Origin of the sequence: Streptomyces sp. NPDC046465, from assembly GCF_040646035.1 — a bacterium.
Taxonomy (GTDB): Bacteria; Actinomycetota; Actinomycetes; order Streptomycetales; family Streptomycetaceae; genus Streptomyces.
This window is the reverse complement of sequence record NZ_JBEYZK010000013.1, coordinates 171444-269759: the sequence shown is the minus strand read 5'-3', so window position 1 is coordinate 269759 and position 98316 is coordinate 171444. Positions and strand designations below refer to the sequence as shown.

Annotated in this window: 86 protein-coding genes, 1 tRNA gene, 1 pseudogene and 1 riboswitch (1 of these 89 cut by a window edge); of the genes and pseudogenes, 40 read left to right on the top strand and 48 right to left on the bottom strand. The window is 70.9% G+C overall.

The annotated features are described in order from the left end of the window. Positions 1–236: 236 nt before the first annotated feature. From ABZ953_RS22165 to ABZ953_RS22155, 3 genes are all read left to right on the top strand, one after another. Positions 237–1574: an LCP family protein gene (locus tag ABZ953_RS22165; RefSeq protein ID WP_361726493.1), complete on the top strand. Its 1338-nt coding sequence runs from the start codon at positions 237–239 to the stop codon at positions 1572–1574. Between the two features lie 227 nt (positions 1575–1801). Further along, positions 1802–3559: an LCP family protein gene (locus tag ABZ953_RS22160; protein ID WP_361726491.1), complete on the top strand. Its 1758-nt coding sequence runs from the start codon at positions 1802–1804 to the stop codon at positions 3557–3559. Between the two features lie 86 nt (positions 3560–3645). Further along, the gene (locus ABZ953_RS22155; protein ID WP_361726489.1) at positions 3646–5322 is read left to right on the top strand and encodes an LCP family protein; all 1677 of its coding nucleotides are present in this window, start codon (positions 3646–3648) and stop codon (positions 5320–5322) included. Between the two features lie 96 nt (positions 5323–5418). Here the strand turns inward: ABZ953_RS22155 and ABZ953_RS22150 are convergent, their stop codons facing one another. Further along, positions 5419–6495: a glycosyltransferase family 2 protein gene (locus ABZ953_RS22150; RefSeq protein ID WP_361726487.1), complete on the bottom strand. Its 1077-nt coding sequence runs from the start codon at positions 6493–6495 to the stop codon at positions 5419–5421. A 256-nt stretch (positions 6496–6751) separates the two neighbouring features. On the opposite strand from ABZ953_RS22150, the gene ABZ953_RS22145 reads away from it, so the two are divergent. Continuing rightward, complete coding sequence (locus tag ABZ953_RS22145; protein WP_361726485.1) at positions 6752–8122, top strand: LCP family protein; 1371 nt, start codon at positions 6752–6754, stop codon at positions 8120–8122. Positions 8123–8518: 396 nt separating this feature from the next. On the opposite strand, the gene ABZ953_RS22140 is transcribed toward ABZ953_RS22145, so the two are convergent. Further along, entirely contained in the window at positions 8519–9067 is a 549-nt protein-coding gene (locus ABZ953_RS22140; RefSeq protein ID WP_361726483.1) for an acyl-CoA thioesterase, read from the bottom strand. Positions 9068–9196: 129 nt separating this feature from the next. On the opposite strand from ABZ953_RS22140, the gene ABZ953_RS22135 reads away from it, so the two are divergent. Together ABZ953_RS22135 and ABZ953_RS22130 are read left to right on the top strand one after the other, a co-directional pair. After that, positions 9197–10558 carry an LCP family protein gene (locus tag ABZ953_RS22135; protein WP_361726481.1) on the top strand — a complete coding sequence of 454 codons (1362 nt, stop codon included), beginning with the start codon at positions 9197–9199 and terminating at the stop codon, positions 10556–10558. Positions 10559–10752: 194 nt separating this feature from the next. Next, positions 10753–11985 (top strand): dipeptidase, encoded by a 1233-nt coding sequence (locus ABZ953_RS22130; RefSeq protein ID WP_361726479.1) that lies wholly within the window; start codon positions 10753–10755, stop codon positions 11983–11985. A 133-nt stretch (positions 11986–12118) separates the two neighbouring features. Here the strand turns inward: ABZ953_RS22130 and ABZ953_RS22125 are convergent, their stop codons facing one another. The 3 genes from ABZ953_RS22125 to ABZ953_RS22115 form a co-directional block, all read right to left on the bottom strand. After that, positions 12119–12532 carry a VOC family protein gene (locus tag ABZ953_RS22125; RefSeq protein WP_361726477.1) on the bottom strand — a complete coding sequence of 138 codons (414 nt, stop codon included), beginning with the start codon at positions 12530–12532 and terminating at the stop codon, positions 12119–12121. A 61-nt stretch (positions 12533–12593) separates the two neighbouring features. Further along, entirely contained in the window at positions 12594–12953 is a 360-nt protein-coding gene (locus ABZ953_RS22120) for a VOC family protein (RefSeq protein WP_361726475.1), read from the bottom strand. A 129-nt stretch (positions 12954–13082) separates the two neighbouring features. Next, positions 13083–14426 (bottom strand): UDP-glucose/GDP-mannose dehydrogenase family protein, encoded by a 1344-nt coding sequence (locus ABZ953_RS22115; protein WP_361726473.1) that lies wholly within the window; start codon positions 14424–14426, stop codon positions 13083–13085. 219 nt (positions 14427–14645) lie between these two features. Here ABZ953_RS22115 and ABZ953_RS22110 point away from each other — a divergent pair, with 219 nt between their 5' ends. Continuing rightward, the gene (locus ABZ953_RS22110) at positions 14646–15803 is read left to right on the top strand and encodes an acyl-CoA dehydrogenase family protein (RefSeq protein WP_361726471.1); all 1158 of its coding nucleotides are present in this window, start codon (positions 14646–14648) and stop codon (positions 15801–15803) included. Positions 15804–16006: 203 nt separating this feature from the next. Here the strand turns inward: ABZ953_RS22110 and ABZ953_RS22105 are convergent, their stop codons facing one another. From ABZ953_RS22105 to ABZ953_RS22095, 3 genes are read right to left on the bottom strand one after another with little or no spacing between them, the layout of a single operon-like run. Beyond that, a complete protein-coding gene (locus ABZ953_RS22105) occupies positions 16007–17242 on the bottom strand; it encodes a dipeptidase (RefSeq protein ID WP_361726469.1) in 1236 nt (411 codons plus the stop codon). 22 nt (positions 17243–17264) lie between these two features. Next, positions 17265–17798 carry a 5-(carboxyamino)imidazole ribonucleotide mutase gene (purE, locus tag ABZ953_RS22100; RefSeq protein WP_359326329.1) on the bottom strand — a complete coding sequence of 178 codons (534 nt, stop codon included), beginning with the start codon at positions 17796–17798 and terminating at the stop codon, positions 17265–17267. Then, complete coding sequence (locus ABZ953_RS22095) at positions 17795–18979, bottom strand: 5-(carboxyamino)imidazole ribonucleotide synthase (protein ID WP_361726467.1); 1185 nt, start codon at positions 18977–18979, stop codon at positions 17795–17797. The genes purE and ABZ953_RS22095 overlap by 4 nt, the downstream gene beginning before the upstream one ends. Before the next feature lie 240 nt (positions 18980–19219). Between ABZ953_RS22095 and ABZ953_RS22090 the strand changes: the two genes are divergently transcribed. Continuing rightward, on the top strand, positions 19220–19729 hold the full coding sequence (locus ABZ953_RS22090) for a GtrA family protein (RefSeq protein WP_361726465.1): 510 nt from the start codon (positions 19220–19222) through the stop codon (positions 19727–19729). 12 nt (positions 19730–19741) lie between these two features. On the opposite strand, the gene ABZ953_RS22085 is transcribed toward ABZ953_RS22090, so the two are convergent. Beyond that, positions 19742–21025, bottom strand: coding sequence for an ATP-binding protein (locus ABZ953_RS22085; protein ID WP_361726463.1), 1284 nt, complete (start codon positions 21023–21025; stop codon positions 19742–19744). 428 nt (positions 21026–21453) lie between these two features. Next, positions 21454–22131, bottom strand: coding sequence for a response regulator transcription factor (locus ABZ953_RS22080; RefSeq protein WP_361726461.1), 678 nt, complete (start codon positions 22129–22131; stop codon positions 21454–21456). A 471-nt stretch (positions 22132–22602) separates the two neighbouring features. On the opposite strand from ABZ953_RS22080, the gene ABZ953_RS22075 reads away from it, so the two are divergent. Beyond that, positions 22603–24099 (top strand): oligopeptide:H+ symporter, encoded by a 1497-nt coding sequence (locus ABZ953_RS22075; RefSeq protein WP_361726459.1) that lies wholly within the window; start codon positions 22603–22605, stop codon positions 24097–24099. A 176-nt stretch (positions 24100–24275) separates the two neighbouring features. Next, positions 24276–25121, top strand: a complete 846-nt coding sequence (locus ABZ953_RS22070; RefSeq protein WP_361726457.1) for an alpha/beta hydrolase — start codon at positions 24276–24278, stop codon at positions 25119–25121. Positions 25122–25184: 63 nt separating this feature from the next. Here ABZ953_RS22070 and ABZ953_RS22065 read toward each other — a convergent pair whose 3' ends face one another. The 6 genes from ABZ953_RS22065 to ABZ953_RS22040 form a co-directional block, all read right to left on the bottom strand. Beyond that, entirely contained in the window at positions 25185–26552 is a 1368-nt protein-coding gene (locus tag ABZ953_RS22065; RefSeq protein WP_361726524.1) for a hypothetical protein, read from the bottom strand. Beyond that, entirely contained in the window at positions 26552–27748 is a 1197-nt protein-coding gene (locus tag ABZ953_RS22060; RefSeq protein WP_361726522.1) for a hypothetical protein, read from the bottom strand. Before ABZ953_RS22060 ends, ABZ953_RS22065 begins: the two co-directional genes overlap by 1 nt. A gap of 95 nt (positions 27749–27843) precedes the next feature. Continuing rightward, on the bottom strand, positions 27844–28860 hold the full coding sequence (locus tag ABZ953_RS22055) for a hypothetical protein (RefSeq protein WP_361726455.1): 1017 nt from the start codon (positions 28858–28860) through the stop codon (positions 27844–27846). A gap of 49 nt (positions 28861–28909) precedes the next feature. After that, on the bottom strand, positions 28910–29650 hold the full coding sequence (locus ABZ953_RS22050; protein ID WP_361726453.1) for an LPXTG cell wall anchor domain-containing protein: 741 nt from the start codon (positions 29648–29650) through the stop codon (positions 28910–28912). 290 nt (positions 29651–29940) lie between these two features. Next, positions 29941–30477, bottom strand: a complete 537-nt coding sequence (locus ABZ953_RS22045) for an ATP-binding protein (protein ID WP_361726451.1) — start codon at positions 30475–30477, stop codon at positions 29941–29943. A gap of 268 nt (positions 30478–30745) precedes the next feature. After that, positions 30746–31114 (bottom strand): STAS domain-containing protein, encoded by a 369-nt coding sequence (locus tag ABZ953_RS22040; protein WP_361726449.1) that lies wholly within the window; start codon positions 31112–31114, stop codon positions 30746–30748. Between the two features lie 248 nt (positions 31115–31362). Here ABZ953_RS22040 and ABZ953_RS22035 point away from each other — a divergent pair, with 248 nt between their 5' ends. Beyond that, a complete protein-coding gene (locus ABZ953_RS22035; RefSeq protein WP_361726520.1) occupies positions 31363–32301 on the top strand; it encodes an RNA polymerase sigma factor SigF in 939 nt (312 codons plus the stop codon). A gap of 133 nt (positions 32302–32434) precedes the next feature. On the opposite strand, the gene ABZ953_RS22030 is transcribed toward ABZ953_RS22035, so the two are convergent. Next, a complete protein-coding gene (locus ABZ953_RS22030) occupies positions 32435–32836 on the bottom strand; it encodes an ATP-binding protein (RefSeq protein WP_361726447.1) in 402 nt (133 codons plus the stop codon). Between the two features lie 114 nt (positions 32837–32950). Between ABZ953_RS22030 and ABZ953_RS22025 the strand changes: the two genes are divergently transcribed. The 8 genes from ABZ953_RS22025 (at position 32951) to ABZ953_RS21990 (ending at position 37622) form a co-directional block, all read left to right on the top strand. Next, the gene (locus tag ABZ953_RS22025) at positions 32951–33802 is read left to right on the top strand and encodes a helix-turn-helix transcriptional regulator (RefSeq protein ID WP_361726445.1); all 852 of its coding nucleotides are present in this window, start codon (positions 32951–32953) and stop codon (positions 33800–33802) included. Continuing rightward, positions 33783–34076: a DUF397 domain-containing protein gene (locus ABZ953_RS22020; RefSeq protein WP_361726443.1), complete on the top strand. Its 294-nt coding sequence runs from the start codon at positions 33783–33785 to the stop codon at positions 34074–34076. The genes ABZ953_RS22025 and ABZ953_RS22020 overlap by 20 nt, the downstream gene beginning before the upstream one ends. A 41-nt stretch (positions 34077–34117) precedes the next feature. Continuing rightward, positions 34118–34774 (top strand): DUF5753 domain-containing protein, encoded by a 657-nt coding sequence (locus ABZ953_RS22015; protein ID WP_361726441.1) that lies wholly within the window; start codon positions 34118–34120, stop codon positions 34772–34774. A 70-nt stretch (positions 34775–34844) separates the two neighbouring features. Next, positions 34845–35054 carry a hypothetical protein gene (locus ABZ953_RS22010; protein WP_361726439.1) on the top strand — a complete coding sequence of 70 codons (210 nt, stop codon included), beginning with the start codon at positions 34845–34847 and terminating at the stop codon, positions 35052–35054. Further along, positions 35038–35562, top strand: coding sequence for a DUF6879 family protein (locus ABZ953_RS22005; RefSeq protein WP_361726437.1), 525 nt, complete (start codon positions 35038–35040; stop codon positions 35560–35562). Before ABZ953_RS22010 ends, ABZ953_RS22005 begins: the two co-directional genes overlap by 17 nt. After that, positions 35552–36385: a helix-turn-helix transcriptional regulator gene (locus ABZ953_RS22000; protein ID WP_361726435.1), complete on the top strand. Its 834-nt coding sequence runs from the start codon at positions 35552–35554 to the stop codon at positions 36383–36385. Before ABZ953_RS22005 ends, ABZ953_RS22000 begins: the two co-directional genes overlap by 11 nt. Before the next feature lie 416 nt (positions 36386–36801). After that, positions 36802–37035, top strand: coding sequence for a DUF397 domain-containing protein (locus tag ABZ953_RS21995; protein ID WP_361726433.1), 234 nt, complete (start codon positions 36802–36804; stop codon positions 37033–37035). Positions 37036–37133: 98 nt separating this feature from the next. After that, positions 37134–37622, top strand: coding sequence for a hypothetical protein (locus ABZ953_RS21990; protein ID WP_361726431.1), 489 nt, complete (start codon positions 37134–37136; stop codon positions 37620–37622). Here the strand turns inward: ABZ953_RS21990 and ABZ953_RS21985 are convergent. The 5 genes from ABZ953_RS21985 to hutU all read right to left on the bottom strand — a co-directional run bounded on the left by ABZ953_RS21985 (position 37606) and on the right by hutU (position 44501). Beyond that, positions 37606–38616, bottom strand: a complete 1011-nt coding sequence (locus ABZ953_RS21985; RefSeq protein WP_361726429.1) for a MarR family transcriptional regulator — start codon at positions 38614–38616, stop codon at positions 37606–37608. The two genes, ABZ953_RS21990 and ABZ953_RS21985, sit on opposite strands and share 17 nt — an antisense overlap. 252 nt (positions 38617–38868) lie before the next feature. Beyond that, the gene (hutI, locus tag ABZ953_RS21980) at positions 38869–40041 is read right to left on the bottom strand and encodes an imidazolonepropionase (protein WP_361726427.1); all 1173 of its coding nucleotides are present in this window, start codon (positions 40039–40041) and stop codon (positions 38869–38871) included. 145 nt (positions 40042–40186) lie between these two features. Next, complete coding sequence (locus tag ABZ953_RS21975) at positions 40187–41539, bottom strand: formimidoylglutamate deiminase (protein ID WP_361726426.1); 1353 nt, start codon at positions 41537–41539, stop codon at positions 40187–40189. Next, positions 41530–42732 carry an allantoate amidohydrolase gene (locus tag ABZ953_RS21970; protein ID WP_361726424.1) on the bottom strand — a complete coding sequence of 401 codons (1203 nt, stop codon included), beginning with the start codon at positions 42730–42732 and terminating at the stop codon, positions 41530–41532. Before ABZ953_RS21970 ends, ABZ953_RS21975 begins: the two co-directional genes overlap by 10 nt. A gap of 89 nt (positions 42733–42821) precedes the next feature. Beyond that, positions 42822–44501 (bottom strand): urocanate hydratase, encoded by a 1680-nt coding sequence (gene hutU / locus ABZ953_RS21965; protein ID WP_361726422.1) that lies wholly within the window; start codon positions 44499–44501, stop codon positions 42822–42824. 140 nt (positions 44502–44641) lie between these two features. Between hutU and ABZ953_RS21960 the strand changes: the two genes are divergently transcribed. Both ABZ953_RS21960 and ABZ953_RS21955 read left to right on the top strand, forming a co-directional pair. Continuing rightward, positions 44642–46054, top strand: a complete 1413-nt coding sequence (locus ABZ953_RS21960) for a diaminopimelate decarboxylase (protein WP_361726420.1) — start codon at positions 44642–44644, stop codon at positions 46052–46054. A 257-nt stretch (positions 46055–46311) separates the two neighbouring features. Further along, positions 46312–47685, top strand: a complete 1374-nt coding sequence (locus ABZ953_RS21955; RefSeq protein WP_361726418.1) for an APC family permease — start codon at positions 46312–46314, stop codon at positions 47683–47685. Here the strand turns inward: ABZ953_RS21955 and ABZ953_RS21950 are convergent. The 4 genes from ABZ953_RS21950 to ABZ953_RS21935 all read right to left on the bottom strand — a co-directional run bounded on the left by ABZ953_RS21950 (position 47669) and on the right by ABZ953_RS21935 (position 50810). After that, positions 47669–48085 (bottom strand): PIN domain-containing protein, encoded by a 417-nt coding sequence (locus ABZ953_RS21950; RefSeq protein WP_361726416.1) that lies wholly within the window; start codon positions 48083–48085, stop codon positions 47669–47671. The genes ABZ953_RS21955 and ABZ953_RS21950 overlap by 17 nt on opposite strands. Then, positions 48082–48336: a hypothetical protein gene (locus ABZ953_RS21945; protein ID WP_361726414.1), complete on the bottom strand. Its 255-nt coding sequence runs from the start codon at positions 48334–48336 to the stop codon at positions 48082–48084. Before ABZ953_RS21945 ends, ABZ953_RS21950 begins: the two co-directional genes overlap by 4 nt. Before the next feature lie 84 nt (positions 48337–48420). Then, entirely contained in the window at positions 48421–49254 is an 834-nt protein-coding gene (locus ABZ953_RS21940; RefSeq protein ID WP_361726412.1) for a MurR/RpiR family transcriptional regulator, read from the bottom strand. After that, positions 49251–50810 carry an aromatic amino acid ammonia-lyase gene (locus tag ABZ953_RS21935; protein ID WP_361726410.1) on the bottom strand — a complete coding sequence of 520 codons (1560 nt, stop codon included), beginning with the start codon at positions 50808–50810 and terminating at the stop codon, positions 49251–49253. Before ABZ953_RS21935 ends, ABZ953_RS21940 begins: the two co-directional genes overlap by 4 nt. Before the next feature lie 131 nt (positions 50811–50941). On the opposite strand from ABZ953_RS21935, the gene ABZ953_RS21930 reads away from it, so the two are divergent. Genes ABZ953_RS21930 through ABZ953_RS21905 form a run of 6 tightly spaced genes read left to right on the top strand, consistent with a single transcriptional unit; the run spans position 50942 to position 56399 of the window. Beyond that, positions 50942–52207: an ABC transporter ATP-binding protein gene (locus ABZ953_RS21930; RefSeq protein ID WP_361726408.1), complete on the top strand. Its 1266-nt coding sequence runs from the start codon at positions 50942–50944 to the stop codon at positions 52205–52207. After that, positions 52204–52851, top strand: a complete 648-nt coding sequence (locus tag ABZ953_RS21925) for an ABC transporter permease (protein WP_361726406.1) — start codon at positions 52204–52206, stop codon at positions 52849–52851. Before ABZ953_RS21930 ends, ABZ953_RS21925 begins: the two co-directional genes overlap by 4 nt. A gap of 1 nt (position 52852) precedes the next feature. After that, entirely contained in the window at positions 52853–53524 is a 672-nt protein-coding gene (locus tag ABZ953_RS21920) for an ABC transporter permease (RefSeq protein ID WP_361726404.1), read from the top strand. 32 nt (positions 53525–53556) lie between these two features. After that, entirely contained in the window at positions 53557–54489 is a 933-nt protein-coding gene (locus ABZ953_RS21915; protein WP_361726518.1) for an ABC transporter substrate-binding protein, read from the top strand. Positions 54490–54540: 51 nt separating this feature from the next. After that, positions 54541–55968 (top strand): cytosine permease, encoded by a 1428-nt coding sequence (locus tag ABZ953_RS21910; protein WP_361726402.1) that lies wholly within the window; start codon positions 54541–54543, stop codon positions 55966–55968. 11 nt (positions 55969–55979) lie between these two features. Further along, positions 55980–56399: a hypothetical protein gene (locus ABZ953_RS21905; RefSeq protein ID WP_361726401.1), complete on the top strand. Its 420-nt coding sequence runs from the start codon at positions 55980–55982 to the stop codon at positions 56397–56399. Positions 56400–56420: 21 nt separating this feature from the next. Here the strand turns inward: ABZ953_RS21905 and ABZ953_RS21900 are convergent, their stop codons facing one another. Continuing rightward, the gene (locus tag ABZ953_RS21900; protein WP_361726399.1) at positions 56421–57182 is read right to left on the bottom strand and encodes an SDR family oxidoreductase; all 762 of its coding nucleotides are present in this window, start codon (positions 57180–57182) and stop codon (positions 56421–56423) included. Between the two features lie 156 nt (positions 57183–57338). On the opposite strand from ABZ953_RS21900, the gene ABZ953_RS21895 reads away from it, so the two are divergent. Further along, entirely contained in the window at positions 57339–58184 is an 846-nt protein-coding gene (locus ABZ953_RS21895) for a helix-turn-helix transcriptional regulator (protein WP_361726397.1), read from the top strand. A gap of 546 nt (positions 58185–58730) precedes the next feature. Here ABZ953_RS21895 and ABZ953_RS21890 read toward each other — a convergent pair. After that, positions 58731–60122 carry a cystathionine beta-synthase gene (locus tag ABZ953_RS21890; RefSeq protein ID WP_361726395.1) on the bottom strand — a complete coding sequence of 464 codons (1392 nt, stop codon included), beginning with the start codon at positions 60120–60122 and terminating at the stop codon, positions 58731–58733. 164 nt (positions 60123–60286) lie between these two features. Here ABZ953_RS21890 and ABZ953_RS21885 point away from each other — a divergent pair, with 164 nt between their 5' ends. The 3 genes from ABZ953_RS21885 (at position 60287) to ABZ953_RS21875 (ending at position 64199) form a co-directional block, all read left to right on the top strand. After that, positions 60287–61297 (top strand): SGNH/GDSL hydrolase family protein, encoded by a 1011-nt coding sequence (locus tag ABZ953_RS21885; RefSeq protein WP_361726393.1) that lies wholly within the window; start codon positions 60287–60289, stop codon positions 61295–61297. Between the two features lie 544 nt (positions 61298–61841). Next, positions 61842–63062: an acetyl-CoA C-acetyltransferase gene (locus ABZ953_RS21880; protein WP_361726391.1), complete on the top strand. Its 1221-nt coding sequence runs from the start codon at positions 61842–61844 to the stop codon at positions 63060–63062. Positions 63063–63320: 258 nt separating this feature from the next. After that, the gene (locus ABZ953_RS21875; protein WP_361726516.1) at positions 63321–64199 is read left to right on the top strand and encodes a hypothetical protein; all 879 of its coding nucleotides are present in this window, start codon (positions 63321–63323) and stop codon (positions 64197–64199) included. 44 nt (positions 64200–64243) lie between these two features. On the opposite strand, the gene ABZ953_RS21870 is transcribed toward ABZ953_RS21875, so the two are convergent. Next, positions 64244–64555 (bottom strand): hypothetical protein, encoded by a 312-nt coding sequence (locus tag ABZ953_RS21870; RefSeq protein WP_361726389.1) that lies wholly within the window; start codon positions 64553–64555, stop codon positions 64244–64246. A 102-nt stretch (positions 64556–64657) separates the two neighbouring features. Here ABZ953_RS21870 and ABZ953_RS21865 point away from each other — a divergent pair, with 102 nt between their 5' ends. Then, entirely contained in the window at positions 64658–64888 is a 231-nt protein-coding gene (locus ABZ953_RS21865) for a DUF4287 domain-containing protein (protein ID WP_361726387.1), read from the top strand. A gap of 107 nt (positions 64889–64995) precedes the next feature. Here ABZ953_RS21865 and ABZ953_RS21860 read toward each other — a convergent pair whose 3' ends face one another. The 3 genes from ABZ953_RS21860 to ABZ953_RS21850 form a co-directional block, all read right to left on the bottom strand. Further along, positions 64996–65925 (bottom strand): Bax inhibitor-1/YccA family protein, encoded by a 930-nt coding sequence (locus ABZ953_RS21860; RefSeq protein WP_361726385.1) that lies wholly within the window; start codon positions 65923–65925, stop codon positions 64996–64998. A 66-nt stretch (positions 65926–65991) separates the two neighbouring features. Next, positions 65992–67347 carry an MFS transporter gene (locus ABZ953_RS21855; protein ID WP_361726383.1) on the bottom strand — a complete coding sequence of 452 codons (1356 nt, stop codon included), beginning with the start codon at positions 67345–67347 and terminating at the stop codon, positions 65992–65994. A 38-nt stretch (positions 67348–67385) separates the two neighbouring features. Further along, complete coding sequence (locus ABZ953_RS21850) at positions 67386–68603, bottom strand: 4-hydroxybenzoate 3-monooxygenase (protein WP_361726381.1); 1218 nt, start codon at positions 68601–68603, stop codon at positions 67386–67388. A gap of 158 nt (positions 68604–68761) precedes the next feature. Here ABZ953_RS21850 and ABZ953_RS21845 point away from each other — a divergent pair, with 158 nt between their 5' ends. Then, a complete protein-coding gene (locus tag ABZ953_RS21845) occupies positions 68762–70744 on the top strand; it encodes an IclR family transcriptional regulator C-terminal domain-containing protein (protein WP_361726380.1) in 1983 nt (660 codons plus the stop codon). Positions 70745–70858: 114 nt separating this feature from the next. Here the strand turns inward: ABZ953_RS21845 and ABZ953_RS21840 are convergent. After that, a tRNA-Leu gene (locus tag ABZ953_RS21840) sits at positions 70859–70941 on the bottom strand. Between the two features lie 394 nt (positions 70942–71335). On the opposite strand from ABZ953_RS21840, the gene ABZ953_RS21835 reads away from it, so the two are divergent. Together ABZ953_RS21835 and ABZ953_RS21830 are read left to right on the top strand one after the other, a co-directional pair. Further along, a complete protein-coding gene (locus tag ABZ953_RS21835) occupies positions 71336–72106 on the top strand; it encodes an ABC transporter ATP-binding protein (RefSeq protein ID WP_361726378.1) in 771 nt (256 codons plus the stop codon). A 155-nt stretch (positions 72107–72261) separates the two neighbouring features. Further along, positions 72262–74775: an FtsX-like permease family protein gene (locus ABZ953_RS21830; protein WP_361726376.1), complete on the top strand. Its 2514-nt coding sequence runs from the start codon at positions 72262–72264 to the stop codon at positions 74773–74775. A gap of 201 nt (positions 74776–74976) precedes the next feature. Here the strand turns inward: ABZ953_RS21830 and ABZ953_RS21825 are convergent, their stop codons facing one another. Together ABZ953_RS21825 and ABZ953_RS21820 are read right to left on the bottom strand one after the other, a co-directional pair. Then, positions 74977–76272 carry a cyclopropane-fatty-acyl-phospholipid synthase family protein gene (locus ABZ953_RS21825; protein WP_361726374.1) on the bottom strand — a complete coding sequence of 432 codons (1296 nt, stop codon included), beginning with the start codon at positions 76270–76272 and terminating at the stop codon, positions 74977–74979. Positions 76273–76513: 241 nt separating this feature from the next. Then, on the bottom strand, positions 76514–77917 hold the full coding sequence (locus ABZ953_RS21820; RefSeq protein WP_361726372.1) for an NAD(P)/FAD-dependent oxidoreductase: 1404 nt from the start codon (positions 77915–77917) through the stop codon (positions 76514–76516). A 457-nt stretch (positions 77918–78374) separates the two neighbouring features. Here ABZ953_RS21820 and ABZ953_RS21815 point away from each other — a divergent pair, with 457 nt between their 5' ends. Beyond that, the gene (locus tag ABZ953_RS21815; protein ID WP_361726370.1) at positions 78375–79112 is read left to right on the top strand and encodes a hypothetical protein; all 738 of its coding nucleotides are present in this window, start codon (positions 78375–78377) and stop codon (positions 79110–79112) included. Between the two features lie 37 nt (positions 79113–79149). Here ABZ953_RS21815 and ABZ953_RS21810 read toward each other — a convergent pair whose 3' ends face one another. The 12 genes from ABZ953_RS21810 to ABZ953_RS21755 all read right to left on the bottom strand — a co-directional run bounded on the left by ABZ953_RS21810 (position 79150) and on the right by ABZ953_RS21755 (position 92308). Next, positions 79150–80136 (bottom strand): Ppx/GppA phosphatase family protein, encoded by a 987-nt coding sequence (locus tag ABZ953_RS21810; RefSeq protein WP_361726368.1) that lies wholly within the window; start codon positions 80134–80136, stop codon positions 79150–79152. Beyond that, entirely contained in the window at positions 80133–80711 is a 579-nt protein-coding gene (locus tag ABZ953_RS21805) for a DUF501 domain-containing protein (protein ID WP_361726366.1), read from the bottom strand. The genes ABZ953_RS21810 and ABZ953_RS21805 overlap by 4 nt, the downstream gene beginning before the upstream one ends. Positions 80712–80733: 22 nt before the next feature. Beyond that, the gene (locus tag ABZ953_RS21800; protein WP_361726364.1) at positions 80734–81213 is read right to left on the bottom strand and encodes a septum formation initiator family protein; all 480 of its coding nucleotides are present in this window, start codon (positions 81211–81213) and stop codon (positions 80734–80736) included. A gap of 132 nt (positions 81214–81345) precedes the next feature. Continuing rightward, positions 81346–82632, bottom strand: a complete 1287-nt coding sequence (gene eno, locus ABZ953_RS21795; protein WP_361726362.1) for a phosphopyruvate hydratase — start codon at positions 82630–82632, stop codon at positions 81346–81348. Positions 82633–82974: 342 nt separating this feature from the next. Continuing rightward, positions 82975–83694: a transglycosylase family protein gene (locus ABZ953_RS21790; RefSeq protein WP_361726360.1), complete on the bottom strand. Its 720-nt coding sequence runs from the start codon at positions 83692–83694 to the stop codon at positions 82975–82977. A 3-nt stretch (positions 83695–83697) separates the two neighbouring features. Then, positions 83698–83899, bottom strand: a riboswitch (cyclic di-AMP (ydaO/yuaA leader). A gap of 194 nt (positions 83900–84093) precedes the next feature. Next, a complete protein-coding gene (locus ABZ953_RS21785; RefSeq protein ID WP_361726358.1) occupies positions 84094–85137 on the bottom strand; it encodes a transglycosylase family protein in 1044 nt (347 codons plus the stop codon). Between the two features lie 140 nt (positions 85138–85277). Beyond that, positions 85278–86681 (bottom strand): cytochrome P450, encoded by a 1404-nt coding sequence (locus tag ABZ953_RS21780; protein ID WP_361726356.1) that lies wholly within the window; start codon positions 86679–86681, stop codon positions 85278–85280. Between the two features lie 50 nt (positions 86682–86731). After that, a complete protein-coding gene (locus ABZ953_RS21775; RefSeq protein ID WP_361726354.1) occupies positions 86732–88747 on the bottom strand; it encodes a hypothetical protein in 2016 nt (671 codons plus the stop codon). 43 nt (positions 88748–88790) lie between these two features. Next, the gene (locus tag ABZ953_RS21770) at positions 88791–89798 is read right to left on the bottom strand and encodes a nucleoside triphosphate pyrophosphohydrolase (protein WP_361726352.1); all 1008 of its coding nucleotides are present in this window, start codon (positions 89796–89798) and stop codon (positions 88791–88793) included. Positions 89799–89870: 72 nt separating this feature from the next. Further along, a complete protein-coding gene (locus ABZ953_RS21765) occupies positions 89871–90536 on the bottom strand; it encodes a SurA N-terminal domain-containing protein (protein ID WP_361726349.1) in 666 nt (221 codons plus the stop codon). Between the two features lie 285 nt (positions 90537–90821). Next, positions 90822–91499, bottom strand: a complete 678-nt coding sequence (locus ABZ953_RS21760; RefSeq protein ID WP_361726514.1) for an HNH endonuclease family protein — start codon at positions 91497–91499, stop codon at positions 90822–90824. Positions 91500–91600: 101 nt separating this feature from the next. Next, a complete protein-coding gene (locus tag ABZ953_RS21755; protein ID WP_361726346.1) occupies positions 91601–92308 on the bottom strand; it encodes an MOSC N-terminal beta barrel domain-containing protein in 708 nt (235 codons plus the stop codon). Between the two features lie 136 nt (positions 92309–92444). Between ABZ953_RS21755 and ABZ953_RS21750 the strand changes: the two are divergent. Further along, positions 92445–92672, top strand: a pseudogene (locus ABZ953_RS21750) (ketosteroid isomerase); the annotation flags it as partial. A gap of 79 nt (positions 92673–92751) precedes the next feature. Here ABZ953_RS21750 and mfd read toward each other — a convergent pair. Continuing rightward, entirely contained in the window at positions 92752–96282 is a 3531-nt protein-coding gene (gene mfd / locus ABZ953_RS21745) for a transcription-repair coupling factor (RefSeq protein ID WP_361726343.1), read from the bottom strand. A 246-nt stretch (positions 96283–96528) separates the two neighbouring features. On the opposite strand from mfd, the gene ABZ953_RS21740 reads away from it, so the two are divergent. The 3 genes in view from ABZ953_RS21740 to ABZ953_RS21730 are tightly spaced (at most 57 nt apart) and all read left to right on the top strand, a layout consistent with a single transcriptional unit that may run on beyond the window. Continuing rightward, complete coding sequence (locus tag ABZ953_RS21740; protein ID WP_361726340.1) at positions 96529–97032, top strand: SigE family RNA polymerase sigma factor; 504 nt, start codon at positions 96529–96531, stop codon at positions 97030–97032. Next, entirely contained in the window at positions 97025–97450 is a 426-nt protein-coding gene (locus ABZ953_RS21735) for a hypothetical protein (protein ID WP_361726337.1), read from the top strand. The genes ABZ953_RS21740 and ABZ953_RS21735 overlap by 8 nt, the downstream gene beginning before the upstream one ends. Positions 97451–97507: 57 nt before the next feature. Continuing rightward, positions 97508–98316, top strand: the 5' portion of a protein-coding gene (locus ABZ953_RS21730) for a DUF2079 domain-containing protein (protein WP_361726334.1). 685 nt of this gene lie beyond the right edge of the window; only the first 809 of its 1494 coding nucleotides appear in the window; the start codon lies at positions 97508–97510; its stop codon lies beyond the right edge, outside the window.

Below are 98316 nucleotides of genomic sequence, written 5' to 3'. Positions count from 1 at the left end.
GGCGTTCGCGTGTGACGTTCTTCGGGGTTACCGCCCCGGCGCTTGTTTCCGACGGGGGTGGGGGCACAGGCTCTCAGAGCCTGTGCCACATCCCCACCCGCCCCGGCGCCACACCGGGTCGTTTCCCTCGTTCGGCGCACTGCGCCCCCTGGCCCGGAGGCCCCCGGCGCCGCGCCGGTCCATGGTCGTAGGTACGGACAAACGCACCGACGCAGCCATGAGGGGTGGACGCACACGTGACCGAGACCGCAGGCACGCCTTCCGGACCGGACGGGTCACCGCCCCCGGAAGGCACCCCGCCTGAGCCGAAGGCCACGTACGGACCCGGCACGGGCGCGAGCCCCACCGGCGCGGGCGAAGCCCGCCGCAAGCACCGCTGGCTGCGCTGGACCGCGCTCGGTGCCGCGGTCGTGGTGCTCGGCGTGGGCGGCGTGGGGTGGGCGGCGTACCAGAAGCTCAACGGGAACATCACGACGGACACCGACGCGGCCGACGAGCTCGCGCGCTTCGAGAAGGAGCGCCCGACGGCGCTGGTGAGCGGCGCTCAGAACATCCTGCTCCTCGGCTCCGACACGCGTGCGGGGCCGGGCAACCGCAAGTACGGCAAGGACCCCGGCACCCAGCGCTCGGACACCACGATCCTGCTCCACCTGGCGGCCGACCGGCAGAGCGCGACGGCCGTGTCGATCCCGCGCGACCTGATGGTGCAGATCCCCGGCTGCCGCAGGCCGGACGGCTCGCGCGCCGAACCCCGGTTCGCGCAGTTCAACTGGGCGTTCGAGTTCGGCGGTACGGCGTGCACGATCCGTACGGTGGAGAAGCTCACGCGCATCCGCGTCGACCACCACATGGTCGTGGACTTCGCCGGGTTCAAGGACATGGTCGACGCGGTCGACGGCGTGCAGGTCTGCATCAAGACCCCGATCGACGACAGCGACGCCCAGGTGAAACTCGCGCCGGGCGTGCGGAGCCTCAACGGGGAACAGGCGCTGGGTTTTGTGCGCGCCCGCAAGAGCCTCGGCGACGGCAGCGACACCGACCGGATGGACCGCCAGCAGGAGTTCCTCGGCGCGCTCGTCAACAAGGCGCAGAGCAATGACGTCCTGCTGAATCCGGCGAAGCTCTATCCCGTTCTCGACGCGGCGACTTCCTCGCTCACGACCGACCCCGGACTCGCAAGTCTGCGGGGTCTGTACGAACTGGTGCGCGGCATGCGCAATATCCCTACCGAAGGGGTGCAGTTCCTGACCGTTCCCCGTCAGTCGTACACCTACGACGCCAACCGCGACGAGCTCGTCGAGCCCGCGGCGGACCGCCTCTTCGACCGGCTGCGGACGGACAGCCCGGTCGCGGTGGACCCGCGCCGCTCCGAACAGTCCGGGCCCGGCGAGGAACAGGCGATCGAGCCGGACGAACAGAGCTCCCCCACCGGCAGCGAACAGGACTCCTCCGGCGAGGAGGAGTACGACGACTCCGGCGAGTGGAGCGACGAGAAGCCGGAGGAGCCCTCTCCGACGCCGTCCCCCGCGCCGACATTTAGGGGCAACACGGCCGCGGGATCCACCTGCGAGTAAAACGATCCCCAAGGGAACGGTGTGCCCCACAAAGAAATAGGGCGGATTGCCCAGTTGTAGGGGAGTGGAATTTGTCACCGGCGTCGTTCGACGCTGAACTGGGCGGATAGTGTGAGCGATCCGGTGCGCCGGGCCATGTCGGCCGCGCACCGCTGGAACGAGTGACCGAGCGCCTTCTTAGAGGGGGGAAAGGCGCCGCGTGGCCCCGACGGAGGACGTAAACAACCGTGGACGCGCAAGGCCGTGGGCGGGCGGAGAACATCGACCCCGCAGACCAGTGGGTACTCAACCCGGACACCGGTGATTACGAACTGCGACTGAGTCCCTCCGCAGAGCAGTCGACGGTGCCCGGACCTCGTAGCTCCTCACCCCGCAGGGGCGGCCGCGGCCGCTCCGCGCCGGGCCGCGAGGGCTCTCCCCGCGAGGGTTCTCCCGGTGAGGGGGAACGCGACGAGCGACGCGCGGTGCCGGGACAGCGCCGGCGGCGCGTCAAGGAGCCGGAACCCGGCTCCGGCGGCCGCCGAAAGCAGAAGCCGCGCAAGTCCAAGGGCAAGAAGGTGATGGTCTGGACGGGTGGCACGCTCGCCTTCCTGCTCGTCGCCGGATGCGCCGGCGGCTATCTCTACTACCAGCACCTCAACGACAACATCACGTCGATAGACGATGACGGCGCGGGCACCGGTGGCTTCAGCAAGGACCGGGCCATCAACATCCTGGTGATGGGCACCGACAAGCGCAGCGGCAGCGGCAACAAGGGGTACGGGGACGAGGGCAGCGTCGGTCACGCCGACACGACGATCCTGCTGCACGTCTCCAAGGACCGTACGAACGCGACCGCGTTGAGCATTCCGCGCGACATGATCGTCGACATTCCGACCTGCCCGACGAAGCAGAAGGACGGCAGCACGAAGGACATCCAGCCGTCGCAGAAGGCCCGCTTCAACGAGAGCCTCGGTCAGTACGACCGCACGCCGAGCTGCACGATGCGTACGGTCAAGGCGATCACGGGCATCACGCCCGACCACTTCATGGTGGCCGACTTCAACGCGGTCAAGACGCTCTCCAGCGCGGTCGGCGGCGTGGAGGTCTGCCTCGCCAAGGACATCGACGACCCCAAGTCGCATCTGAAGCTGTCCGAGGGCAAGCACACGATCGCGGGCGAGGACGCCCTCGCGTTCGTCCGCACCCGCCACTCCGTGGGCACCGGCGGCGACTTGAGCCGGATCGAACTGCAGCAGCAGTTCCTCAGCGCACTCATGCGCAAGCTCAAGTCGAACGACACCCTCACCAGCCCGAAGAAGATGATCGAGCTCGCGGAGGCGGGCACCGAAGCCCTCACCGTCGACTCCAAGATCGCCGACATAATGAAGCTCAAGAGCCTCGGCATGGAGCTCGGCAAGCTCGACATGAAGAACCTGAGCTTCACCACGGTGCCGGTGGTCGACAACCCCGCCGAGAAGGTCCACACGACAGTGGTGCCCGCGCCGGACAAGGCCGAGCAGCTCTTCGCGATGATGCGCGCCGACCAGTCGCTGACCGAGGTGAAGAAGCAGCAGAAGAAGGAGAAGGCCGCGGTGGCCGCCCGCCTCAAGGGCCCCAAGGCCGACCCCTCCGAGGTCCGCGTCGACATCTACAACGGCAGCGGCAAGACCGGCGCCGCTCAGACGACTCTCACCTGGCTGCAGAACACTGAGGGCGTGCTCAAGTCCAGCCAACTGGGGAACGCGCCCTCGGTCATCAAGAAGACGACCCTGGAGTACGCGCCGGACCAGGCCGACCAGGCCCGTCGGCTCGCCGACATCATGGGTCTGCCCGGTGCCGCCCTGAAGGCGGGCAAGAGCGAGAAGAACGCGCAGGGCCTGCCGGCCATGAAACTGACGCTCGGCGGCGACTTCAAGGGCGCGGGGGTGCCCGTTGATGCCTCTTCGAAGGCACCGAAGGACATCAAGAAGGTCGAAGCGGACAAGACTGTGTGTGCGAAGTGACCTGAAGCGGTTGTTCTGCATCTAACAGTGCGCCATGGCGCCGCAGGGCAGCCGCAGTTCAGGTATGGGGCGGGGAGGGGCTGGGGATGAGGCAGAACAGCGTGCGTAAGGAGGGGGTGCGGCGGCGCGCTCCGCACGCCAGTGATCGCGGCTGGGACGACGGTGCGCCCCAGGGCGAAGCACGCTCCGAGGACGCCTCACGCACCGGCGGCGAGTCCGCGAAGGGCGACGCCGCCCGGCACCGGCGCGGTACGAAAGGCGCGGGCGGCGGCAAGCGGCCGCCTCGGCGCAGACGCCGCGTCCTGCGCTGGTCGGCCACGATCCTCTCGGTACTGATACTCGGGACGGCCGGCGCCGGATACCTCTACTACCAGCACCTCAACGGCAACATCGAGACGGACGACCTGAACCTCGGCGAGCACCGGGCCCCCGAGCCCACGCCCAACGCCGCGGGACAGACCCCGATGAACATTCTCCTCATCGGCTCGGACGCGCGCGACTCCAAGGCCAACCAGAAGCTCGGCGGCGCCAAGAACACCTTCGGCTCGCCGCCCCTTGCCGACGTGCAGATGCTGCTGCACCTCTCGGCCGACCGCTCCAACATGTCGGTCGTGAGCATGCCGCGCGACACCCTCCTGCAGATCCCCAAGTGCACGGACGACAACGGCAAGGTCTATGCGCAGACCGGCCCGAAGAACATGACGAACGAGTCGCTCGGCCGCGGCGGCCCCGGCTGCACGGTCGCCACCTGGGAGAAGCTCACCAACATCCATATCGACCACTTCATGATGGTCGACTTCTCGGGTGTGGTCTCCATGGCCGACGCCATCGGCGGCGTACCGGTCTGCGTGGACAAGAACATCCACTCGCGCGACAGCCAGGGCCACGGCTCGGGCCTCAAGCTGAAGAAGGGCACCACGGAGGTCAAGGGCAAGCAGGCCCTGCAGTGGCTGCGCACCCGCTACGGCTTCGAGGGCGGCACCGACATCAGCCGCGCCAAGGCCCAGCACATGTACATGAACGCGCTGGTCCGCAAGCTCCGTGAGAACACCGGCCTCACCAGCCCCAACCAGCTGCGCAAGCTGGCCGAGGAGGCGACGAAGGCGCTGAAGGTCGACGACGGCCTCGGCACCATCAAGAAGCTGTACGACCTCGGCAACGAGCTCAAGAAGGTCCCGCCGAACCGTACGACGATGACGACCATGCCGTTCGAGTACGCGGGCGAGCGCGTCGTCCCCAAGCCCGACGACGCGGAGCAGCTCTTCCGCCTCGTACGCGACGACATCCCGCTGGACGGCAAGGGCCACAAGAAACCGGCCAAGGAGAAGAAGTCCGACGATCCGGCCGCCGCGGACGACGAGATCGCGGTGCAGGTCCAGAACGGCACGCGGACCGACGCGGAGCCCCCGGTCAGCGGCCGGGCGAGCACGGTGACGCAGCTCCTCACGGGCAAGGGCTTCGCGAAGGCGACACCGGACACGGCGGCCGCGCTCACCGAGGCCAGGACCGTGATCCGCTACCCCAGCAAGGATCTGGAGGGCGACGCCCAGCGGGTCGCCACGTCCCTGGGGCTGCCGCTCAGCTCGGCGAAGAAGTCGACGGACGTCTCCGGGGTGACGCTGGTCGTCGGCTCCGACTGGCGCGAGGGCGACGCACCGCCCAAGCCGAAGAAGAAGGACGACACGACGCCGGATTCCGCGGACGCGCTCAGCGGCTCCGACAAGAAGGCGTGCATGAAGGTGGACCCGGGCTTCAGCTGGTAGGCGCGAGGTACGGCGACGGCCCGGTCCCCACCGGTGAGGCGGGGGCCGGGCCGCTGTCGTTCGTACGGGAGGTCAGGCGGGAGGTCAAGGCGGGGGTCAGGCCCCCTGAGCCTCCTGAGCCCCCTGGGTCTCGGTCTCCCCCAGCACGGCCGGGCGGCGCGAGGCGATGACCTTCCTGGCCAGCGAGCGCGGGCTGGTGAGGAAGCCCCAGCCCCACGACATGTGCATGGTCGCGAGCGCCACCGGGATCTGCAGGCGTGCCTTCAGGGGCAGGCCCTTGCCCGCGGGGACGGACCCGGCGGCGATGGCCGCGAGGTAGCCGGCGGGGATCACGAAGCCCCACGGCGTGAGCGCCGCGCCCACGACGATGCCCGCGGCGATCGCGCAGACCGCGGTCGGCGGCGCGAGGTAGCGCAGGTTGATGGAGCCCTCGTGGTAGCGCGCGACGACGTGCCGCCAGCGGCCGTAGTCCTTGTACTGCTTGGCCAGCGCCTTCACGTTCGGGCGCGGGCGGTACGAGACCTTCAGCTCGGGCGAGAACCAGATCATGCCGCCGGCCTCGCGGATGCGGAAGTTCAGCTCCCAGTCCTGAGCGCGGATGAACTCTTCGTTGTAGCCGCCCTGCCGCTCCAGGGCCTCGCGGCGGAAGACGCCGAGGAAGACCGTCTCGGCCTGCTGTGCGTCGCCGCCGGTGTGGAAGGCGGCGTTGCCGACGCCGATCTTCGACGTCATGGCGGCGGCGACCGCGTGCTCCCAGTCGTTCTCGCCCTCGGCGTGCATGATGCCGCCGACGTTCATCGCACCGGTCTCACCGAGGAGGCGGACCGCGGTCGCGATGTAGTTCGGGGAGAGCATGCCGTGGCCGTCCACGCGCACCACGATCGGGTGACGGGACGCCTTGATCGCGGCGTTCAGCGCCGCGGGCGTGCGCCCCGTGGGATTGGGCACCGTGTGGACCCTGGCCCGGGAACTGGACGCCGTCTCCCTGACCAGCTCGGCGGCGATCTCGTCCGTGCGGTCGGTGGAGGGGCCGAGCGCGACGACGACCTCCATCTCACCCGCGTACTCCTGCCGCAGGATCGCGTGCACGGACTCGCGCAGATGCCGCTCCTCGTTGAGGACGGGCATGATCACGGATACGGCTGGAGGCTGCACCTCAGACTTCGCGTTCATCACGCGTCACGTTACCGCGAATGGGGGACACGGGCGCGCGCCGTCCGGGTCGCTACCCCGGGCCGCACATCGTATGGCATTACATTTCTCGGGTTCCCCGGCTCGTCCCCGCCCCCGGCCGCCCGCTCTTCGCGGAGGTGTCCCGCACGTGCCCACACCGCCCCGCTCCCCCGCCCCCACGCCGCGCCGCCCCCGCCCACCGGCCCGCACGAGGCCACGGAGGGCCGCAGGGCGGGGCAAGCGGCCGCGGTGGGCAATGCGGGTGGCCATCACCTTCTCCGTGACGGTGCTGGCCGCGGCGGGCATCGGGCACTCCGTCGTGACCAGCCTCGACACGGGCATCAGGCGGGTGGACGCCTTCAAGGACATGAAGAACAGGCCCGAGTCGGGCAACGGCACGAACGTGCTGCTCGTCGGCACCGACGGCCGCGACAAGATCACGCCGGAGGAGAAGGAGAAGTACCGCCTCGGCGGCGCGCCCTGCCACTGCACGGACACGATCATGATCGTGCACATCTCGGAGGACCGGGACCGCGCCAGCGTCGTCAGCCTGCCGCGGGACAGTTACGCGGATCTGCCCGCGCACACCGACCGGAACACCCTCAAGGAGCACCGCGAGCATCCCAACAAGATCAACGCGGCGTACGCGGAGGGCGGCCCGAACCTCACGGTGCGCACCGTCGAGCACATGACGAAGGTCAAGATCGACCACTATCTGGAGGTCGACTTCCTCAGCTTCATGAAGACCGTCGACGTGCTCGGCGGCGTGGAGATCTGCTCGGCGAGCCCGCTGCGGGACTCCCACACCGGACTCGACCTGGCGGAGGGCACACACCAGCTGAACGGTGGCGCGGCGCTTCAGTACGTCCGCTCCCGGTACATCGACGGAGCCTCCGACCTGGGACGCATGCAGCGCCAGCAGCGTTTCCTCGCGGCGCTCATCGCGAAGGCCACGGGCAGCGGCGTGCTCCTCAACCCGGTCAAGTTCCGCGACGTGACGCGGACGCTGCTCGGCTCGGTCCGGGCGGACAAGGGCTTCGGCACGGGCGACATGCTGGATCTCGGGCGGGCGATGCGGGGCTTCTCGCCCTCGTCGTCGGAGTTCACGACCGTGCCGCTGAGTCCGCAGGGGCAGATCGTGCCGGGCATCGGGGCGACGCTGAAGTGGGACCCGGTGAGGTCCGGCAAGCTCTTCGAGACGCTGCGGGCGGACCGGCCGCTGGCGCAGCACCGCAACCGGCCCAAGGCCACGATGGTCGGCGTCTCGCCGCAGCAGGTCCGGGTGCAGGTGGACAACGGCACGGGGACGCCGGGGCTCGGGAAGCGGGTCGACGCGGCGTTGGCGGGGACCGGGTTCCAGACCACGCGTACGCCGACGGATGTGCCGGGGGCGGCGGCGCGGCCCGCGCTGCGCACGGTCGTCGCGTTCGATCCGCGCTGGGACCGCTCGGCGAAGGCGCTCGCGACGGCGCTGCCCGGCTCTGAGCTGCGGGCCGTGCCGGGGCAGGGGCCGGTGCTCAAGGTGATCGCGGGGACGGATTTCAAGGCGGTGCGGGCGGTGCGGGCGGAGGATGTTCATCAGGGGGAGTTCGGGGCGGTGACGGGGGACGAGGTGGTCTGTTCCTGACCCCGCCCCTGCCCCCGCCCCGCGGGGCCGGTCGGCCTCTCTCCCTGCGGGCACGCCGTGGCCGGTCGCGCAGTTCCCCGCGCCCCTTGGGGTGGTCCCGTCGGTTCTTCACCGCGGGTGAGTCGTGGTTGCTCGCGCAGTTCCCCGCGCCCCTTAAGGGCCCGCCCGGGTCCCTCGACCCTGGGGCGACGGTCGCTGGTCTTGGCTTCAGGGGCGCGGGGAACTGCGCGGCCAGCCACCATGCACCCGCAGCCAGGGAGCCGGCGGGACCACCCCAAGGGGCGCGGGGAACTGCGCGAGCAACCGCGTGCCACCCGCGGCGAAGATTCCCGCAGAGGCGCCCCTAGGAGCGCGGGGAACTGCGCAGACGGCCGCGTCCCGCCCGCGGAGGGGCCCTCAGTCCTCGAAGCCCTCCGCCACCCGCGCCTCCCGCAACTCCTTGATCGCCCGGCGCCGCGCAAGCCGGTGCGTGCGGCGGATCTGTGCCTCCTGGTAGCGGCGGCGGTCGCGGTCCGTCTCGGGGACGACCGGCGGCACCGTACGCGGCTTGCCGTCCGCGTCGACCGCCGCGAAGACGAGGTACGCCGACCCCACCTGCTGCGCCGGCGTCGACTCGTTCCAGCGCTCGGCGAGGACCCGGACCCCGACCTCCATGGAGCTGCGCCCGGTCCAGTTGACCTGGGCTTTCACATGGACCAGGTCGCCCACGCGGACCGGCTCGAGGAAGACCATCTCGTCCATGGACGCGGTGACCGCCGGCCCACCGGAGTGGCGTCCGGCAACGGCCCCCGCCGCGTCGTCCACCAGTTTCATGATCACGCCACCGTGCACCGTACCGAGGAGGTTGGTGTCGTTGTGGGTCATGATGTGGCTGAGTGTGGTGCGGGACGCCGAGGTCGGCTTGCCCGGAATCTCCGATTCCGGACTGGGGGCCTGATCTGTCATGCCCTCCACCCTAAGCCGGACGTATGTCTGCTCTCTCCCCGGCCGCTTTGCATCAGCTCTGCAACAGCCCTGACCCGAATCACCGACCGCCCTGTAAGGCGCGCACCCGCACGCGGCACACTGGGCCACATGAGCGATTGGCCTGACGATCAGGGCGGCGGCCGGGGTTACGGCGGCGGCCGCGGTAACTCCCAGCCCGACGGAGCCCGCGTGATGCGGCACATCCAGCGCGGCCAGCCCTCCCGTCCGGCCGGTCCGCCGCCGGGTGGGGTCCCGCCGCAGCCCGCGTACGACGACGGGCACGGCGTGCAGTACGGGGACGGACAGCCGTACGGCGACGCCCGTGACGACGTCTTCGAGCCGCGCACCCCGCGCCAGGGCTCGTACGGCCAGGGCCCCGACAACGCGTACGACAGCGGCTACAACACCGGCCAGGTCTACGGCCAGCAGAACGGCGGCAACGGCGGCCAGGGCGGCGCCGGACAGCCGCCCCGCACCGCGCGCCCCGCGCCGAACTGGCGCAAGCGGATCAAGTGGACCGCGATCACGCTGGTCAGCGTGTTGCTCGTGACCTCCGTCATCACGTACTTCTGGGCCGACTCCAAGCTCAAGCGCGAGGTCGACCTCTCCAAGGTCATCGAGCGGCCCGAGGGCGGCGCGGGCACGAACTACCTGATCGTCGGCTCCGACAGCCGCGAGGGCATGACCGCCGAGGACAAGAAGAAGCTCCACACCGGCTCGGCCGAGGGCAAGCGCACGGACTCGATGATGATCCTGCACGTCGCCGATGACGGCGGGAACACGATGATCTCGCTGCCCCGCGACTCGAACGTCACGATCCCCTCCTTCAGGGGCGCCGAGTCCGGGAAGCTCTACCCGAACCAGGGCCGCCAGACGAAGCTGAACGCCGCGTACGCGGAGGACGGGCCCGAACTCCTCGTCCGCACCATCGAGTTCAACACCGGCCTGAAGATCGACCACTACGCCGAGATCGGCTTCGGCGGCTTCGCCAAGATCGTGGACGCGGTCGGCGGCGTCGAGATGGACATCCCGAAGGCGTTCAAGGACAAGTACTCCGGCGCCGACTTCCAGAAGGGCAAGCAGACCCTGAGCGGTCAGGAGGCCCTGGCCTTCGTCCGTACGCGGCACGCCTTCTCCAGCGACCTGGACCGTACGAAGAACCAGCAGAAGTTCCTCGCGGCCCTCGCCCACCAGGTGGCGACGCCCGGCACGGTCATGAACCCCTTCAAGCTCTACCCCACGATGGGCGCGGGCCTGGACACGCTGGTCGTCGACAAGGACATGGGCCTCTTCGACGTGGGCTCCATGTTCTGGGCGATGAAGGGCATCAGCGGCGGCGACGGCAAGTCCATGAACATGCCGATCGCGGGCACGGCGGGCGGCAATCTCCTCTGGGACAAGGCCAAGGTCAAGCAGCTGGTCGAGCAGTTGAACAACGACGACAAGGTCACCGTCTCGGGCAGCGACTGAGGCGCCCCCGCCGAACGTGAGAGGCCGAACGTGAGAGGCCGAACGTGAGAGGGCCCCGCCGAGCTGCTCGGCGGGGCCCTCTCGCGTCCCGCCGCCCGGCCCCGTACCCCGAACGCTCCGCCTGCCGCGAAGCCGCGGCCGCTCCGTGCCACGGTGAGGTGAACTGCCGCCCGCCGACATCCGGAGCGCCCGCCATGGCAGACCTGCAGGAGGAACTCTCCACCACCGCCGAGGCGGGGAAGCTGGACCGGTCCCCCGCCCCGCCCGAACCCGTTCCCGCGCCCGAGCCCGAGGCCCGGCGCGATCCCCTCCCGAGCCGGGAACCGCTCCCCGTGCCGGAACCGCTGCCCGCCCCGGCCCGGCTCCCCGCCCACGAGGACGAGGACGAGGGCGAGGGCGAGCACGACACGGTGCGGGCCGTCGACCCGGCGGAGCGGGCCCGCGCGCTGCTCGCCGAGCACCCCGTCACCGACGGCTACAGCGGGCTGCCCTGGGCGCTGCGCGAACTGCCCTGGTACGACTTCGAGACGGGCGACAACGGCCTGGAGTGCGACGTGCCGCGGCTGCGCCGGGGCAGGGTCGGCGCACAGTTCTGGTCCGTGCACGTGCCCGAAGGGCCGCGGGCCGACCGGCCCGTCGGCGCGACGCTCGAACAGATCGACTTCGTGCAGCACGTCGTCGCCGCCCACCCCGAGGCCCTGCGGCTCGCCCGCAACGCCTCGGAGGCCGCCGACGCACGCAACTGCGGCCGTGTCGCCACCCTGATCGGCCCCGCCTGCGGCGCCGCGCTCGGCGACTCCCTCGGCACGCTGCGCGCGCTGCACAGCCTGGGCCTGTGCGCGGTCACCCTCTCCGGCACCTCGTGGGCGGGCCCGGACGGCCTGACGCCGTTCGGCGAGGAGGTCGTCAGGGAGATGAACCGGATCGGGGTCCTCGCGGACCTCTCCGGGGCGTCCGAGGCGACGGCGCGGCGGGTCCTCGCGGTCTCCAAGGCGCCGGTGATCTTCACGCGCTCCGGCGCGCGCGCCCTGCGCGACCATCCGGCGAACCTCGACGACGCGCTGCTCGCCGAGGTGGGCGCCGCCAAGGGGCTCTGCCTGGTGCCGCTCGCCGCCGACCGGACGGGGGCCTCGGTGCGCGAGGTGGCCGACCACCTCGATCACGTACGCCGGGTCGCGGGACCGGAGAGCGTCGGCCTCTCGGGCACGTACGACACCGCCGAGGCGCATCCGGCGGGCCTGGCCGACACGGCGAGCTATCCGCGCCTGGTCACCGAGCTCGTCGAACGCGGCTGGCCCGAGGCCGACTTGGCGCTGCTCACCTGGGGCAACGCCCAACGCGCCCTGCGCGACGCGGACTTCACGGCACGGGCGGCCCGGGAACGGCGGACCGCGTCGACGGCGCGGATAGAGCGCCTGGACGGGTGACCGGCCGCTCCCCGGGCCGAGGAGCGGTCCGGGGAGCGGCCGAGGAGCGGTCCGGGGAGCGGGCGAGGAGCGGTCCGGGGAGCGGGCGGGGAGCGGCCGGGGGCAGCTCAGGGTGCGGTCAACACCAGTCCGGTCAGGGGATCTTGCAGAGGCAGAAGGGGTGGCCCGCGGGATCCGCGTACACGCGGAAGTCGCGCTTGCCGCCGTCGTCGTCCACATCCAGCGGGCGCGCGCCGAGGGCGAGCACCTTCTTCTCGGCCTCGTCGATCTCCTCCGCCGTGCGGCCCGCGTCGAGGTCCAGGTGGACCTGCTGGCCGTGCTCGTCGGAGCGCGGCCATTCCGGCGGGCGCAGGTCGGGCACCCGCTGGAACGACACCTTGACGCGGTCGGGGAAGACGAGGTCCACCCAGTCGCCGCCGTCGTCCTCCTCGACGGTGCCTCCGATGATCTGTGCGTAGAACTCCGCCAGGGCGACGGGGTCGGGGCAGTCGAGGACGACGTTGCGCAGCTTCGCTATGGGGGCGGTGGTGTTGGGGACGGCAGCCATGTCTCGCTCCTTATCGTCAGTCACGTCAGACACATCAGGCATGTCAGATACGTCAAACACTTCAGACACACAGGCAGAACGGGTGCCCGGCAGGGTCCGCGTAAACCCGCCACGGGCGGTCGCGGTCGGCGTTGTCGAGGACCGTGGCGCCGAGCGCGAGGATCTCCTTCTCCGCGACGTCCATGTCTTCCACTGTGACGTCCAGGTGGATCTGCTGCGACCCGTCCGGCTCGGGCCACCGCGGGGGCCGGTGGCCGGGGGCCTCCTGGAAGGCGAGGAGCGTGCCGGTGTCGCCCTTGAGGTCGACCCAGCCCTCGTCGCCCGGGGTGGGAGTGCCTCCGACGACGCGGGCGTAGAACTCCGCGAGGGCGAGCGGATCGGGGCAGTCCAGGACGACGGCGCGGAGCCGGGCGAGCGGCATGCTTCCTCCAAGAGGGACGACGGGCTTCGGGAACTCCGGCCGGTGCCGGTTGGTTCCCGCAGCTCCCCCGGAAGGATGACGACGACGGGTTACGGCGCCGGGTCGCGCCGATGAGTTACGGCGACGGGGTCACGCCGACGGGCGGCCCATCGCCCGGTACGTCCAGCCGGCCGCGCGCCACACGGCCGGGTCCAGGGCGTTGCGGCCGTCCAGGACCACGGGGGACGTCGCCGCGGCGGCCAGCTCCGCCGGGTCGAGGTCACGGAACTCGCGCCACTCGGTGAGGTGCAGCACCACGTCCGCGCCCCGGACCGCGTCGAGCGCCGTGTCCGCGTAGCCGAGGGTGGGGAAGAGCCTGCGGGCGTTCGCCATGCCCTTGGGGTCGTACACCGTGACCTGGCCGCCCTGGAGGTGGATCTGCCCGGCGACGTTGAGCGCCGGGGAGTCGCGCACGTCGTCCGAGTCCGGCTTGAAGGTCGCCCCGAGGACCGCGACCCGCTTGCCGAGGAACGAGCCGCCGCCCAGCGCCTCGCGCGCCATCTCGACCATCTGGCCGCGCCGCCGCATGTTGATCGAGTCGATCTCGCGCAGGAAGGTCAGGGCCTGGTCGGCGCCGAGCTCGCCGGCGCGCGCCATGAACGCGCGGATGTCCTTGGGCAGACAGCCGCCGCCGAAGCCGATGCCCGCCCGCAGGAACTTCTTCCCGATGCGGTCGTCGTGGCCGAGGGCCTCCGCCAGCTTCACGACGTCGCCGCCGGCCGCCTCGCACACCTCGGCCATGGCGTTGATGAAGGAGATCTTCGTGGCGAGGAAGGAGTTGGCGGAGGTCTTCACCAGTTCCGCGGTCGGGAAGTCGGTGACGACGAAGGGCGAGCCTTCGGAGAGCGGCGTCGCGTACACCTCGCGCAGCAGCTTCTCGGCGTGCTCGCTGCGGACGCCGACCACGATCCGGTCGGGGTGCAGCGTGTCCTTGACGGCGAAGCCCTCCCGCAGGAACTCCGGGTTCCAGGCCAGTTCGGCCTCGCCGCCCGCGGGGGCCAGCTCCAGGAGGCGGGCCGCGAGCCGGTCCGCGCTGCCGACCGGGACAGTGGACTTGCCGACGACCAGGCACGCCTTGTTGAGGTGCTTGGCGAGCGACTCCATCGCGGTGTCGACGTACGACATGTCGCACGCGTACTCACCGTGCTTCTGCGGGGTGTTCACGCAGACGAAGTGGACGTCGCCGAACTCCGCGACCTCGGCCCAGTCCATGGTGAAGCGCAGTCGGCCGCTGGAGCCCTCGATGCCCGCGACGTGCTTGCGCAGGAGCTCCTCGAGACCGGGCTCGTACATGGGGACCTCGCCCCGCTGGAGCATCTCGATCTTCTCGGGGACGACGTCGAGACCCATGACCTCGAAGCCGAGTTCGGCCATGGCCGCGGCGTGCGTGGCGCCGAGATAGCCGGTGCCGATCACGGTGATCTTGAGGGCCATGCGGTGCTCCAGAGGTATGCGGGCTTCGGTGCGCGACCGAGCATAGTCGGGTCGTAGTCGGGTCATGAGCGGGCCCGTCGGGCCCGCTACAGGGCACGTTTCCCGCTGTCGGCAAGGTCACGTATGCGCTGTCGGCAAGCTCACGTATCCCTGGGGCGGCGACGCCACTAAAATTTGGGTTACTTAACGGTAATTAGCGTCCTTGGAGCGTGAGAGACCTTGGCCGGATCGGCTGATTTCGACCTGTACCGCCCGTCCGAGGAGCACGACATGCTCCGCGACGCGATCCGCTCGCTGGCCGAGGCGAAGATCGCCCCGTTCGCCGCCGCGGTGGACGAGGAGGCCCGCTTCCCGCAGGAGGCCCACGACGCCCTCGTCGCGGGCGATCTGCACGCGGTCCACGTGCCGGAGGCCTTCGGCGGCGCCGGTGCCGACGCCCTCGCCACGGTCATCGTCATCGAGGAAGTGGCGCGCGTGTGCGCCAGCTCCTCGCTGATCCCCGCCGTCAACAAGCTCGGCTCGCTGCCCGTCATCCTCTCCGGCTCCGAGGAGCTGAAGAAGAAGTACATGACGCCGCTCGCGGGCGGCGAGGGCATGTTCTCGTACTGCCTCTCCGAGCCGGACGCCGGTTCGGACGCGGCGGGCATGAAGACCAAGGCCGTGCGCGACGGCGACTTCTGGGTGCTCAACGGCGTCAAGCGCTGGATCACCAACGCGGGCGTCTCCGAGTACTACACGGTGATGGCCGTGACGGACCCGGAGAAGCGCTCGAAGGGCATCAGCGCCTTCGTCGTCGAGAAGGGCGACGAGGGCGTCTCCTTCGGCGCCCCGGAGCGCAAGCTCGGCATCAAGGGCTCCCCCACCCGCGAGGTCTACCTCGACAACGTCCGCATCCCCGCCGACCGCATGATCGGCGAGGAGGGCACGGGCTTCGCGACCGCCATGCAGACCCTGGACCACACCCGCATCACCATCGCGGCGCAGGCCCTCGGCATCGCGCAGGGCGCCCTCGACTACGCCAAGGGGTACGTCAAGGAGCGCAAGCAGTTCGGCAAGCCGATCGCCGACTTCCAGGGCGTCCAGTTCATGCTCGCCGACATGGCCATGAAGATCGAGGCCGCCCGCCAGCTGACGTACGCCGCCGCGGCCAAGTCCGAGCGCGGCGACAAGGACCTCACCTTCCAGGGCGCGGCCGCCAAGTGCTTCGCCTCGGACGTGGCGATGGAGGTCACCACGGACGCGGTCCAGCTCCTCGGCGGCTACGGCTACACCCGTGACTACCCCGTCGAGCGCATGATGCGCGACGCGAAGATCACGCAGATCTACGAGGGCACGAACCAGGTCCAGCGCATCGTGATGGCGCGGAACCTGCCGTAGCCTGCGGCGCTTCAGCGGTAACGGTGCCCTCTCCCTGGCTTCAGGGGGAGGGCACCGTTCGTGCCCCGTAAGGGGCACGGGGAACTGCGCGCTCAGCCACGACGGGCCCGCAGCCGCGTCTGCCTACGGCGGTCTCCTCGCGGGTGCGGCTTCGTTCTTGGTTGCTCGCGCAGTTCCCCGCGCCCCTAAAGGCGCTAAGCGCCTCAGCCGTCGAGCTGCTCCAGCGTCGCGATCGACGGGCCCCTGCGGGACTGGAGGTCCCGCGCCACGTCTTCCGCCGCGCCGAGCACCCGTACCGCGTTCTGCCACGTCAGCTTGGCGAGGTCGGACGTGGACCAGCCGCGGTCGAGGAGTTCCGCGATCAGGTTCGGGTAGCCCGCCACGTCGTCGAGGCCGTCCGGCGTGAACGCCGTGCCGTCGTAGTCGCCGCCGATGCCGATGTGGTCGATGCCCGCCACCTCGCGCATGTGGTCGAGGTGGTCGGCGACCGTCGCGGCGGTGGCGACCGGGCGCGGGGTCGTCGCCTCGAAGGCCTCGTGGACCTTCATGGCCGCCGGTGTGGTGTCCAGGTGGTGGAAGCCGTTGGCCCGCATGTTGTCGTCGGCGGCCGCCGTCCAGTCGACCGCCGCCTGGAGGACGAACTTCGGGACGAAGGTCGCCATCGCCACGCCGCCGTTGGCCGACAGGCGTTCCAGGACGTCGTCCGGGATGTTGCGCGGGTGGTCGCAGACCGCCCGCGACGAGGAGTGCGAGAAGATCACCGGGGCCACGGAGGTGTCCAGGGCCGCCCGCATCGTCGTCGCCGCCACGTGGGAGAGGTCGACCAGCATGCCGACGCGGTTCATCTCGCGGACGACCTCGTGGCCGAAGGGCGAGAGGCCGCCGACGCCCGGCTCGTCCGTCGCCGAGTCCGCCCACGCGATGTTGTCGTTGTGCGTGAGCGTCATATAGCGGACGCCGAGCGTGTGCAACGCCCGCAGTGTGGCCAGGGAGTTGTTGATGGAGTGGCCGCCCTCGGCGCCCATCAGGGAGGCGATGCGCCCCTCGGAGCGCGCCTTCTCCATCTCCGCGGCGGTCCGCGCGCGGGCCAGGTCGGCCGGGTAGCGGGTCAGCAACTGCTCGACGCAGTCGATCTGTTCCAGCGTCGCGCTGACCGCCGCGTCGCCGGTCAGGTCGGTGCGCACGTACACCGACCAGAACTGCGCGCCGACGCCGCCCGCGCGCAGCCGGGCGATGTCCGTGTGCAGGCTGCCGCGCTGGTCCGCCGCGATGTCGAGCCTGCCGATGTCGTAGCCCGCCTTCTCACGGAGGGCCCACGGCAGGTCGTTGTGGCCGTCGACGACCGGGAAGTCGGCGAGGAGGGCGCGCGCCCGGTCGAGGGACGCCGTCGTGCGGTCACTGGAAGACGACGTCTTTCGAGCACTGGAAGACGACGTCATTCGGTCACTGGAAGTCATGCGATCACTTTCCCGACCCGAAGCCGAATCCGGAACCCGCTCCCTCGACCTTGGTCCGGAGCCGCTTGCCCTTCTCCGTGGCCTGGTCGTTCAGCTCCTGCTGGAACTCCCGCATACGGGCGAGGAGTTCGGCGTCGTGCGCCGCGAGCATGCGGGCCGCGAGCAGCCCCGCGTTGCGCGCGCCGCCGACCGAGACCGTCGCCACCGGAACGCCCGCGGGCATCTGCACGATGGACAGCAGGCTGTCCATGCCGTCCAGGTACTTCAGCGGGACCGGCACGCCGATCACCGGCAGCGGGGTCACCGACGCCAGCATGCCGGGCAGGTGGGCCGCGCCGCCCGCGCCCGCGATGATCGCCTTGAGGCCGCGGTCCGCCGCCTGCTCGCCGTACGCGATCATCTCGTGCGGCATGCGGTGCGCGGAGACGACGTCGACCTCGAAGGGGATCTCGAACTCGGCGAGCGCCTGCGCGGCCGCCTCCATGACGGGCCAGTCCGAGTCGGACCCCATGACGATGCCAATAACGGGGGAGGTCATTCGGTGATCGTTCCTCTGAGGTAGCCGGCTGCGTGACGGGCGCGGTCGAGGACCTCGTCCAGATCGTCGCCGTAGGTGTTCACGTGACCGACCTTGCGGCCGGGCTTCACGTCCTTGCCGTACATGTGGATCTTGAGCTGCGGGTCGCGGGCCATGCAGTGCAGGTACGCGGCGTACATGTCGGGGTAGTCCCCGCCGAGCACATTGGCCATCACGGTCCACTTGGCGCGCGGGCGCGGGTCGCCGAGCGGCAGGTCGAGCACGGCGCGGACGTGGTTGGCGAACTGCGAGGTGATCGCGCCGTCCTGCGTCCAGTGGCCGGAGTTGTGCGGGCGCATCGCCAGTTCGTTGACGAGGATGCGGCCGTCGGGCGTCTCGAAGAGCTCGACCGCCAGGTGGCCGACCACCCCGAGCTCCTTGGCGACACGCAACGCCAACTCCTGCGCCTCGCCCGCCAGTTCCTCCGACAGGCCGGGGGCGGGTGCGATCACCGTGTCGCAGACGCCGTCGACCTGCTGGGACTCGACGACGGGGTAGGCGACGGCCTGGCCGTGCGGCGAGCGGACGACGTTCGCCGCCAGTTCGCGCACGAAGTCGACCTTCTCCTCGGCGAGCACCGGGACACCGGCCCGGAAGGGCTCTTCGGCGTCCTCGACGGAACGTACGAACCACACCCCCTTCCCGTCATAGCCGCCCCGCACCGTCTTGAGGATCACGGGGAAGCCGTCGCCGCCGTCCGCGGCGCCCTCGGCCGCGAAGGCGGCCGCGTCGGCCGGGTCCTTCACGATCCGATGGCGCGGGCAGGGCACGCCGATCTCCGTGAGCTTCTCGCGCATCACGCCCTTGTCCTGGGCGTGCACCAGCGCGTCGGGCCCCGGGCGCACGGGGATGCCGTCCGCCTCCAGGGCCCGTAGATGCTCGGTGGGTACGTGTTCGTGATCGAAAGTGATCACGTCGCAGCCCCGCGCGAAGTCACGCAGCGTGTCCAGGTCGCGATAGTCGCCGATGACGACTTCGCCGACGACCTGGGCCGCGGAATCCTGCGGGGTGTCACTGAGGAGCTTGAATTTCAGGCCGAGGGGGATACCCGCCTCGTGGGTCATGCGGGCGAGCTGACCGCCGCCGACCATGCCGACTACCGGGAACGTCACGCCCCTAGGGTATCGGCCGGTATCGGCCACCCGGGAACGGCCGGATCACGGCGCCTCCGGGCCCCCTCCGGGCCCCCTCCTGTGACCCCTCCTGTGACCCCTCCTGTCACAGCGGGGCCACAGTGTCCGGGCGCCCGCGCGCGCCGGGGATGGCCGCTGGTTAGCATGGCTTGGTCGACATGACCGAAACACCAATCCGTCGGCAGGTAAAACCGGTACGAATCAACAGGAATCCACCGGTACGAATCGACGGGGGCTGGGGCGACCACCATGACGGAACGGGGCGCACTGCGGGTGCGGCTACACAGCCTCAGGCGCGAGATCGCCAAGTTCGGAGCCGTGGGGGCGGTCGGAACCCTGGTGAACTTCGGGGTCTTCAACCTCGTGCGGCACATGACCGACCTGCACGTGGTGCGGGCAAGCGTGATCGCCACCGCCATCGCCATCGCCTTCAACTACGTGGGGTTCCGTTACTTCACGTACAGGGACCGTGACAAGAGCGGCCGCACCAAGGAACTCACGCTGTTCCTGCTGTTCAGCGTGGTCGGCCTGGTGATCGAGAACGGCGTGCTCTACGCGGCGACGTACTGGTTCGGCTGGGACGGCAAGCTGCAGGCGAACTTCTTCAAGTTCCTCGGCATGGGCATCGCGACGCTCTTCCGCTTCTGGTCCTACCGCTCCTGGGTGTTCAAGACGCTGCCCGCCCGCGAGACCGTCGCGCATGCGGAATCGTTCCTGGAGGAGACGGCGACGGAGTCCCCCCGTCCCCCCGTCCGCTAGCGGGCCCGTCCGCTAGCGGACCGTCTTGTCCTCCGCTTCCGGGTCCGTGCCCGTGCCCCGCGAGAGCGGCGTACGCGACAGGAAGAGGCCGAAGACGGGCGGCTTCGTCTGCAGCATTTCGAGGCGGCCGCCGTCCGCCTCGGCCAGATCCCGGGCCACCGCGAGGCCGATGCCCGTCGAGTTGCGGCCGCTGATGGTCCGCTCGAAGATCCGCGCGCCGAGGTCCGCGGGGACGCCGGGCCCCTCGTCCGTGACTTCGATGACCGCTTGGTTTCCGGTGACCCGGGTACGCAGCGCGACCGTGCCGCCACCGTGCATCAAGGAGTTCTCGATCAGCGCGGCAAGCACCTGCGCCACGGCACCCGGCGTGCCCACCGCCTCCAAGTGCCGCTTGCCCGAACTGACGATGGCGCGGCCCGCGCTGCGGTAGGCCGGGCGCCACTCCTCCAGCTGCTGCTTGACGACCTCGTCCAGGTCGAAGGCGACGGCGGAACCGGTGCGCGGGTCACGGGAGTTGGTGAGCAGCCGCTCCACGACGTCGGTGAGCCGCTCGACCTGGGCCAGCGCGATCGTCGCCTCCTCCTTCACCGTGTCCAGCTCCTCGGTCATCGTGATCTCCTCCAGGCGCATGGAGAGCGCGGTCAGCGGCGTGCGCAGCTGATGCGAGGCGTCGGCGGCCAGGCGCCGCTCGGCGGTCAGCATCCGCCCGATGCGCTCGGCGGAGGAGTCGAGGACGTCGGCGACGCGGTCCAGCTCCGGCACGCCGTACCGCTTGTGGCGGGGGCGGGGGTCGCCCGAGCCGAGGCGCTCCGCGGTCTCGGCGAGGTCGGTGAGCGGGGAGGCGAGGCGGTTGGCCTGCCGTACGGCGAGGAGCACCGCCGCGACGATGGCGAGCAGCGCCACGGCGGCGATGATCAGCAGCGTGCGGCCGACCTCGCGGGTGACGGCGGCCTTCGGCTCCTGGACGGTGACCTTCTCGCCCTGTTCGCCGGGGCGGGTCGCGCTGATGACGTCGCCGGAGGGGTGGGTGCCGATCTCGATGGAGTCGCGGCCGGGGATCTCGATACGTGCGTACCGGTCGGTGGCGACCTGGTCGCGCAGGATCTCGCCGCTGATCTTCTCCTCGCTGATCAGCCGGCTGTCGACGATGCTGGCGAGGCGCAGGGCCTCGGAGTCGACGCGCTCCTGGGCGCTGCTGCTGATCGTCCTCGTCTCGACGATGACGAGGCTCACGCCGAAGACGGCGATGACGACGAGGACCACGGCGAGCGTGGAATTGATCAGACGACGGCGCATGCCCCCAGTGTCGCGGATCGAAGCCCCTGCGGGCTGCCTGCGGCGGCTTGGCGGAGGGGGGTGCGGTGCGGGGGCGCGGGGCGGTGCGGTGCGGGTGGTGGCGGGTTGCTCGCGCAGTTCCTCGCGCCCCTTAGGGGGACGCTGCCGTGGCGCCCTTCAGGGGCGCGGGGAACTGCGCGACCAACCCCCACGCACCCGCAGAAGCCCGCCACACCAGCACACGCAGACACGACTGCCTCCGACGGCCGGACAGCGGGCGCGGACCGCCCTGGGTTGCTCGCGCAGTTCCCCGCGCCCCTTAAAGGGACGCTGCCGTGGCGCCGCTCAGGGGCGCGAGGAACTGCGCGACCAGCCCCCACCGGCCCGCAGAGCCCCCCGCCCCCCGCCCCCCGCGTACGCAAACACCCCGCCCCCACCCCGGGAGGGACTCAGCTCTTTTCGAAGCGGAAACCCACGCCCCGTACCGTCGCGATGTACCGAGGATTCGCCGCATCATCGCCCAGCTTCTTGCGCAGCCAGGAAATGTGCATGTCGAGCGTCTTGGTCGACGACCACCACGTCGTGTCCCAGACCTCCCGCATCAGCTGATCACGGGTGACCACCCGCCCCGCGTCCCGCACCAGGACCCGCAGCAGGTCGAACTCCTTGGCCGTGAGCTGGAGCTCCTCCTCGCCCATCCACGCCCGGTGCGACTCCACGTCGATCCGCACGCCGTGCGTGGCGGGCGCCTCCTTCGGCTCCGTGGACCCGCGCCGAAGCAGCGCCCGCACCCGGGCGAGCAGCTCGGCGAGGCGGAAGGGTTTGGTCACGTAGTCGTCGGCGCCCGCGTCCAGACCGACGACGGTGTCCACCTCGTCGGCGCGCGCGGTCAGGATGAGGATCGGCACCGTAAGCCCGTCGGCCCGCAGTCGGCGGGCCACCTCAAGGCCGTCCATGCCGGGCAGCCCCAGATCGAGCACGACAAGATCGACACCACCCTGCAGCCCGGCGTCGAGAGCGGTCGGGCCGTCCTCACGCACTTCGACCTCGTAACCCTCCCTGCGCAGGGCGCGGGCCAGTGGCTCCGAGATGGACGCGTCGTCCTCGGCGAGCAGTACACGGGTCATGGGGTGATGGTAGTCCGCACTGGACAACGCCCGTGAGGTGATCGCACAGTGGAGAGCCGCGCCTGCGCCTGTGGGGCGTAATTCTGAGAAACACCTTCGATTGCGTGCTGTTGGTTGCAGCGATACCTGTGATCCATGTCTCAAGTCCTTCCATATGCCTCCCTACGGTGTCGTATGGTGACCCAACGCCTGATGCACTACTCAAGGACCTTTGGCCCGCTGTGCGCGCCTTAGGTCTCTTTTATGTGCGGGCCGGCTTCGGCCAGCCTTGAAAGGAATGACCTGTGGTCGGGCCCTGAGCGTGCGAAATCGCCAGGGCGTGGATCCCGGAGTCGCCGTCTCTCGCCCCTCCTCCTACGGGGGCGAATCTCCCCCGGGCGTGGGGTTGGACGCCGCGACGACGGTGCCGACCGCCCCCCACCGGGCGCGCACACGCTCCTGCCGCGCGTCCCGAACCCACGAGGATCGACCATGGCGTCCAGCCTGACGAAGGACTCCGCCAGTACCCCTGGCACCGAGAAGACCTTCTTCGGCCACCCCCGCGGACTGGCCACACTCTTCATGACCGAAATGTGGGAGCGCTACAGCTTCTACGGCATGAAGGCACTGCTCCCGCTGTACCTGATCGCCCCCGGCGGCATGAGCATGAGCCCCACGACGGCGACGGCGATCTACTCCGTCTACATGTCGATGGTCTACCTGCTCGCCATGCCCGGCGGCTGGATGGCCGACCGCTTCTGGGGGCCGCGCAAGACGGTCGTCATCGGCGCCTCCGTCGTCATCCTCGGCCACATCACGCTCGCGCTGCCGAGCTCGGCCTCCTTCTTCGTCGGCCTCGCGCTCGTCGCGCTCGGCTCCGGCCTGCTGAAGGCGAACATCTCCGTGATGGTCGGCCACCTCTACAAGGGTCCCGAGGACCCGCGCCGTGACGGTGGCTTCACGCTCTTCTACATCGGCATCAACCTCGGTGCCTTCCTCGCCCCGCTGTCCATCGGCACGGTCGGCGAGAACGTCAACTGGCACTTCGGCTTCGCGCTCGCCGCGGTCGGCATGGCCCTCGGTCTCGCCCAGTTCATGCTCGGCTCGCGTCACCTGAGCGAGCAGAGCAGCGTGGTCTCCCAGCCCGCGACGCCCGAGCAGCGCCGCTCCGCGCTGCGCACCGGCCTGATCTGGCTGATCGTCGCCGCCGCGCTCTACACGCTGATGGGCGTCACCGGGAACTTCGCCGACTGGGCGCTGATGCCGCTGATCATCGCCGGCCTGATCATCCCGATCGTCGTCCTGGCCCGCATGAAGCGCGACAAGGACCTGTCGAAGCTCGAGCAGTCCAAGCTGTCGGGTTACATCTGGTTCTTCGTCGTCGCCGCCGTCTTCTGGATGATCTACGACCAGAACGGCTCGACCCTGTCGATCTTCGGCAAGGGCTCGACGACCAACAACCTGCTCGGGTTCGACTTCCCGACCTCCTGGTACCAGTCGCTGAACCCGATCTTCATCATGGCCCTCGCCCCCGTGGTCGCCTCGGCGTGGCTGTGGCTGAACAAGCGGGGCAAGGAGCCGAGCACGGCCGTCAAGTTCGCCTCCAGCCTGTCGCTGATCGGCATCTCCTTCGCCGTCTTCCTCATCCCGCTGATCGACACCGCCAACAACGGCGGCCGGGTCAGCCCGATGTGGCTGGTCGCGATCTACTTCATCCAGACCGTCGGCGAGCTCTGCCTCTCCCCGGTCGGCCTCTCGCTCACCACGAAGATGGCTCCGGAGAAGTACAGCGCCCAGATGATGGGTGTCTGGTTCCTCGCGGTCACCGCGGGCGACTCCGTGACGGGTCTGCTGACCTCGCCGCAGCTCGGCGTCGACCTGAACAACTCCGGTGCCGTCGCCGTCGAGGCGATCCTCGCGGTCATCGCGGGCATCGGAATCTGGACGTCCCGCAAGAAGGTCAAGCAGCTGATGGGTTCGGTCAACTGACCCTCCCTCCCAGCTCGTAAAGTTCGGAAAGGGCCGCCGCTCCAGTGGAGCGGCGGCCCTTTTCCTGTGCCTACTTCTCCTACTTCTCGTACTTCTCGCATCATGCGAACAGAGGAACGTTTGACCACTCGCGGCGGTGGTGCCGAGCGTTTCTGCGGATACGGGGGTGTCCGGCCGTGGAGCATCTGGCCATGCGCCGTACGTTGCTCGCCCTGATCCTCTGCGGGGCGCTCCTCTCCCCCAGTGCTGCCGCCACCGCCCAGGCGGACCCCGAGCCGTCCGCCGGGCTCGTCCACCGGTACGGGAGCCATCCCCGCCAGAACATCACCGTGTACGGCGGCCAGGGCCCCTCGCTGGTCATCCTGCACGGCGGCTACTGGTCGAAGGACACGGACTGGAGCGGCTGGGCCCGCTGGTTCGCCGCGCGCGGCTTCACCGTGTACGACACCGACTACCGGCTGACCTCGGACGCGGTCTGGCCCGCCCAGCGCGACGACGTCCTGGCGGCGCTGCGCTGGGTGCGGCAGCGGGGCGGCACGCTGCCGCTGGTGCTCGGATCGTCGGCGGGCGGGCACCTCGCCCTCCAGGCCGGGGCGTACGGGGCGGGGCGGGCGCGGGTGCGGGGCGTTGTCGCGCTGTCCCCCGTGGCGTCGCCGTACCGCGCCTGGAAGGACGGTGCGAAGCCGGGGGCGTCGGCCGAGCGGCGGGAGCTGCGCGGGGCCGCTCAGCGGCTTGCGGGGTGCGTGCCGGGTCGCGCGGGGCGCGGTTGTACGGAGCGGTGGGCCGATCTGGCCGTCACGTCCCACGCCTCGGGGCCGGACGACGCCCCGTTGCTGCTCGTTCACTCGGCGGGGGACTTCGTGCCGCGGGCCCACTCCGTCGAGGTCGCGTCCGCGCAGCGCGGGGCGGGCCTCACGGACGTCACCCTCCGCACGGACCCTGGCTCCGCGCACGGAGCCCTCCTCCTCAAGGCCGCGGCCACGTCCCGCGCCACCCTCCGCTGGCTGCGCGCCCACGCGTGATCGCGACCCTGAAGGGGCGCGGGGAACTGCGCGACCAGCCCCCACCGGCCCGCACACGGGGCTCTAGCGGAGGCCTCCTCGGCGTTTGGGGAGGAAGGTGAAGACCGCGCCTCCGAGGAGGATCACCGTGCCTGCGACCAGGCCCAGGGCCCGCAGCGCGCCGTCATGCTCCGCGCCGGTCTCGGCAAGGCCACCGCCGGACGCGGAACCTCCGGAGGACGTGGACCCGCTCGACGCAGAGCCGCCCGCCGTGGACCCGCCCGACCCCGACCCGCCGCCGGAACCTGACGCGCCGCCGGGCTGCGCGGCCGTGTCCAGTTCGAGGGAGACGTCGCTCTTGGTGGGCGTGCACGTCGTGGTCGTGCCCAGCGCCTTCACCGTCAGGACACCCGGCGACAACGTCGACTTGCCGTCGGCGCCCGGCTTGTAGGAACCGGTCAGGTCGGGGATGGTCATCGGGTCACCGGACTTGATGGGCCCCTTGTTGGTCGGGCCCTCGACATGCACCGTGCCCTTGTCGGCGCCGCCCAGCTCGACCTCCATCGACGGCTTCACCGAGTCCGCGGGGATGTCGGCCGGGCTGTCCATCACGGACTTCTTGAACTTCACCGTCAGGCCGTAACTGCCCCCGCCGCCGTCCTTCTTGGCATTGATCTGCACCGGCGAGGTCGCGTCCTTGTCGCCGATGGGTGTCTTGCACTTGTACGGGGTCTGCACCTCCTTGCCGGGGAAGTCGGTCTGCCCGTCACCGCCACCGGTGGAGCCGCCAGTGGAGCCGCCGGTCGAGCCGCCGGTGGATCCGCCGGTCGAGCCACCCGACGTACCCCCCGTACCGCCCGTACCGCCCGTACCGCCTGTACCGCCCGTACCGCCCGAACTTCCGCCGCCCCCCGTCACCTTGATCGTCGCGCCCGCCTTCACCTGCTCCTCGGGCTTGCACTTGGTGTCGGTCGATATCGGCTTGCTGACGTTGATGTCGTACGCGTCCGGCGTGAGCGTCACCTCGCCCGCCGCGGTCAGCTTCAGCTTGCCCTTCATGTCGGAGAGGATCATGGGGCTGTTCTTCTTGATGGGCGGGTTCTTGCGCTCGCCCTCCACCTTGAGGTCGCCCGTCTGGCCACCGGCCAGCTTCACCGTGCCGGTCGGCTTCACCGTGTCCGCGGCCAGGTCGAGGACGTCGGGGTTGCTGGACGCGGCCTGCGTCGTCTTCCACACGATGTCGACCTCGTCGCCGACCTTCGCCGTGGCCGGTGCCGTGATCTCCACCTTGGTCGTGCCGTGCACGGGCGGCAGTCCGGAGATCGACGGGGGTATGCATTCGGTCTTGTAGGCGACTTCGGCGGCCTGCGCGGGGCCTGCGGTCAGCAAGGTGCCCGCTCCGCCCAGCAGGAGCGCGACCGAGGCCGCGCCCGCTCTCCGTCGATGCGTGATCACGTGGTTCCCTTCGTCGGACTGTTGTCGGACGGTGCGGAGAGCCGGCCTGCGGGTGCGCCGGGGTCTGTGTCGGGGGTGAACCAGGGCAGCGCGGTCGTCGGCTCCCCGGCGCCGGAACCGCTCGTAGCGGGGGCGTCGGCGCCGGGGCCGCCGCTCGCGCCGGTCCCCCCTACGGGTTTCGTACGCGTCGTCGGCGCCGCATGGGACGCACGCGGGGCGCGCGCCCTCCGGTCCGCCTCCACCGCCCCCTGCGGAAGCCTCAACTGCGGCAGCCGCCGCACGAGTTCGGCGAGGCGCCCGGTCCGGTGGCGCCCGGCGCGCACGACGCGGCGCCGGTTCGGGCGGAGCCGGTCGACGACCACCATGCCGATACGGAAGACGGCCGCGGGCACCACGACGCAGAGCAGGATCCAGAAGACGGTCACGCCCCAGGGGCGGCCCACGCCCCACGGCTGCTCGGCCAGGACCTTCCCGCCGAACTTCAGCGAGACCAGGTAGTCGCCGTGCGCGCCCGCGGAGAGCTCCACCGGCAGTCTGATCTGCGCCTTCTTGCCGGGCGCGATGGTGCCGCGCCACTGCTGCTCCTCCCACTGCGGGGCGAACACGCCGTGGGAGGTGCCGAGTTGGAAGACCGGGTCCTTGACGGGCGCGGAGCCGACGTTGCCGACGGTGAATTCCAGCTTGCGCTGCGGCGGGGCGCCGAACCAGGTCAGGAGCCCGCTGGAGCCTTCGAGGCCGGTGTCCGTGAGGACGGTGAGCCGCCCGCCGCCCGCCTGCTCGGGCAGGGCTTTCACGGGGTGGCCCGCGACCTTCAGTACCGCGTCGACCTGCTGTTTCTCGCCCGTCACCGTGGCGACGTGGACGACGCAGGGGCAGGGCTCGGGCGGCTCGGCCACGGGGAGTTTCCTGCTGAAGGCGCCGTGCTTGTCGGTGGTGACGGCCCGGCCGTCGGAGTTGGCGCAGGAGTTGGTGCCGCCGACGACGCCCTTGCCGGGCTCGGACTGGCCGCAGACGAGCATCATCAGGAGGGCGTCGGGCCGCCACCCCGCACCCTTGACGGTGACGGACCCGCCCTTGCCCGCCTGGGACGCCGAGAGCGTGACGGTGGGCTTGTCCGCGGCGGCGGCCGGTCCGGCCGGAAGCAGCGCGAAGCCGAGCACGGCCAACACGGCCAGCACGGCCGGTGCAGCCAGCACGGCCGGTGCAGCCGGTGCAGCCGGTGCAGCCGGTGCGGCCGGTGGTGCGGCCCATACGGTGCCCGCCCCCGTACGGGGCCTGTTCTTCCCGTTCACAGTTCCTCTCCCGTCCCCGCTCGGGCCAACTCCCTTGTGCCGTCCGCTCCGTAGTCCTGCTCACCCGACGGTCCGGACTCCTCCGGGCGCCGTCTCCGTCCGCGTACACGCAGCAGAGCGACCGCCCCGCCCACCGCGGCGAGCAGCAGCGCACCCCCGCCCGCCACCGCGCCCCACGGCACGAGGCGGGCCGAGGCCGTGGCGCTGTCGCGGGCGTCCCCCGCCGCCGTGGCGGTGAGCTCGACGTCGACCGCGTCCAGCGCGGGCGCGTCCCGCCACGGTTCGGTCAGGGAGACCCGGCGGCCGGGCAGCAGTTCGACCGGCAGCGTGCGTGCGGGGCGGTCGAGAAGAGTGCCGAAGACACCCTTCGCGTGCACCGCGAGCTTCGGCGTCAGCACGGTGTTGCCGCGATTGACCAGGTCGTACGTGATGCGTCCCGCACCGGCGTCGACCTTGACGCGCTCGACGGTGAGCGCCGAGAGCGAGGGCCCGCCGACCCGCAGCTGCACGCGCACGCCCACCGTGCGTCCGCCACTGCTCGCGACGATCGCACCGGGATGGTCGCCGGGCAGCGCCCCGGTGGGCACGGTCACGGTGAACGGCACCTCGGCGCGGGTCCGCGGCGGGACCTTCACCTGCCGTTGCGCGAAGGTGATCCACGCCCCGGTCTCCTTCGGACTGCCCTTGGCCGGGGTGACGGAGACCGCGCCGGATCTGGTGTTGTCCGCGTCCGCGCCGCGCAGGGAGACCGTGCGGGGCTTCGAGCCCGGGTTGGTGACGGACAGGGTGTCCTGGAGCACCGCGCCGGGGGCGCCCTCCGCGTAGAAGGCGGGCCGCCCGTCCTTCGCGGGCCGCGCGCCGCCGCCCGCGGAGGGCGCGACGGACCACCGCGCGGGGCCGGAGCCGGAGCCGCCGCCGTCCGCGTGCGCGGGGGCCGCGGCCGCCACCACGAGGGCGGCGCCGCACAGCGCGGCACGTACCGCAGCCCGTGCTGTGGACGGCATGGGCGGCATCGGCGGCTCCTGGTCCTGTCGCGTGATCTTCCGGCGGGTGCTGCCCGGCCTACCGCGAGCGCGCCGCCTGGTTCCTGCGGGTCAGCCAGAGCGTCCCGGCCGCACCGGCGAGCAGCACGGTGCCGCCGAGGGTGCCGAGTGCGACGGCGGAGTCGGCGGGGCCGGTCTGCGGGAGCTCCTCGCCGCCGGAGGGAGCGCTGTCCGAGGCGCCGGAGCCGCCGGTCGTCGCGTCCGAGCCGCCCGACGTACCGCCGGAGCCGCCGTCGGATCCGCCGCCGGAGCCCTTGACGTCCAGTTCGAGGGACGGCTTGGGGTTGTTGGACGGCGTGCACGTGGTGGTCGTACCGAGCGCCTTGATCGTGAGCACCCCGGCGGTGAAGGTGGCCTTGCCGCTCTTCTTGGGCGTGTACGTCCCCGACAGGTCGCTGATCTTGATGGGGGTGTTGGCGGGGATCGCCTCGGAGTTCGCTGCGCCGGAGACGGGCACGGTGCCGCTGTCGGCCCCGCCCACCTTGATCACCGCGCTTGGCTTCATCGCGCCCTTGCCGAGCTCCACGGGGCTGGAGGAGACGCCCTTCTGGAACGACATGGTGAGCTTGTACGCGCTGCCGCTCTTGACGCTCTTGATGTCGATCGGCGAAACGGCGCCCTTGTTCCCGATGGGCGTCTTGCACTGGTAGTTGACGTCCTGGACGGTGGCCTGCGCGGCGGGGGCGGCCATCAGCACCGCTGAGCCGCCGGCCAGGGCGGCGGCAAGCGCGAGCGCGGCCGATTTCTTCGTGTGCGACACCTCGTTGTCCCCTCATGCCGGTCTTGGCGTGCCGCGGTGCGGAGTTACCTGTGTTACTGACGGCACATCAGATTGGGCGCTCAAGGTACGCCCGGGACCTTGTCGAGGGAAGACAAAAGACGCGCCGGATCCGTAGTGATCCGGCGCGCATGCGAACCGCGGGTAACAGCGCCGCGGCTCTGTACGTAAGGGGCGTGAGTCCGCACGTAAGGGGAGCGTGAGTCCGTACGTAAGGGGCGTGAGTCCGTACGTAAGGGGCGTGACCCCGTACGTGTGATGGCGGCGTGGCCCTAGGCGGGCCCGCCCAGCTCCGCCCACACCGTCTTGCCCGTGACCCCGGGGGCCCGGACGACGCCCCAGTCCAGGCAGAGCCGCTGGACGATGAACATTCCGTGGCCGCCGGGCCGTCCCGCGCGGTGCGGGGTGCGCGGCGCGGGCTGGCCCGTGCCGCGGTCGGTGACCTCGATGCGCAGGACCTTGCCGTCGCAGGAGAGCCAGAGCTCGTCGGGGCCCTCGGCGTGCAGGCAGGCGTTGGTGACGAGCTCGGAGACGACGAGGAGGACGTCCTCGGCGGCGGCACGCCCCTCGGCGCCCTCCGCGGGCAGCCAGCCCCAGGCGTGCAGCGCCTCACGGGTGTAGTCACGGGCGAGCGGGACGATGCCGCTCGCGCCGTTCAGGCTCAGCCTGCGGACCTGTCGGCCGCCCGCAGGCGTGCCGGAGACGTGATCCGCAGGCGGTCCGGAGACCCGGTCCGCAGGAGCGTCCGCGACTGCGGCCTCGGACTCCGGGCCGCGGTCGCCCGGCGAGTAAGGCCGGGTGGTGCTCATCAGCGCTTCACCTCACCGACAAGAGGACTGAGAACTCTGGACAAACCGAGGACTCTGGACAAGTAGAGAACTCTGGGCGCGTAGGGGACATCGGCTGCTCGCCGTTCTGACTGTTGACTTGAGGTCCGTTGTCGACGGATCCAGGTCTCTCCTGCCCGGACGAACCGTGAGAACACCCACTTGTTCGGCACGGTCCGTGTGACGCTGGTAACGCCTTGATCACGCAGTGACAACTGACGCGTAACTTTCGCGCGTGACCTTCACGGACTCACTCACCGAGGGCCTCCGCGAGCGTTTCGTGGACCGTGAAGACGGCCTCCGCACCGGTGATCTCGAAGACGCGGGCCACCACCGGGAGCATTCCGGCCAGGTGCACGCCGCCACCCGCGGCCTCGGCCTTGAGCCGGGCCCCGAGGAGCACATTGAGCCCGGTGGAATCGCAGAACTCCAGGCGTGAGCAGTCGACGACCAGTCGTGCGTAGCCCTCTTCCAGGCATTTTTCGAGTGGGTCGCGCAACACGTCGGCGGTGTGGTGATCCAACTCACCCGCCGGGGTGACCACGGCACTCGTACCCATATTTCGCACTTCGACCAGAAGCCGGCCCCTGTGCGCGCTGCCGACCGTCCCGCGGTCCATCGTCACTCTCTTCCGACCGTCGTGGCTGTTGATGACGCCCCTGAACATTACGCCCTCACCGCGCTCCGGGGTACCCGAACATCCTCCAGAATTCGGACATTTCACCTCAGAACGCACTTGCGACTGACGCGCGGAAGCGGGTAGGGGTAGTAGAGACAGCAATCGACACGGACGGCTTTGGAGGCGCCGCACACCGCAGTGCACGTATTGGCATCGGCAGCCATATGCCGAGAACGATGGAGGACACCATGTCACCCCGGCTCGACGAATCGCATACTGACCAGGCGTCGTCGACACTCCCGCCGCACCACTCCGCGACCACGATCCCGGGTCCTTCCCGCGAGCCCCTGTCGGCTTCGGACCCCGTGGACGAGCTCAGCGCCCTTCCTGAGCTTCCGGAGATCCCGCCTTACGACAAGGTGGGGGCGCTGGACGCGCGGGCCCTGTCCAAGACCCTCTTCGAGCGCTTCGAGTCGCTTGAGGAAGGCACCCATGAATACGCGTACGTCCGCAACACCCTGGTCGAACTGAACCTCGCCCTGGTGAAGTTCGCGGCCTCCCGGTTCCGCTCCCGCAGCGAGCCGATGGAAGACATCATCCAGGTCGGCACGATCGGCCTCATCAAGGCGATCGACCGCTTCGAGCTCAGCCGCGGTGTGGAGTTCCCCACCTTCGCGATGCCGACGATCGTCGGCGAGATCAAGCGCTTCTTCCGCGACACGAGCTGGTCGGTGCGCGTCCCGCGCCGCCTCCAGGAACTCCGTCTGGACCTCGCCAAGGCGGGCGACGAACTCGCCCAGCAGTTCGATCGCGCCCCCACGGTGGGCGAGCTCGCCGAGCGCCTGGGCATCTCCAACGAGGAGGTCGTCGAGGGAATGGCCGCGTCCAACGCCTACACGGCGAGCTCCCTGGACGCACAGCCCGAGGAGGACGACTCCGAAGGCGCCCTCGCGGACCGCATCGGCTACGAGGACCACGGCCTGGAGGGCATCGAGTACGTCGAGTCGCTCAAGCCCCTCATCGCCGAACTCCCGCCGCGCGACCGCAAGATCCTCTCCCTCCGCTTCGTCGCCAACATGACGCAGTCGGAGATCGGCGAGGAGCTCGGCATCTCCCAGATGCACGTCTCCCGCCTGCTCTCGCGCACTCTCGTCAAGCTCCGCAAGGGGCTGACGGTCGAGGAGTGAGGCAGCGCTGCGCTGTGCTTGAACCGGCCGTGCTTGAACCGGCTGTGCTTGAACCGAACGACTTTGTGGGGCCCGCCTGTTGAACAGGCGGGCCCCACGTCATTCCCCTGCCCGTGCGACTCGTCCCCACACCTCACCCCTCCCCCAGTTCGCACCAGACGGTCTTGCGGTCGGCCTCTTGCTCGATTCCCCACCGCAGCGAGACGGCGTCGAGCAGGGCGAGGCCGCGCCCCGTCTCATCGTCGCCGCCCGCTCGGCGGAGCAGGGGCCAGGCGCGGGGGTCCGGGTCGGTCACGGCCACGCGGATGCGGTTGCCGTGTGCGCCGGTCACGCGGACGGTCACCGGGGTGCCCTCGCCGAGGTGCCGGATCACGTTGCTGAGGAGCTCGCTGACGCAGAGCTGGATGTCCGGGAGGGGGCGGTACGCGTGCGCGTGCGCGCTGAGGGCGCGGCGGAGCTCGGGGACGGCTTTGGGGACGGCGAGGAGGTCGAGCTCGAAGTCGGGGGAGGCGGGGGCTGGGCCTGGGTCTTGCATGGGGTACGCCTTCCGTGCGCTCTGTGATGGAACGGTCACACAGTGGCGTGGGGCGGCGTAACGTGACAGGGGTTTGGGTTGCGCAGGGTAACTGGCAAATGGCGGTGGTGGGTTGTGCCTCCTCGTAAGGATCCCGACGCGTCGGCAAGCGTCCCGGCCTTCTACGGCGCGGAGTTGCGTTTCAAGCGGGAGGAGGCGGGCCTGACCCTCGAAGGCCTGGCCGAAGGCAGCTTCCGTGGCGTCTCCTTCCTCAGTCAGATCGAGCGGGGTGAGCGGCGCATGCCGTGCGATCTGGCCCAGCACGTCGACGAGAAACTGGCGACTGACGGCTTTTTCCAACGCCGCTGTGAAGACGCGCGGAAGGCCCGGCAGGGCGGGCATGCGGAGTACTTCGCGGATGTGGCGGAGATGGAGCGGTTTGCGGAGACCATTGAGGAGTGGGCGCCGATGCTGGTTCCCGGGTTGCTGCAGACGCGGGCATACGCGGAGAACGTCGTACGGATCTCATTGCCCTGGCTGCGGCCGGACATCGTAGAGAAGCAGGTCACCGCGCGTATGGAGCGTGCGGAGCTGTGGGAGCTGGATACGCCTCCGGCATACTGGGCGATCCTGCACGAGTCGATGATCCGCGAGCCGCCCCTGCCGCCGGGGCAGATGGCGGATCAACTGGAGCGCATCCTGACGGTGGTCCAGTCCGCGCAGGGCGTTTTGCAGATCCTTCCGAAAACGGCAGCGGCCCACCCCTTCATGATGGGCATGACCAAAGTCATGACCTTCCCGGATGCCCCTCCGGTGGTGTACACGGAAGGTCTCCACAGCGGCCAACTCATCGACTATCCACGGCTCGTGAAGGACTACCGCAAGTCGTACGATCTGCTCAGGGCCGCCGCACTGCCGCCTGAGGCGTCCCTGGCCATGATCGAGGATGCGGCTGAGGATTACCGAAATGGCAAGCCACGAAATTGACTTGAGTGTCGCGGTCTGGCGCAAAAGCAGTTACAGCAACGGATCCGGGGGAGACTGCGTCGAGGTCGCCGAACACTTTCCCGGCGCCGCCCGCTGGCGCAAGAGCAGCTACAGCAACGGATCCGGCGGCGAGTGCGTAGAAGTCGCCGACGGCCTCCCCGGCGTCATCCCCGTCCGCGACTCCAAGAACCCACACGGCCCCGCCCTCCTGATCCCCGCGTCCGCATGGACCCCCTTCGTCGCCGCCGTCACGAAGGACGAACTGACCGCCTGAGGTCGAACGCCAACCGAGCTCACTCACCAGGGGGTTCCAGCGTGACGCTCGAAAAGAGAACCAACGCGACCGGCGATGCAAAATGGCAGGACTCGTGGTCGCTGCAGCGCACCGGCCTAGAGAAGAAGCAGGACGAGCTGGCCGAGTTCGAGCAGTCGTCCACCGAGTTCCGATTTCTTTTGCCGTCCATGGTGACGGGTCTGCTGGCCACCCCGGAATACGTCAGAGCAAGCCTCGCCGGGATCCCTGGCGACCACAGCAAGGCCATCAAGAGGAAGCTGGAGCGGCAGGCTGTCCTGCACGACACGTCGAAAGAGTTCACGTTCGTCCTGACCGAGCAGGCTGTCAGGTGGCCGTATCTCCCGTCTCCCGCCATGGCGACGCAGATTGACAGGCTGGTGACCGTCAGCCGCCTGCCGAGCGTACGTCTCGGGGTGATCCCGTTGGTCGGCCACATGCCCGTCGCTCCCTTGAACACGTTCACGGTCTATGACAACCGGGTCGCAACGGTGGAGACGTCCAGCGGTGTCATGGTCCTCCGCAGTCAGCGCGACGTTTCGGCGTATCAGGATGAGTTCGCCGTGTACGAGGGGTACGCCTTGTTCGGGGACGAGGCGCGAAGGGCATTGTCCACATGGGGACGGCAGCTCCTTCATGATCGTCTACCCGACAACGCGAATATTGGTGATGCGCCGTAGACCGGGCACCTCCGATCGCCCTACCGTCCTCGTGGCGGCAGGGATCGGACCCGCCCCGAAGGAGACGACGATGGCTCGCGAGGAATTGATCCGCCTGACCGGCAGTGTCGGCGGGCCCGACTGCGACGACGACGATTGCCCGAACGTCTACCGGACCGAAAGCGGTTCATTCATCATCCAAGGGGAACTGTCCGAAGTCTTCGTCGCGCCGGACGGCGAGGGCCTGGTGGAAATCCCCGAGCGCGTCCTGAGGGAGGCCATTCATGCTCTTGGATGGTGAGAAGTGGCGTAGGTTCTTCGACTCCTTCGAACGGGAAGCATGGCGGTTCGAGGCGCAACCGACATACACTATGCCCAAGGAGCGAGAGAACGTCGCTCGTTTCCTGAGGGGTGACGCCAAGCCCTCCGGTCACAATGTGCGCTGGCATGAACGAGTACACGGATACGTCGAATCCGGCAAAAGCATCGGCCGCGTCCGTATCGTGTGTCAACCGCTGACTGACTACCAGCGGTACCAATTCGCATGGGGCATCCCCGGCAACGTCGCGGCCGGCGAGGACATTCGAGTGCTGGACGTGACGCAAGAGCACTACGGCTTGCCTCTCTCCGGACGCGACTGGTGGATGTTCGACGAGTCCCGCATCGCCCACCTGAACTTCCGCCCGGACGGTACCCAGATCAATCGTGAGGCGTACGAGGGTGATCCAGCTCCCTACCAGGAGTGGAAGCGCATAGCCTTGGAGCACGCCGTGCCCTTCGAGGAGTACGTGAAGGGCCTTGACGTTTGATCCAGGGCAGCTAGGTCAGTCAAAGGCCGATCTGGCGGAGACACTCCGCGACATGCGTAAGCGGGCCAGCCGTACGCAGGTCTGGCTCGCTCGGCGCTGCAACATCTCCCAGACCAAACTCAGCAACATCGAGACGGGTCGCATTACGCCGGGCCTTGTGGATGTCGAGTTGCTCCTCAGGGCCCTGGACGCTCCTCCGGAAGTAGTGGCGGAGGTGGCCGCTCTCGCGCGACTCGCCCACACGGAATGGCAAGGAAAGCGGGCATCGTGGCGCAGAGGACTGGAAAAGCGGCAAGCGGAGTTGGGCGGACTCGAATCGGAAGCCACGGAGCTCCGATACTTTCTACCCTCAATGGTGACGGGACTCCTGGCCACACCTGATTACATCAGGGCCAGTCTTGGCCACTCGCCGGTGGACATCTCCAAGACAGTGGCAAGAAAGTTGGAGCGGCAATCGATCCTTCACGACGGAACTAAAAAGTTCACGTTCTTGTTGACGGAACAGGCCGTTAGATGGGCTGTGGCCCCACCTTCAGCGATGGCCGTTCAAATCGACCACCTCGTCTCGATATCTCACCTGCCTCACACACGCATCGGAGTCCTCCCGCTAGGCACCCTCGTTGAGCGTGGCCCCCTGAACACGTTCACGATCTACGATCACCGACTGGCAACCGTAGAAACCTTCACGGGCCGTATAGTTTTCCAGGACTCCAGAGACATCGCGGAACATCTCGAAGTGTTCAACTTGTACGAGCGTCGCGCACTGTTTGGCGAGAAAGCCCGTGAGCGACTCAAAGAGTGGGCCGCCGGGTGCCGGCCATGATCTTATACCCCGCAACGTGAATAATTCTGGAACTCACGTGCCGAGTAGTGAAGAATCTACCTGCGCCGATCGAACCGAGAATCTCAAATTCCCAGTCGCCGCCAAGAGGTTGGCGAATGGATCCCATCCCGAGCCGTCCGGCATACCAGGATGACGCACGGAACATTCGAGTTCCGATGTGGCTGACGAAGAACGGTCGGCACGTGGCGGACACAGAAATGGTGCTGTTGCCCTCTGAGGCGCAGCTCTTACGAGACAACCTGGCCGATGCCTTGGGCAACTCGAGATCGGCTCTCCGGGAACTGCTCGGTAGTGGCGCTTCGGCGGCCTCTCCGGGGATGACCGTGGTCCCGAAGAAGAGTCCTGGCTGGACCTGAGTCCGCCCCTCCCTCTGATCCCTCTACGGAAGGCAAATCATGCCCGGAACCGACCTGTACAGCCTCCCCCTCACCGAAGCCGCAGTCTTCAGCAAGGCCTGCGGCGGCAACACCCACCCGGACGGCGAATCGTGCGTGACCCTCGCGAAGCTTGACGAGGGAGCTTGGGCCGTGGGTGACAGCAAGCGGCCCGGCGCCGAACCGCTGCGCTTCAGTACGGCCGAGCTGGACGCGGCCGGTATCGACCCGGCGAGGTTCGGGCTCTCCGCCTGACCTGCCGCGCGCCTCCGGCTGGCTCCATCCCTTCCACAGGGCGGAGCCGGCCGGGCTCCATTTCCGTACCTGCGTAACTTCCCGGAAGGGGGCGGCAGTTGCACCATCACGGCTATCTGTGGACCGGCCCCAAACAGCGGTTCGACGAAGAAGCCCTGCGGCGGCCGCCGCCCCCGCACCCGCCCCCGGACAACAGCCGCCCCGAGCTCGTCCAACGCCACCGGGAGGTGAAGGCGGAGTTTCCCGTCGGGGATCTGCCGCCGCTGGAGACCGCGTACTGGCTGATCAAGCCGGAGAAACTGATCCGGGGAACGTGGGAAGAGCCGAAGGGCGCCGCGCACTGGCTGGGCGAGCGGCTGACCGAGTACGCGCCTCGGTTCGAGTCCAGGGCCGCCCGGGACCCGGCGCGCCTCGCAGAACTCGTCGGCTCCGCCAGCGAACGGCTCGGTCGCGGCGGCGACGTGTCCCACGGCTGTTATCTGGAACGGCCCTCGTTTCTGTCCCTGGCCCTTGTCTGCTGCTCCCCGAATGGTGCCCTGCCACAACTGAGCTGCCCCACGAAGAGGGCCGTCAGGCCGCCGTGTTGAGGAGGCCCGTGCCTGCGGGTGTGGGGGTGTGGAGGGCCGTGTTGTGGTGGCGGGTCGTGCGGGAGAGGCCCGCCGTGCGGAGGATCGTCGCGTGCTGGCTGGCGCTGGCCGGGGAGATGCCTGCGTGGCGGGCTAGTTCTGTGGTGGTGCAGCCCGGGTGGTGGGCGATGGTCCACAGCACCACGGCGCGGGTGTGGCCGAGGAGTGCGGTCAGGGAGCCGGGGACGGTGCTGAGGGCTCGTGCCGTGTCGGTGGGCGGCAGGAAGAGGTCCGTGTCGCGGACGGCTACGGGGTAGGTCAGCCACGGCTGGGGTTCGGCCGTCTCGTCCAGGGCCGGGTAGACCGCCCCGAAGACCGAGGGGATCAGGAGCAGGCCGCGCCCCGCGAGATGGATGTCGCCCGTACTGCCGGAGGCCATGGTGAGCTCCAGTACGGGAGGCCTCCACCGGATGTAGCGGGGGTTGAGGCCGGACAGCAGCGTGTCGAGCCCCCCGTGGGCGGCCTGCCGGGTGCGCAGTACCTGGTCCGCTTGGCTGAGGGCGTCGATGTGCTGCTGATAGGGGGCGATGACGTGGCTGTGGGCGTGGGCGACGGTGTCGGCCAGTTCCGTGAGCAGTCGGCTGTCGCTGCCCAGTGACTGGGTCCAGGCGGGCAGGGGCCGCTGCTGGCCGCGTCCGGCCCAGGTCTCCATGTCCTTGCCGATCCGCGCGGGGGACGTGGCCCGCACCCGCTCCAGCGCCTCGTCGATGCTGCCCGCACTCGCGTGGTCGAGGAATTCCACGGTCCAGCCCGTCGGCGGGATCAGATCGAACAGTCGCCGCACCCTCGGCGAGAGGCGGGACAGCGACTGTCGGCGCCAGGCCCCGAACCGGGTCGGATGGCTGCCCTCCTGCAGCAGCCGCAGGGCGATATCCAGCTCCAGCATGGGACGAGGCCCGTCGGCCAGCCTGGTGCGGGCCAGGTCTTCGCCGGTGAAGTGGATACGGAGAGGCATGCGCCGAGCCTCGTCAGAATGTCGTTATTCGGGCTAGCCCAAATCACGTCGATCCGCGGCGCCCGCTCGGCCAACCTTGTACGTGAGCGAGCACGGACACACTCCGCCTCGGGCCCTCCACCCGCCCGGCCCGGATGTGCCCGGATGTGCTCGGACGGCCGGGGCACGGGGGGATGCGCGGGGGAGCATCCGTCCGGCCGTCGACTCACCGGTCCCTCCCGCGCTGGGGCGGGAGGGACCATCAAGCACGGTTCAGGCCACGCGGGCGCCTTGGCGCCACACCTCGCTGACCAGCGGGACGCCCGGACGGTACGCCAGGTGCACGTGGCTCGGCGCGTCCAGGAGGGCCAGGTCGGCCCGCGCGCCCTCGCGGACGAAGCCGACGTCCGTGCGGCGCAGGGCCGCCGCGCCGCCCGCCGTGGCCGACCAGATCGCCTCGTCCGGGGTCATGCCCATGTCCCGTACCGCCAGGGCGATGCAGAAGGGGACGGACGAGGTGAAGGACGAGCCCGGGTTGCAGTCCGTGGAGAGGGCCACTGTGGCGCCCGCGTCCAGGAGGCGGCGGGCGTTCGGCCACTCGGCGCGGGTGGAGAACTCGGCGCCGGGCAGGAGGGTCGCCACCGTGTTGCCCTGCGCGAGGGCGTCGACGTCCGCGTCGGTGAGGTGCGTGCAGTGGTCCGCCGACGCCGCGTCCAGTTCCACCGCCAACTGCACGCCCGGACCGTACGAGAGCTGGTTCGCGTGGATGCGGGGGTGCAGGCCCTTCGCCTTGCCCGCCGTCAGGATCGCGCGCGCCTGGTCCCCGTCGAACGCGCCCTTCTCGCAGAAGACGTCGATCCAGCGGGCGTGCGGCGCGCAGGCCTCCAGCATCTCGCCCGTGACCAGGTCCACGTATGCCGCCGGGTCGTCGGCGTAGTCCGGGGAGACGATGTGCGCGCCGAGGAACGTCACCTCTTCGGTGTGCGCCGCCGCGATGCGGAGGGCTCGGGCCTCGTCCTCGGTGTTCAAGCCGTAGCCCGACTTCGTCTCGAACGTGGTCGTGCCCTGGCGGAGGGCCTCGGCGAGGTAGTGGGTGAGGTTCGCCTCCAGCTCGGCGTCCGTGGCCGCGCGCGTTGCCGCCACGGTCGTGCGGATGCCTCCTGCGGAGTAGGCGCGGCCCGACATGCGGGCGTTGAACTCCTGGGTGCGGTCGCCCGCGAAGACCAGGTGGGAGTGGGAGTCGACGAAGCCGGGGATTACGGCGCGGTTCTTTGCGTCGTAGGTCTCGTCCGCTGCGGGGGCCTTGGCGGCCGGGCCCACCCAGGCGATGGTGTCGCCGTCCAGGACCACTGCCGCGTTCGCGAGGAGGCCCAGGGGGGTGCCGTCGCCCTGGGAGGGGTCGTTGGTGACGAGGCTGGCGATGTTGGTGATGAGGGTGGTGGGCATGGGGGCCTCCGGGGGGGCGGGCGGGCAGGCAGGCGGGCGGGCAGGCAGGCTGGGGGGGTGGGCCGGGTGCCGTCATCACCGGCTTCGCCGAGTTCGTCCTCAAACGCCGGACGGGCTGAAACTCTCCGCGGGATCGGAGAAAGCCTTAGTCTCTCAGCGCCGCGACCGCCTCCGTCAGGGCCGACGGTACGTCGGGGACCAGCTCATGAGACCCGTCCCGTACGACATGACGGCCCCCGACCACCGTGTGCCGCACGTCCGCCGCCGTTCCGGCGAAGAGCACCGCTTCCGCCGCCAGGCGCGGCACCGGGCCCGCCGTGCGGACCGAGTCGAGGGCGATCGTGGTGAGGTCGGCGAGGGCGCCGGGCTCGATGGCGCCCGCGTCGGCCCAGCCCAGCGCCGCGTGGCCGTCCGCCGTCGCCGCGCGCAGCAGCGCCGTCGCCGTCCAGTGGCCCCGCGTGTGCGAGCGGAGGCGCTCGTTCAGCTCCATCGCCCGCGCCTCCTCCAGGATGTCGATCACCGCGTGGCTGTCGCTGCCCAGGGAGAGCGGGCTGCCCGCGCGCTGGAGGGCGACCGCGGGGCCGATGCCGTCCGCCAGGTCGCGTTCCGTCGTCGGGCACATGCACGTGCCGGTGGAGGAGCCGCCGAGCAGGGCGATGTCCTCGTCGGTGAGGTGGGTGTTGTGCACGCCCGTCGTGCGGGAGCCCAGCACCCCGTGGTCCGCCAGGAGTTGTGTGGGTGTGCAGCCGTGCACGGCCCGGCACGCCTCGTTCTCCGCCGTCTGCTCGGAGAGGTGGACGTGGAGGGGGGCCCGGCGGGACGACGCCCAGTCCGCCACGGTTCCCAACTGCCGTGCAGGGACCGCCCGTACGGAGTGGATCGCCGCACCGATCCGGGCGTGCGGGCGCTCCTTGAGGGACGAGACCCGCTCCGCCCACGCCTCCGTCGTACCGTCGGAGAAGCGCAGCTGGTGGCGGTCGGGCTCCTTGCCGCGCTCCGCGTCGAGCAGTCCCGACGCCACGTACGCCGTGTCGAGGAGGGTGATGCGGACGCCCGCGTCCGACGCGGCCTGGATCAGCGCCTCGCCCATCGCGTTGGGGTCGGCGTAAGCGGCACCGCCCGGCGCGTGGTGCACGTAGTGGAACTCCCCCACCGTCGTGATGCCGGCCAGCGCCATCTCCGCGTACACCGCGCGGGCCAGCGCGTGGTACGAGTCCGGCGTCAGGCGGTCCGCCACCGCGTACATGACCTCGCGCCACGTCCAGAACGTGCCGGAGCCGACCTGGACGGTGCCGCGCAGCGCGCGGTGGAAGGCGTGCGAGTGGGCGTTGGCGAGGCCGGGGACGGTCAGGCCGCGCAGCACCTTCGCGCCGGGCGGGGGGACCTCGGCCTCCTTGCGGACGGCCGTGATCCGGTCGCCTTCCACGTCGACCGCGACTCCTGGCTCGACGTTCGTGTCGAGCCAGGCCTGCTCCAGCCAGTACGTCGTCACCTGCACGCCAGCCCTTCCAGTACGTCGGCCAGTGCGGTCACCCCGGCCAGGCAGTCGTCCTCCGCGGCGTACTCGGCCGGGGAGTGCGAGACGCCCGTGGGGTTCCGTACGAACAGCATGGCGGTGGGGACCGACCCGGACAAAATACCCGCGTCGTGTCCGGCGCCCGTGCCGAGGACGGGAGCGCTCCGGCCGTCACGAGCGCCCAGGATCGTGCCCAGCTCGTCGCGGAGCGCGTGCTCGAACTCGACCACCGGCGTGAAGGACTCCCGTACGACGCCGAGGTCGATGCCGTGCCGGTCCGCGTACTCGCGGGCCGCCTTCTCGATGCCCGTGACGACCGTGTCGAGGGTGTCCTGGTCGGCCGCACGCGAGTCCAGCCAGCCGCGTACGAGGGACGGGATCGCGTTGACGCCGTTCGGCTCGACGGAGATCTTGCCGAACGTGGCGACCGCACCCGCGAGTTCGGCCTCGCGGCGAGCGGCGAGGACCGTCTCCGCGTACGACAGCATCGGGTCGCGGCGGTCCACCAGGCGGGTCGTGCCCGCGTGGTTGGCCTCGCCCCTGAAGTCGAAGCGCCAGCGGCCGTGCGGCCAGATGGCGGACGCGAGGCCCACGGCGTCGCCGGTCAGGTCAAGGGCGCGGCCCTGCTCGACGTGCAGCTCCACGAACGCGCCGATGCGGGCGAGCCGCTCGGGGTCGGGGCCGATCCCGTACGGGTCGTACCCGGCCGCCTCCATCGCCTGCGGCAGCGTCACCCCGTCGCCGTCCCGCAGCCGGTGGGCGGCCTCGACGGTGAGCTGCCCCGCGGTGAGCCGGGAGCCGACGCAGGCCAGGCCGAAGCGGGCGCCTTCCTCGTCGCCGAAGTTGACGATGGCGAGGGGACGGGTGAACTCCACGCTTCGGGCGCGGAGTTCGTCCAGCGCCGCGAAGGAGGAGACGACGCCGAGGGGGCCGTCGAACGCGCCGCCGTCGGGCACGGAGTCCAGGTGGGAGCCGGTGACGACGGCGTCCCCGGCGGCGGGGTCGCCGAGCCACGCCCACTGGTTGCCGTTGCGGTCCAGTTCGTAGGCCAGTCCCCGCGACTGCGCCTGCTGCACGAACCACGCGCGGCAGTCGGCGTCGGCGCCCGTCCAGGCGTAGCGGCGGTAGCCGTGGGTGGCGGTGTCCTGGCCGATGGGCTTCAGGTCCCGCCACATTTCCTGGAAGGAGGGTGCTGAGGACGCGGGGCTCTTCCCCGGGCCCCGCCCCTCAATCGCCGGAGGGGCTGAATCCTTCTCAGCTTGCGTCACGCGCCGTCACCCTCACGCATCGGGATCCGCACGCCCTTCTCGTCCGCCACGGACTCCGCGATGTCGTACCCGGCGTCGACGTGCCGGATGACGCCCATGCCCGGGTCGTTCGTGAGGACGCGGCGGATCTTCTCGCCCGCCAGCTTCGTGCCGTCGGCGACCGAGACCTGGCCCGCGTGGATCGAGCGGCCCATGCCGACGCCGCCGCCGTGGTGGATGGAGACCCAGGAGGCGCCCGATGCGACGTTCACCATGGCGTTCAGGAGCGGCCAGTCGGCAATCGCGTCGGAGCCGTCGAGCATGGCCTCCGTCTCGCGGTACGGGGAGGCGACGGAACCGCAGTCCAGGTGGTCGCGGCCGATCGCGAGCGGGGCGGCGAGGGTGCCGTTGCCGACCATGTCGTTGAACATGTCGCCCGCCTTGTCGCGCTCGCCCTGGCCGAGCCAGCAGATGCGCGCCGGGAGGCCCTGGAAGTGGACGCGCTCGCCCGCCATCTTGATCCAGCGGTGGAGCGACGCGTTTTGAATGGACTCAGCCTCGGGGAAGAGGTCGAGGAGCGCCTTGTCCGTCTTGTGGATGTCGGACGCCTCGCCGGAGAGCGCCGCCCAGCGGAACGGGCCCTTGCCCTCGCAGAAGAGCGGGCGGATGTAAGCGGGGACGAAGCCCGGGAAGGCGAACGCGCGCTCGTAGCCCGCCAGTTGGGCCTCGCCACGGATCGAGTTGCCGTAGTCGAAGACCTCGGCGCCCGCGTCCATGAAGCCGACCATCGCCTCGACGTGGCGCGCCATGGACTCGCGGGCGCGGGTGGTGAAGCCCGCCGGGTCCTTGGCCGCGTACGTCTGCATGTCGTCGAAGTCGACGCCGGTGGGGAGGTACGCCAGCGGGTCGTGGGCGGACGTCTGGTCCGTGACGATGTCGATCGGGGCGCCCTCGGCGAGCATCTGCGGGAGCAGGTCGGCGGCGTTGCCGAGCAGGCCGATGGAGAGGGGCTTGCGCTGGTCACGCGCCTCGACCGCGAGCTGGAGCGCGTGCTGCGGCGAGTCGGCCTTCACGTCCAGGTACTTGTGCTCGATGCGGCGCTCGATGGCGCGCGGGTCGACGTCGATACAGATCGCGACGCCGTCGTTCATGGTGACGGCGAGGGGCTGGGCGCCGCCCATGCCGCCGAGCCCGGCGGTGAGGGTGATCGTCCCGGCGAGCGTGCCGTTGAACTTCTTCGCGGCGACGGCGGCGAACGTCTCGTACGTGCCCTGGAGGATGCCCTGCGTGCCGATGTAGATCCACGAACCGGCCGTCATCTGGCCGTACATGGTGAGGCCGAGCTGCTCCAGGCGGCGGAACTCCTCCCAGTTCGCCCAGTCGCCCACCAGGTTGGAGTTGGCGATGAGGACGCGCGGCGCCCACTCGTGCGTCTGCATGACGCCGACGGGGCGGCCGGACTGGACGAGCATCGTCTCGTCCTGCTTGAGGGTCCTCAGCGTGCGCACCATGGCGTCGAAGGAGCGCCAGTCGCGGGCCGCCTTGCCGGTGCCGCCGTAGACGACGAGCTTGTCGGGGTGTTCGGCGACCTCGGGGTCGAGGTTGTTCTGGAGCATGCGGAGGGCGGCTTCCTGCTGCCATCCCAGGGCACTCAGTTCCGTACCGCGCGGGGCCCGTACGGGGCGGGGTCCTGACATGGCGATGCCTCCTCGTGGCTGTGACCTCGTTACTGTGACCTTGTTATTCACATCCTGGGGTTCTGAATAGGGCTAGTCAATAGCGAACGGATGCACGAGTACGCCAGCGGTGCCGCGCCCCGGATGATTGGCTGGATCACATGGGCCACGACGAGGACAACGATCAGACGCAGGACCGGACCCAGCACCTCCGCTCGGGCACCACCCCCGGCACCGCTCTCGGCGCCGACTCCGCGGCCCGCCGCGACCGGGCCGTGCGCGCCGCCGTCGAGCAGGGCGTCGTCGGCCCCGCCGCCCCCGTCGCGGGCCTGCTCGACGTCGTCGGCATCCGCGCGAGCGCCGCCGCCCTGCACGCCGCCTTCGACGCCGTCACCCCGCCGGGCACCCCCGTCCTGCACGCCTTCGCGGTGAAGGCGGCGCCGCTCGTCGCGGTCCTGCGGCTGCTGCGCTCGGCGGGCATCGGCGCCGAGGTGGCGAGCCCCGGGGAGCTGGCCCTGGCCCGTGCCGCCGGGGTGGCGCCCGCCCACACCGTCCTGGACTCGCCCGCCAAGACACCGGCCGAACTGCGCGAGGCACTGGCGCTCGGCATCGCCGTGAACGCGGACAACCCGCAGGAGCTGGCCCGCCTCGACACCATGACCCGGTCGGCGCTGACCGGCTCCCCCCTCGGCATCCGCGTGAACCCGCAGATCGGCGGCGGCGCGATCGGCGCCCTTTCGACGGCGACGCCCACCTCCAAGTTCGGGGTGCCGCTGCGCGACGACGACGCCAGGGAGTGGGTGGTCAGGGCCTTCCTCGACCGGCCGTGGCTGACCCGTCTGCACGCGCACTCCGGGTCGCAGGGCATGCCCCTGGAGATGATGGTGCGGGGCGTCGCGGCGACGTACGAACTGGCCGAGGAGATCAACGAACGCGCCGGGCGGCGGCAGGTCGACACGATCGACATCGGCGGCGGTCTGCCCGTCAACTTCGGCTCGGACGACGAGACCCCGACCCACGCGCAGTACGCACGCCGCCTCAAGGCCCGGGTGCCGGGACTGCTCGACGGGCGGTACGGCCTGGTCACCGAGTTCGGCCGCTCACTGCTCGCCAAGCACGGCACGATCCTCGCCCGCGTCGAGTACGCGAAGCAGGCGGGCGGCAGGCCCATCGCCGTGACGCACGCGGGCGTCCAAGTGGCCACGCGGACCGTCTACATGCCCGCGTCGTGGCCGCTGCGGATCCGCGCGTACGACACCAAGGGCGACCTCAAGAGCGGGCCCGCCGTCGGCCAGGACGTCGCGGGCCCGGCCTGCTTCGCGGGCGACCTGCTCGCCGAGAACCGCCCGCTGCCGCTGCTCGAACAGGGCGACTACATCGCGGCGTTGGACACCGGCGCCTACTATTTCGCGCACCACTACTCGTACAACAGCCTTGCCAGGCCCGGCGTCCACGGCTTCTCCGTGCAGGCCGACGCGGTGCGCTTCGCGGTGGCGCGGGAGCCGCAGACGCTCGACGAGATCGTGGCGGAGGCGGGGGGCGGTTCGGAGCGGGATTCCTTGCGCCACCTGTGACCCCGGGTCCCGCCTGCTGGGCTTGGGCCGTGGTGCGCCGCCTGCTGGGCTTGGGCCGTGGTGCGCTGCGGGGCCGCTGGGGCTGAGCGCGCAGTTCCCCGCGCCCCTTGACGGCACCTGCGGCCCCGCACCCCGCACGGTCGTCCCCGCACCGAACCTCTGCGCTTGCTCAACTCGCGCATAGTGACGTGCATCACGGGCAGATCCTTTCCCCAGACGTGTTCCCACGCGTGTTCCCGGTCTCGGGGGAGGCTCAAGTGACGGCAACCGGCACACCCAGCACCGCACCGTCGCCGTCGGAGGACGGCGCCCTGCACCGCGCCATCGGACCCAGACTGCTGATCCTCTTCGTGATCGGCGACATTCTCGGCACCGGCATCTACGCCACCACCGGCAAGGTCGCGGGGAAGGTCGGCGGCGCGCTCTGGGTGCCGTTCGCGATCGGCTTCGTCGTGGCGATCCTGACGGCCGCCTCGTACGTCGAACTGGTCGGCAAGTACCCGAAGGCGGCCGGCGCCGCCCTCTACACCCAGAAGGCGTTCAAGACGCCTTTCCTCACCTTCATCATCGCGTTCATGGTGATGTGCTCCGGGCTCTCCTCCGCGAGCGCGGCGGCCCGCGCCTTCAGCGGCGACTACCTCGGCGAGCTCACCGGCGACGCGCTGCCGCCGACCCTGATCGCCATCACCTTCATCGTGCTGCTCGCGGCGCTGAACCTGCGGGGCGTAGCGGAGTCGGTCAAGGCCAACGTGGTCCTCACGATCGTCGAACTCACCGGCCTCCTGATCATCCTCACGATCGGCGCGTACGCCGTACTGACCGGGGACGGCGAGCCCGCGCGCCTCACCGAGTTCGAGACGGGCGGCAGCGGATACGCCCTGATGACCGGCGTCCTCGGCGCGACCGCCCTCGGCTTCTTCGCCTTCGTCGGCTTCGAGGACTCGGTGAACATGGCCGAGGAGACCAAGGACCCCACCCGCACCTTCCCGCGCGCGATCTTCATCGGCGTCGCGGTGACCGGCACGATCTACGTCCTGGTGGCGCTGGTCTCGTCACTCCTGGTCGACAGCAAGACCCTGGAGGGATCGAGCGGCCCGCTCCTCGAAGTCGTCAAGGCGGGCGGCGTCGACTTCCCGCACAAACTCTTCGCGCTGATCGCCCTGTTCGCGGTCACCAACTCGGCGCTGATCAACATCATGATGGCCTCGCGGCTCTGCTACGGCATGGCCAACGAACGCATCCTGCCGCGCGCCATGGGCCGCGTCCTGCCCCGCCGCCGCACGCCGATCGTCGGCATCGTCTTCGTCTCCCTGCTCGCCATCGGCCTGGTCTCGACCGGCGAGATCGAGGGCCTCGGCGACACCACGGCGTTCCTGCTGCTCTGCGTGTTCGCGGTGGTCAACGTGGCGGTACTCGTCCTGCGCCGCGACCCGGTCGACCACCGGCACTTCCGTACGCCGACGGTCCTTCCCGTGCTCGGCGCGGTCACCTCGCTGATCCTCGCCAGCCCGCTGGCGGACCGCCCGGCCGAGGTCTACATCCGGGCGGGCGTGCTGATCGCGATCGGCATCGGGCTGTGGGTGGTCAACAAGGTGGTGGTCAGGGCAGAGGTGATCAAGGAAGAAGCGTGAAGGCCTGTACGTGGTCGGGCCGCACGGCGGAGAAGTGGCGGTGGTCGAGGGTCGCGACCTCGGCGAGCCGGAGGCGCTCCGCTACGGCGATGACGGAGGCGTCGACGGTGCCGAGGGGGAAGTCGGCGTACTTGCGGATCAGGGCGGCCACCCTGACGTAGTCCTGCGCTTCGATGTCGACGCTCTCCAGTGTCCCCACCGAGAACAGGTCGAGGAACACCGCTTCGTTGTCCGGGCCGAGCCGGCGCTCGATGAGCTGCGCCGTCTCGACCACCACCGGCATCGGCACGAGCAGGCGGCCGCGCAGTGAACTGACGTGGGCCACACAGCGCGTGTGCTCGTCGTCGTCCTCATCGGCGACCGCGTAAAGGACGCCCGTGTCCAGGAGATGACTCTTCAACGGTTCTCGTCACTCCACTCCGAGAGGAGTTCGCGATGGCGCTGCGCCGTGTCCGTGTGCCCGGACCGTCCCATCCCCGCGAAGGCGGCGAAGCCGGGCCGGTCGATCGCCGGGGGCAGCGCGTCCTCCTGCTCCGCGAAGGGGGCCAGCTCCGGATCCGACTGGACGAGCACCAGCAGGCGCTCGGCGGCGGCCGGGGGCAGCCGGTCGATCAGGTGCCGGAGGCGGTCGTAGTCCTCTGCCTCGTTCATGCCCCGAGCGTACGGCGGCCCCGTGGGCGCGGGCAGCGTGCCGCCGTCGTTCACCCATACGGGTCCCAGGGTTCTTTACGGGCCCTACTCCACGAACAGCCCCCGCGCCGCCGCCCCCGCGTCGAACTCCTCCAGCCGTGCCTGGGCGTCCGGGAGGCCGTCGCACATGGCCTCCAGGAGGACGCGGCCGAGGAGCATCGGGGCGCAGGCCGTGTCGAAGGCGAGGCCCGTGCCGACCGCCGCGGGCAGGAGGAGGTCGGAGTGGGCGGCGACCGGGGCGAACGCGGAGTCGGCGACGGTGACGACCGTCAGGCCCGCCGCCTGCGCGTGGGCGAGCGCGTCGACGACCTCGCGGGGATGGCGGGGCAGCGCGAAGCAGAGGAGCGTCGTGGCACCGGCGCGGACCGCCGCGTCGACGCGGTCGGCGAGCATCGTGCCGCCCTCGTCGAGGAGGCGGACGTCGGGGTGGACCTTGGCGGCGAAGTAGGAGAACCCGTACGCCTGGGACGCGGCGGCCCGCAGGCCGAGGACGGGCAGCGGCCGGGAGGCGGCGAGGAGCCGCCCCGCGCGCTCCACCGGGGCCGGGTCCGCGAGCACCTCCGCCAAGTGCCGGAGGTTCTCGATCTCCGCCTCGACGGCCTGCTGGTACTCGTTGGCGGCCCCGGCGCCCGCCAGCTGCGCCGGGGCCACGTCCCGCAGGTGCCTGCGCAGCGCCGGGTAGCCGTCGAAGCCGAGGGCGACCGCGAAGCGGGTGACCGAGGGCTGGCTCACCCCGGCGAGTTCTGCCAGCTCGACGCTGGAGAGGAAGGGCGCGTCGGCGGCCCTGCGCACCATGCAGTGCGCGATGCGCCGCTGGGTGGGCGTGAGCCGGTGGCCCTCGAAGAGCACTTGCAGTCGCGCGGCAGGGCTGTCCGTCATGCCGTCCCCCTCAGGATGTCCGTACCCGCAGTCGTTCCGGCGCCGAGTTCCGACCAGAGCCGGGTGAACTGGTCGAGCAGTGCGGCCGCCGCCGTCACATCATCCGTCAGCGGCCGGTCGGCGAGGTCCGCGGGCAGTACGGAGTCGGCGAGCGCGAAGGCGCGCGCGAGCGGCGTGTCCGGGTCGAGGCGCAGGCCGCGTTCCCTCAACGCCCTTGTCGCCGCCACCAGTTCACACCCGACGACCAGGCGGTACGCCGCGCAGGCGCGCAGCGTCTGGCGGGCGGCGAGCGAGGCGAAGCTGGCCTGCTCCTCGACGCCGCGGGAGAGCACCGCGTGGCCGAGGGAGGCGGGCGCGGAGAAGGCGCGCAGGTCGCCGAGGGCCGCGCCGGCCGCGTATTCGAGGATCATGACGCCCGAGCCGGCCGGTTCGCCATCCGCGAGGAAGGGCCGCAGGCGGGTGAAGGCCGGTTCGTTCAGGGTGGAGAGGCGGGAGGTGGAGAGCCGCGCCGCCTGGGTCACGGCGAGCCTGAAGTGGTCGAGGGCCAGGGAGAGTTGGGCCAGGTAGAAGCCGCCGTGGTGGTAGGCCGCGAGGTCTTCGGGGCAGATCAGGGGGTTCTCGGCGGCCGCGTTGATCTCGACGGTGAGGACGTCCTCCAGGGCGTTGGCCGCGTCGTGCGCGGGGCCGTGGATCTGCGGCACGCAGCGGAAGCCGTAGGGGTCCTGGATGCGGCCGAGCGGCGGGGTGGGCCGGTCGGGGGCGCCGAGGAGGCGCCGCATCAGGTCGGCGACCGCGTACGAGCCGGGGTGGCGGCGCGCCTCGTGGACGGGCAGGGCGTACGCCTCGTACGAGCCGTCGACCGCCATCAGGGAGAGCGCGGCGACGACCTGCGTGGCGCCGATCAGGCCGCGCAGCTCGTGCAGGGCGAGGGCGGACTGGCCGAGGGTGAGGGCGTTGCTGCTGATCAGGGCGAGGGCGTCGTTGTTGTCGAGGGGCTGCGGCTCGGGGGGCGTGCCGGGGCCCTGCCAGGGGTGTTCACCGGCGAGTGCGAGGCCCATCTGGGCGAGGGCGGCGATGTCGCCCGTGCCGACGGAGCCGAACTCGTTGACCGTGGGGTGGGCGCCGGTCTCCAGGGCGCGGCAGAGGGCCGTGACGACGCTCGGGCGCAGTCCCGCGCCGCCCGCGAGGAGCTGGTTGGCGCGGACGGCGAGCATCGCGCGCACCTCCCGTGCAGGCAGTTCGGCGCCGATGGCACCGGCGTGCGAGCGGAGCAGTCTGAGGCCGTGGTCGGCGGCCGCCCCGGTGGGTACGTCTTCATTCCGGTTGGCGCCGACTCCGGTGGAGCGGCCGTAGACGCGGCCCCAGGCTGCGATCTCCCGGGCGGCGTTCCAGGAGTCCTCGGCGCGCTTCATGCCGTCAGTTGCGGGCACCGGCCGGGCAGCGGATTCGGCCAGACGTACGACGTCTGCGACCATCATTCCCCGGCCGTCGAGAATGACGACCGCTCCCCCGTCTCCGGTCGCCGTGTCCGCGATACGAGACGACTTCACTCGCATTCCCTCCCCAATCGGACGTTCCGTCTTGCCTACCGGCCACTTAATGCCAGTGATGTGCGCCGGAGCATTGACAACCTATTCAGACAACGAGAACTCTGCATGACGATATACAGCCGGGCAAGGGACTCCACATGATCCAGTTCGACACGGTCCACAAGCGCTTCCCGAACGGCACGACAGCGGTCCACGACCTCACCCTGGACATGCCGGAAGGCGGCGTGACCGTCCTCGTCGGATCTTCCGGTTGTGGCAAGACGACGACCCTCCGCATGATCAACCGCATGGTCGATCCGACCTCGGGCACCATCAGGGTCGGCGGCCGCGACATCCTGGAGCAGGACGCGGCGGAACTGCGCCGCTCGATCGGCTACGTCATCCAGCAGGCCGGCCTCTTCCCGCACCGCACGGTCCTCGACAACGTCGCCACGGTGCCGCTGCTGCTCGGCTGGGGCCGCCGGAAGGCGCGGGCGCGGGCGGCGGAGCTCCTGGAGACGGTCGGCCTCGCCCCCGACGCGGGCAAGCGCTACCCGCACCAGCTCTCCGGCGGCCAGCAGCAGCGCGTCGGCGTGGCCCGCGCGCTCGCCGCCGACCCGCCGGTCCTCCTCATGGACGAGCCGTTCGGTGCGGTCGACCCGGTGGTCCGCACCCAGCTCCAGGACGAACTCCTTCGGCTGCAACGCGAGTTGAACAAGACCATCGTCTTCGTCACGCACGACATCGACGAGGCGGTGCGGCTCGGGGACCGGATAGCCGTCTTCCGCACGGGCGGGCACCTCGTGCAGTGCGCCGAGCCCGCCGAGCTGCTCGCCCGCCCGGCCGACGACTTCGTCGCGGACTTCCTGGGCGCGGAGCGCGGCCTGAAGCTGTTGTCCTTGACGACGCTGGCGGGTGTCCCGCAGGGACCGGCGCCGGAGGGCGGCGCGTGGACGCTCCGCCTGGACTCGGCGGGGGCACCGGTGTCGTGGCGGCACAAGGACGGTGCCGCCGCCGACGTCCCCGTACGACCGCTGCGCGACACGGACTCGCTGCTGGCGGCGCTGGACGAGTCCATATCCGCGCCGACGGGCCTGGTCGCCCGGGTCGACGCGGCGGGCGCCCTGACGGGGGTGTCGTCCCGTGAGGACATCCACGACGGGGCGAGCGCGGCGCACGAACGCGGCCGGTCAGCCTGCGGGCCGGTGGGGGCGGGCCGCGCGGTTCCCCGCGCCCCTGAGTCGTCCACCTCCCCCGGCACCGAATCGCCCCTGGAAGGGGCGCGGGGAACTGCGCGAGCAACCCAAGACCACCCGCACCCGCCAGGCAACCCCGAGGCGCAGCCGGGACCGCGGACCACGGACGACTCCGGCGACACGGACAACGGCACCCCGGACCCCGCCACCCCCGAGCGCACCGCGTGAACGTCGACTGGTCGTGGATCGCCGACCACACCGACGACCTCACCACCCTCACCCTCTCCCACCTGCGCGCCGCCCTCTCCGCCGTCCTCCTGGGCCTGCTGATATCCCTCCCGCTCGCCGTCGTCGCGCACCGCGTCCGACCCCTGCGCGGGCTCCTCCTCGGGCTCTCCAACGTCCTGTTCACCATCCCCTCCATCGCCGTCTTCGTCCTGCTCCTGCCGGTCAGCGGCCTCACCCGCACCACCACCGTCATCGGCCTGACGATCTACACGCTCGTCGTGCTGCTTCGGAACACCGTCGAGGGGCTCGACTCCGTTCCGGCGAAGACCAAGGAAGCCGCGAAGGCCATGGGCACCCGGCCGCTGCGCACGCTGCTCACCGTCGAACTCCCCCTCGCGCTGCCGGTGATCATGGCGGGCGTACGGATCGCGACGGTCATGTCGATCTCCCTCGTCTCCGTGGCCACGTACATCGGCGACGGCGGTCTCGGACAGCTCTTCACCGACGGCTTCCAGCGCAACTTCCCCACCCCGGTGATCGTCGGCATCGTCCTCACGCTGCTCCTCGCGCTCGTCGCGGACGCCCTGCTCGTCACCCTCCAGTACGTCCTGACGCCCTGGACCCGCCGCCGCAGGAGTGCCTGACATGTACGAACTCTTCAAGGACCTCGGCGCCTGGCTGGTCAGCGGCGAGCAGTGGACCGGACCCGACGGCATCGGGCACCGCCTCGCCGAGCACCTGCAGTACTCGCTGCTGGCCACCCTCATCGCGGCCGTCATCGCGCTGCCGCTCGGCCTGCTCATCGGGCACACCGGACGCGGCGCCTTCGTCGCGATCAACCTCTCCAGTTTCGGGCGCGCGCTCCCCACGGTCGGCCTCGTCGTCCTCGTCTTCCTGGCCAGCGGGCTCTCCATGTGGCCCGTCTACATCGCGCTCGTCGCCCTCGCGGTGCCGTCCATCGTCACCAACACGTACGCCGGGATGACCGCGGTCGACCCGGAGGTACGGGACGCCGCGCGCGGCCAGGGCATGCGGGCCCATCAGGTCCTGTTCCAGGTCGAGTTGCCGCTCGCGCTGCCGCTGATCATGACGGGGCTCCGGCTCGCGCTGATCCAGGTCGTCGCGACGGCCACCATCGCCGCGTACGTCTCGTTCGGCGGGCTCGGCCGGTACGTCTTCGACGGGCTCGCCCAGCGCGACCTGGTGCAGGTGCTCGGTGGCGCGGTGCTCGTGGCGGCCGTCGCCGTCGTGCTCGACCTCGCGCTCGCCATGTTGCAGCGCACCCTCTTCCGCCACCGCCCCGCCAAGTCGGCCTAGGAGCACACCAGATGGCCCCCAAGAACACCCCCATCAACCGCAGAAACCTCCTCGGCGGGCTCCTCGCCGCCGCCTCCGTCCCCGCGCTCGCCGCGTGCGGCGGCGGCATCACCTCGCTCAACGGCGACGGCTCCGGCGGCTCGGGCGGCGGGTCCAGCAAGGGCGGCGTCACCATCGGCACCGCCAACTTCACCGAGAACCAGGTCCTCGGCCACCTCTACGCCGCCGCGCTCGAAGCGGCGGGCGTGAAGACCACCGTCCGCCCCAACCTCGGCACCCGCGAGATCCTCATCCCCGCACTCAAGGGCGGCGACATCGACCTGCTGCCCGAGTACCAGGGCGCCCTCCTGCACTACCTCGACCCCAAGGCGAAGGCCACGGAGGAGGGCGAGATGCAGAACGCCCTCGCCATGCGCCTCCCGCGCGGGCTGCAGATCCTCCCGTACGGGCGGGCCGAGGACTCCGACGCGTTCGTCGTCACCCGCGACACCGCGAAGGAGTACGGCCTCAAATCACTCGCCGACCTGGCGAAGCACAACGGCAAGCTCGTCATCGGCGCCGCGCCCGAGGTGAAGAAGCGCACGGTCGGCGCGGTCGGCCTGAAGGACGTGTACGGCGTGGACTTCAAGGAGTTCAAGTCGCTCGACTCCTCCGGGCCGCTGGTGAAGGGCGCCCTGCGCAAGGGCGACGTCGACGTCGCGAACCTCTTCACCACCGACACCGACATCGCCGCCGAGCACTGGGTCGTCCTCACCGACCCCAAGAACCTCGTCCCCGGCCAGCACATCGTCCCGCTCGTCGCCGACCGCAAGGCCGACTCGACCGTGCGCAAGGCCCTCGCCCGCCTCGGCGCCCTCCTGACGACCGAGCAGCTCACCGAGCTCAACCGCCTGGTGGACAAGGACAAGAAGGACCCCGAGGACGTCGCCGCCGACTGGGCGGAGCGGCACGGCCTCACGAAGTAACAGCAGGCAGTAGCAGGTAAGTCCCGTACAAAGCACAGGGAGTTGACCGGCATGGCAGCAGAGGATCTGGTGGAGCGGCGCTCCATCGACGTCGTCCCCGACGACGAACGGCACGGCACCGCGTTCAGCCAGTTCACGCTCTGGCTCGGCGCCAATCTGCACATCACCGCGGTCGTCACGGGCGCCCTCGCCGTCGTCTTCGGCGGCGACGTGGTGTGGTCGCTCGTCGGCCTCGTCCTCGGCAACCTCCTCGGCGGCGCGGTGATGGCGCTGCACTCGGCGCAGGGGCCGAAGCTCGGGCTGCCGCAGATGATCCAGTCCCGGGCCCAGTTCGGGGTGAAGGGCGCGGTCGTCCCGCTGCTCCTCGTCATCCTCATGTACGTCGGGTTCTTCGCGAGCGGCAGCGTGCTCGCCGGGCAGGCCACCGCCGAGCTCACGCACACGGACGACACCACCGGCATCGTGGTCTTCGCCGTCATCACGGCGGTCATGGCGACGGTCGGCTACCGCGTCATCCACGCGCTCGGCCGGGTGGCGAGCGTGATCTGCGCGCTCGCCTTCGTCTACCTCGGCATCCGGCTCCTGGACCGCGTGGACCTGTCCGCGCTGCTCTCCGACGCCCACTTCGACCTGCCGATGTTCCTGCTCGCCATCTCCCTTTCGGCGTCCTGGCAGCTCGCCTTCGGCCCGTACGTGGCCGACTACTCGCGCTACCTGCCGCGCACGACGTCGGCGAAGGCCACGTTCTGGTGGACCCTTTCCGGGTCGGCGCTCGGCTCGCAGTGGTCGATGACGTTCGGGGTGCTCGTCGCGGCGAGCGCGGGGGACGCCTTCCTCGACGACCAGGTCGGCTATGTCGTCGGCCTCGGCGGCACCGGCCTGATCGCCTCCCTCCTCTACTTCGTGATCGCGCTCGGCAAGCTGACCATCAACGTGCTCAACACGTACGGCGGCTTCATGTCGATGGTCACGAGCATCAGCGGATTCCGCGGCAACCGGGTCCTCGGGCCCCGGGGGCGGGCCGCGTACATCGCGGTGATCATGGTGGCGGGCACGGCGGTCGCGCTGCTCGGCAAGGACAGCTTCCTGTCGTCCTTCAAGGACTTCCTGCTGTTCCTGCTGACCTTCTTCACGCCGTGGTCGGCCATCAACCTGGTCGACTACTACCTGATCTCGCGGGAGCGGTACGACATCCCCGCCCTCTTCGACCCGCACGGCCGCTACGGCGCCTGGCGCTGGGACGCGCTGGTCGTCTACGGCGTCGGGGTCCTCGCCCAGCTGCCCTTCCTCGCCACCCACTTCTACACGGGACCGCTGGTCGACCCGCTGGGCGGCGCCGACATCTCGTGGATCGTGGGGCTCGTGGTGCCCGCGGCGCTGTACTGGACGCTCGCGCGGCGGAATCCGCCCGTCCCTGGGGATGGGCCCCGCACGGAAAGGGGGGTTAGCCCCACCGCCACCGAGGCCTCCGCCCCGTAACGTGAACGGTTATGGAAGCCAGAGACGCCGAACTCAAGAAGGAACTCGACGCCACTCTGCACGCCCGCAGAGAGCTCGGCGAGGAGTACGACTCCGCCTTGGTCGACTCGTTCCTGGGGAAGATCGAGCAGCGCCTCGACGGCACGGTCGACCGCCGCCTGCGACGCCACCTCGCCGAGCAGCAGATGGTCGTCGCCCGCGGCGCCCGCTCCCCCGGCAGCGGCGTCGACTCGTGGGGCGAGCGCTTCGGATTCGGCGTGATCTCCCTGGTCCTCGCCATCCCGCTCTCCGCGATCGCCGTGGTCAACGCCGACCTGACCGGGCTCTTCGTGTGCTGGGCCGGCATCTTCGGGGTGAACGCGGTGCACTCGGTGCGCGGCGCGCAGTTCGGGCGCCGACGCCGCGAGCGCGCGTCGGAGTGGGACGACTGACTCTTTCGGCGAGGTGTCGGCTCACGCCTGGCGCGTGGGCAGCACGATCAGCTGGCGCACGTTGACGTGGCGCGGCCTGCTCGCCGCGTACGCGATGAGGTCCGCGATGTCGTCCGAGGCCAGCGACCCGACCGCGCCGAACATGCCGTCCAGCTGCTCGCTGAGCTCGTCGTTGTCGACGTGCCCGCGCAGCTCGGTGTCCGTGAAGCCCGGCTCGACGTTGGTGACGCGCACGTCGCGCGGGCCGAGCTCGGTGCGCAGCGACTCCGACAGATAGGTCAGCGCCGCCTTCGTCGCCCCGTACACCGCGTAGTTGGTGAACGGGATGTGCGCGCCGATCGAGGAGATGTTGACCAGGTCCGCCGTCGCGCCCTCGGCGGCCGCCTCGATCAGGTCGGGCGTGAAGGCGCCGATGATCCGCAGCGCGCCCGCCACGTTCGTGTCCAGCATCCGCTGCCACTCGTCGGTGCGGGCCTCGGTGACCGGGTTGGGGAACATCACGCCCGCCGAGTTCACCACCAGGTCGACACGTCCGTACGCCGCGTGTACGCGCTCCACGGCGGCGTCCACCGACGCCTGGTCGGTGATGTCGGCGGTCACGGCGAGCGCGCGTCCGCCGTCCGCCTCGATCTTCGCGGCCAGCTCGTCGAGCCGCTCCGTGCGCCGGGCGAGGAGGACGACCCGCGCGCCCCGGGCGGCGAGCAGCCGGGCCGTGGCCTCGCCGATGCCGCTGGCGGCGCCGGTGACGAGGGCGGTGCGGTCCTGCAGCTTCTCGTACGACATTGCTGAACTCCCTTTGCGGTCCTTGCCGTCCGTCCGGGGGTCTCCCCGGCGGCGAGCACCACTCTGCGCACCGCGCGCCCCGCTACCCAGGGCTGTGCTTTTCCTGGGTCTGCCAGTACCAGGCTCAGCTCCGGCCGCCGCTCTAGGATCGAACGCATGGACGGTGACCTCGGAGACTTCCTGCGCTCACGGCGCGCCCGCATACAGCCCGCGGACGTGGGCCTCACCGCGCACGGGCGCCGCCGCGTGCCCGGCCTGCGCCGTGAGGAGGTCGCCCAGCTGGCGGGCGTGAGCGTGGACTACTACATCCGTCTCGAACAGGGCCGCGGGCCCTCGGTGTCCGACGCCGTGCTCGACGCGATCGCCCGCGTGCTGCGTCTTGACGAGACCGAGCACGCCTACCTGCGCACCGTGGCCCGGCCGCGGCCGCGGCCCCGGCGGTCCGCCGCCGCCACGCAGCGGGTCCGGCCCGGCCTGCAGCTGCTGCTCGACACGATCGACCGGGCGCCCGCGTTCGTCTTCGGCCGCCGCATGGACGTCCTGGCGTGGAACGCGATGGGCGATGCCCTGAACGGTTTCTCCCGCCTCACGCCCGCCGAGCGCAACATCCCCCGCCAGGTCTTCCTCGAAGGGCCCGGCAAGGCGTGCTATCCGGAGTGGGAGGCGGTGGCGGCGGAGACCGTCGCGTATCTGCGCCTCGACGCCGCGCGGTGCCCCTCGGACACGGCGCTCTGCTCGCTGGTCGGCGAGCTGTCCGTCAAGAGCGAGGACTTCCGCCGACTGTGGGCGGACCACCAGGTCAAGGAGAAGACCCACGGCGTGAAGCGGATCACCCACCCCGTCGCGGGCGACCTGGTCCTCCCCTACGAAACGCTGACCCTGCCCGGCGACCCCGAGCAACTGCTGGTCGTCTACACGCCGGAGCCGGGTTCGGAGAGCGCGGAGAGGCTGGCGCTGCTCGGCAGCTGGACCGTGCCCCTCCCCGAGGTCGCGGGGCCCTGAACGGACGGCGCTCATTCATGGTGCGGGCCCGGTGGGGGCTTGTCGCGCAGTTCCCCGCGCCCCTTAAGGGTTCCTGCTGGTCGTTTCCATGTGCGGGCCCGCCGTGGCTTGTCGCGCAGTTCCCCGCGCCCCTGGGTGGTCCTCCTCGCTGCCCGGCCGAAGGTGCTGCCAAAGGGGCGCGGGGAACTGCGCGACAAGCCCCCACCGAGCCCGCAGATCGGATGAGACCTGTTCCCTTTAAGGGGCGCGGGGAACTGCGCGATCAGCCCCCACCGGGCCCGCAGGTGAAGGTCCGTTCGGCCGGTCGCCGCGGAGACCGCCGCGCCCCCGGGGGGCGAACCCCAGGGGCCGGGACGACAGCGGTCTCCGCGGCGGACGTGGGCTCGGTCAGGGCCAGGCCACGTCCAGGCGTCCGTGGAGTTCCGGGAGCCGCTCCGAAGTTCCTGACGCCGACACAGAACACTGTGCCGTACCCGTGTTAAGCGCGTGCTGCGCGAACATGACGCCCGCGTACCACTTCCGCGAAGACCCGGCCTGGCCCCCGCCTCACTGCCCCGGCTGAGCCGCCAGGAACGCGAGCAGGTCCTGTCGGCTCACGACACCGGTCGGCTTGCCCTCGACCAGGACGATCGCCGCGTCGGCCCTGCCGAGCACCGACATCAGGTCCGCCACCGGCTCCCCGGAGCCGACCTGCGGCAGCGGGTCCGACATGTGCTTCTCCAGCGGGTCGGAGAGCGAGGCGCGCTGCGTGAACAGGGCGTCCAGGAGCTCCCGTTCGACGACCGAGCCGATGACCTCCGCGGCCATCACGTCGGGGTGCCCCGCGCCCGGCTTCACGATCGGCATCTGCGACACCCCGTACTCGCGGAGCACGTCGATGGCCTCGCCGACCGTCTCCTCGGGGTGCATGTGCACCAGCGAGGGCAGCTCGCCGCCCTCCTTGCGGCTCAGCACGTCACCGACGCGCGGCGCGTCGCCCGCCTGCTCCAGGAAGCCGTAGTCGTTCATCCACTCGTCACTGAAGATCTTGCTCATGTAGCCGCGGCCGGAGTCCGGGAGCAGGACGACCACGACGTCGTCGGGGCCGAGCCGCTCGGCGACCCGCAGCGCCGCCACGACGGCCATGCCGCAGGACCCGCCGACGAGCAGCCCCTCCTCCTTGGCCAGGCGCCGCGTCATCTGGAAGGAGTCCTTGTCGGACACGGCGACGATCTCGTCCGTGACCGTACGGTCGTACGCCGTCGGCCAGAAGTCCTCACCGACGCCCTCGACGAGGTAGGGCCGCCCGGAACCGCCGGAGTACACGGACCCCTCGGGGTCGGCACCGACGACGGTGACCTGCCCCTTCGAGACCTCCTTCAGATAGCCGCCCGTACCGGAGATCGTGCCGCCGGTCCCGATGCCCGTCACAAAGTGGGTGATCTTCCCGTCCGTCTGCTCCCAGAGCTCGGGGCCCGTGGAGTGGTAGTGGGAGAGCGGATTGTTGGGGTTGCTGTACTGGTCGGGCTTCCAGGCGCCGGGCGTCTCACGGACCAGGCGGTCGGAGACGTTGTAGTACGAGTCCGGGTGCTCGGGGTCGACGGCGGTCGGGCACACGACCACGTCGGCGCCATATGCGCGCAGCACGTTGATCTTGTCGAGGGACACCTTGTCGGGGCAGACGAAGATGCACTTGTAGCCCTTCTGCTGGGCCACGATGGCGAGACCGACTCCGGTGTTGCCGGAGGTGGGCTCGACGATGGTGCCGCCGGGCTTCAGCTCCCCGCTCTGCTCCGCCGCCTCGATCATGCGCAGCGCGATGCGGTCCTTCACGGAACCGCCGGGGTTGAAGTACTCGACCTTGGCCAGGACGGTCGCCTGGATGCCCGCGGTCACGTTGTTGAGCCTCACCAGCGGGGTGTTGCCGACGAGGCTGATCATCGAGTCGTGGAATTGCACCGTTGTCTCCGGGCTGCGATGTAGTGCGACGAATTGGTGCGGTCAGCCTAAGGGTCCGACTCATCCGTTCACCTCTGCTTGCGATTGGCCGACCGTGCTTACGGGGCAATGAGTGCATGTACGGCCGTATGAAGCGGTACGGCCCCAGGAGGTGGCTGCAGGGCATGTCGAGGGCGAGGGTGGCACGGCGGATCGCCGCGGGCGCGGCGTACGGCGGCGGCGGCATCGGGCTGCTCGGGGCCGCCACGGTGGGCGTGGTGCTCGCCGAGGTGCAGCTGGCGAAACGGAACGTGGGCAACGGCCACGTGGACCCACCGCGCGCCGACGGCCGCTACGGCGGGGCCTTCGCCGACCGCGCCATCGGCTGCTCGGCGGTGCGGTTCGCGATGCTCGGCGACTCCACGGCGGCGGGACAGGGCGTCCACCGGGCCCGGCAGACCCCGGCGGCGCTGCTCGCCTCCGGGCTCGCCGCGGTGGGCGAGCAGCCGGTCGACCTGCGGAACGTGGCGCTGCCCGGCGCCCAGTCGGACGACCTGGACCGGCAGGTGACGCTGATCCTCTCGGACCCGTCCTGGGTGCCGGACGTCTGCGTCATCATGATCGGCGCGAACGACGTGACGCACCGGATGCCGCCCACCCGCTCCGTACGCCACCTCTCCGCGGCGGTCCGCAGGCTCCGTACGGCAGGGGCGGAGGTCGTCGTCGGCACCTGCCCCGACCTGGGCACGGTCGAGAACGTCTACCAGCCGCTGCGGTGGCTGGCCCGCCGCGTCTCGCGGCAGCTCGCCGCGGCGCAGACGATCGGGGCGGTGGAGCAGGGCGGGCGGACGGTGTCGCTCGGCGATCTGCTCGGGCCCGAGTTCGCGGCGAATCCGCGGGAGCTGTTCGGTCCTGACCGGTACCACCCCTCCGCGGAGGGGTATGCGACGGCGGCGATGGCGGTGCTGCCCACGTTGTGCGCTTCGCTGGGGCTGTGGCCCGAGGAGGAGCGCCCCGACGTCTCGCGGCGCGAGGGGTTCCTGCCGGTGGCCCGAGCGGCGGCTCAGGCGGCTTCGGAGGGCGGTACGGAGGTCACTGCGGCGATGCCTACGGGGCCACGGGGGCCGTGGGCACTCCTCAAACGCCGTCGCCGCCGCCGCATCCACACCCCGGACCCGGCCCCCCTCCCCCACTGACCCCGGGGCGGGGGGGAAGCTCTTCGCCTGCAGCCGCGTCGTGGTTACTCGCGCAGTTCCCCGCGCCCCTGGGGAGTCCTCCTCACCGCCCGACCAAAGGCCCCGCCAAGGGGCGCGAGGAACTGCGCGACCAGCCACAACGCACCCACAGCCAGCAGCACACCCGAACCCTCCACCACCCTTCGCCTACAGCCGCGTCGTGGTTACTCGCGCAGTTCCCCGCGCCCCTGAGGGAGTCCTCCTCACCGCCCGCCCGAAGGTGCCGCCAAAGGGGCGCGGGGAACTGCGCGACCAGCCACGACGCACCCGCAGACAGAAACGCACCCCAGCCCACCAAGGGGCGCGGGGAACTGCGCGAGCAACCCACGTCAGCCCGCAGCCAGCAGCGCACCCCCCTTCCGCCCACGGCCCCGCGGCCTGAGCGCCCGCTTAGAAATGCGTCCCGAGTCACACCCCCCACCCGATGACCCACCCCATTACGTGCAGGTAACTTCCCAGTGAGTCCTGCCCCTTCGCCACTCGCCACTGCCACTGGAGCGTCCTGATGCCCGAAGCCGTGATCGTTTCTGCCGCACGCACCCCGATCGGCCGCGCCTTCAAGGGCTCGCTGAAGGATCTGCGTCCGGACGACCTGACCGCCACGATCATCGAGGCCGCCCTCGCCAAGGTCCCCGAGCTCGACCCGAAGCTCATCGACGACCTGATGCTCGGCTGTGGCCTGCCGGGCGGCGAGCAGGGGCACAACCTCGGCCGCATCGTCGCCGTGCAGATGGGCATGGACCACCTCCCGGGCTGCACCATCACCCGGTACTGCTCCTCCTCCCTGCAGACGAGCCGCATGGCCCTGCACGCCATCAAGGCGGGCGAGGGCGACGTCTTCATCTCCGCCGGTGTGGAAATGGTGTCGCGGAGCAAGAAGGGGTCCAGCGACGGCCTCCCCGACACCCACAACCCCCTCTTCGCCGACGCCGAGGCCCGCACCGAGGCCGTGAGCAAGACCGAGGGCACCACCTGGCACGACCCGCGCGAGGACGGCCTGATCCCGGACGCGTACATCGCGATGGGCCAGACCGCCGAGAACCTCGCCCGCGCCAAGGGCGTGACCCGTCAGGACATGGACGAGTTCGGGGTCCGTTCGCAGAACCTCGCCGAGGAGGCCATCAAGAACGGCTTCTGGGAGCGCGAGATCACCCCGGTGACGACCCCCGACGGCACCGTCGTCAGCAAGGACGACGGACCCCGCGCGGGCGTCACCCTCGAAGGCGTCCAGGGCCTCAAGCCCGTCTTCCGCCCCGACGGACTCGTCACCGCAGGCAACTGCTGCCCGCTCAACGACGGCGCCGCCGCCCTCGTGATCATGAGCGACACGAAGGCCCGCGAGCTCGGCCTGACGCCGCTCGCCCGCATCGTCTCCACCGGCGTCACCGGCCTCTCCCCCGAGATCATGGGCCTCGGCCCGGTCGAGGCCAGCAAGCAGGCCCTGTCCCGCGCCGGTCTCACCGTCGACGACATCGACCTCTTCGAGATCAACGAGGCCTTCGCCGCCCAGGTGATCCCCTCCTACCGCGACCTGAGCATCCCGCTCGACAAGCTCAACGTCAACGGCGGCGCCATCGCGGTGGGCCACCCCTTCGGCATGACGGGCGCCCGCATCACCGGCACGCTCATCAACTCCCTCCAGTTCCACGACAAGCAGTTCGGCCTGGAGACGATGTGCGTCGGCGGCGGCCAGGGCATGGCGATGGTCATCGAACGCCTCAGCTGAAGCCACTTTTCGCTGACACACAGTTCGCGGCGCTGACACCGCGTCGCTGCATCACTTCGTGACCCAATCTCCCCCAGGATGTGACCTATCTCCTGGGGGAGAGGCATATGACCAGCTCAGAGCCATCCGGGGCGCTCCTCGGGCCTAAAGTCCTGTCCACTTCGTGACGTAATGCACTGACAGGTGGATCGTGCAGGCTTCAAGCTGATGTAGGAAGTCGGGGGTCGACTTGAAACCGGGAGTACGTCAGTGAGCGCCTTGCCTCTTGCCCTGCTGCTCTCCACAGCCGCTGCCACGGCCGTGGGTGCCGCTGCCCTGCACGCGGTGCACGGTCTGCGGAAGCAGCTCACCGAGATCACAGCCCTGCACACCGAACTGGCCGAAAGCCGCGCCACGGGCGGCCCGCACCCCTCGGTGCCGGGCGCCCGCACCTCGGTCGACACCGACGAGATACGCGCGGCCGTGACCGAGGCCCTCGCCGAGGAGCGGGAGCGCGAACTCGCCGAGGCGCGCGCCTTCTGGGCCGCCCAGGAGGCCCGTGAGGGCGCCGACGGTCCAACGCTGCTCAGTGGCCTCTCCGGCCTCTCCGGCCTGCCCGACGGCATCGCCGACGAGCTCTTCCTGCCGCGCCAGGCCGATTTCGCGGGCCTGGAGTCGGACAGCCTCGAACCGGTCATCGAGCCCTTCGCCGACTCGGCGGGCACCGACGAGTTCGCGGGGGGCACCTCCCTGGACGGAGTCCTCGGGGGAGACTCTCCCGAGTTGGCCGCCGCCCGCCGCCGCCACCCCTCGCACCCGGACTTCGTGCCGGTGCAGACGCCGACGCCCGAGGGCCACGGCGACCACGAGCGCACGGTCGCGTGCCTGGAGGAGCTGGCCGACGCCCGCACCGCCCTCGCCGACGTCCGCCCCGGCCCGCTGGGCACCCTGGACGTGTACGTCTTCGCGGACGGGACGACGCTGTGCATGACCCCGGGACACCGCGAGACCGCGGAGCTCCTGGCGACGGCCCTGAGCGAGGGCCGTACCCCGGTCCTGCTCGGCGGCTCCGGCATCTCCGGCGCGTACGCCCTGACCTTCGAGTGCGGCGCCGAGAACATCTACATCCTGGCCGACCGCGTCATCGCCTCGGTCTAAGAGCCTGTGTCATACCCCCGGCCGGGCGGGCGGCCGGGCCGGAGTCACACCCCGGCCCGCTTCTGCGCCCGCGCCACCAGCTCAAGCGCCCGCGTCAGGTCCTGAGGGTCCGTCAGTACGAGGGCGAGATCGCGCCCCGCGACGGTGATCTGGTCGGCCGCGGCGAACATCCCCGCGTCCGGCATCTCCCGCGGCTCCGCGTCCGGCTCCTCGATGCGCTGCGCGTACAGCGCCAACTCCCTGGCCAGAGCGAGCGCTTCGGTCGCCGCTCCGCGCTGCAGGCGGCTCTGCGGCGCGGCCCGCAGGCGGTCGGCGAAATGGTCCACTGCGGCCGTCAAAGGCGTCGTATCGAGCACCCCGCGACCTTATGCGCCTTTGCGGGACTGTTGCCAACGCCTCAACGCTCAGGCACGGTGGCGTGAAGGACGGAACACATCGCGACGCGTCCGGAGGCGCCGATGTCCCAAGTCTTCTCCGAGGAGACCCACCGCAACCTGCTCGCCCGAATCCCCCAATGCACCGGTCGTGAAGTGTCCGACTGGCTCCGCGCCGTGGACGACGGCCCCTCTCTCTTCCGCTTCGAGGAGAAGGTGAGCTGGCTCCGCACCGAACACAACCTCGCGTACGGCCACGCGAAAGCGATCATCCACGAGTACGACCTCAGGCGGGCCGCCCGCAAACTGCTCTGACCCGACCCCGCTCCGACCCGACATCACACGGCGAAGGGCCCGCGGACCGTTTCCGGTCCGCGGGCCCTTCGGTCGTTCAGGGTGCCCCTCGATCAGCTCGATCAGTCTCAGTCGTTGCCCGAGAAGATCGCGATCAGGCGCAGGAACTCCATGTAGATCCAGACGAGCGTCATCGTCAGACCGAACGCGGCGAGCCAGGCCTCTTCCTTCGGCGCGCCGTACGCGATGCCGTCCTCGACCTGCTTGAAGTCCAGGGCAAGGAAGCAGGCGCCGAGCAGGATGCCGACGATGCCGAAGACGATGCCGAGGCCACCGCTGCGGAAGCCGAGACCGTCACCGCCGCCGAAGACCATGAACAGCAGGTTCACGGCGGTCAGCAGCAGGAAGCCCATCGCGGCGGCCATCACGAAGCCGTAGAAGCGCCGGTTGACGCGGATCCAGCCCGCCTTGTACGCCACGAGGACGCCGATGAACACGGCCATCGTGCCGAGCACGGCCTGCATGGCCGCGCCGCTCGCGATGCGGTTGTCGACGACGCTGGAGACGACGCCGAGGAAGACGCCTTCCAGGGCCGCGTACGTCAGGATCAGCGCGGGCGAGGCCTTGCGCTTGAAGGCCTGGACGAGGCCGAGCACCATCGCGATGAGGCCCGCGCCGATCGCGATGCCGTACGACTTGCTGATGTTGGCGTCGTCCACCGGCAGCAGCGCCCAGGCGATCGCGGCCGTGACCACGAGCGTGCCGAGCGTGGTCGCCGTACGCATGACGACGTCGTCCATCGTCATGCGGCCGGACGTGGTCACGGGCGCCTGGGGCGCTCCGTACTGCGCGTCCTGCTGGGCGTACGGATTGGTGGCGTACGGGTTGGCCGTGGGGGCCTGGCCTCCGCCATACGGGTTGCCCTGCGCGTACGGGTTGCCCTGGTGGGTCTGGGTCGCGGCTGCGGGTCCCCCGGCCTGCGGCTGCGCGCCGAAGCCGGCGTAGCCGTTGTCGCGGCTGAACCCCCGTCGCGAGAAGACCGGGTTACTGCTCCTCATTTCACTCCTCCATGACCACCGGGTGTGGCTTTGCTCCAAGAGTAATGCGTAGGCAAAAGGATGAGCCTAGTGCTTGGGGAGGATCTTTCCCTCACTGTGACCGAGAACGCGTGGGACCGCCCGTACTGTTCCCGGATCGGAACCCTTCCCCCTGACGAGTGGCACCAGCGAGATGGCGACGGCGCCGAGCACCGCGGCCACCGCGAAGGTGGTGAAGCCGAGCGAGGCGTTGCCGCCCGCGACCACCGCCCCGCCCAGCCACGGTCCGACGACCGCCCCGGTGCGTCCGACGCCGGTGACCCAGCCGAGCCCCGTGGCGCGCTGCGCGGGCGGGTAGACCGAGGGAGTGGCCGCGTAGACCATGACCTGCGCGGAGAAGAGCCAGATGCCGGTGACGAAGACGACGGCGTAGGCGACGCCGAGGGGCAGTTGGGCCCTGAGCAGGAAGGCGCCGCACGCGGTCAGCAGGAACCAGACGGCGGAGACCTTGACCGCGCCGAACCGGTCCGCGGTGCGCCCGGCGACCAGCATGCCGACGATGCCGCCCGCGTTGATCACCATGAGGAAGGTGACGGAGGAGGAGAGCGAGTAGCCGGAGGCCCGCATGAGCTCGGGGAGCCAGGTGGAGACGCCGTAGACGAGGAGCAACCCGGCGAAGGAGGCGAGCCACAGGAGCGGGGTCGCGAGGCGCCGCCCCGGGGCGAGGAGCGCGGCGACGGCGGCGAAGCGGCCCCTCGCCCCGGCCTCGGGTGCTTCCGCGGGCGTCGGGGCGGGCAGCAGGTAGCGGGCGGCGACCGCCTCGGCCTCCCGGACCCGGCCCTTTGCCAGCAGCACGCCCGGCGATTCCGGCAGCCACTTCCACACCAGCGGCACGGCGACCGCCGCGGGGAGCACGCCGGTCCAGAAGACGAGGCGCCAGCCGTGGCCGGGGCCGAGCGCGAGACCCAGGCCCGTCGCCGCCATGCCGCCCGCGTGGTACGAGGTCATCATGAGGCCGGTGGCGAGCGCGGCCCGGCGGGGCGGCGCGAACTCGGCGACGATCGCGAGCCCGATCGGCATGAGCCCGCCGAGCCCGAGCCCGGAGACGAACCGCCCGGCGCCGAAGTAGGCGGCACTCGGCGCGAGCGCGCAGAGCGCGGAGCCCAGCGAGAAGAGGACGACGCTGCCCGTCACCATCGGCTTGCGTCCCGCCCAGTCGGTGAGGGTGCCGCAGCCGAGGGCGCCGACGAGCATGCCGAAGGTGGTCCAGGAGCCGATGGTGCCCGCGGTGGACGGGGTGAAGCCGAGGTCGGGGTCGTCGACGAGGTGCGGAAGCACGGCGCCGTAGAGGTTGACGTCCATCCCGTCGAAGAAGACGACGAGCCAGCAGAGGGCGATGACGGGCGCGACGGATCGGAAGGTGCGCTCGGGGGATGGGGTCACGGTTTCTTCCTTCTGCTTCTGCTCGCTCTGGCCGACCCTTACCGGTCCAGGGGGAATCCGGTGTAGGCCTCCGCGAGGTCGGTCTCGGCGGAGCGTGCCGTGGTGATCCGGTCGAGCCGGGCCAGCTGGATGCGGTCCTCGAAGGGGGTGGCGTCGGGTGCGCGGTGGAGCAGGGTCGTCATCGCGTACGAGAAGCGTTCGGCCTGCCAGACGCGGCGCAGGCAGGTCTCGGAGTACGCGTCGAGGCGGCTCGGATCGCCCGTCCCGCGGTAGCGGATCAGCGCGCGGGCGAAGGTGACGACGTCGCCGACCGCGAGGTTGAGGCCCTTGGCGCCGGTCGGCGGGACGATGTGCGCGGCGTCCCCGGCGAGGAAGAGCCTGCCGTGCCGCATGGGCTCGTGGACGTAGCCGCGCAGGGGCGTGACGGACTTGGCGAGGACGGGTCCGCGCCGCAGTGCCCAGGCCGGGTCGTCGGTCTCCAGGCGGCGGTCGAGCTCGGCCCAGATCCGGTCGTCGGCCCAGTCCTGTGCCGCGGTGCCGTCGGGAACCTGGAGGTACGCGCGCGTGACGGTCGGCGACCGCATGGAGAGCAGGGCGAAGCCGCGGTCGTGGCGGGCGTAGACCAGCTCGTCGTGGGAGGGCGGGACGTCGGCGAGGATGCCGAGCCAGCCGAAGGGGTAGGTGCGCTCGAAGGTCTGGGAGAGCTTCTCCGGTATCGCCTTGCGGGACGCACCCCAGTAGCCGTCGCAGCCCACTACGTAGTCGCACGCCAAGGTCTCCTCGCGCCCGTCGTGCCCCTTGCGCCCCTCGTGCCCCTCGTGCCCCTTGCGGCGGAAGCGGACGCTCGGGTTCTCCGTGTCGGCGCCCGTCACCTCCAGCGCCTCCGCCTCGAAGAGCAGCGGTCCGCCGTCGGCGAGTTGGAGGGCGATGAGGTCCTTGCAGACCTCGGTCTGCGCGTAGACCATGACGGACCTGCCGCCCGTCAGCGCGGGGAAGTCGACACGGTGCCTGCGGCGGGCGAAGCGCAGCTCGATGCCGTCGTGCGGGAGGCCCTCGCGGTCCATGCGGGCCCCCGCCCCGGCCTCGCGCAGCACGTCGACGGTGCCCTGTTCCAGGATTCCGGCGCGCTGGCGCTGCTCCACGTACGCGCGGTCGCGGCTCTCCAGGACGACGGAGGCGATACCGGCGTTGTGGAGCAGGCGGGCGAGGAGCAGCCCGGCGGGTCCGGCTCCGATGATGCCGACGGTGGTGCGCATCGACAGACCACTCTCCCCCTGGGCTTGTTCGCCTGGTGAACTTTCGTTCATAATGTGCTGACCGGAGTCTCTGGGCGTGGCCGCGCGCTGTCAACGGTCCTGCGGCACCCGATTTCACGCTGATTTCACGCTGATCCCACGCTGCGAGGAGACGCGCCATGCCCGAAGAGTCGGTACGGCCCCTGGAGCGCGGTCTCGCCGTCCTGCGCGCGCTCAGCGCGCTCACGGTGGTGGACGGGGCCCGCGCGAGCGATCTCGTACGGGCCACGGGCCTTGCCCGCTCCACGGTCGACCGGGTCGTGACGACCCTGGACCACCTCGGCTACGTACGCGTGCGCGGCCAGGAACTCCGCCTCACGCCCCGCCTCATGGAGCTCGGCAACGCCTATCTGGCGGCCAGCGGCCTGACCGGCGAGGTGGCTGCGCGCACCGCGCGGCTCGCGGACGAGCTCGACGAGTCGGTCTCCCTCGCCGTGCCCGACGGCGACGGGGTGCGCTTCGTGACGCAGGCCGCGCGGCGCCGCGCGATGTCGGTCGCCTTCCGCATCGGCGACCTGCTGCCGCCCGAACGGTGCGCGCCCGGTGCGCTGTTCGCGGACGCGTGGGACGCGGAGCGGTGGGCGGCGTGGCGGGCCCGCGTCGCCGCCGGGCCCGCGGCGGCCGCCTTCCCCGCCCTGCCGCCGGGCCCCGCGCCGAAGGACCTGCCGGACCCGCCGGAGCCGCCGGAGCTGCCGGACCTCGCGGCCCGCGTGGCCCGCTCCCGCGCGACGGGTTGGGCCCTGGACGACCAGCTGATCGAGCCGGGCCTGATCGCGGTGGCGGTCCCGGTGCGCGACGGCTCGGGGCACATCCGGTACGCCCTGTCGGCAGTGAGCCACACCAGCAGACACACGGCGGAGGGCCTCGCCGAGGCGGTGCTGCCGCGGCTGCGCGCGGAGGCGGAGCGATTGGCGGAGTTGTGGGACGCGCCTGGGGTGCCGTATCCGGGGGGCGCGGGTGCCTCGTCCCGGGCAGGCGCCTCGTCCCGGGCAGGCGCCTCGTCCGGGGCAGGCGCCTCGCCCGGGGCAGGCGCCTCGCCCGGGGCAGGCGCCTCGCCTCAGGCGGGTGCCTCGTCCCGGGCGGGCGCCTCGTCCCGGGCAGGCACCTCGCCCGGGGCAAGCACCTCGCCCGGGGCAAGCACCCCGCCCGAGGCAGATGGCCCGCCCGAGGCAAGCACCCCGCCCGAGGCAGATAGCCCGCCCGAGGCAAGCACCCCGCCCGAGGCAGATAGCCCGCCCCAGGCAAGCACCCCGCCCGGGGCAGGTGCCCGGGGCGAGGCGTCTGCGCCCGACCTCCTCGCCGCCAAAGCAGGACTCGGCGCCGGATTCCTGCAGTCGCTGGCCCGCGGCCTCACCGTGCTGCGTGCCCTCGGCGAGGCCCGCGGCGACGGCCTTCCGCTCACCGCGCTCGCCGCGGCGACCGGGCTGCCGAGGGCCACCGCGCGGCGCTGTCTGCACACCCTGGAGCTGGCCGGGTACGCGGCACACGACGGGCGCCTGTACCGCCCGCTCCCCCGCATCCTGGAGCTGGGCCACGCCGCCCTGTCCCGGCTCACCTTCGCCGACCTCGCCGAGCCGCATCTGCGCGACCTGACGGACCGGGTGCACCAGTCGGCGTCGGTCACGGTCCTGGACGGCACGGACATCCTGTACGTCGCGCGGGCGGCGACGGTGCGCGTCATGAGCGTCCATATCACGGTCGGCACCCGCTTCCCCGCGTACGCCACCGCCATGGGGCGGGTCCTGCTCGCCGGGCTCCCGGACGCGGAGCGCGAACGCCTCCTGCGGGCCGCGCCGCCGCGCGCCCTCACCCCGCACACCGTGACGGACCCCGGCGAGCTCGCCCGGCTCGTCGACCGGGTCGCCGCCGACGGCCACGCCGTCGCCGACCAGGAGCTGGAGGAGGGGCTGCGCTCGGTCGCCGTGCCGGTCAGGGACGCGCGGGGCACGGTCGTCGCGGCGCTGAACGTGGCGCAGCACGCCGGTGCGGGCCCGGCGTCCGGGACTCGCGACGCCCTGCTCCCCGTACTGCGCGAGACCGCCGCGGCCATCGAGGCCGACCTGCACACCGCGGCCCGCTTCAACACCGTGCGCGTGCCCTAGGGGCATTGATCACGGTCGATGGGGCGGCCAATGCCGGTGAGGGAAACTTGAGGTGACGGGCCATCAGGACGGCCACACGCAACGCGCACACGCCGCACACAAGTGCAGCGGAAGTGCCCGGAGCCGGACTCGAACCGGCACGCCCCCGAGGGGCAGCGAGGTTTAAGCTCGCCGTGTCTGCATTCCACCATCCGGGCAGGCCATGGGCTCCGCGTCGAGGCTTCGACCCTATCGGGAGGCATCCCCCGAACAGCGGAGAGAGAGCCCGATGTTGTCTTATTTTATTGACGTCTGAGGGTGCATCAGACCAAGGCTCACTCCATCGGCACATGCCGGAGGCCTTTCCCCGGCCCCGGCCGGTCTCGTGGGCCTCTGCACGGAATGACGGAATTTAGCCGCCCTGACGGCCCCGTCACCGCTTTCTCCCCCTTTCCGCATCAGGGATACGTGTCATACCCAGGTATGACAGGGCAGCCTCAAGTCCGACTGGAGAGGGCCCCCGGAACCGGATCAGGGGGTGACTCCAAGGCGCTGATCGGCCAGGAGGATGGAATACGTCCCCACTCGTCGTCCCGACAGGAGCACCGTCCCGTGACCACCACCCCCTTCGCCGCCCGCGCCACCTCCGTGGCAGCGCGCGCCACGGAACTCTCCAAGGTGTACGGACAGGGCGAGACCAAGGTGGTCGCCCTGGACCGCGTCTCCGTCGACTTCGGGCAGGGCGAGTTCACCGCGATCATGGGCCCGTCGGGCTCCGGCAAGTCGACCCTGATGCACTGCGTCGCGGGCCTGGACAGCTTCAGCTCCGGCTCCGTGCGCCTCGGCGAGACCGAGCTGTCCACGCTCAAGGACAAGCAGCTCACCAAGCTCCGCCGGGACAAGATCGGTTTCATCTTCCAGGCGTTCAACCTGCTGCCGACGCTGACCGCCCTGGAGAACATCACGCTGCCGATGGACATAGCGGGTCGCAAGCCGAACCGGGAGTGGCTGGAGCAGGTCATCGAGATGGTCGGTCTCTCCGGGCGCCTCAAGCACCGCCCGACCGAGCTCTCCGGCGGCCAGCAGCAGCGCGTCGCCGTGGCCCGCGCGCTCGCCTCCCAGCCGGAGATCATCTTCGGTGACGAGCCGACCGGAAACCTCGACTCGCGCTCGGGCGCCGAGGTCCTGGGCTTCCTGCGCAACTCGGTGCGCGATCTCGGGCAGACCGTCGTGATGGTCACCCACGACCCGGTCGCCGCGTCGTACGCGGACCGCGTGATCTTCCTCGCCGACGGGCGGGTCGTCGACGAGATGCACCAGCCGACGGCGGACGGGGTGCTCGACCGGATGAAGCACTTCGACGCGAAGGGCCGCACGAGCTAGTGGCCGCTCGGCCTTGAGCGGTTGTCCCGTCCCGTCCGGCCTCTTGGCTGAGCTCTTCCCGGGACTGCGGGCCGTTCGTGGCTGAGCGCGCAGTTCCCCGCGCCCCTTCGGGGCGCCCCCCACCGACCGGCCCCCCTCACCCTGGACTCACTCCCATGTTCCGTACCGCCCTGCGCAACGTGCTCGCGCACAAGGCCAGGCTGTTGATGACCGTGCTCGCCGTCATGCTCGGCGTCGCCTTCGTCTCCGGCACCCTGATCTTCACCGACACCTTCGGCGACGCCTACAAGAACAAGTCGGCGAAGAGCTTCGACCACGTCTCCGTGGCCATCCAGTCCGACGGGGGCTCCTCGGACGACGAGAAGAAGCAGAAGCCGCGCCTCACCGACTCCCTCCTGAAGAAGGCCGGTGAACTGCCCGGCGCGGACTCCGCCATCGGCTCCGTCTCCGGCTTCACCGCGCTCGCCGACAAGAACGGCAAGCTGGTCGGTGGCGAGTGGGGCACCACCGGCACCAACTTCTTCCCGGCCAAGGACGGCAAGGACCCGCGCTACGACTTCACCGCGGGCGCCGCCCCGAAGTCCGTCGCCGACATCGCCGTCGACAGCCGTACCGCCGAGCGCACCGGCTACAAGGTGGGCGACACCGTCCGCTACTCCACCGACGGCCCGGTGCGGACCGCGAAGGTCAGCGGCATCTTCGACACCGACGACGGCAGCGTCGTCGCGGGCGGCAGCCTCGTCGTCCTCGACAACAAGACCGCGCTCAAGGCGCTCGGCAAGACCGAGTACGACGAGATCGACGTGAAGACCGCCGCGGGCACCTCCGAGGCGGCCCTGAACAGCGCGGTCGAGAAGATCCTGCCCAAGGACACCTCGACGCAGACGGGCGCGGAGCTCAAGACCGAGCAGGACAGGATGATCGAGGAGCAGACCAGCTCCATGAGCCAGGTCCTGCTGATCTTCGCGGGCATCGCGCTCTTCGTCGGCATCTTCATCATCGCCAACACCTTCACCATGCTGGTCGCCCAGCGCACCAAGGAGCTCGCCCTGATGCGGGCCGTCGGAGCCTCGCGCCGCCAGGTGACGCGCTCCGTGCTCATCGAGGCGTTCCTGGTCGGCCTGGTCGCCGCCACGGCGGGCTTCGGGCTCGGCATCGGCGTCTCCGTCGGGCTGCAGGCCCTGATGAACTCCGGCGGCGCCTCGCTGCCGGACGGGCCCCTCGTCATCGCCCCGATGACGATCGTGGTGGCGCTCCTGATCGGCGTGGTCGTGACCATGCTGGCCGCCTGGCTGCCCGGCCGCCGCGCGGCGAAGATCCCGCCGGTCGCCGCGATGAACAGCGTCCACGCCACGCCCACCACGCGTGGTCTGGTCGTCCGCAACACCATCGGCTCGCTCGTCGTCGCCCTCGGCGCGGTCCTGCTGTTCAACGACGACAACTACGTGATGGCGGGCGGCGCGGCGACCATCCTCGTCGGCGTCATCGTGCTGACGCCGCTGCTCTCCCGGCCGTTCATCGCCGCCTCGGCGCCGCTCCTCAAGCCGTTCGGCGTCACCGGCAAGCTGTCCCGCCTCAACTCGGTGCGCAACCCGCGCCGTACCGCCTCCACCGCCTCCGCCCTGATGATCGGCCTCACCCTGATCACGGCGATGACGGTCGTCGCGACCTCCATGGGCAGCGCCATCAACAAGATGGCCGCGGGCGCCATGAAGGCCGACTACAGCGTCTCCATGGCGAACTTCGAGCCGCTGACCCCGGAGGTCCGCCAGAAGCTCGACAAGCTCCCCGAGGTCGAGGCGACCAGCCCGCTGCGTACCGCGTACGACAATGCGGACGGCGGCTATACGACCGTCAACGGCGTCGACCCGAAGACGTTCGGCGACCTGGTGGGTCTCGACTTCGCCAGTGGCTCGGCGGCCGGCCTGAAGGACGGCACGGCGCTGGTCGACACGGACGTCGCCAAGGACAAGCACCTGAAGACGGGCGACACCTTCCCGGTGAAGTTCGACGAGGACGGCAAGACGGTCCGGCTGAAGGTCGCGGGCGTCTACGAGGGCAACGAGATGCTGAGCGGCATCTTCGCCCCGACCTCCGTCGTCGACCCGCACCTCTCCAAGATCGTCGACAAGCAGGTCCTGGTGAAGATGAAGGACGGCACGTCGGGCAGCGCCGAGGACGCCATCATCAAGGCCCTCGGCGACAACCCGGCCATCACCGTCCAGGACAAGGACGACATCAGCAACGCCGTCGCCGGTGGCATCAACATGATCCTCAACATGCTGTACGGGCTCCTCGGCATGGCCATCCTGATCGCGGTGCTCGGCGTCATCAACACGCTTGCCATGTCGGTCTTCGAGCGCAAGCACGAGATCGGCATGCTGCGGGCCATCGGCCTCGACCGCGCGAAGGTCAAGCAGATGGTGCGCCTGGAGTCGATCGTGATCTCGCTGTTCGGCGCGGTGCTCGGCATCGGCCTCGGCCTCTTCATGGCCTGGGCCGTGGGCGGCAGTGTCGCCGACGCGGTCTCCACGTACTCGATGGAGATCCCGGTCGGCCGGATCGCGGTCTTCCTGGCCGTCGCGGCGTTGGTCGGTGTCCTCGCGGCGGTGTGGCCCGCGCGGAGCGCTGCGCGGCTTAATCCGTTGATGGCGATCAAGAGTGAGTAGTAGCTCCCGCAGGGGGTGACGGTCGGTGTTGAAGGGCCCCGGGCGAGGGATCTCGCTCGGGGCCCTTCGGGGTGCTCGGCGCAGGTGCCGCTGCGCGGCTCGTCCTCAAGCGCCGGACGGGCTGAAAGATGTCCTCAAACGCCGGACGGGCTGGAACTACGCCCGGACGGGCTGGAACTGCGCCCCGACGGGCTGAGTCTGCTAGCGCCAGTCCCTTGAGCGCAGCGGCATTCCCGACTGGCCCGTGTCCGGAGGTCGCACCGCCAGGATCTGGTTCACTCCGATGCTGTTGCGTTCGAAGGCGAGGGCGGATGCGGCCATGTAGAGGCGCCAGACGCGGGCTCGGCCGGGGGACGTGAGGCGTTGGGCCTCGGGCCAGTGGGCCTCCAGGTTGGCCACCCAGCGGCGCAGGGTGAGGGCGTAGTGCTCGCGGATGGCCTCCAGGTCGCGGGCCTCGAAGCCCGCCCGCTCCAGGAGCGCGACCGTGCTGCCGACGGGCGCGAGTTCCCCGTCGGGGAAGACGTACGCGTCGATGAACGCGTCCACGCTGTACGCGGACTCGTCGGCCTGCGGGCGCCGTGCGATCTGATGGTTGAGCAGTCGTCCGCCGGGGCGCAGCAGGGCGTACAGATCGTTCGCGTACTCCAGGTAGCGCTCGGCGCCGACGTGTTCGGCCATGCCGATGGAGCTGATGGCGTCGTAGGGGCCGTCGCGCACGTCGCGGTAGTCCTGGACGCGGATCTCGATGCGGTCCGTCAGCCCCTCCTCGGCGATCCGCTTCCTGGCGTAGGCGGCCTGTTCCTGCGAGAGGGTGACGCCGACGACGCTCACGCCGTGCTCGCGGGCCGCGTGGATCGCCATGGAGCCCCAGCCGCAGCCGACGTCGAGCAGGCGCATGCCGGGCTCCAGGCCGAGCTTGCGCGAGACGAGTTCGAGCTTGTCGCGCTGGGCGTTCTCCAGGGTGGAGTCGGGCGACTCCCAGTACGCGCACGAGTAGACCATCGAGGGGCCGAGGACCAGCTCGTAGAAGTCGTTGCCGACGTCGTAGTGGTGGCTGATGGCCTGCCGGTCGCTGCCCTTGGTGTGGCGGTGGAGGCGGCCGTGTCTGCGCATCTCCTCGGGCGGCGGGGCGGGCGGCAGGAAGGGTGCGGAGAGGGCGAGCAGCGAGCGGGCGGCGGCGCGGACCTCGGGGTCGCGCAGGGCTTTCCGCAGGCCCCCGGCGTCGTCGTCGCGCTCCCAGATGAACTCCGCGAGCCGGTCGAGGGCCTCGTACAGGTCGCCGTCGACGTCCAGGTCACCGGCCACCCAGGCGCGGGCCAGGCCCAGTTCGCCCGGCTTCCAGAGGAGGTGGCGCAGGGCCCTGCGATTGCGCACGACGACGACGGGAGCGCCCGGCGGGCCCGCCTCCGACCGGTCCCAGGCGCGGATGCGCACGGGCAGGGGCGCTCCGATGAGCTGTTCGGCGAGATTCTGCAGCCGCAGTGCGGCGTCGTGCATGACGCACCTCCGAATGGGCCTCCCCCACCCGGATGGAATCGGGGCTCGGGGAGGCGGGTCCCGGGACGGTCCAACACCACGTAAACACCGAAGCCCCCAGGGCGCAGTCCCGTTGCGGCGTCACGGAAAGGCAAAATAGATGCCCATCACATCTACTTGCCGGTCTCCGGGTACGCCGAAGGGGGCCGCCCGCACCACGGATGGCGGGCAGCCCCCTTCGGGGTGGATCAGCGACGCGAGGTCAGGAGGCCTTCGCCCGCTCCTCGGTCTTCACCGCGGGGGCCGGTTCGGCCGCGACCGCGGGCTTCGGGGCGGGCTTGGCCGCCTCGTAGAACTCCTCGCGCGGCGTCTCCATGGCGCCGAGCGAGACGACCTCGCGCTTGAGGAACATGCCGAGCGTCCAGTCCGCGAAGACGCGGATCTTGCGGTTGAACGTCGGCATCGCCATGCCGTGGTACGCGCGGTGCATGTACCAGGCGAGACGGCCCTTGAGCTTGATCTTCATCTTGCCCATGACGATCATCGCGACGCCCTTGTGCAGGCCGAGACCGGCGACCGCACCCTTGTTGGCGTGGCTGTACTCCTTCTGCGGGAAGCCCCGCATGCCGGAGATCACGTTGTCGCCGAGGACCTTCGCCTGACGCAGCGCGTGCTGGGCGTTCGGCGGGCACCAGGCGTTCTCGTTGCCTGCCTTGCGGCCGACCATGTCCGGCACCTGGGCGTTGTCGCCCGCGGCCCAGATGTAGTCCGTGCCCTGCACCTGGAGCGTCGTCTGCGTGTCCACGTGGCCGCGCGGGCCGAGCGGCAGACCGAAGCGGGACAGCGCCGGGTTCGGCTTGACGCCCGCGGTCCACACGATGGTGTTGGAGTCGACCTCGAGGCCGTTGTTCAGGACCACGTGACCGTCCACGCAGGAGTCCATGCCGGTCTTGAGGTAGACCTCGACACCGCGGCCCTCGAGGTGCTCCTTGCCGTAGGCGCCGAGCTTCGGGCCGACCTCGGGGAGGATCTTGTCGGCGACGTCGACCAGGACGAAGCGCATGTCCTCGCGCTTCACGTTCGAGTAGTACTTGGCCGCGTCGCGGGCCATGTCCTCGACCTCACCGATGGTCTCCGCACCCGCGAAGCCACCGCCGACGAAGACGAAGGTCAGTGCCTTGCGACGGACGTCCTCGTCCGTCGTGGAGTCAGCCTTGTCGAGCTGCTCGAGGACGTGGTTGCGCAGGCCGATGGCCTCCTCGATGCCCTTCATGCCGATGCCCTGCTCGGCGAGGCCGGGGATCGGGAAGGTGCGGGAGACCGCGCCCATCGCGATGACGAGGTAGTCGAAGGGCAGCTCGTAGGCCTCGCCGACGAGCGGCGCGATCGTGGCTACCTTGCGGTCCTGGTCGATGGTGGTGACCCGGCCGGTGAGGACCTCGGCCCTCGGCAGTACGCGTCGCAGCGGTACGACGACGTGCCGAGGCGAGATGCTGCCGGCGGCGGCTTCGGGGAGGAAGGGCTGGTAGGTCATGTACGACCGGGGGTCGACGACCGTGACGGTCGCCTCTCCGAAGCGCATCTTCTTGAGAATGCGCCGAGCTGCGTACAGGCCTACGTACCCACCGCCTACTACGAGGATCCTGGGACGCTCCGTGGTGCTCATGCCATCGAGTATCCACCCGCTCGACAGGGGTCGCTCGTGCGCCCCTTCACAAGCATGCGGAACGCCTCTGCTACACTTCGCCGCCCACGTGACGGAGGTCATGGTGGCGCAGGGGAACCACGGCACCACGCGAGTCGTTGTCCACCCCTTGTGAGCTGCACTCCGAGGCCTCGTACGGAGTGGACCACTGGACCGTGACGCGCTCCGTCCGGACCCGCGCGCGGCTTCGGTCCCGCGCCAAACGGCCCGCGTGAGCCCCGTTCGGGGGTCCGAACTCCCCTGACCTCGCCCATCAGGGCCGTTTTCCTTGTGAAGAACTTCACGAAGTTTCCGACGCACTGTCGACGCCAGGCCCTTTTGGGCCCCCTGGCGACCGCTCAGACGGTACAGGACGCGCTCAGCTGGGTACATGTTCCGCGAACACACACGTCACGGCGCGGGCGGGGATACTGCCGGTATGGGGACACAGCGGCCGGACGAAGAAGACGGGCCCAGCGACGCCGCGCGCCCGGACTCCCACCGCGCGCGTGAGCGAGACGCCGTGGCCGACGAACGCGAGCAGGACGCCGACGCACGCGAGCGGGACGCCGACAAGCGCGAGCACAAGGCCGACCACCGGGAGCAGGTCGCCGACAAGCGCGAGCAGTCGGCCGACCACCGGGAGCGCGCAGCCGACGAACGGGAGCGCGCGGCCGACGAACGGGAGCGCGCGGCCGACGAGCGATCCCGTATGTCCAAGGACCACGCCCCCACCCTCCGGGAGCGCTCGTACGAGGCGATCGACCGGGCCCGCCATCTGCTGGCGACCAGCGAAGCCCGGCTGAACCGGCAGGAAGAGAAGCTGCGCCGCCACGACGCGCGCGACAAGCGGGAGAACGGTGCCGTCCAGCGGGAAACGACCACGTCGGCACTGCGGAAGGCCGCCGACGGACCCGCCCCGCACGAAATCCTGGAAGGCCGGGTCCGCCGCCTGCGGGGGCCGGTCGCGAAGGCCACCGAGGCGCTGACGGCCGTCCAGGACGCGCTCGCCGACGAGTACGAGCGCCTCGCCGGTCAGCAACCGGAGCAGGCCGCGGAGCACCGGCAGCGCGCCGAGCAGGTCCGCCGGGCGGCGGCCGACCTGCGCGCCGCCGTACCGGACCCGCCCGAGCAGGACCCGCCCGTACCGGACCCGCCCGAGCAGGACGAGAGCTGAGCAGGACGAGAGCTGACCGGCCCGGCCGCGCGCCGGGCTACGCCTCCAGGTCGGGAGCGTCCTTCTGCTGCTCCTCGACCTCCTGCGCCACCTTGTACGCGATGCCGTCGAGGATGTCGTGTTCGCTCACGACGACCTCGCGGGCACCCACCCTGTCCATGATCGCGAGCAGTACGAGGGCGCCCGCCGCGATGACGTCGACGCGGCCCGCGTGCATCACCGGGATCGCGGCGCGCTCGTCGTGCGTGGCGTGCGTCAGCCGCCGCACGATGTCGCTGACCTGGTCGTACGGGATACGGGAGTGGTGGATCGCCCGCCAGTCGTACGCGTCGAGGCCGAGCGCGATCGCGGCGACCGTGGTCACCGAACCCGCCAGGCCCACGAGCGTGCGCGCCTCCTTGAGGGGGACCGTCCGCTCGGCGAGGTCGAGCGCCGCCTCGATGTCGGCGCGGATCGCGTCGAGCTGCTCCGGCGCGGGCGGATCGGTGACGACTCCGTCCCGTACGAGATGGCGTTCGGTCATGCGGACGCAGCCGACGTCGACCGAGCGGGCCGCCTGCACCCGGTCGGTGCCGACCACGAACTCGGTGGAGCCGCCGCCGATGTCCACGACCAGGTAGGGCGTGGCCAGGTCGTCCCGCCCCGTCAGCTCCTTGGTCGCGCCGGTGAAGGAGAACTCCGCCTCCTGGTCGCCGCTGATGACCTCCGGCTCGACGCCGAGGATGTCCAGGACGCCGCGGACGAACTCGTCGCGGTTCTCCGCGTCGCGGGACGCGGAGGTGGCGACGAAGCGGACGCGCTCGGCGCCGTGCTCCTTGATGACGGCGGCGTACTCGCGGCAGGCCGCGAAGGTGCGCTCAAGGGCGTCGGGGGCGAGGCGGCCCGTCCGGTCGACGCCCTGGCCGAGCCGGACGATCGTCATCCGGCGGTCCAGGTCGACCAGTTCGCCCGTGCCGGGGTCGGCGTCCGCGACGAGCAGGCGGATCGAGTTGGTGCCGCAGTCGATGGCGGCGACGCGGGTCACTCGGCGCCCCCGGTCCCGGCGCCCTCGGTCCCGGCGCCCTCGGTCCCGGCGCCCTCGGTGGCGCACGGCGTGACGCAGGGGCCCTTGGCCCACCACTCGGGAAGCATCGCGATGGCCTCGTCGCCCAGCGGGTTCACGCCGGGGCCCGCGGCCAGGGAGTGGCCGACCAGGACGTGCAGGCACTTCACGCGGTCCGGCATGCCGCCCGCGCTCGGGAAGCCTTCGAGGACCTCGATGGCGTCGCGGCGGGCGATGTAGTCCTCGTGCGCGGCACGGTACTGCTTCGCCAGTTCCTCGTCCGTCGTGAGCCGCTCCGACATCTCCTTCATGACGCCGTTGGCTTCCAGCGTGCCGATCGCGGACGCGGCCCGCGGGCACGTCAGGTAGTACGTCGTCGGGAACGGCGTGCCGTCCGGGAGGCGCGGCGCCGTCTCGACGACGTCCGGCTGTCCGCAGGGGCAGCGGTGCGCGATGGCCCGCAGGCCGCGCGGCGGGCGGCCGAGCTGCTGCTTGAAGGCCTCGACGTCGGCGTCGGTCGGCTCGGTGCGCTGGGTGCTCGGCGGGGGCGTTTCCATGCCTGTCTTTCGTGTCAGTGGGTCAGTCGTCGGAGCGGTCGGCCTTGTCGACGCCGTCCCAGACGTTCGAGTACCAGGGGCGCGAGGCCGCCCCCCGGTCCGTGCGCCGGCTCTTGGCCGCCGCGGGGTCGATCACCGTGAAGCCGGTCTCGCCGGGCATCACGTAGTGCAGGCGGTCCCGGACGCGCTGCTCCGCGAACGCGTCGTCCTGCCAGCGGGCCTTCTCGTCGCGCAGCTTCTCGACGTCCGCCTGCTGCTCGGCCTGCTGCCTGCGCAGGTCGTCGATCTCGGCGCGCTGGGAGACGTACTGCCGCATCGGGTACGCGAGCGCGACGACCAGCGAGCAGAGCACGAGCGCGAGGAGGGCGGCGCGGCCGGTGAGCCGGGAGCGGCGGGCCTGGCGCTTGGTCTGGGAGCGGTAGACGCGCTCGGCGGTCTGCTCGCCGAGCAACCGCAGCCGGGTCGCGGTGGAGAACCGGTCCTTGGTCCCGGCCTTGGCCATGGTGCGGTCTCCCCAGAGCAGCGCCTACACGTACGTACGTCCCCGCACACGGTACGGGACCGGGTGCGGGGACGTACGTAACTACGTGGCTGCTGCTGGCCGCTGCTGTTTGCCGCTGCCCGCTGCTGCGTGCTACTCGGCGGAGCGGAAGCGCGGGAAGGCGCTGCGTCCCGCGTAGACCGCGGCGTCGTCGAGGATCTCCTCGATGCGAAGCAGCTGGTTGTACTTGGCGACGCGCTCGGAGCGGGCCGGGGCACCGGTCTTGATCTGGCCGCAGTTGGTGGCGACGGCCAGGTCGGCGATGGTGACGTCCTCGGTCTCGCCGGAGCGGTGCGACATCATGCACTTGAAGCCGCTGCGCTGGGCCATCTCGACGGCGTCCAGGGTCTCGGTCAGCGAACCGATCTGGTTGACCTTGACGAGCAGGGCGTTGGCCGAGTTCTCCTCGATGCCGCGGGCCAGGCGCTCGGGGTTGGTGACGAACAGGTCGTCACCGACGAGCTGCACCTTGTCGCCGAGCTGCTCGGTGATGGTGTTCCAGCCGGCCCAGTCGTCCTCGAACAGCGGGTCCTCGATGGAGACCAGCGGGTACGAGGCGACGAGCTCGCCGTAGTACTCGGTCATCTCGGCGGCCGAGCGGGACTTGCCCTCGAACTCGTAGGAGCCGTCCTTGTAGAACTCGGACGCGGCGACGTCGAGGGCGAGCGCGATCTGCTCACCGGGGACGTAACCGGCCTGCTTGATGGCCTCGAGGATGAGGTCGAGCGCGGCACGGTTGGAGTCCAGGTTCGGGGCGAAGCCGCCCTCGTCGCCGAGGCCGGTGGAGAGGCCCTTCTCCTTCAGCACCTTCTTGAGGGTGTGGTAGACCTCGGTGCCCCAGCGCAGGGCCTCGGAGAAGGACTCCGCGCCGATCGGGGCGATCATGAATTCCTGGATGTCGACGTTCGAGTCGGCGTGCGACCCGCCGTTCAGGATGTTCATCATCGGGACGGGCAGCAGGTGCGCGTTCGGACCGCCGAGGTAGCGGAACAGCGGCAGGTCGCTGGCCTCGGAGGCGGCGTGCGCGACGGCGAGCGAGACGCCGAGGATGGCGTTGGCGCCGAGCGAGGCCTTGTTGTCGGTGGCGTCCAGGTCGAACATGGCCTGGTCGATCAGGCGCTGCTCGGTGGCGTCGTAGCCGACGAGCTCCGGGCCGATCTGCTCGATGACGGCGAGGACGGCCTTCTCGACACCCTTGCCCTGGTAACGGTTGGGGTCACCGTCACGGAGTTCGATGGCCTCGAAGGCACCGGTGGAGGCACCGGACGGAACGGCGGCACGACCGGTGCTGCCGTCGTCGAGGCCGACCTCGACCTCGACCGTGGGGTTGCCTCGGGAGTCCAGGATTTCCCGGGCTACGACGACGTCGATGGACGGCACGAGCATCTCCTTCTGGGAGTGTGACGCGTATACGCAATTACGCAGACCGTTTCGGCCTGCGTCTCCTGAGCCTAACGGGCTCCGGGGCTTCAGCCAGCCGACCGCCCGTCCCGTGGGACGAACAAGAGGCCAAATCCCCTGGAAACAGGACGATGGACCGCTTTTCTACTCGCTAGTAGCGAACAAGCCGGGCGGCCAGGCCCGAACGGGACTGCGGGATTCCGGCGGCGGACATGGCCCCGCCCCGGTGCGTACGGGGGATACGCGCACCGGGGCGGGGAGCCCGTGGGGACGGGGGCGGCCGTGCGTCCGCCGAGGCACGGCCGGGTGGAACCGGGAGCTTTAGCTCAGGTGCAGCTGCTGGCCCGGGTAGATCATGTCGGCGTTGTCGATGATGTCGCCGTTGAGCTTGTAGACCTTGTGCCAGCCGCCCTTGACGTGCTTGGCGTCGGCGATCTTGGACAGGGTGTCGCCCGTCTTGACCTTGTACTCGCCGTCGCCCTTCTTGACCGTCTTGCCGGTCGGGGTCTCGACGGTCTTCTTGCTCTCGGTCTGCGGCGCGGGCTGCGGCTTCGGCGCGGCCTGCTTCGGCTGCTCCGGAGCGGCCTGCTGCTGCGTCTGCTGCGGCTGCGGCTTGGACTCCTGCTGCTGCGGGGCCTGCTCCTGCGAGCCGCCACCGCTGTTGTTCGACGCGCCCGAGAGGCCGACGCCACAGCTCGGCCAGGCACCCTTGCCCTGACCCGCGAGGACCTTCTCGCCGATCTCGATCTGCTGGGCCTTGGAGGCCTTGTCGGCGGACGGCGCGTACTTCGTGCCGCCGTACGCGGACCAGGTGGACGGCGAGAACTGCAGGCCGCCCTGGTAGCCGTTGCCGGTGTTGATGGACCAGTTGCCGCCGGCCTCGCACTGGGCGACGGCGTCCCACTCGGAGTCGGTGGCGGCGGAGGCCGAACCGGCGGCCATCAGCGGGGCAGCGACCGCGACACCGGTGACGCCCGCGAGCGTGGCGACCCGAGTGGCCTTGGACGGACGGCGGTGCTTGCCCTTGCTGGAAAACAGCATGAGTGATCCCCTCACCGACGCCTGCGAGGTGAGCTGTCGGGTTCGGGCCGATGTGGTTGCCCGGTCGCACTTCTCGAGTGCGACTTCACCCCTAGCCGTTCCCGTCCGTCTCCCGGCCCACCGGCCTCTCGGCTGGTGGCCGCTCAACGGACGGACCCGGCACTTACCTTGGGTCCCCCGCTCCTGCCTACGGCGCTCGAAGCGACGACTGTTCCCGTCCGGCCGTTGGCAGGATTCGGCGTACCGACCGGCGGGGCCCACCAGTGGCGAGCGGTGACGACGGTAATCACGTCTTCCACACAATTTCAAAGACGATCAGGGCTTCTGAGACCCATGTCTCACTTGCGCCAAACCAGACATACACCGCGAAGGCCCCAGCCGACTCTTCGTCAACTTCCGTTACTTTTCGCCCAGATCGAGGCTCTGACCGGGGAGAATGAGGTCCGGGTCGCCGCCGACGGTCTTCTTGTTCTCGGTGTAGAGCTCGTGCCAGCCGCCCTCGACGTCGAGGTCGTCCGCGATGACCGAGAGGTTGTCCCCGGAGCGCACCGTGTACGTCCCGTCGGCGACCGCGCCGGTGCGGGCCTCGCCGCGCGACGCGTGGCGTCCGGGACGGCCGCCCGCGCTCTCGCTCTCGTCCGCGCTGTCACCGCGGTGGCGCCCTGCGGAGGCGTCAGAGCCCTCGGAGGAGGCGGTGGCGTCCTCGGGGTCGGGCGAAGTGCTGCCCTCCTCCCCGGACTTGCCGGAGCCGCCCTTGCCGTCGGCGTCGCCGGCCTCGCCCTTGCCGCCCTTTTCGCCGGACTCGCCGGACTCGTCGTGATTCTTGTCTCGTGCGTCGCTTGCGTCGCCGGAGGGCTTTTCCGGGTCGGCGGACGGGTCGTCAGAGGGATCGGCGGAGGGATCGGCAGAGTCGGAGGGGTCGGCGGATGGCTCGCCCTTCTCACTCCCCTTCTCCTTGCCCTTGTCCTTGTCCTTGGAGCCCTCGGGCTCGTCGGTGCCGGTCGAGTCCGAGGGGTCGGACGGCTCCCCCGTGACGGGCGCGCCCGGGTCCACGTCGGCCGCGGCGCCGCCGTCGGTGAGCCCGGCGATCGGGGCGCAGCTCGGCCAGGCGGCGGTGCCCCGGTCACCGAGGACCTTCTCGGCGACGGATATCTGCTGGGACTTGGAGGCCTGGTCGGCGCTGGGCGCGTAGTCGAGGCCGCCGTGGCTCTCCCAGGTGTCCTGGGAGAGCTGGAGCCCTCCGTAGTACCCGTTGCCGGGGTTGGCGCTCCACGCGCCGCCGCTCTCGCACTGGGCGAGCTTGTCCCACGTGTCGGTGGTGGCGGCGCTCGCGCTGGTGGCGGCGAGCAGCGGGATGGCGATGGCTGATCCGGTGACGCCTGCCGCGACGATGAGAGCCGGGGCCTGGCGGGGGCGTCGGTGACGACCTTGACCGGAGAGCATGCGGTTGCCTTTCGGGAGACTGCGACGACGGCTTGGGCGCCCGGGGGGCGCCCAAGTCGTCGTGAACGTAGCCGCAGTCGAACGCTTGTCACAAGTCGATGCAGCGGAGATCACGTGAACATCACAGTCGTGACGGGCCGTCAGCCTTCGGTCGACTGCTGTGCGTTTGTGAACTCCACGGGCAGCGTGCGCAGTCCCCGCATGATCAGCCCGCCACGCCACCGCAAATCGGCAGGATCCGCCGCCAGTTGCAGGTCGGGGAGGCGCCTGAGCAGCGTCGCGAGGGCGGTCCGGCCCTCCAGACGGGCGAGCGGAGCACCGAGGCAGTAGTGGATTCCGTGCCCGTATCCGAGGTGCTGGTTGTCGCTTCGGGAAAGGTCGAGGGTGTCGGGCCGGTCGAAGCGGGCCGGGTCGCGGTCGGCGGCGGCGAGCACGACGAGAACGGGATCGCCGGTCGCGATGTCCTGCCCGCCGACGCTCAGGTCCTCCGTCGCGAACCGCCAGGTGGCGAGCTCGACGGGCCCGTCGAATCGGAGGAGTTCCTCGACGCCGGTCTCCAGGAGTTCGGTGTCGCCCGCCGCCAGCGCCCGCTGCAGCCGTTCGCGCTGCTCGGGGTGGGTGAGCAGCGCGTACAGGCCGTTGCCGATGAGGTTGACGGTGGTCTCGAAACCGGCGAAGAGAAGGATGAAGGCCATGGCGGCGGCCTCGTTCTCGGTGAGGTGCTCGCCGTGGTCGGAGGCCTTGATGAGGCCGGAGATGAGGTCGTCGCCCGGTTCGAGGCGTTTCCTGTGGATGAGCTCGGCGAGGTAGCCGCGCATCTTCTTCACCGACCGCGCCACACCGCCCCTGGGCCCGCCGCCGTGGCGGATCATCATGCCCGCCCAGTCGCGAAAGTCGTCCTGGTCCTCGCGGGGGACGCCGAGCAGGTCGCAGATGGCGTAGATGGGGAGGGGGAAGGCGAACTCGTGGATGAGGTCGGCGGTCCCCACGTCTCCGCCGTGCTTGCCGTCGCCGTTCTCGTGGTCGCCGTTCTCGTGGTCGCCGTTCTCGTCATCGCCGTGCTTGTTGATGAGCGTGTCGATGAGCTGGTCCGTCAGCTCCTGCACGCGCGGCGCGAATTCGGCCACGCGGCTCGGCGTGAACGCCTTCGCGACGAGTCGGCGCAGGCGGGTGTGGTCCGGCGGGTCGATGTTGAGCAGATGCGTCATCAGCTCGGCCTTGCGCTCGCCGGGGATGCCGGTCTTGCCCTTGGCGTGGGCGGGCTCGGAGTGGTGGGCCGGGTTCTTGCTGAGCCGCTGGTCCGCGAGGGCTTGGCGCGCGTCCGCGTACCGGGTGACCAGCCAGGCCTCCACACCGCTGGGGAGCGTGGTGCGGTGCACGGGGGAGTTCTCGCGCAGCCAGGCGTACGCCGGGTAGGGGTCGGTGGCGAACTCCCAGGTGAAGAGTTCGGGCTGCGGGGGCGGGGGCGGGGGCGTCCCGGGGGCGGGGGTGGCTCCTGCGGATGCGGCTCCTGCGGGGCAGGTCGCGGGCGGCTGGTCTTGCATGCGGTCGACGGTATCCCTCGCCGGGGCGGGCGGGACGTCGCGTACAGGTCCTAGCCGGGGTCCATGCCCGCGTCCAGGCCGGGGCCCAGGATCGGGTCCAGGCCGAGTTCCTTGCCGGTCGGGCGCAGCAGGCCCTTGAGGCGCCGGGTGGCGGAGGCGTCGCCCTCGGCCTCGGCGACGCGGAAGTAGCGGACGGCGAGGTGCTGGTGCACCTGGCCGAGCAGGGCGGCCGCCCCGGCCACGCCCGCGTCGGCGGCGACCGTCAGGTGGGGGACCGCTTCCGTGTACGCGACGCGGACGGCGAGGAGGTGGCCGAGGCGGCCCGCGGCGCGGGCGTTCCCCCGGTCCGCGGCCCCGCGGAACCAGTCCTCGGCGGCCTCCGTGTCCCCCTCGTCCTCGGCAAGCAGGCCGAGCCACATCATGGCCTGTGCGTCCCCGCCCGCGGCGCGGGGCGTGAAGGCCAGCCGAAAGGTCGCCACCAGGGCGTTCGACTCGTCCCGGTCGTGTGCGGCCAGGTCCTCGATCGCGCGGATCCACACGCGATCCGGCACCATCGGGCCCGTGCGGTCCGCGTCCGCGACCAGCGAGCCGTACGCCCGCCAGGTGCCGGGCCACTCCCCCGGTACGAGCAGGCCGGTCACACCGTGCCGGGGCGCGGTGGCCCAGGCGAGCGCCTCCTCAAAGGTCTCATCGTCCGGGTCGGCCGCCGTCGGCTCGTACTCCTGGCAGACCTGGCGCAGCAGCTTCGGCGTGCTGCCACGGGTGAGCCCGCACCGCGCGAGGTCGATCGCCGCGCGCACCAGGAGGTGTCCGCGCAGCCGCCCGCCCGCGAGCCGCGCCCTGCGCCACTCCTCCCACAGGTCGGGGCCGAGTGCGAGGAACTCCGTGATGGACAGGTCTCCGCGCCACCGGAGGGCGTCCGTGAAGCGCGGGTCGTCGACCGTCGCGAGCCGCGCAAGCTCCGTCTCGCTCCACTCGGCGGCGACCTCGGCGGTCTGCGCGACGCTCAGCACGCGGGCGCCCGGGTGTTGTCCGAAGCGATGTCTGTCGTACGCCTCGTCGCGCATCGTCGCGAGGACCAGGACGCGGTCGTGGGTGAGCCGGGCGAGGACGCCGGGGGTGCCGGGCTCCGCGAGGTGGCTGTCGAGGTCGTCGAGCCACACGACGTGGGTGCCCGTGGTGTCGCGGTCCCGGAGCTGGTCGGGCAGGTCGCGCAGGTTCGTTCCGCCGCCCGCGACGAAGACCCGGGAGTCCGCCGCGACGCTCGCCCGCAGGGCCGCCCACGCCGTGGAGGTCTTTCCGGAGAGGGGCGGGCCCGTGACGATGACGAGTCCGCCGTGGTGCGCGGCCTGCCGCAGGAGGACGGACAGCTCGTCGTCGCAGTCCCTGATGACGTAGGGGGGCAGGGCTTTGGCACTGGCGAAGCGGCGGGTGGGGCGCACGCCGAGGCCCAGGCGGCGCAGCTGGTCGACGCGGGGCCAGTGGTCGGCGGGGGCGGTGTGCGGGGGTACGAGCGGGGCGGGCGGGGTGTTGACGGTGAGGGAGTGGATGGAATGGGCCTGGACGACGGCGCTCTGGGTGCCGCCGGTGACGGTGTTGTGTGCGGCGGGCGGGGCGTCGGCGTCCTTCTTGACCGCAGCCGCAGCCTCGGTCTCGGTCTCGGTCTCGGTCTCGGTCTCGGTCTCGGTCTCGGTCTGCTGGGCGGTGTACCAGGCGGGGGGCGTGTAGTCGATCGCGAAGTGCTGGGTGATGTCGACCGCGCCGGGGTCGTGAGCCAGGTCGGCCAGGACGAGACGGAGACGGCCCTCCCGCAGCTGCCCACCGGTACGGAGGCACTCGTACAGCGCCCCCGTCCAGATCGCCCGCAGTCTCGTCTGGTCGGCGCCCGGACGCGTCGCGCGTGTCCTGTCGTTGTCGAGGTCGGTGTCGACCTCCACACGGCGCGAGTCCCGGAAGAAGGGCAGAAACCCTTGCCGAGCCCTCCGCCAGCGGCGGACGTCCCCCGACATCGCCGCCACGAGGACCTCGGCCGCCTCGACGGCCAGCACCTCCAAGTCCGTTGCCACACAAGCCCCCACGCCCGTCGAACCACCCGAGGGGGCAACCGTACTAAGCCCCCGCCCCCTCCGCCGCCCGCACCGCGTCCCGGTAGGCCCGTGCGGCCGCGCGGAGGGCCGCCTCCGGGTCGATGCCGTCGGACTCGGCCCGCAGGGCCAGGGCGAGCAGTTCGTAGCCGACGCCGTCCCCGGCGGGCACGTCCACCTCAAGTCCCGCCGTGCGCACGCGCGATGCCAGCTTCGCGGCCAGGGCAAGGCCCGGCTGGCCGAGCGGGATGCCCTCGGTGACCGAGGTGCGCTGCTTCTCCTCCGCCTTCGTGCGCAGCCAGTGCGCCTTGACGTCCTCCGGGGTCCGCGCCGTGTCGTCGCCGAAGACGTGCGGATGGCGGTGGATGAGCTTCTCGACGATGCCGCCCGCGACGTCGTCGACGGAGAAGGGCTCGTCCTCCTCGTCCGGGCCGCCCTCCTCGGCGATCCGCGCGTGGAAGACGACCTGGAGCAGGACGTCGCCGAGCTCCTCGCGCAGCTCGTCCCTTTCGCCCTCCTCGATCGCCTCGACCAGCTCGTACGCCTCCTCGATCCCGTACTTCGCGAGGCTCTTGTGCGTCTGCTGCGAGGACCAGGGGCACTCGACGCGGATGCGGTCCATCACCTGGACCAGGTCGAGCAGGCGGGCGCCCGGCAGGTCGTACGAGGCGGGCAGGAGCTCCAGGTCCGGCATGGCGACCCGGCCCGAGCCCGCGAGCCCGGCCAGGCCGTCGGTGAGGGCGCGGTCGCCCTCGGCGCCGACGACGACCAGGACCGTGCGGCCGCCCGCGCAGGCGTCCACCAGCTCCTGCGCGGTGGGCGCCGTCCGCGCCACGCGCACGCCCGCCTCGCGCAGATACGGCAGCTGGGGGTGGTCCGCGTCGGCGCACAGCACCTCGTCGGCCCCGTGCAGCGCCTGCCAGGCGGGCCAGGACAGCAGGCCGGGCGCGACGCGGTGGCTGGTGGTCAGCAGGATGACGCGGCCGACGGGGGCGGCGGCCGGGGGCGTGGTGTCGGTATCGGTCTGGTTCACCTGTCGAACGTAACCCAGGCCGCCGACAGCGCCCCGGCCCCTCCGCCGTACGCCCTTACCCTCTGCCCTCCGCTACGCCCGCTGCTCCTGCGCGGCCCCGCCCCCGGAGACCTCGCGCAGCCACGGCGTCTTCGTGTCCGTGCGCTTGTTCTTGTCGACGTCCCAGGTGCCGTAGCGCGGGTTCAGGTCGATGTCGAGCTTCTTCGAGGCGCCGGAGAGGGCCTTCCAGAAGACGGCCTGGCCCTGCGGGGAGTTCATGTCCGCGCCCAGCTTGCCCGCGAGCTTCTGCGCCTCGATCTCCGTGCGCAGGCTGTCGTCGAGGCGGTCCGGGGCGACGCTGTACTGCTGCAGCCAGCCCTGCTCCAGGGCCTTGCGGCCGCCGGCCTGCTGTTCGAGGCCGGTCCGCATCGTCTGGATGTCGCGGCGCGTGACGCTCACCCCGGCGTCGGTGGCCGCGCGGTGCAGGACCTTGTCCAGGACCATCGTGTGCAGCGTGCTGCGGGTGAGGCCGCCGGACTTGGCGATGGCCTGCGAGTACTGCGCGTCGTCGGGGACGGCGGCACGCTGCGCCTCGCGCACCTCGTTCACCCGGCCCTCCAGCTGCGCGACCGTGATGCGGTCACCGCCGACGACGGCCGCGGCGCCTGGGTGGGCCTTGCTGCCGCAGGCGGTCAGGAGGGGGGCCGCGGCGATCACGGCCGCGGTGAGGGTGAGCGTGGTGCGACGACGGCGGTGCAAGGAAGCCTCCCGAGGAGATTGTGCGGCGGTGCACAAAGTCTTGCGGTGATCGATGGTAGGCAGTGGCCGTCCTGTCGGCCAGCCATTCGACACCTATTCGACCAACGATTTCCCGGGAGTTGGGGCACCCATCAGGTTGGGGCGCTCCTCAGGTCGGGCCATCCCTCACGCCTTGTGCCGCACGGTACGCGTCCCGCGGGGTGGGCGGTGTCTTTCTTTTCTGCGGGGCCGTGGGGGCTGGGCGCGCAGTTCCCCGCGCCCCTGGGGAGGGCCCTTCGGGCCTCGTCAGCGGGCGTGGAAGCGGGGTGGGGCCTGGGTGGGGGCCGGGCCTGAGGGGAGGGGTTCGTCGGGGCAGGCGGTCAGGACCTTCTTCATCGCGTCGCGTTCCGCGCCGGTCACCCACACCCCGTACTTCTTCTTCACCGCCACCTGGCCCGCCACGTACGTGCACCGGTACGCCTTGTTCGGCGGGAGCCACGTCGCCGTGTCGCCGTCGCTCTTGCCGCGGTTGGTGCCCGCGTCGACGGCGAGGAGGTTGAGCGGGTCGTTGGCGAAGGCGATGCGCTTGCCCGGCTCCCACCGGAAGGCACCCTTCTGCCAGGCGTCCGAGAGGGCCACGAGGTGGTCGATGTCGACCTGGCTGCTGCCGCGGCGGAACGTCACGTCCTTGCCCGTGTACGGGTCGGGCGCGAGCCTCCCGGACGCCACCCGGCACGCGCCGCCCTGGTACCGGACGTCCGTCAGGTCGCGCTTGAGGATGTCGTCCCGGGTCGGGCAGCGGTTGGAGTCGGTGTCGGCCCAGGCCGTGCCGAACCTGCCGCGGTCGTAACCGGTCTTCGGGGCGCGGCCCTTGACGGTGAGCGTGTCGACGGAGGCCAGCGCGGAGCCCTTGCCCGCCGCGGTCCCGCCGGCGCCCTCCTTGCCCGCCGGGTCGTCGGAGTCGAGCTCGCAGCCGGTGAGCAGTACGGGGACGGCGGCCAGGGCGAGCAGGGCGGAAACGGTACGCCGGTTCAGGCGGTTCCGCCGATTCAGCCGGTTCAGGCGGTTCCGCCGGTTCAGCCGGTTCACCGCACTGCCACCGTGTCGCCGAGGGCGATCGGCGCGGGCGCCAGCATCTCCGTGTGGATGCCGATGCACATGCCGCGGGCGGCGGTGAGCGTCTTGAGGACGCGGTTGTCCGTGGGGAGGCCGGGCTGGGCCTGGGTGACCATGACGCAGCGCTTGACGCGTTGAACGGCACGCAGCCGCAGGGGCTCCGCGCCGCCCCGGCCGCCGCCGATGACGATCTCGCGACCCACCCAGTCCTCCTCGATCCAGGGCTCGTCGGTCTCCACGACGATGTTCTTGCGCAGCCGTCGTACGTCGACGGGGTCGGCGTCGCCGAGCAGATCGCCGAGCGCGCGGAGCGACGCGGTGCCGATGAGGGAGACGGCGGAGACGTCCTTGTGGCTCGACTCGCCCTCCCTGACCAGCTCCACGCCCTCGCCGAAGCGCTCGGGGATGCGCGGGTCGCCGGGCCGCAGCGTGGCGCCGTCCGGCGCGGTGATCACGGGCTGCCCGTCCTCGTCGTACGTGGCGTAGTGCTCGAGGAGTCCGGGGGTGCGGCGGAAGCGGGCGTGGTTCTTGCCGCTGCCGAGCTTGCCGTCGGCGTAGCGCAGGGCCCACTCCCGGTCGCCGACGACGCCGCGCGGGCCGAAGACGAGCCGTTCGTGCTCCTCGCCCAGCATCGACTTCACCGGAAACCGGCGCAGACCCACGACCTTGAGCGTCACGGCGCTCTCCCCTCCCCTGGGCGAACTCTGGCGGCCCCCACGGTAGCGGCCGACTGATCCAGACCACGCGACCGGCCGCCCCCGGTCCACCACCCCCCGCGATTACCCCCGCGTACAGGAATTCCTCGCCGCCCGGATGGCCGGGGACACCGCCCGTATGACGGAGCTCTTCGCCGACGACGTCGACTGGCTGCTCGCCGAGAACCCCGTCGTCCCGTGGCTACGCCCCCGTTCCACCGGCGCCGAATGCGCCGCCCAGGCCGCGGAGATGGCGGAGCACACCATCCCCGAGGAAGCCCACGCCGCCGTCGACGCCTTCCTGGTCGACGGCGCCGACGCCGTCCTGCCGGGCCACGTATCGGGCCTGTCGGTCGCGGCGGCGTGCACCCCCGCGACCTGACGGCTGCCGCGCAGCCACACAGCCGCGCAGCCGCGCAGCCGCGCTACGAACCCAGGATCGACGTCAGGAACTCGCCGACCCAGCCGAGCAGTTCGCGTCCGACCAGCGGCTTTCCGCCGACCTTCGCGGTCTTCGGGCGCGGTACGAGGATCTGGTGCGCGGTCGGCTTGATGACCGTTCCGGGGTAGAGCCGCTTCAGCCTGAGCTCCTGCGATTCGCGCAGGTCCACCGGTGCGAAGCGGATGTTGTTGCCTTGCAGGACGATCTCGCCGACCTCGCAGGCGCGGGCGAGCATCCGCAGACCCGCGACGAGGAGCAGGTTCTCGACCGGCTCCGGCAACTTGCCGTAGCGGTCGGTGAGTTCCTCGCGGACGGCCTTGACGTCCTCCTCCGTCGTGGCGGAGGCGATGGCGCGGTAGGCCTGCAGGCGCAGGCGCTCGCCGGGCGCGTAGTCGTGCGGGACGTGGGCGTCGACCGGGAGCTCGATCTTGACCTCCAGCGGCGGCTCCTCCTCCACCCCGCCCTCCAGGGACGCGCGGTAGTCCGCCACCGCCTCGCCGACCATGCGGACGTAGAGGTCGAAGCCGACGCCCGCGATGTGGCCCGACTGTTCGCCGCCCAGGAGATTGCCCGCGCCGCGGATCTCCAGGTCCTTCATCGCCACATACATGCCCGCGCCCATCTCCGTGTGCTGGGCGATCGTCGCGAGGCGCTCGTGGGCGGTCTCGGTGAGGGGCTTCTCCGGCGGATAGAGGAAGTACGCGTAACCGCGCTCGCGGCCACGGCCCACGCGCCCGCGCAGCTGGTGCAGCTGGGAGAGGCCGAAGTTGTCGCCGCGCTCGACGATCAGGGTGTTGGCGTTGGAGATGTCGATGCCGGACTCGACGATCGTCGTCGAGACGAGCACGTCGAACTTCTTCTCCCAGAAGTCCACCACCACTTGTTCCAGGGCCTGTTCCGACATCTGGCCGTGGGCGGTGGCGATGCGGGCCTCGGGGACGATGTCGCGGAGCCTCGCCGCCGCGCGGTCGATGGACTCCACCCGGTTGTGGATGTAGAAGACCTGGCCCTCGCGCAGGAGTTCACGGCGGACCGCCGCGCCGATCTGCTTCTCCTCGTACGGGCCGACGAAGGTGAGGACCGGGTGGCGCTCCTCGGGCGGCGTGGTGATCGTCGACATCTCGCGGATGCCGGTGACCGCCATTTCGAGCGTACGGGGGATGGGGGTGGCCGACATCGTCAGGACGTCGACGTTGGCGCGGAGCTTCTTCAGCTGCTCCTTGTGCTCGACGCCGAAGCGCTGCTCCTCGTCGACGATGACCAGGCCCAGGTCCTTGAACTTGGTCTCGGAGGAGAAGAGGCGGTGCGTGCCGATGACGATGTCCACCGCGCCCTCCCGCAGCCCTTCGAGGGTCGCCTTGGACTCCGTCTCCGTCTGGAAGCGGCTCAGCGCCTTCACGCTGACCGGGAACTGCGAGTACCGCTCGGAGAACGTGCCGAAGTGCTGCTGGACGAGGAGGGTGGTGGGGACGAGGACCGCGACCTGCTTGCCGTCCTGCACCGCCTTGAACGCGGCGCGGACCGCGATCTCCGTCTTGCCGTAGCCGACGTCGCCGCAGATCAGGCGGTCCATCGGGACCGTCTTCTCCATGTCCTCCTTGACCTCGGCGATCGTGGTGAGCTGATCGGGCGTCTCCACGTAGGGGAAGGCGTCCTCCAGCTCGCGCTGCCAGGGGGTGTCGGGGGCGAAGGCGTGGCCGGGGGCGGCCATCCGCGCGGAGTAGAGCTTGATGAGGTCGGCGGCGATCTCCTTGACCGCCTTCTTGGCGCGCGCCTTCGTCTTCGTCCAGTCGGCGCCGCCGAGCCGGTGCAGCGTGGGGGCCTCGCCGCCCACGTACTTGGTGATCTGCTCCAGCTGGTCGGTGGGGATGTAGAGGCGGTCGCCGGGCTGGCCGCGCTTGGCGGGGGCGTACTCCACGACGAGGTACTCGCGGGTGGCGCCCTGGACGGTGCGCTGCACCATCTCGATGTACCGGCCGACGCCGTGCTGCTCGTGGACGATGTAGTCGCCGGCCTCCAGGGTCAGCGGGTCGATCGTCTTCCTGCGGCGCGCGGGCATCCGCTGGCCGTCCTTGCCCGCCGCCTTCTGGCCGGACAGGTCGGTCTCGGTGAGCACGGCGAGCTTCAGCGCCGGGTCGATGAAGCCGTAGTCGATCGAGCCGCAGGAGACGTGCACGAGGGAGGGCGTCAGCTCGCCGAGGTCGCCGTCGAGACGCGCCGCGATGCCCTCGCCGCCGAGGACCTCCACGGTGCGGGCGGCGGGGCCGTGGCCCTCGGTGACGTACACGGTGCGCCAGCCGTCGGCGAGCCAGCCCTTGGTGTCGGCGAGGGCCTTCGCGGTGTCGCCGCGGTACGTCTCCGGGGCGTGCATGCCCAGCTTGAGGGTGTGGTCGTCGAGGTCTTCGTCGGCGGCGAAGGGGGACACCGACCACCACATCATGCCGAGGTCACGCGCGTGGTCCCGGACGTCCGCGATGCCCCACAGCGAGGCCGCGCCCACGTCGATCGGGGCGTCGCCGCCGCCCGCCGTCGCCGCCCAGCTGGCCTGGAGGAACTCCTGCGAGGTCGCCACCAGGTCGGCCGCGCGCGTCCGCACCCGCTCCGGGTCGCAGACCACCGACATGGAGCCCTCCGGCAGGACGTCGAGCAGCAGCTCCATGTCGTCCACGAGGACCGGCGCCAGCGACTCCATTCCCTCGACCGCGATGCCCTCGGCGATCTTCCCGAGCAGCTCGCCCAGCTCCGGGTGGAGCTCGGCGAGGGCCGCGGCCCTCTCGCGCACGTCGTCGGTGAGCAGCAGCTCACGGCAGGGCGGCGCCCACAGGCCGTGCTCGGCGACTTCGAGGGAGCGCTGGTCGGCGACCTTGAAGTACCGGATCTCCTCGACGTCGTCGCCCCAGAACTCCACGCGCAGCGGATGTTCCTCGGTGGGCGGGAAGACGTCGAGGATGCCGCCCCGTACGGCGAACTCGCCACGCTTCTCGACCAGCTCGACCCGGGAGTACGCCGCTGCCGCGAGCGCCTCGACCGTCTCGTTCAGGTCGACGGTCTCACCCGTGCGCAGCGCCACGGGCTCCAGCTCGCCCAACCCCTTGACCTGCGGCTGGAGCACCGAGCGGACCGGCGCGACGACCACCGAGACCGGGCCGGTCTCCGGGTCGTCCGTACGGGGGTGGGCGAGGCGGCGCAGCACGGCGAGGCGGCGGCCGACCGTGTCGGAGCGGGGCGAGAGCCGCTCGTGCGGGAGCGTCTCCCACGAGGGGTACTCGGCGATGCCGTCCGGCGGCAGGATGGTGCGCAGCGCGGCGGCCAGATCCTCCGCCTCGCGGCCGGTGGCCGTCACGGCGAGGACGGTGCGGCCGGACTCGCGGGCCAGCGCCGCCACCGCGAAGGGGCGGGCCGCGGGCGGCCCGACCAGGTCGACGTGCATGCGGTGACCGTCGGTCGCGGCCTTGGCCGCTTCGGCGAGTGCCGAGTCCTTGACGACAGCGTCGAGCAGACCGTGCAGGCTCATTAAGGCTTTCCGTCCAGATAACCGGAGTGGGTGGGCAACGCGAACCGCCCGGCACGTCACACGGGCCGGGGGTCTCCAGCGTACGACTCCGGGCTGATCGGCGCGGCCCGGCGCCGCGCGCGGCTCCCGCACCATGTCCGGAAAACGCCTGGCCGGAAATTTTCGGCGCGCCGTGTAAACCGGACGTGTGCGCCAGGAGTACTTCCTTCGAGAGCCACCGTCGCACCGCACGTATCAGGAGCCCCCTTGACCGACGAGGAGTTCGAAGCGTTCTACGCGCACTCCGTGAGACCGCTGGTCGGGCAGGTGTATCTGATGACGGGCGACCTCCACGAGGCGCAGGACGTGGTCCAGGAGGCCTTCGTGCGAGCCTGGTCACGCCGGTCCCGGCTCGAACGCGACGCCGGGCCCGACGCGTGGGTCAGGACCGTCGCCTGGCGGCTCGCCGTCAGCCGGTGGCGGCGGCGCGGGCGGACCGCGGACGCCTGGCGGCTCCACCACGGGGAGCGCGCGGACGCCGTGCCCGCCCCTGATCCGGGCACCATCGCCCTGGTCGCCGCGCTGCGCAGGCTCTCCGAGCGGCAGCGCAGGGTGGCCGTTCTGCACTACGTGTGCGATCTGTCCGTGCAGCAGGTCGCCGCGGAGACCGGGCTCGCGGCCGGGACCGTGAAGTCCCATCTGTCCCGTGCCAGGGCGGCGCTCGCGCCGCATTTCGACGACGCGCCCACCTCGGAGGAGCACCGTGACTGAGTCCCAGTCCCCGGCCGACGACAGCCTCGCCGTCGCGCTGAAGCGGGCCGCGGAATCGGGCGGCCGACGCGCGTCGCCGGTGCCGTGCGGGCAGGTGGCGGTGCGTGGCGCCCGTCGCAGACGCCGGACGTACGCGGTGGCCGCGGCGCTCGCCGTCTGCCTGGTCTCCGGCGGCGCGGCCCTCGCAGCGGCGCAGCTCGGCAAGGGGGGCGCTCCGGTCGGGCCCGCGGTGCCGCCGAGCCCCACGAAGTCGGCCTCCCTGCCGGAGTCGTCCTCCTCCCGCACCGACCGGACACCGTCCGGGGACCGGTCGCCATCCGGGCACCGGTCGCCGCCGCCGACCGCTACCCCGACCCTGACGGCGACCCCGACCGCGTCACCCTCGACAGTGGTGTCCTCGGCATCGAAGCCCTCGTAGATCCTTGTAGACCCGTCCCCCGTCGCCCCGTCCGCTCTCCCACCAGAAAGCCACCCCATGCCAGGAGCCAAGACCGACGCCACCGCCCCGGAGCGTGCCGACGAGCTCATACCGGGGCGGGACCGGGCAGACGGCGTGCCCGCTCCCGCGCCCGGCCCGCACACCGCGCACACCGCGCACACCGGGGCCCGGACCACACTCTGGGACCGCGCGCCCCTCCTCCTCGCGGCCGCGCTGGCCGTCGCCTACGCCGTGGTGTCCATCTGCCGCTACCGGCGTCTGGAGAGCCGCTCCTGGGATCTCGGGATCTTCGAGCAGGCCGTGCGCGCGTACGCGCACCTCCAGACTCCGGTCGCCGATCTCAAGGGGCCGGGGGCGAACATCCTCGGCGACCACTTCAGCCCCGTCACCGCCCTCCTCGCGCCCTTCTACCGCGTCTTCCCGTCACCGCTCACGCTGCTCGTCGCGCAGGCGCTGCTCGTCGCGGTCTCCGTCGTGCCCGTCACGCGCGCCGCGACCCGGCTCCTGGGGCGGGCGTCGGGGCTCGGCGTTGGGGTCGCGTACGGGTTGTCGTGGGGGATCCAGCGCGCCGTCGACTTCGACTTCCACGAGATCTGCTTCGCCGTGCCGCTGATCGCCTTCTCCCTGGAGGCGCTCCTTCGGCACCGCTGGCGGGCCGCCCTCCTCTGGGCGCTGCCCCTCGTCCTCGTCAAGGAGGACCTGGGGGCGACCCTCGCGGCCATCGCCGTGGTCGTGGCGATCCGGTGCCGCCGCACCGACCCGAAGGCGATGCCCTACGCCCTCGGGGTCGCCGCCTTCGGCGCGGTCGCCACCGCGGTCACCCTCACCCTGGTCATCCCCGCCTT

What these genes read in the sequence shown, in the direction of transcription:
- ABZ953_RS21800 (WP_361726364.1), bottom strand. Translation starts at nt 81,213, where the DNA reads ATGGCCAAGGCCGGGACCAAGGACCGGTTCTCCACCGCGACCCGGCTG.
- ABZ953_RS21940 (WP_361726412.1), bottom strand. Translation starts at nt 49,254, where the DNA reads ATGACGGACAGCCCTGCCGCGCGACTGCAAGTGCTCTTCGAGGGCCAC.
- ABZ953_RS21845 (WP_361726380.1), top strand. Translation starts at nt 68,762, where the DNA reads ATGCCCGAAGAGTCGGTACGGCCCCTGGAGCGCGGTCTCGCCGTCCTG.
- ABZ953_RS22125 (WP_361726477.1), bottom strand. Translation starts at nt 12,532, where the DNA reads ATGGCTGCCGTCCCCAACACCACCGCCCCCATAGCGAAGCTGCGCAAC.
- ABZ953_RS22085 (WP_361726463.1), bottom strand. Translation starts at nt 21,025, where the DNA reads ATGCGCCGTCGTCTGATCAATTCCACGCTCGCCGTGGTCCTCGTCGTC.
- ABZ953_RS21960 (WP_361726420.1), top strand. Translation starts at nt 44,642, where the DNA reads ATGGGCCACGACGAGGACAACGATCAGACGCAGGACCGGACCCAGCAC.
- ABZ953_RS22090 (WP_361726465.1), top strand. Translation starts at nt 19,220, where the DNA reads ATGACGGAACGGGGCGCACTGCGGGTGCGGCTACACAGCCTCAGGCGC.
- ABZ953_RS21935 (WP_361726410.1), bottom strand. Translation starts at nt 50,810, where the DNA reads ATGCGAGTGAAGTCGTCTCGTATCGCGGACACGGCGACCGGAGACGGG.
- ABZ953_RS22075 (WP_361726459.1), top strand. Translation starts at nt 22,603, where the DNA reads ATGGCGTCCAGCCTGACGAAGGACTCCGCCAGTACCCCTGGCACCGAG.
- ABZ953_RS21995 (WP_361726433.1), top strand. Translation starts at nt 36,802, where the DNA reads ATGCCCGGAACCGACCTGTACAGCCTCCCCCTCACCGAAGCCGCAGTC.
- ABZ953_RS22145 (WP_361726485.1), top strand. Translation starts at nt 6,752, where the DNA reads ATGCGGGTGGCCATCACCTTCTCCGTGACGGTGCTGGCCGCGGCGGGC.
- ABZ953_RS21985 (WP_361726429.1), bottom strand. Translation starts at nt 38,616, where the DNA reads ATGCCTCTCCGTATCCACTTCACCGGCGAAGACCTGGCCCGCACCAGG.
- ABZ953_RS22115 (WP_361726473.1), bottom strand. Translation starts at nt 14,426, where the DNA reads ATGGCCCTCAAGATCACCGTGATCGGCACCGGCTATCTCGGCGCCACG.
- ABZ953_RS21895 (WP_361726397.1), top strand. Translation starts at nt 57,339, where the DNA reads ATGGACGGTGACCTCGGAGACTTCCTGCGCTCACGGCGCGCCCGCATA.
- mfd (WP_361726343.1), bottom strand. Translation starts at nt 96,282, where the DNA reads ATGAGCCTGCACGGTCTGCTCGACGCTGTCGTCAAGGACTCGGCACTC.
- ABZ953_RS21815 (WP_361726370.1), top strand. Translation starts at nt 78,375, where the DNA reads ATGGGGACACAGCGGCCGGACGAAGAAGACGGGCCCAGCGACGCCGCG.
- purE (WP_359326329.1), bottom strand. Translation starts at nt 17,798, where the DNA reads ATGACCTCCCCCGTTATTGGCATCGTCATGGGGTCCGACTCGGACTGG.
- ABZ953_RS21970 (WP_361726424.1), bottom strand. Translation starts at nt 42,732, where the DNA reads ATGTGGCGGGACCTGAAGCCCATCGGCCAGGACACCGCCACCCACGGC.
- ABZ953_RS21780 (WP_361726356.1), bottom strand. Translation starts at nt 86,681, where the DNA reads ATGCAAGACCAGCCGCCCGCGACCTGCCCCGCAGGAGCCGCATCCGCA.
- ABZ953_RS22105 (WP_361726469.1), bottom strand. Translation starts at nt 17,242, where the DNA reads ATGACGTCGTCTTCCAGTGCTCGAAAGACGTCGTCTTCCAGTGACCGC.
- ABZ953_RS21945 (WP_361726414.1), bottom strand. Translation starts at nt 48,336, where the DNA reads ATGAACGAGGCAGAGGACTACGACCGCCTCCGGCACCTGATCGACCGG.
- ABZ953_RS21885 (WP_361726393.1), top strand. Translation starts at nt 60,287, where the DNA reads ATGTCGAGGGCGAGGGTGGCACGGCGGATCGCCGCGGGCGCGGCGTAC.
- ABZ953_RS21860 (WP_361726385.1), bottom strand. Translation starts at nt 65,925, where the DNA reads ATGAGGAGCAGTAACCCGGTCTTCTCGCGACGGGGGTTCAGCCGCGAC.
- ABZ953_RS21850 (WP_361726381.1), bottom strand. Translation starts at nt 68,603, where the DNA reads ATGCGCACCACCGTCGGCATCATCGGAGCCGGACCCGCCGGGCTGCTC.
- ABZ953_RS21820 (WP_361726372.1), bottom strand. Translation starts at nt 77,917, where the DNA reads ATGAGCACCACGGAGCGTCCCAGGATCCTCGTAGTAGGCGGTGGGTAC.
- ABZ953_RS22120 (WP_361726475.1), bottom strand. Translation starts at nt 12,953, where the DNA reads ATGCCGCTCGCCCGGCTCCGCGCCGTCGTCCTGGACTGCCCCGATCCG.
- ABZ953_RS21900 (WP_361726399.1), bottom strand. Translation starts at nt 57,182, where the DNA reads ATGTCGTACGAGAAGCTGCAGGACCGCACCGCCCTCGTCACCGGCGCC.
- ABZ953_RS22005 (WP_361726437.1), top strand. Translation starts at nt 35,038, where the DNA reads ATGCTCTTGGATGGTGAGAAGTGGCGTAGGTTCTTCGACTCCTTCGAA.
- ABZ953_RS22155 (WP_361726489.1), top strand. Translation starts at nt 3,646, where the DNA reads ATGAGGCAGAACAGCGTGCGTAAGGAGGGGGTGCGGCGGCGCGCTCCG.
- ABZ953_RS22045 (WP_361726451.1), bottom strand. Translation starts at nt 30,477, where the DNA reads ATGAGCACCACCCGGCCTTACTCGCCGGGCGACCGCGGCCCGGAGTCC.
- ABZ953_RS21785 (WP_361726358.1), bottom strand. Translation starts at nt 85,137, where the DNA reads ATGCTCTCCGGTCAAGGTCGTCACCGACGCCCCCGCCAGGCCCCGGCT.
- ABZ953_RS22135 (WP_361726481.1), top strand. Translation starts at nt 9,197, where the DNA reads ATGAGCGATTGGCCTGACGATCAGGGCGGCGGCCGGGGTTACGGCGGC.
- ABZ953_RS21910 (WP_361726402.1), top strand. Translation starts at nt 54,541, where the DNA reads ATGGCAGCAGAGGATCTGGTGGAGCGGCGCTCCATCGACGTCGTCCCC.
- ABZ953_RS21920 (WP_361726404.1), top strand. Translation starts at nt 52,853, where the DNA reads ATGTACGAACTCTTCAAGGACCTCGGCGCCTGGCTGGTCAGCGGCGAG.
- ABZ953_RS22035 (WP_361726520.1), top strand. Translation starts at nt 31,363, where the DNA reads ATGTCACCCCGGCTCGACGAATCGCATACTGACCAGGCGTCGTCGACA.
- ABZ953_RS22020 (WP_361726443.1), top strand. Translation starts at nt 33,783, where the DNA reads ATGGCAAGCCACGAAATTGACTTGAGTGTCGCGGTCTGGCGCAAAAGC.
- ABZ953_RS22080 (WP_361726461.1), bottom strand. Translation starts at nt 22,131, where the DNA reads ATGACCCGTGTACTGCTCGCCGAGGACGACGCGTCCATCTCGGAGCCA.
- hutI (WP_361726427.1), bottom strand. Translation starts at nt 40,041, where the DNA reads ATGCCCACCACCCTCATCACCAACATCGCCAGCCTCGTCACCAACGAC.
- ABZ953_RS21930 (WP_361726408.1), top strand. Translation starts at nt 50,942, where the DNA reads ATGATCCAGTTCGACACGGTCCACAAGCGCTTCCCGAACGGCACGACA.
- hutU (WP_361726422.1), bottom strand. Translation starts at nt 44,501, where the DNA reads ATGTCAGGACCCCGCCCCGTACGGGCCCCGCGCGGTACGGAACTGAGT.
- ABZ953_RS21830 (WP_361726376.1), top strand. Translation starts at nt 72,262, where the DNA reads ATGTTCCGTACCGCCCTGCGCAACGTGCTCGCGCACAAGGCCAGGCTG.
- ABZ953_RS22130 (WP_361726479.1), top strand. Translation starts at nt 10,753, where the DNA reads ATGGCAGACCTGCAGGAGGAACTCTCCACCACCGCCGAGGCGGGGAAG.
- ABZ953_RS22150 (WP_361726487.1), bottom strand. Translation starts at nt 6,495, where the DNA reads ATGAACGCGAAGTCTGAGGTGCAGCCTCCAGCCGTATCCGTGATCATG.
- ABZ953_RS22140 (WP_361726483.1), bottom strand. Translation starts at nt 9,067, where the DNA reads ATGACAGATCAGGCCCCCAGTCCGGAATCGGAGATTCCGGGCAAGCCG.
- ABZ953_RS21790 (WP_361726360.1), bottom strand. Translation starts at nt 83,694, where the DNA reads ATGCTGTTTTCCAGCAAGGGCAAGCACCGCCGTCCGTCCAAGGCCACT.
- ABZ953_RS21825 (WP_361726374.1), bottom strand. Translation starts at nt 76,272, where the DNA reads ATGCACGACGCCGCACTGCGGCTGCAGAATCTCGCCGAACAGCTCATC.
- ABZ953_RS22055 (WP_361726455.1), bottom strand. Translation starts at nt 28,860, where the DNA reads ATGCCGCCCATGCCGTCCACAGCACGGGCTGCGGTACGTGCCGCGCTG.
- ABZ953_RS22040 (WP_361726449.1), bottom strand. Translation starts at nt 31,114, where the DNA reads ATGGACCGCGGGACGGTCGGCAGCGCGCACAGGGGCCGGCTTCTGGTC.
- ABZ953_RS22030 (WP_361726447.1), bottom strand. Translation starts at nt 32,836, where the DNA reads ATGCAAGACCCAGGCCCAGCCCCCGCCTCCCCCGACTTCGAGCTCGAC.
- ABZ953_RS21905 (WP_361726401.1), top strand. Translation starts at nt 55,980, where the DNA reads ATGGAAGCCAGAGACGCCGAACTCAAGAAGGAACTCGACGCCACTCTG.
- ABZ953_RS21880 (WP_361726391.1), top strand. Translation starts at nt 61,842, where the DNA reads ATGCCCGAAGCCGTGATCGTTTCTGCCGCACGCACCCCGATCGGCCGC.
- ABZ953_RS22010 (WP_361726439.1), top strand. Translation starts at nt 34,845, where the DNA reads ATGGCTCGCGAGGAATTGATCCGCCTGACCGGCAGTGTCGGCGGGCCC.
- ABZ953_RS21805 (WP_361726366.1), bottom strand. Translation starts at nt 80,711, where the DNA reads ATGGAAACGCCCCCGCCGAGCACCCAGCGCACCGAGCCGACCGACGCC.
- ABZ953_RS21865 (WP_361726387.1), top strand. Translation starts at nt 64,658, where the DNA reads ATGTCCCAAGTCTTCTCCGAGGAGACCCACCGCAACCTGCTCGCCCGA.